This window comes from Acidovorax carolinensis, from assembly GCF_002157145.1.
Classification (GTDB): Bacteria; Pseudomonadota; Gammaproteobacteria; order Burkholderiales; family Burkholderiaceae_C; genus Acidovorax; species Acidovorax carolinensis.
In genome coordinates, this window is record NZ_CP021361.1 from 2086900 (window position 1) to 2202242 (window position 115343).

At 64.8% G+C, this 115343-nt stretch carries 99 protein-coding genes, 2 tRNA genes and 9 pseudogenes (2 of these 110 only partly in view); 60 read left to right on the top strand and 50 right to left on the bottom strand.

Annotated elements, in window-relative coordinates:
• Positions 1-813 carry the 3' portion of a TolC family outer membrane protein gene (locus CBP34_RS09715; protein WP_094097905.1) on the top strand. The gene continues 516 nt to the left of window position 1, outside the view, so only the last 813 of its 1329 coding nucleotides appear in the window; its start codon lies beyond the left edge, outside the window; it ends in the stop codon at positions 811-813.
• Positions 814-852: 39 nt separating this feature from the next.
• Here CBP34_RS09715 and CBP34_RS09720 read toward each other — a convergent pair whose 3' ends face one another.
• From CBP34_RS09720 to CBP34_RS09730, 3 genes and pseudogenes are all read right to left on the bottom strand, one after another.
• Positions 853-3543 carry a bifunctional acetate--CoA ligase family protein/GNAT family N-acetyltransferase gene (locus tag CBP34_RS09720; RefSeq protein ID WP_094097906.1) on the bottom strand — a complete coding sequence of 897 codons (2691 nt, stop codon included), beginning with the start codon at positions 3541-3543 and terminating at the stop codon, positions 853-855.
• A gap of 184 nt (positions 3544-3727) precedes the next feature.
• Positions 3728-5086 (bottom strand): 3-deoxy-D-manno-octulosonic acid transferase, encoded by a 1359-nt coding sequence (locus CBP34_RS09725; RefSeq protein ID WP_094097907.1) that lies wholly within the window; start codon positions 5084-5086, stop codon positions 3728-3730.
• A gap of 257 nt (positions 5087-5343) precedes the next feature.
• A pseudogene (locus tag CBP34_RS09730) lies at positions 5344-6731 on the bottom strand (phosphomannomutase/phosphoglucomutase).
• A 131-nt stretch (positions 6732-6862) separates the two neighbouring features.
• Here CBP34_RS09730 and CBP34_RS09735 point away from each other — a divergent pair.
• The 4 genes from CBP34_RS09735 (at position 6863) to CBP34_RS09750 (ending at position 13323) form a co-directional block, all read left to right on the top strand.
• Positions 6863-8422 (top strand): DNA-3-methyladenine glycosylase 2 family protein, encoded by a 1560-nt coding sequence (locus tag CBP34_RS09735; protein WP_094097908.1) that lies wholly within the window; start codon positions 6863-6865, stop codon positions 8420-8422.
• 75 nt (positions 8423-8497) lie between these two features.
• On the top strand, positions 8498-9040 hold the full coding sequence (locus CBP34_RS09740) for a methylated-DNA--[protein]-cysteine S-methyltransferase (RefSeq protein ID WP_086914068.1): 543 nt from the start codon (positions 8498-8500) through the stop codon (positions 9038-9040).
• Complete coding sequence (locus CBP34_RS09745; protein ID WP_094097909.1) at positions 9037-9963, top strand: DMT family transporter; 927 nt, start codon at positions 9037-9039, stop codon at positions 9961-9963. The genes CBP34_RS09740 and CBP34_RS09745 overlap by 4 nt, the downstream gene beginning before the upstream one ends.
• 9 nt (positions 9964-9972) lie before the next feature.
• Positions 9973-13323, top strand: a complete 3351-nt coding sequence (locus tag CBP34_RS09750; protein ID WP_236748393.1) for a sensor domain-containing protein — start codon at positions 9973-9975, stop codon at positions 13321-13323.
• 29 nt (positions 13324-13352) lie between these two features.
• On the opposite strand, the gene CBP34_RS09755 is transcribed toward CBP34_RS09750, so the two are convergent.
• The 4 genes from CBP34_RS09755 to CBP34_RS09770 all read right to left on the bottom strand — a co-directional run bounded on the left by CBP34_RS09755 (position 13353) and on the right by CBP34_RS09770 (position 18615).
• Positions 13353-15248: a propionate--CoA ligase gene (locus CBP34_RS09755; RefSeq protein WP_094097910.1), complete on the bottom strand. Its 1896-nt coding sequence runs from the start codon at positions 15246-15248 to the stop codon at positions 13353-13355.
• A gap of 188 nt (positions 15249-15436) precedes the next feature.
• On the bottom strand, positions 15437-16042 hold the full coding sequence (locus CBP34_RS09760) for an isochorismatase family protein (RefSeq protein ID WP_094097911.1): 606 nt from the start codon (positions 16040-16042) through the stop codon (positions 15437-15439).
• A gap of 57 nt (positions 16043-16099) precedes the next feature.
• On the bottom strand, positions 16100-17014 hold the full coding sequence (locus tag CBP34_RS09765) for a ribose-phosphate diphosphokinase (RefSeq protein WP_094097912.1): 915 nt from the start codon (positions 17012-17014) through the stop codon (positions 16100-16102).
• Between the two features lie 2 nt (positions 17015-17016).
• The gene (locus CBP34_RS09770; protein ID WP_236748395.1) at positions 17017-18615 is read right to left on the bottom strand and encodes a thymidine phosphorylase family protein; all 1599 of its coding nucleotides are present in this window, start codon (positions 18613-18615) and stop codon (positions 17017-17019) included.
• A gap of 117 nt (positions 18616-18732) precedes the next feature.
• On the opposite strand from CBP34_RS09770, the gene CBP34_RS09775 reads away from it, so the two are divergent.
• On the top strand, positions 18733-19296 hold the full coding sequence (locus CBP34_RS09775) for a C40 family peptidase (protein WP_094097913.1): 564 nt from the start codon (positions 18733-18735) through the stop codon (positions 19294-19296).
• 48 nt (positions 19297-19344) lie between these two features.
• Here the strand turns inward: CBP34_RS09775 and CBP34_RS09780 are convergent, their stop codons facing one another.
• Positions 19345-19719 carry a hypothetical protein gene (locus CBP34_RS09780; RefSeq protein ID WP_094097914.1) on the bottom strand — a complete coding sequence of 125 codons (375 nt, stop codon included), beginning with the start codon at positions 19717-19719 and terminating at the stop codon, positions 19345-19347.
• Between the two features lie 272 nt (positions 19720-19991).
• Here CBP34_RS09780 and CBP34_RS09785 point away from each other — a divergent pair, with 272 nt between their 5' ends.
• The 6 genes from CBP34_RS09785 (at position 19992) to CBP34_RS09810 (ending at position 25993) form a co-directional block, all read left to right on the top strand.
• A complete protein-coding gene (locus CBP34_RS09785) occupies positions 19992-20243 on the top strand; it encodes a GlsB/YeaQ/YmgE family stress response membrane protein (protein ID WP_094097915.1) in 252 nt (83 codons plus the stop codon).
• A 42-nt stretch (positions 20244-20285) separates the two neighbouring features.
• Complete coding sequence (locus tag CBP34_RS09790) at positions 20286-20789, top strand: hypothetical protein (protein WP_094097916.1); 504 nt, start codon at positions 20286-20288, stop codon at positions 20787-20789.
• 145 nt (positions 20790-20934) lie between these two features.
• The gene (locus CBP34_RS09795; RefSeq protein ID WP_094097917.1) at positions 20935-23769 is read left to right on the top strand and encodes a DEAD/DEAH box helicase; all 2835 of its coding nucleotides are present in this window, start codon (positions 20935-20937) and stop codon (positions 23767-23769) included.
• Between the two features lie 80 nt (positions 23770-23849).
• Complete coding sequence (gene alkB / locus CBP34_RS09800) at positions 23850-24509, top strand: DNA oxidative demethylase AlkB (protein ID WP_094097918.1); 660 nt, start codon at positions 23850-23852, stop codon at positions 24507-24509.
• Between the two features lie 46 nt (positions 24510-24555).
• On the top strand, positions 24556-25050 hold the full coding sequence (locus CBP34_RS09805; protein ID WP_094099126.1) for an EVE domain-containing protein: 495 nt from the start codon (positions 24556-24558) through the stop codon (positions 25048-25050).
• Between the two features lie 127 nt (positions 25051-25177).
• A complete protein-coding gene (locus CBP34_RS09810) occupies positions 25178-25993 on the top strand; it encodes a hypothetical protein (protein ID WP_094097919.1) in 816 nt (271 codons plus the stop codon).
• A gap of 193 nt (positions 25994-26186) precedes the next feature.
• Here CBP34_RS09810 and CBP34_RS09815 read toward each other — a convergent pair whose 3' ends face one another.
• From CBP34_RS09815 to aceE, 11 genes and pseudogenes are all read right to left on the bottom strand, one after another.
• Complete coding sequence (locus tag CBP34_RS09815; protein ID WP_094097920.1) at positions 26187-27161, bottom strand: class I SAM-dependent methyltransferase; 975 nt, start codon at positions 27159-27161, stop codon at positions 26187-26189.
• Positions 27162-27454: 293 nt separating this feature from the next.
• A complete protein-coding gene (locus CBP34_RS09820; RefSeq protein ID WP_094097921.1) occupies positions 27455-29062 on the bottom strand; it encodes a type I restriction-modification system subunit M in 1608 nt (535 codons plus the stop codon).
• Positions 29063-29065: 3 nt separating this feature from the next.
• The gene (gene fic, locus CBP34_RS09825) at positions 29066-29470 is read right to left on the bottom strand and encodes a protein adenylyltransferase Fic (RefSeq protein ID WP_472231553.1); all 405 of its coding nucleotides are present in this window, start codon (positions 29468-29470) and stop codon (positions 29066-29068) included.
• Complete coding sequence (locus tag CBP34_RS20480) at positions 29467-29670, bottom strand: hypothetical protein (protein ID WP_472231554.1); 204 nt, start codon at positions 29668-29670, stop codon at positions 29467-29469. Before CBP34_RS20480 ends, fic begins: the two co-directional genes overlap by 4 nt.
• 40 nt (positions 29671-29710) lie before the next feature.
• Positions 29711-30721, bottom strand: coding sequence for a virulence RhuM family protein (locus tag CBP34_RS09830; RefSeq protein WP_094097922.1), 1011 nt, complete (start codon positions 30719-30721; stop codon positions 29711-29713).
• A complete protein-coding gene (locus CBP34_RS09835) occupies positions 30718-31851 on the bottom strand; it encodes a restriction endonuclease subunit S (RefSeq protein ID WP_236748396.1) in 1134 nt (377 codons plus the stop codon). Before CBP34_RS09835 ends, CBP34_RS09830 begins: the two co-directional genes overlap by 4 nt.
• A 133-nt stretch (positions 31852-31984) precedes the next feature.
• Positions 31985-35062 carry a type I restriction endonuclease subunit R gene (locus CBP34_RS09840; protein ID WP_094097924.1) on the bottom strand — a complete coding sequence of 1026 codons (3078 nt, stop codon included), beginning with the start codon at positions 35060-35062 and terminating at the stop codon, positions 31985-31987.
• Between the two features lie 234 nt (positions 35063-35296).
• Positions 35297-35524 (bottom strand): DUF3079 domain-containing protein, encoded by a 228-nt coding sequence (locus CBP34_RS09845; RefSeq protein ID WP_086912438.1) that lies wholly within the window; start codon positions 35522-35524, stop codon positions 35297-35299.
• A gap of 48 nt (positions 35525-35572) precedes the next feature.
• Positions 35573-37431: pseudogene (gene lpdA, locus CBP34_RS09850) on the bottom strand (dihydrolipoyl dehydrogenase).
• Positions 37432-37447: 16 nt separating this feature from the next.
• Entirely contained in the window at positions 37448-39139 is a 1692-nt protein-coding gene (gene aceF / locus CBP34_RS09855) for a dihydrolipoyllysine-residue acetyltransferase (RefSeq protein WP_094097925.1), read from the bottom strand.
• 101 nt (positions 39140-39240) lie between these two features.
• Positions 39241-41979, bottom strand: a complete 2739-nt coding sequence (gene aceE, locus CBP34_RS09860) for a pyruvate dehydrogenase (acetyl-transferring), homodimeric type (RefSeq protein WP_094097926.1) — start codon at positions 41977-41979, stop codon at positions 39241-39243.
• 168 nt (positions 41980-42147) lie between these two features.
• On the opposite strand from aceE, the gene CBP34_RS09865 reads away from it, so the two are divergent.
• From CBP34_RS09865 to CBP34_RS09885, 5 genes and pseudogenes are all read left to right on the top strand, one after another.
• Positions 42148-44712, top strand: a complete 2565-nt coding sequence (locus tag CBP34_RS09865) for a PAS domain S-box protein (RefSeq protein ID WP_094097927.1) — start codon at positions 42148-42150, stop codon at positions 44710-44712.
• Positions 44709-45335 carry a response regulator transcription factor gene (locus tag CBP34_RS09870; RefSeq protein WP_086927290.1) on the top strand — a complete coding sequence of 209 codons (627 nt, stop codon included), beginning with the start codon at positions 44709-44711 and terminating at the stop codon, positions 45333-45335. The genes CBP34_RS09865 and CBP34_RS09870 overlap by 4 nt, the downstream gene beginning before the upstream one ends.
• 73 nt (positions 45336-45408) lie before the next feature.
• A complete protein-coding gene (folD, locus tag CBP34_RS09875) occupies positions 45409-46275 on the top strand; it encodes a bifunctional methylenetetrahydrofolate dehydrogenase/methenyltetrahydrofolate cyclohydrolase FolD (RefSeq protein ID WP_094097928.1) in 867 nt (288 codons plus the stop codon).
• Positions 46276-46342: 67 nt separating this feature from the next.
• The gene (locus CBP34_RS09880; RefSeq protein ID WP_094097929.1) at positions 46343-48388 is read left to right on the top strand and encodes a M3 family metallopeptidase; all 2046 of its coding nucleotides are present in this window, start codon (positions 46343-46345) and stop codon (positions 48386-48388) included.
• 41 nt (positions 48389-48429) lie between these two features.
• Positions 48430-49070, top strand: a pseudogene (locus CBP34_RS09885) (DUF4124 domain-containing protein).
• Between the two features lie 55 nt (positions 49071-49125).
• On the opposite strand, the gene rpiA reads toward CBP34_RS09885, so the two are convergent.
• On the bottom strand, positions 49126-49818 hold the full coding sequence (gene rpiA / locus CBP34_RS09890) for a ribose-5-phosphate isomerase RpiA (protein ID WP_094097930.1): 693 nt from the start codon (positions 49816-49818) through the stop codon (positions 49126-49128).
• Positions 49819-49856: 38 nt separating this feature from the next.
• Between rpiA and CBP34_RS09895 the strand changes: the two genes are divergently transcribed.
• A complete protein-coding gene (locus tag CBP34_RS09895) occupies positions 49857-50939 on the top strand; it encodes a quinone-dependent dihydroorotate dehydrogenase (RefSeq protein WP_094097931.1) in 1083 nt (360 codons plus the stop codon).
• Between the two features lie 78 nt (positions 50940-51017).
• Here the strand turns inward: CBP34_RS09895 and CBP34_RS09900 are convergent, their stop codons facing one another.
• From CBP34_RS09900 to CBP34_RS09915, 4 genes are all read right to left on the bottom strand, one after another.
• Positions 51018-51326: a hypothetical protein gene (locus tag CBP34_RS09900; protein WP_094097932.1), complete on the bottom strand. Its 309-nt coding sequence runs from the start codon at positions 51324-51326 to the stop codon at positions 51018-51020.
• Positions 51323-51718 carry a phage holin family protein gene (locus CBP34_RS09905; protein WP_094097933.1) on the bottom strand — a complete coding sequence of 132 codons (396 nt, stop codon included), beginning with the start codon at positions 51716-51718 and terminating at the stop codon, positions 51323-51325. Before CBP34_RS09905 ends, CBP34_RS09900 begins: the two co-directional genes overlap by 4 nt.
• A gap of 39 nt (positions 51719-51757) precedes the next feature.
• Positions 51758-52060 carry an ElaB/YgaM/YqjD family protein gene (locus tag CBP34_RS09910; protein WP_086912451.1) on the bottom strand — a complete coding sequence of 101 codons (303 nt, stop codon included), beginning with the start codon at positions 52058-52060 and terminating at the stop codon, positions 51758-51760.
• 141 nt (positions 52061-52201) lie between these two features.
• Entirely contained in the window at positions 52202-53299 is a 1098-nt protein-coding gene (locus CBP34_RS09915) for an NAD(P)/FAD-dependent oxidoreductase (protein WP_094099127.1), read from the bottom strand.
• A gap of 214 nt (positions 53300-53513) precedes the next feature.
• On the opposite strand from CBP34_RS09915, the gene CBP34_RS09920 reads away from it, so the two are divergent.
• Positions 53514-56216 carry a molybdopterin-dependent oxidoreductase gene (locus tag CBP34_RS09920; RefSeq protein WP_094097934.1) on the top strand — a complete coding sequence of 901 codons (2703 nt, stop codon included), beginning with the start codon at positions 53514-53516 and terminating at the stop codon, positions 56214-56216.
• Positions 56217-56330: 114 nt separating this feature from the next.
• Here the strand turns inward: CBP34_RS09920 and CBP34_RS09925 are convergent.
• From CBP34_RS09925 to uvrB, 11 genes are all read right to left on the bottom strand, one after another.
• A tRNA-Val gene (locus CBP34_RS09925) sits at positions 56331-56405 on the bottom strand.
• 40 nt (positions 56406-56445) lie between these two features.
• A tRNA-Val gene (locus CBP34_RS09930) sits at positions 56446-56520 on the bottom strand.
• Between the two features lie 25 nt (positions 56521-56545).
• Complete coding sequence (dnaQ, locus tag CBP34_RS09935; RefSeq protein ID WP_094097935.1) at positions 56546-57274, bottom strand: DNA polymerase III subunit epsilon; 729 nt, start codon at positions 57272-57274, stop codon at positions 56546-56548.
• Between the two features lie 72 nt (positions 57275-57346).
• Positions 57347-57685, bottom strand: coding sequence for an ISC system 2Fe-2S type ferredoxin (gene fdx, locus CBP34_RS09940; protein WP_086912454.1), 339 nt, complete (start codon positions 57683-57685; stop codon positions 57347-57349).
• A 107-nt stretch (positions 57686-57792) separates the two neighbouring features.
• On the bottom strand, positions 57793-59664 hold the full coding sequence (gene hscA, locus CBP34_RS09945) for a Fe-S protein assembly chaperone HscA (RefSeq protein ID WP_094097936.1): 1872 nt from the start codon (positions 59662-59664) through the stop codon (positions 57793-57795).
• Between the two features lie 69 nt (positions 59665-59733).
• Complete coding sequence (gene hscB / locus CBP34_RS09950) at positions 59734-60252, bottom strand: Fe-S protein assembly co-chaperone HscB (RefSeq protein ID WP_094099128.1); 519 nt, start codon at positions 60250-60252, stop codon at positions 59734-59736.
• An 83-nt stretch (positions 60253-60335) separates the two neighbouring features.
• The gene (gene iscA, locus CBP34_RS09955; protein WP_024815036.1) at positions 60336-60659 is read right to left on the bottom strand and encodes an iron-sulfur cluster assembly protein IscA; all 324 of its coding nucleotides are present in this window, start codon (positions 60657-60659) and stop codon (positions 60336-60338) included.
• A gap of 2 nt (positions 60660-60661) precedes the next feature.
• Positions 60662-61063: a Fe-S cluster assembly scaffold IscU gene (iscU, locus tag CBP34_RS09960; RefSeq protein ID WP_086912457.1), complete on the bottom strand. Its 402-nt coding sequence runs from the start codon at positions 61061-61063 to the stop codon at positions 60662-60664.
• A gap of 39 nt (positions 61064-61102) precedes the next feature.
• Positions 61103-62323 (bottom strand): IscS subfamily cysteine desulfurase, encoded by a 1221-nt coding sequence (locus CBP34_RS09965; protein WP_086927326.1) that lies wholly within the window; start codon positions 62321-62323, stop codon positions 61103-61105.
• 100 nt (positions 62324-62423) lie between these two features.
• Complete coding sequence (gene iscR / locus CBP34_RS09970) at positions 62424-62960, bottom strand: Fe-S cluster assembly transcriptional regulator IscR (protein ID WP_005794107.1); 537 nt, start codon at positions 62958-62960, stop codon at positions 62424-62426.
• Positions 62961-63204: 244 nt separating this feature from the next.
• Positions 63205-65295: an excinuclease ABC subunit UvrB gene (gene uvrB / locus CBP34_RS09975; RefSeq protein ID WP_094097937.1), complete on the bottom strand. Its 2091-nt coding sequence runs from the start codon at positions 65293-65295 to the stop codon at positions 63205-63207.
• Positions 65296-65400: 105 nt separating this feature from the next.
• On the opposite strand from uvrB, the gene CBP34_RS09980 reads away from it, so the two are divergent.
• From CBP34_RS09980 to CBP34_RS09995, 4 genes and pseudogenes are all read left to right on the top strand, one after another.
• Positions 65401-66597, top strand: a complete 1197-nt coding sequence (locus CBP34_RS09980; RefSeq protein WP_094097938.1) for an amino acid aminotransferase — start codon at positions 65401-65403, stop codon at positions 66595-66597.
• 237 nt (positions 66598-66834) lie between these two features.
• Positions 66835-67485: pseudogene (locus CBP34_RS09985) on the top strand (CoA transferase); the annotation flags it as partial.
• Between the two features lie 38 nt (positions 67486-67523).
• The gene (locus tag CBP34_RS09990) at positions 67524-67874 is read left to right on the top strand and encodes a DUF1294 domain-containing protein (RefSeq protein ID WP_236748397.1); all 351 of its coding nucleotides are present in this window, start codon (positions 67524-67526) and stop codon (positions 67872-67874) included.
• Positions 67875-68068: 194 nt separating this feature from the next.
• Positions 68069-68527: a hypothetical protein gene (locus tag CBP34_RS09995; RefSeq protein WP_094097939.1), complete on the top strand. Its 459-nt coding sequence runs from the start codon at positions 68069-68071 to the stop codon at positions 68525-68527.
• Between the two features lie 22 nt (positions 68528-68549).
• On the opposite strand, the gene CBP34_RS10000 is transcribed toward CBP34_RS09995, so the two are convergent.
• Entirely contained in the window at positions 68550-69365 is an 816-nt protein-coding gene (locus CBP34_RS10000; protein ID WP_094097940.1) for a DNA-binding transcriptional regulator, read from the bottom strand.
• Positions 69366-69591: 226 nt separating this feature from the next.
• Between CBP34_RS10000 and mhpA the strand changes: the two are divergent.
• The 8 genes and pseudogenes from mhpA to CBP34_RS10035 all read left to right on the top strand — a co-directional run bounded on the left by mhpA (position 69592) and on the right by CBP34_RS10035 (position 77160).
• Positions 69592-71350: pseudogene (gene mhpA, locus CBP34_RS10005) on the top strand (bifunctional 3-(3-hydroxy-phenyl)propionate/3-hydroxycinnamic acid hydroxylase MhpA).
• Positions 71351-72010, top strand: a complete 660-nt coding sequence (locus CBP34_RS10010) for a DODA-type extradiol aromatic ring-opening family dioxygenase (RefSeq protein ID WP_250644839.1) — start codon at positions 71351-71353, stop codon at positions 72008-72010.
• A gap of 38 nt (positions 72011-72048) precedes the next feature.
• A complete protein-coding gene (locus CBP34_RS20260; protein WP_250644840.1) occupies positions 72049-72300 on the top strand; it encodes a DODA-type extradiol aromatic ring-opening family dioxygenase in 252 nt (83 codons plus the stop codon).
• Positions 72301-72345: 45 nt separating this feature from the next.
• Positions 72346-73128 (top strand): 2-keto-4-pentenoate hydratase, encoded by a 783-nt coding sequence (gene mhpD / locus CBP34_RS10015; RefSeq protein ID WP_094097941.1) that lies wholly within the window; start codon positions 72346-72348, stop codon positions 73126-73128.
• A gap of 52 nt (positions 73129-73180) precedes the next feature.
• Positions 73181-74155, top strand: a complete 975-nt coding sequence (locus tag CBP34_RS10020; RefSeq protein ID WP_094097942.1) for a Bug family tripartite tricarboxylate transporter substrate binding protein — start codon at positions 73181-73183, stop codon at positions 74153-74155.
• 16 nt (positions 74156-74171) lie between these two features.
• Entirely contained in the window at positions 74172-75131 is a 960-nt protein-coding gene (locus CBP34_RS10025; RefSeq protein WP_094097943.1) for an acetaldehyde dehydrogenase (acetylating), read from the top strand.
• Positions 75132-75142: 11 nt separating this feature from the next.
• The gene (dmpG, locus tag CBP34_RS10030; RefSeq protein WP_094097944.1) at positions 75143-76210 is read left to right on the top strand and encodes a 4-hydroxy-2-oxovalerate aldolase; all 1068 of its coding nucleotides are present in this window, start codon (positions 75143-75145) and stop codon (positions 76208-76210) included.
• A gap of 92 nt (positions 76211-76302) precedes the next feature.
• Positions 76303-77160: an alpha/beta fold hydrolase gene (locus tag CBP34_RS10035; RefSeq protein WP_094097945.1), complete on the top strand. Its 858-nt coding sequence runs from the start codon at positions 76303-76305 to the stop codon at positions 77158-77160.
• Positions 77161-77229: 69 nt separating this feature from the next.
• On the opposite strand, the gene CBP34_RS10040 is transcribed toward CBP34_RS10035, so the two are convergent.
• The gene (locus CBP34_RS10040; protein WP_094097946.1) at positions 77230-79617 is read right to left on the bottom strand and encodes a YgiQ family radical SAM protein; all 2388 of its coding nucleotides are present in this window, start codon (positions 79615-79617) and stop codon (positions 77230-77232) included.
• A 151-nt stretch (positions 79618-79768) separates the two neighbouring features.
• On the opposite strand from CBP34_RS10040, the gene CBP34_RS10045 reads away from it, so the two are divergent.
• The 14 genes and pseudogenes from CBP34_RS10045 (at position 79769) to CBP34_RS10090 (ending at position 94621) form a co-directional block, all read left to right on the top strand.
• A complete protein-coding gene (locus CBP34_RS10045) occupies positions 79769-80362 on the top strand; it encodes an IMPACT family protein (protein WP_094097947.1) in 594 nt (197 codons plus the stop codon).
• 242 nt (positions 80363-80604) lie between these two features.
• A pseudogene (locus CBP34_RS20030) lies at positions 80605-81573 on the top strand (MASE3 domain-containing protein); the annotation flags it as partial.
• 146 nt (positions 81574-81719) lie between these two features.
• Positions 81720-83369, top strand: a complete 1650-nt coding sequence (locus CBP34_RS20035; protein WP_236748572.1) for a putative bifunctional diguanylate cyclase/phosphodiesterase — start codon at positions 81720-81722, stop codon at positions 83367-83369.
• A gap of 238 nt (positions 83370-83607) precedes the next feature.
• On the top strand, positions 83608-85062 hold the full coding sequence (locus CBP34_RS10055; protein WP_094097948.1) for a dihydrolipoyl dehydrogenase: 1455 nt from the start codon (positions 83608-83610) through the stop codon (positions 85060-85062).
• Between the two features lie 73 nt (positions 85063-85135).
• On the top strand, positions 85136-85345 hold the full coding sequence (locus tag CBP34_RS10060; RefSeq protein ID WP_094097949.1) for a YjfB family protein: 210 nt from the start codon (positions 85136-85138) through the stop codon (positions 85343-85345).
• Between the two features lie 133 nt (positions 85346-85478).
• Positions 85479-85787, top strand: a complete 309-nt coding sequence (locus CBP34_RS10065; protein ID WP_094097950.1) for a helix-turn-helix transcriptional regulator — start codon at positions 85479-85481, stop codon at positions 85785-85787.
• Between the two features lie 33 nt (positions 85788-85820).
• A pseudogene (locus tag CBP34_RS10070) lies at positions 85821-87142 on the top strand (type II toxin-antitoxin system HipA family toxin).
• Positions 87143-87162: 20 nt separating this feature from the next.
• On the top strand, positions 87163-87861 hold the full coding sequence (locus tag CBP34_RS19750) for a type IIL restriction-modification enzyme MmeI (RefSeq protein WP_208616314.1): 699 nt from the start codon (positions 87163-87165) through the stop codon (positions 87859-87861).
• Between the two features lie 68 nt (positions 87862-87929).
• Complete coding sequence (locus CBP34_RS19755) at positions 87930-88703, top strand: class I SAM-dependent DNA methyltransferase (RefSeq protein ID WP_208616315.1); 774 nt, start codon at positions 87930-87932, stop codon at positions 88701-88703.
• Positions 88704-88730: 27 nt separating this feature from the next.
• Positions 88731-89330, top strand: coding sequence for a DNA methyltransferase (locus CBP34_RS19760; protein ID WP_208616316.1), 600 nt, complete (start codon positions 88731-88733; stop codon positions 89328-89330).
• On the top strand, positions 89327-90712 hold the full coding sequence (locus tag CBP34_RS19765; RefSeq protein WP_208616317.1) for a type IIL restriction-modification enzyme MmeI: 1386 nt from the start codon (positions 89327-89329) through the stop codon (positions 90710-90712). Before CBP34_RS19760 ends, CBP34_RS19765 begins: the two co-directional genes overlap by 4 nt.
• 294 nt (positions 90713-91006) lie before the next feature.
• Positions 91007-91768, top strand: a pseudogene (locus tag CBP34_RS10080) (SDR family oxidoreductase).
• A 2-nt stretch (positions 91769-91770) separates the two neighbouring features.
• A complete protein-coding gene (locus CBP34_RS10085) occupies positions 91771-93069 on the top strand; it encodes an MFS transporter (protein ID WP_094097951.1) in 1299 nt (432 codons plus the stop codon).
• A 478-nt stretch (positions 93070-93547) separates the two neighbouring features.
• Positions 93548-94621, top strand: a complete 1074-nt coding sequence (locus CBP34_RS10090; RefSeq protein ID WP_094097952.1) for a sensor domain-containing diguanylate cyclase — start codon at positions 93548-93550, stop codon at positions 94619-94621.
• A 52-nt stretch (positions 94622-94673) separates the two neighbouring features.
• Here the strand turns inward: CBP34_RS10090 and CBP34_RS10095 are convergent, their stop codons facing one another.
• Complete coding sequence (locus tag CBP34_RS10095) at positions 94674-95462, bottom strand: VIT1/CCC1 transporter family protein (protein WP_094097953.1); 789 nt, start codon at positions 95460-95462, stop codon at positions 94674-94676.
• 734 nt (positions 95463-96196) lie between these two features.
• Between CBP34_RS10095 and CBP34_RS19770 the strand changes: the two genes are divergently transcribed.
• On the top strand, positions 96197-96412 hold the full coding sequence (locus tag CBP34_RS19770; RefSeq protein WP_208616318.1) for a hypothetical protein: 216 nt from the start codon (positions 96197-96199) through the stop codon (positions 96410-96412).
• 17 nt (positions 96413-96429) lie between these two features.
• Positions 96430-96582 carry a hypothetical protein gene (locus tag CBP34_RS19775; protein WP_208616319.1) on the top strand — a complete coding sequence of 51 codons (153 nt, stop codon included), beginning with the start codon at positions 96430-96432 and terminating at the stop codon, positions 96580-96582.
• Between the two features lie 104 nt (positions 96583-96686).
• Here the strand turns inward: CBP34_RS19775 and CBP34_RS10110 are convergent, their stop codons facing one another.
• Entirely contained in the window at positions 96687-98075 is a 1389-nt protein-coding gene (locus CBP34_RS10110) for a PQQ-dependent sugar dehydrogenase (protein WP_094097954.1), read from the bottom strand.
• A gap of 231 nt (positions 98076-98306) precedes the next feature.
• Here CBP34_RS10110 and CBP34_RS10115 point away from each other — a divergent pair, with 231 nt between their 5' ends.
• Entirely contained in the window at positions 98307-98591 is a 285-nt protein-coding gene (locus CBP34_RS10115; protein WP_086912481.1) for a 7(1) septoil knot domain-containing protein, read from the top strand.
• Between the two features lie 105 nt (positions 98592-98696).
• Here CBP34_RS10115 and CBP34_RS10120 read toward each other — a convergent pair whose 3' ends face one another.
• The gene (locus tag CBP34_RS10120) at positions 98697-99542 is read right to left on the bottom strand and encodes a fumarylacetoacetate hydrolase family protein (RefSeq protein ID WP_094097955.1); all 846 of its coding nucleotides are present in this window, start codon (positions 99540-99542) and stop codon (positions 98697-98699) included.
• Positions 99543-99848: 306 nt separating this feature from the next.
• On the opposite strand from CBP34_RS10120, the gene CBP34_RS10125 reads away from it, so the two are divergent.
• Together CBP34_RS10125 and CBP34_RS10130 are read left to right on the top strand one after the other, a co-directional pair.
• The gene (locus CBP34_RS10125; protein ID WP_094099130.1) at positions 99849-100439 is read left to right on the top strand and encodes a chromate transporter; all 591 of its coding nucleotides are present in this window, start codon (positions 99849-99851) and stop codon (positions 100437-100439) included.
• Entirely contained in the window at positions 100436-101029 is a 594-nt protein-coding gene (locus CBP34_RS10130) for a chromate transporter (RefSeq protein ID WP_094097956.1), read from the top strand. The genes CBP34_RS10125 and CBP34_RS10130 overlap by 4 nt, the downstream gene beginning before the upstream one ends.
• Before the next feature lie 22 nt (positions 101030-101051).
• On the opposite strand, the gene CBP34_RS10135 is transcribed toward CBP34_RS10130, so the two are convergent.
• The 3 genes from CBP34_RS10135 to CBP34_RS10145 form a co-directional block, all read right to left on the bottom strand.
• Positions 101052-102212, bottom strand: coding sequence for an ABC transporter substrate-binding protein (locus CBP34_RS10135; RefSeq protein WP_236748398.1), 1161 nt, complete (start codon positions 102210-102212; stop codon positions 101052-101054).
• Between the two features lie 131 nt (positions 102213-102343).
• Positions 102344-103093 carry an SIR2 family NAD-dependent protein deacylase gene (locus CBP34_RS10140; RefSeq protein ID WP_086912485.1) on the bottom strand — a complete coding sequence of 250 codons (750 nt, stop codon included), beginning with the start codon at positions 103091-103093 and terminating at the stop codon, positions 102344-102346.
• A 171-nt stretch (positions 103094-103264) separates the two neighbouring features.
• Positions 103265-103867 (bottom strand): TetR/AcrR family transcriptional regulator, encoded by a 603-nt coding sequence (locus CBP34_RS10145; RefSeq protein ID WP_236748573.1) that lies wholly within the window; start codon positions 103865-103867, stop codon positions 103265-103267.
• 207 nt (positions 103868-104074) lie between these two features.
• On the opposite strand from CBP34_RS10145, the gene CBP34_RS10150 reads away from it, so the two are divergent.
• The 7 genes and pseudogenes from CBP34_RS10150 to CBP34_RS10175 all read left to right on the top strand — a co-directional run bounded on the left by CBP34_RS10150 (position 104075) and on the right by CBP34_RS10175 (position 107481).
• Positions 104075-104437: a DUF1428 domain-containing protein gene (locus CBP34_RS10150; RefSeq protein WP_086912487.1), complete on the top strand. Its 363-nt coding sequence runs from the start codon at positions 104075-104077 to the stop codon at positions 104435-104437.
• A 40-nt stretch (positions 104438-104477) separates the two neighbouring features.
• On the top strand, positions 104478-104963 hold the full coding sequence (locus CBP34_RS10155) for a VOC family protein (RefSeq protein WP_086912488.1): 486 nt from the start codon (positions 104478-104480) through the stop codon (positions 104961-104963).
• A 37-nt stretch (positions 104964-105000) separates the two neighbouring features.
• On the top strand, positions 105001-105438 hold the full coding sequence (locus CBP34_RS10160) for a VOC family protein (protein WP_086912489.1): 438 nt from the start codon (positions 105001-105003) through the stop codon (positions 105436-105438).
• A 13-nt stretch (positions 105439-105451) separates the two neighbouring features.
• Positions 105452-105898: an SRPBCC family protein gene (locus CBP34_RS10165; RefSeq protein WP_094099131.1), complete on the top strand. Its 447-nt coding sequence runs from the start codon at positions 105452-105454 to the stop codon at positions 105896-105898.
• A gap of 69 nt (positions 105899-105967) precedes the next feature.
• Positions 105968-106618, top strand: a pseudogene (locus CBP34_RS19660) (dihydrofolate reductase family protein); the annotation flags it as partial.
• A gap of 36 nt (positions 106619-106654) precedes the next feature.
• Positions 106655-107065: an SRPBCC family protein gene (locus CBP34_RS19665; RefSeq protein WP_167372748.1), complete on the top strand. Its 411-nt coding sequence runs from the start codon at positions 106655-106657 to the stop codon at positions 107063-107065.
• 29 nt (positions 107066-107094) lie between these two features.
• Positions 107095-107481, top strand: a complete 387-nt coding sequence (locus CBP34_RS10175) for a VOC family protein (protein ID WP_086912491.1) — start codon at positions 107095-107097, stop codon at positions 107479-107481.
• 19 nt (positions 107482-107500) lie between these two features.
• Here the strand turns inward: CBP34_RS10175 and rlmB are convergent, their stop codons facing one another.
• Positions 107501-108250: a 23S rRNA (guanosine(2251)-2'-O)-methyltransferase RlmB gene (gene rlmB / locus CBP34_RS10180; protein WP_094097958.1), complete on the bottom strand. Its 750-nt coding sequence runs from the start codon at positions 108248-108250 to the stop codon at positions 107501-107503.
• Positions 108251-108355: 105 nt separating this feature from the next.
• On the bottom strand, positions 108356-108544 hold the full coding sequence (locus CBP34_RS19420; RefSeq protein ID WP_157896729.1) for a hypothetical protein: 189 nt from the start codon (positions 108542-108544) through the stop codon (positions 108356-108358).
• Between CBP34_RS19420 and sstT the strand changes: the two genes are divergently transcribed.
• Positions 108543-109766 (top strand): serine/threonine transporter SstT, encoded by a 1224-nt coding sequence (sstT, locus tag CBP34_RS10185; protein WP_086927357.1) that lies wholly within the window; start codon positions 108543-108545, stop codon positions 109764-109766. The two genes, CBP34_RS19420 and sstT, sit on opposite strands and share 2 nt — an antisense overlap.
• A gap of 27 nt (positions 109767-109793) precedes the next feature.
• On the opposite strand, the gene CBP34_RS10190 is transcribed toward sstT, so the two are convergent.
• The gene (locus CBP34_RS10190; protein WP_086927358.1) at positions 109794-110486 is read right to left on the bottom strand and encodes an ABC transporter ATP-binding protein; all 693 of its coding nucleotides are present in this window, start codon (positions 110484-110486) and stop codon (positions 109794-109796) included.
• Positions 110487-110501: 15 nt separating this feature from the next.
• Here CBP34_RS10190 and CBP34_RS10195 point away from each other — a divergent pair, with 15 nt between their 5' ends.
• Positions 110502-111182, top strand: coding sequence for an arylesterase (locus CBP34_RS10195; RefSeq protein ID WP_236748399.1), 681 nt, complete (start codon positions 110502-110504; stop codon positions 111180-111182).
• A 15-nt stretch (positions 111183-111197) separates the two neighbouring features.
• Here the strand turns inward: CBP34_RS10195 and CBP34_RS10200 are convergent, their stop codons facing one another.
• The 4 genes from CBP34_RS10200 to CBP34_RS10215 form a co-directional block, all read right to left on the bottom strand.
• Positions 111198-111386, bottom strand: coding sequence for a hypothetical protein (locus CBP34_RS10200; protein ID WP_094097960.1), 189 nt, complete (start codon positions 111384-111386; stop codon positions 111198-111200).
• Between the two features lie 55 nt (positions 111387-111441).
• The gene (locus CBP34_RS10205) at positions 111442-112239 is read right to left on the bottom strand and encodes a DUF2189 domain-containing protein (RefSeq protein ID WP_086912497.1); all 798 of its coding nucleotides are present in this window, start codon (positions 112237-112239) and stop codon (positions 111442-111444) included.
• 164 nt (positions 112240-112403) lie between these two features.
• Positions 112404-113642, bottom strand: a complete 1239-nt coding sequence (locus tag CBP34_RS10210) for a PLP-dependent transferase (RefSeq protein WP_208616320.1) — start codon at positions 113640-113642, stop codon at positions 112404-112406.
• A gap of 111 nt (positions 113643-113753) precedes the next feature.
• Positions 113754-114248 carry a BON domain-containing protein gene (locus CBP34_RS10215; protein ID WP_094097961.1) on the bottom strand — a complete coding sequence of 165 codons (495 nt, stop codon included), beginning with the start codon at positions 114246-114248 and terminating at the stop codon, positions 113754-113756.
• A 185-nt stretch (positions 114249-114433) separates the two neighbouring features.
• Here CBP34_RS10215 and CBP34_RS10220 point away from each other — a divergent pair, with 185 nt between their 5' ends.
• Positions 114434-115343, top strand: partial view of a SulP family inorganic anion transporter gene (locus tag CBP34_RS10220; protein WP_094097962.1) — the 5' portion only. Its footprint extends 815 nt past the window's final position; only the first 910 of its 1725 coding nucleotides appear in the window; the start codon lies at positions 114434-114436; its stop codon lies off the right edge, out of view.

Here is a 115343-nt window from a genome sequence, read left to right on the forward strand (position 1 = left end):
ACCTCCACCGTCACCGACTCCCGCGAGGCCCAGGCCCGCTACGACCTGGTCATTGCCCAGGAAATTGCGGCCGAGAACGACCTGCGTGTCAAAAAGCTTGCGCTCGACCAGCTGGTGGGCATCACCGGCACCCAACCCCAGCCGCTGGCCCAGCCGGTGCAATTGCCGACCGTGCAGCCCGACGACGTCAACACCTGGGTGCAAACGGCGCAGGACCAGCAGCCCGGCGTGCGCCAGGCGCAGATTGCCCTCGACATTGCGCGCCTGGAAACCCAGAAAGCCGGCACCGGACATTTGCCTACGGTGGATTTGCAGGCCGGCTACAACATTGCGCGCAACCCCAGCGGCACCGTTACCACGCCGGGCATGAACAGTCGCACCAACAATGCCAGCGTGGGCGTGGCATTCAACCTGCCCCTTTTTGCCGGCTTTTCGGTACAAAACCGCATCAAGGAAACCCTGGCCCTCGAAGAAAAGGCCCAGGCAGACCTTGAAACCACGCGCCGCAACGTTGCGCAGGCCACGCGGGCGGCGTTTTTTGGCGTGCAGTCTGGACAGGGCCAGGTGCGCGCCCTGGAGGCCGCCGAAGCCTCGAGCCAGAGCGCGCTCGACGCCAACAAGCTGGGTTACCAGGTGGGCGTGCGCATCAACATCGACGTGCTCAATGCGCAAAGCCAGCTCTTCCAGACCAAGCGCGACCTGGCGCAGGCGCGCTACAACGTGCTGCTGGGCACCCTCAGGCTGCGCCAGGCGGCGGGTACGCTGACCGAAGAGGACGTGGCTGCCATCAACCGCCTGCTGCTCCAGCCGTAGCAACCGCGCCGCTTTTGTAGGAAGGCCGCGGGACGCCCCTTACAACGTGTGGGTAACCAGCCTGAAATCGGCGTCGTCAGGATAGGGCTTGACGACAAAGCCCAGGCTGCGCATCAGCCGGAGCATGCCGGGGTTGTTGGCCAGCACCAGGCCCTCCATCTCGGCCAGGCCCTTGTCGCGTGCCACGTCCATGATGCTCAGCATCAGGCGTGAGCCCAGGCCCCTGCCATTGAAGTCGTCGGCCACCACCAGCGCAAATTCGCAGCTCGACTGGTCGGGGTTGGTGACGTAGCGCGACACACCCACGATGCGTTCGGTTTCGGTGACGTCACCGTCGGCGCCCACCGTGCGCTCGCGGAAGACGGCCACCAGCGCCATTTCGCGGTCATAGTCGATCAGGGTGAAGCGGGCCAGCATCGAGGCCGGCAGTTCCACCATGGACGAAATGAAACGGAAATACCGGCTTTCGGGTGACAGATGCTGCACCAGCCCCTGCAGCATCTGCGCGTCGTCGGGATGGATGGGCCGCACCAGGTATTCGCCGCCCCCGCGCATCGGCCAAAGATGCTCGTAGCGCGCGGGATACGGCAGGATGGCCAGGTGGCTGAAGCTGTCGGCCCGCCCGCCCGAGGTGTTGGCCGCGTGGTCGATGGCAATGCGCGCATCCACCGCCACGACGCCCTGCTCGTCCACGATGAGCGGGTTGATGTCCATCTCGCGCAGCTGGGGCAAGGCACACACCATTTCCGACACGCGCAGCAGCACCTGTTCCAGCGCATCGTGGTCCACCGCGCTGGCGCCGCGCCACTCGCCCAGCGTTTCGGCCACGCGCGAGCGCTCGATCAGGCGGCGTGCCAGAAACTGGTTGAGCGGCGGCAGCTCCATGGCGCGGTCGTTGATCAGTTCGATCATGGTGCCGCCGGCACCGAAGGTGATCACCGGGCCGAACGGATCGTCGGTGACGAGGCCGATACAGATCTCGCGCCCGCGCCGGGCGCCGGCCATGTTTTGCACCGTGACCCCGTTGATACGTGCCTGCGGCTGCAGGCGCGCCACGCGCTGGACCATGTCGGTGTAGGCGTCGCGGGCCGCGGTGCCGCTGTGGATGTTGAGGGCCACGCCGCCCACATCGGATTTGTGGCTGATGTCGGGCGAATCGATCTTCAGCGCCACGGGAAACCCCATTTGCGTGGCGATCATCATGGCTTCGTGCGCATTGCGCGCAAGGATGGTCTTGGTCACCGGAATATGGAACGCCGCCAGCAGCGTCTTGGATTCCATTTCGGTGAGCACCTTGCGCCGCTCGGCCAGCACGCTCTCGATGACCAGGCGCGCGCCTTCAATGTCGGGCTTGGCCAGCGTGGACAGCGGCGGCGGCGTTTGCTGCAGCAACTGCTGGTTCTGGTAGAAAGAAGCGATGTTGCCAAAGGCGCCCACGGCGGCCTCGGGCGTGCGAAAGCTCGGGATGGCGGCGTCGAGCAAGATGGCGCGCGCCGGCACCACCGAGGCGTCTCCCATCCAGCAGGCCAGCAGCGGCTTGCTCATGCGCTGCTTGACCTCGGCCAGCGCGGTGGCCACGGCGCAGGAGTCCGCGCCGATTTTGGGTGAGAAGATGGCCAGCACGCCGTCCACCTGCCGGTCACGGCTGGCCGCCTCGATGGCCAGGCGATAGTGCTCGGCGCCAGCGTCTTCCGACAGGTCGATCAGGTCCGACAGCGACGCCAGGGGCGGCAATTGGGGTGTCAGTGCCAGCACCGATTCGGGCGACAGCTTGCCCAGGTTGAGCAAAATTTCATTGACCCAGTCGGCCGCCAGCACGCCGGGCCCGCCGCCATTGGTGACGATGGCCAGGCGCTTGCCCACCGGCCGGTAGCGCGATGCCAGGCACTTGGCTGCCGAAAACAGCTCGACGAACGAGCGCACGCGCACGGCGCCCGCGCGTCGCAGGGCCGAGTCGAACACATCGTCGCTGCCCACGATGGTGCCACTGTGCGTCTGGGCGGCCTCGTTGCCCGCGGGCTTGCGCCCGGCCTTGAGCACCACCACCGGCTTGGCATTGGCGGCCGAGCGCAGCGCACTCATGAAGCGGCGTGCGTTGGAGATGCCTTCCATGTAGATGACGATGCTCTGCGTGCGTGCATCGTGGGCCAGAAAATCGAGCACCTGGGCAATGTCCACATCCGTGTTCGGCCCCAGCGACACCACGGTCGAAAAACCCACGGCATTGTTGCGGGCCCAGTCCAGGATCGACGACGTGAGCGCGCCCGACTGGCACACCAGCGCCAGCGAGCCATCGCGTGCGAGCGGGCCGGCGGCACTGGCATTGAGTTGCAGGTGCGGCCGCTGGAACCCGAGGGAATTGGGCCCCAGCAAATGCAGACCCTCGCGGCGCGCTATTTTCTTGAGGTTGGCGGCCTGGTCTGCATCCATGCCGCTCGACAGCACCAGTGCGGCACGGCAGCCAATGCGCCCGGCCACCTCCAGCGCAGCGGGCACTTCGGCGGGCGGCAGCGCGATGATGGCCAGATCGGACTTTCGTTGTGCCAGGTCGGCCAGCGTGCCGCTGGTGTGGGTGTCGACAAACTGCAGCGTGCCGGCAAAGCGCTGCGCCCGCAGGGCCGGGTGCAGTGCCTGTGCGTACGAGGTCAGCGTTTCGGGTTCATCGGCCTTGCCCGCCAGAATGGCAATGGAGGCGGGCGCAAAAAGCGGCGTGAGGTAGTGTTTGTCCATGGGTCTTGCAGCGGCATCGGGCCGCTCATCAATGATCAACCAGCAGGTGGGTGTGACTGTGGCACAGCTCGGAGGCAATCGGCACAAAGCCGAGTTCCCGAGGTGACATTTTCAGCGCGGAACCGGCATGGAGCGCGGGCACAGGCCTGGCACTGGCCCGGAATTCGCGCCCCAGCGGCCCCCATCATGGCGCAGCGGCAATGCCTAGCAGCGCCCCGACGGCAGCGGCGGTCAGCCTTGCGGCGCCCCGGTGCTGCTGCATGAACTCCTGGGTCAAACCACGGGCGGTGGCAAGCCGGTAGCTGTCGGTGGCCAGATCACAGGCCAGTTCCACGCCCTGACCGATCTCCGCCACACGGTGGGCCACGCCCTTCTCACAGGCCAGCGCGGCCGCCTCGGCAAAATTGAAGGTGTGTGGCCCCAGCACCACGGGGCAGCCACAGGCAATGGCCTCGATCAGGTTTTGCCCGCCCAGCGGGGCAAAGCTGCCGCCCAGCAAGGCCACGTCGGCCAGGCCGTAGTACAGCACCATCTCGCCCAGCGAATCGCCCAGCCAGACATCGGCGGGCTCGGGGGCGTCGGCCCACTGGCTGCGGCTCGATACGCTCAGTCCGGCGCTGCGCAGCAATTGCTGCACTTCGCCAAAGCGCTGGGGGTGGCGTGGCACCACCAGCCACTGCACCGTGCCATCACCTGAATTTGCTTCACTATGGATAGCTGCTTGCGCTTTCCCAATAAGCGCTGGAAGGCTTTTTTGCTTCAAAGCAGCCAACCACATCGCCTCTTCCCCTTCGCGGCTGCTGGCGAGCATCACCACCGGCCGGGCACTGCGCGCGCGCCATGCCCGCCCCCGCGCCAATTGCCCGGCATCGGGAACCACGTCGAACTTGAGGTTGCCAAAAACGCCCTGCACCGGCGCGCCGATGGATCGCAGGCGCTCTGCATCGGCCGCGGTCTGCGCCCAGACCGCCGCCAGAGCGCCATAGGCCGGGCGGGCCAGCGCCGCCAAGCGCTGCGACTTGCGCAGCGAGGTGGCATTGAAGCGCGCATTGGCCAGCACCAGCGGTATGCCGCGTTGCTGGCAACCGGCCACCAGGTTGGGCCAGACCTCGGTTTCCATGAGGATGCCGATGGCGGGCCGGAACTGGCGCAGAAAGCGGCGCACCGCGCCCGGCGTATCCCAGGGCTGCCAGACCTGCACATCGCCCGGCAAGAGCAGTTTCTCGCCCTCGGCCCGGCCCGTGGCGGTGCCATGGGTGAGCAGCAGGCGCATGCCGGGCAACTGCCGGCGCAACTCGGCCAGCAAAATGGCGGCGGCCCGGGTTTCGCCCAGCGATACGGCATGGATCCAGACAAAGCCGCCCAGCGGATCGCTGCTGCTCGGGGGGATCAGGCTGTCCATGGGCCGCGCATAACGGCCAAAGCGCTCGCTCACCGCGTGGCCATAGCCGGGCTCGGCGACGGCGCGGCGCCGCAGTTTGCGCAGCAGCAGGGGCTGGGCAGCCCAGGTCAAGGCCGAATACAGGGCGCGGGCAAGGGACATCTCAGCGATACCTGATTCCACATGCCACCCATAACCGATGCAACTGACGCAGCACATGCGCGGGCAGCCGCGCAAGGGCCGCCATCACAACGTGTAGGCGCTGGCTGCGTCCCCCTGCCCGCAGCGCACAGCGCTGCAAGAGCGGGGGCTGAGGGTCGCGGCTCCAAGCCTGCCTGCGCAGGCTTGGAGGACCCCGAAGGGCAGGTGCCTCTGGCGGCAGGACGGAGGCGCGAAGCGACTCAGGGGGGTGTTTCACTTCAGTGCGCCGCGCTGCCCACCTGGGCATCGGGCTTCACGCGCTGCAACAGGGCCAGCATGGCCGCCTCGATGCGGGCCAGCGCCTCGGGCGTGTGGCCTTCAAAGCGCAGCACCAGCACGGGCGTGGTGTTGCTGGCCCGGATCAGGCCAAAACCGTCGGGCCAGTCCACGCGCAGGCCATCAATGGTGTTGATCTGCGCCGGTGCGGCAAAAGTGTCCGCCGCCAGGGCCTGCAGCTCGGCCGTCAGGCGGTGCGGCTCGCCCTCGGCACAGGCGACGTTGAGCTCGGGCGTGCTGAAGCTGGTGGGCAACGCGTTGAGCACGGCACTCGGGTTGGCGCTGCGCGAGAGGATTTCGAGCAGGCGGCAACCAGCATAGGTGCCGTCGTCAAAACCAAACCAGCGCTCCTTGAAGAAGATGTGGCCGCTCATTTCGCCGCCCAGGGGCGAATTGAGCTCTTTCATGCGCGCCTTGATGAGCGAATGCCCGGTCTTGTACATCACCGGCTGGCCACCGGCCTCGGCAATGGCCGGCGCCAGGCGCTGGGTGCATTTCACATCGAACAGGATGGGCGCGCCCGGCACGCGGCTGAGCACGTCCTGCGCGAACAGCATCATCTGCCGGTCGGGGAAGATGTTGGTGCCGTCGCGCGTGACGATACCCAAGCGGTCGCCGTCGCCGTCAAAGGCCAGGCCCAGTTCGGCGTCGCTGGCCTGCAGTGCGGCAATCAGGTCGCGCAGGTTTTCGGGCTTGCTGGGATCGGGATGGTGGTTGGGGAAGTTGCCGTCCACCTCGGAAAACAGCTCGATCACCTCGCAGCCCAGCGCTCGAAAGATGGCCGGGGCCGATGCGCCCGCAATGCCGTTGCCGCAATCGACCACGATCTTCATGGGGCGGGCCAGCTTCACGTCGCCGGTGATGCGCTGCGCATAGGCCGGCAGCACATCCACCGTGCGCACGCTGCCGCCGGGAAGCAGTTGCCAGCTTTCGGCCTCCATGGTGTGGCGCAGGGCCTGGATTTCATCACCGTAGATGGCGCGGCCGTTCAGCACCATCTTGAAGCCGTTGTAGTCGCGCGGGTTATGGCTGCCCGTGACCTGGATGCCGCTGGCGCACAGCGTGCTGGCCGCGAAATACAGCAAGGGCGTGGTGACCAGGCCCACGTCGATCACCTCGATGCCCGCCTCGATCAGGCCCTGCACCAGGGCGGCACTGATGGCGGGGCCGGACAGCCGGCCATCGCGCCCACCGCCACGGTGGTCTGGCCTTCGGCGCGGGCTGCCGTGCCAAAGGCGCGGCCCAGGCCCAGGGCCACTGCTTCGTTCAGGGTGGACGGCACGATGCCGCGGATGTCGTAGGCCTTGAAGATGGCGGGTGTGGGTTGCACGGGAGGGTCTTTCGCTGCGAAGGAGGTCAAACGTCCGCTGCATTGTAGGGGCGCCCCGACCGCGCCCGTAGGCGCAGGCACAGGTCCGAAAACGGCCAGTGCGGTGGTAGCGTCGGCGTACCATCTGGCCCATGACCGCGCCCGCCCTGCCCTTTGCCACTCCGACCGATGGCGCGACCGACGACGGCTGCTACCGTGCCCTGCAGGCCCGGGATGCGCGCTTTGACGGGCGGTTTTTCACCGGCGTCACCTCCACCGGCATCTATTGCCGCCCGGTCTGTGCCGTGCGCACACCCCGGCGCGAAAACTGCAGGTTCTTCACGCTGGCCGCGCAGGCCGAGGGCGCGGGCTTTCGGCCCTGCCTGCGCTGCCGGCCCGAGCTGGCGCCGCAGGCGCTGGTGTGGTCGGTGCAGGACGCCAGCGGCATTCTGGTGCAGCAGGCCGTCCGGCTGCTCGATGCGCCGGATGCGTGGTGCACAGGCGACGAGCGCACCGCCACCGTGGCCCGGCTGGCCGCCCGCCTGGGCGTGAGCGACCGGCATCTGCGCCGCATCTTCGAGGCGGCACTGGGGGTGTCGCCGCTGCAATACCTGCAAACCCGGCGTTTATTGACCGCCAAGCAGCTGCTGACAGACACGCCCATGCCCATCACGCAGGTAGCGCTGATTAGCGGCTTTGCCAGCGTGCGCCGCTTCAACGCCGCCTTTGCCCAGCACTATGGCCTGAACCCGACCGCGCTGCGCCGTGGGGGCGAAAGGCCTGCGGGCGCTCAGGCGGCCACGCTGCGGCTGGCCTACCGGCCGCCGCTCGATGTGCTGGCCTTGCTGGCCTTTTTCGCTCGCCGCCAGTTCCACGGCGTGGAGTGGGCGGGCGACGCCGCCACCCCGGCGCTGCGCCGCACGGTGCGGCTGCAAAGCCAGGGGGCTGCCGGGCCGCACGATCACACCGGCTGGCTGAGCGCCTGCTTCGACCCCGCCCGCCACCAGGTGCTGGTGCAAACCAGCGACAGCCTCTACCCCGTGCTGCCGCAGGTGATTCGCCGCGTGCGCGCCATGCTGGATCTGGACGCCGACCCTGCGCCCATCAATGCCGTGCTGCACGCCAGTTTTCTCGAGGGCGATGGCCTGCGCGTACCCGGCGCCTTCGATGGCTTTGAGCTGGCCGTGCGCGCCGTGCTGGGTCAGCAGATCACTGTGGCGGCCGCGCGCACGCTGGGGCAGCGGCTGGTGGAGCGGTTTGGCGAGCCCATCGCCACGCCTTGGCCCGAACTTACCCGGCTTTTCCCTGCCCCGGCCGTGCTGGCGCAGGCGCCGGGCGAAGCCCTGGGGCAACTGGGCATCGTGCGCCAGCGCCAGGCGGCCATCGTGGCGCTGGCGCGGGCGGTGGATGCGGGCCAGTTGCAGCTGCAGGCGGGCGCGGACGTGGGCGCCACCACAGCGGCCCTTTGCGCACTGCCCGGCATTGGCGACTGGACGGCGCAGTACATCGCCATGCGCGTGCTGCGCTGGCCCGATGCGTTTCCGGCCGGCGACGTGGCCCTGCAAAAGGCCATGGGCGTGCAGGCCTACCCCCACCCCGCCCGCGCGGCGACCGAATCGTCGCGGGCCTGGCAACCCTGGCGCAGCTATGCCGTGGTGCGCGCCTGGGCGGCGGGCAGCACGGCCGACACCGGCCATCTCACGGCGTCGTAAAAGCTATCAAAAACATAGCTGCTAGCGCTTGTTGAATAAGCGCTTAACAGCAATTTCATCTAACATTCCATGACCATGCAATTTCACCCATCCACCGTGCAGACAAGCACCGCCACCCGTCTTGGCACCGTGCGGCTGGCCGCTTCCCCGCTGGGTCTGGCCGGCCTGTGGTTTGATGGCCAGCGCCATCTGCCCGAGCAACTCGACGGGCCCCATGCCTGGCCACACGACCCACATCACCCGGTGCTGGTTGCGGCCATCGAGCAACTGCAGCAATACCTGCGCGGCGAGCGCACCCGGTTCGAACTGCCGCTGGACCTGGCAGGCGGCACGCCCTTTCAGCAGGATGTGTGGCGTGCGCTGCTCTCCGTCGGTTGCGGCCACACCACCAGCTACGCGGCGCTGAGCCAGCAACTGGGCCGCCCGACGGCCGTGCGCGCCGTGGGAGCCGCCGTGGGACGCAACCCGATCAGCGTGGTGGTGCCCTGCCACCGGGTGCTGGGCAAGGACGGCTCGCTCACGGGCTACGCCGGCGGTCTGGAGCGCAAAGGCGCCCTGCTGCAACTGGAAGGCGCAGCGCTGCGCCCGGTGCAGATGCTGGGCGAGGTGGGTGCATGAACGCCCCCGCGACCCAACCCGTGTCGGCCTGGCTGGGCGAGTTCGTGCTGCTGGCGGCCCTGTGGGGCGCATCGTTTCTGTTCATGCGGCTGGGGGCCTCCGAGTTCGGGCCGCTGCCTACGGCCGGGCTGCGGGTGCTGCTGGCTACGCTGTTCCTGTGGCCCATCCTGCTGCGGCACGGCCAGTGGCCTGCGCTTCGCCGGCATTGGCGCCCCATCCTGCTGGCCGGTGTCATCAATTCAGCCATTCCTTTTGCGCTTTTCTCCTGGGCCGTGCTGCACATTGCCACTGGCCTGACGTCCATCCTCAACGCCACGGTGCCGCTGTTCGGCGCCCTGGTGGCCTGGATGTGGCTGGGCGACCGCATCAGCCGGCTGCGCTGGCTGGGGCTTGCGCTGGGCTTTGTCGGCGTTGCCCTGCTGGCATGGCGGGCGCCGGCCGGCACAGGCTTCAAGACCGAGCACGCCGCCTGGGCTATCGCGGCCAGCCTGGTGGCGTCGTCTTGTTATGCCATCGCCGCCAGCTTTGCGCGCCGTTACCTCACGGGTCTGCCCCCTCTGGCCACGGCCACGGGCAGCCAGCTCGGCGCCACGCTGGGCCTGGCGCTGCCCGCGCTGTGGTTCTGGCCGGCGCAGATGCCGGGCCTGCGTGCCTGGGCGGCCATCGTGGCCATTGCGGTGTTGTGCACGGGCATTGCCTACATCCTCTACTTTCGCCTGATTGCCCACGCCGGCCCCAGCCGCGCCCTGGCGGTGACGTTTCTGGCGCCGGTGTTTGCCCTGCTGTACGGCGCCGTGTTCCTGCACGAGGCCATCACGCCCTGGATGATCGGCTGCGGGCTCATCATCGTGTGCGGAACGATGTTGTCAACGGGGCTTATCGGGACGGCGCGCGCACGGCCGGGAGCCACGGAACGGGCCTAAACTCGGCACATGGATCTTTTGCCGGACCTAAAAACCAGCCTCGCCGCCGAGCAGCAGGCCAACCATGAATTGCGCCAGCGCAACCAGCAAATGCGCCTTGCCCTTGATGCATTGGGCGGCGGGCGCTGGGTATGGGATATTTCGCGCCAGAAGCTGGCCTGCCATGGCCGCTTCTATGCCGCCTTCGGCATGGACGCTGCCGACACCGAGGACGCCTGGGACCGCTGGCACACGCGCAAACACCCGGCCGATTCCGCGCGCCTTGCCGATAAGCTCGAGCGCACCATGCGCGGGCAGCTCGACATCTACGAAGCCGAGTTCCGCATTCTTGATACCGCGGGCCGCTGGCGCTGGGTGATATCGCGCGGGCTGGTGGGCGAGCGCGATGCCGACGGCCGCCCGCTGACCCTGCTGGGCATGGACGTGGACGTCACCGCCCAGCACGAGATTGAGGAGGCGCTGCGGGCCTCGGAAGCCAAATACACCACGATCTACCAGACGCTGCCCGATCCTGCGGGCATTTCGCGGATTTCGGACGGGCGCTATCTCGACGTGAATCCGGCCTTCTGCGCGCTGCTGGGTGCAGAGCGTGACGCGGTGCTGGGACGCACCTCCACCGAACTCAATATCTGGCACTCAGGCCAGGAACGAGCGCGCATGCTGCAAACCTACCAGCGCGACGGCAAGGTGGACCGCCTGCCCATGGTGGCGCAACGCGACGGTGTTCGTGTGCCGGGCCTGATGTCGGCGCGGCCCGTGGTGGTGGACGGGGAAGACTGTTTCCTGTTCGTCTTTCACGACATGACCGAGGCGCAGCGCGCCAGCGACGAGTTGCGCGCGCTGAACAACCTGCTGCAGCAGGCCGGCCGCATGGCGCGCCTGGGGGCGTGGGAGATTTCGCGCACGCGGGGCGTGGTGTACTGGTCGGATGTCTGCTATGACATCCACGGCCTGCCCCCGGGCGCCGCGCTGCCGGACGACTACATCGAACGTTTCGTGGCGCCCGCGTGGCGGGACGCCATGCGCAGCAAATCGCACGACTGCATTCACCGCCGAGAGGAATGGAGCCTGGAAGTCGAAATCGTCCGCACCGATGGCCGCCATGCCTGGGTGCGCGCACGCGGCGAGCCGGTGGTGCACGAGGGCACCGTCACCGGCATGCGCGGAGTGATGCAGGACATTGACGAGGCCAAGCGCGCCGAGCAGCGGCTGCGCCAGTCGGAAGACCGGTTTTCACGCATCTTCCACCTGATGCCCTACCCCATGGGCATGACGCGGCAAAGCGACGGCGCCTATGTGGAAGTGAACCCCGCGTGGGAGCAGGTGCTGGGCTTCACACGCGCGCAGGCGGTGGGCAGCTCGGCCATCAAACTGGGCATTTTTGAGGCGCACGATCGTGCCCGCTTGATTGACGTGGCCCGGCAGGTCGGCCAGCTCGATGCCTACGAGGTCAACATCATCACGCGCAGCGGCGAAAAGCGCACGGTGCTGCAGTCCATGCGCGCCACCGAGTTCGATGGCGAACCGTGCTGGCTGTTCGCGCTGCAGGACATCACCGACCGCAAGCGCAGCGAAGAGCAGGTGCGCGAGCGCGAGGCGCTGCTGTCGCTCACCATTTCGGCCGCAGCGCTGGGGCTTTGGGACTGGAATCTGCAAACCGGCGTGGTCCATGGTGATGCGCGCTGGCGCACCCTGCGTGGCGCCGCCACCGGCGAGGCCGACGCCTGCGCCGTGCACTGGGCGACGTCGGTGGCCGCCGACGCGTTGCCCGGCATTTCGGCCGAACTCGCGCGCCACACCGCAAATCCGGCCACCCCATTCGATGCCACCTGGAAAGTGATACTGCCCCAGGAAGGGGCCCGATGGATCCGCAACCTGGGCAAGATCATCAGCCACGACAGCGCCGGCCAGCCCACGCGCATGCTGGGTGTGTCCATTGACGTCACGCCGCAGCGCGAGCAGGAAGAGCTGCTGCAAAAACTGGCCCACTACGACGCACTGACGGGCTTGCCCAATCGCGTGCTGCTGGCGCACCGGCTGCAGGACGGCATGGCCCAGGCCCGTGCCCAAGGCACCCAGCTGGGCGTGGCCTACTTGGACCTTGACGGCTTCAAGCCCGTCAACGACCGCCTGGGCCATGGCGCGGGCGACCGGCTGCTGGTGGTGGTGGCGGGCCGGCTGTCGCGCGCGTTGCGCCCGCAAGACTGCGTGGCCCGCCTGGGCGGCGACGAGTTCGTCATCCTCATGCCGGGCCTGGCAACGCACGGCGATGGCGAACGCCTGCTGCAACGGGTGATGGAGAGCATTTCTTCGCCCTACACGCTGGACACCGAGCGCGTGGCCGTAACGGCCAGCATCGGCTACACGGTGTTCCCCTCGGACGACGCGGACGCCGACACCCTGCTGCGCCACGCAGACCAGGCCATGTATGCCGCCAAGCAGGCGGGGCGCAACCGGTTTCACCAGTTCGACGCTGCGCAAGAGCGCGCCCAGCGCGAGCAACGTGAGCAGGGCCTGCGCCTGCGCGAGGCGCTGATGCAGGCGCAGTTCGTACTGTTTCTGCAACCCAAGGTGGTCATGCAGACCGGCCAGGTCGTCGGGGCCGAGGCGCTGGTGCGCTGGCAGCACCCCGAGCGCGGGCTGCTGCCACCGGGCGCTTTTCTGCCGCTGCTGAATGGAACCGAGCTGGAGATCGATTTTGGCCAATGGGTGGTCGACGCGGCACTGGCGCAGCTGGAGCAGCTGCTGGATGCGGGCCTGAACCTGCCCGTGAGTGTCAACATCTCGGCCCAGCAGATTCAGCACCCCGATTTTGCCGGCTGGATGGTTCTGTGCCTGGCCCGCCACCCCCGGGTGGCGCCCCAACTGCTGGAGCTGGAAATCACCGAAAGCGCGGCGCTGTACGACCTGACTGCGGTCACCGAAACACTGGCCACGCTGCGCGCGCTGGGCGTAGCGATTTCGCTCGATGATTTTGGTACCGGCTATTCATCGCTCACCTACCTGCGCCGCCTGCCCATGGACACGCTCAAGATTGACCAGAGCTTCGTGCAGGGCATGATGGCCGACCCGGGGGACAGGGCCATCGTGCAAGGGGTGATCGGGCTGGCGCAGTCGTTTGGCTACCAGGTGATTGCCGAGGGCGTGGAAACCATCGAACAGGGTCAGTTGCTGCAGCAACTCGGTTGCGCCCAGGCCCAGGGCTATTGCATTGCACGCCCCATGCCCTTGATGCCTTCATCGACTGGAGCCGCCACTGGCAGCAACCCACAGCGTGGCAGCATCTTCCCTCCGAAGGCTACTCGATATAAAAACGGCTGCAGCGCTTATCCATCAAGCGCTTGCAGCTATTGTTTTTGATGCGGCTTGCGCTGCATCGCACCCGGCCGTCAGGGGCCGACCAGGTCTTTGACCTGCTGCAGCGCGGCCGGATCGTCCATGGTGGTCAGGTCGCCCGGGTCACGGCGCTCGGCCACGGCCTGCAGGGCGCGGCGCAGCAGCTTGCCGCTGCGTGTCTTGGGCAGCACCGTCACGAAGTACACGCGCGAGGGGCGGGCCACGGCGCCGAGCTGGCTGTCCACCTGCTTCATCACTTCGCCTTCGAGCTTCAGGCGCGCGGCGTCGTCGGTGAGGGCCGAGGCATCGCGCGGCACGGCAAAGGCCATGGCCACCTGGCCCTTGAGGCTGTCGGCCACGCCGACCACGGCCACTTCGGCGATGTTGGGGTGCGACGAAATGGATTCCTCTATTTCGCGCGTGCCCAGGCGGTGGCCGGCCACATTGATCACGTCGTCGGTGCGGCCCAGGATGAAGTGGTAGCCGTCGGCGTCGCGGATGCCCCAGTCGAAGGTGCTGTAGATCAGCCGGCCCGGAATGCTCTTCCAGTAGGTGTTGACGAAGCGCTCATCATCGCGCCACACCGTCTGCATGCAGCCCGGTGGCAGCGGCCCCTCGATGGCCACCACGCCCTTCTGGTTGGGCCCCGTCAGCTCTTGGCCGTTGCTCTCGTCGATCAGCTTGACGTTGTAGCCATACATCGCCTTGCCAGGGCTGCCAAAACGCGTGGTCTGTTGCTCCACGCCGTTGGCCAGCGTGAGGATGGGCCAGCCAGTCTCGGTCTGCCAGTAGTTGTCGATGATGGGCACCTGCAGTGCATCGCTGATCCATTGCGCCGTGGGCTCATCCAGCGGCTCGCCCGCCAGCCACAGCGCCTTGAGGGTGGAGACGTCGTATTTCTTCAGCCACGAAGCATCGTGCTTTTTCAGCACCCGCACCGCCGTGGGCGCCGAGAACATGTGCGTGACCTTGTATTTCTCGACAATGCTCCACCACACGCCCGCGTCGGGCCGCGTGGGCAGGCCTTCGTACATGATCGTGGTCATGCCAGCGATCAGCGGGCCATAGATGATGTAGCTGTGCCCCACCACCCAGCCGATGTCGCTGGTGGCAAAGTAAGTCTGGCCCGCCTTCGCGTCGAAAATGTGCTTCATGCTGGCGGCCAGCGCCACGGTGTAGCCGCCCGTGTCGCGCTGCACGCCCTTGGGTTTGCCGGTGGTGCCGCTGGTGTAGAGCGTGTAGCTGGGGTGGGTGGATTCCACCCATTCGCAGGGCACGCTGGCGTTCAGGTGCTGCGCGCGCAGCGCCGCCCAGTCGTGGTCGCGGCCGGCGCGCATGGCCATGGGTGCCAGGCCCCGGTCCACCATGAGCACGGCGGCAGGCTTGTGTTTGGACAGCGCAATCGCCTCGTCCAGCAGCGGCTTGTAGGGCACGCCCTTGCCGCCGCGCGAGCCGGCGTCCGCGCTGACGATGGCCACGGGCTCGGCATCCTCGATGCGCGAAGCCAGCGAGCCCGAGGCAAAGCCGCCAAACACCACCGAGTGCAGCGCACCGATGCGCACGCAGGCCAGCATGGCGAAGGCGGCCTCGGCGATCATGGGCATGTAGATGAGCACGCGGTCGCCCTTCCTCACTCCCAGGCTCTGCAGCACGGCGGCCATGCGCTGCACTTCGGCGTGGAGCTCGGCAAAGCTGTAGCTGCGCTCGGTGTCGGTTTCGGTGGAGATGGCCACCAGCGCCGGCTGGCTGGCGCGGTCTTTCAGGTGGCGGTCGATCGCGTTGTGGCACAGGTTGGTGGTGCCGCCGACAAACCACTTCGCAAATGGCGGATTGCTGTAGTCGCAGATCTGCTGGGGTTGCGTTTGCCAGTCAATCAGTTTCGCCTGCTCGGCCCAGAAGGCGTCGCGTTGGTCGATGGACTGGCGGTAAAAGTCGGCGTAGCTGGGCATGGGGTGTCTCCTCGGCATCTCTCGCCCTGCAAGGGTTGCAGGTTTTGAATTCATAATTATTCATGACGGGCTTGCGGGAAGCTGACGCAGCCCTGCCTTCACTATGCTATTTATTCAATAGCTACTAGCGCTTGATGAATAAGCGCTAGATGCCAAAAAGATCCAAAATCACCAGCAAACCAGCGGAACTACTTCACCAGCGCCAGAACCTCCTTGAACACGGGGTTTTCGCAACTGCGCAGCCACTCGAATGCCACCATCTCGGTGGTCACCAGCTCGGCACCCGCGCCAGCCAGGCGGTCGAAGGCGGCGTCGCGGTTGCGTTCGGTGCGCGAGCTGCAGGCATCGGTCACCACCCACACCTCGAACTCATCCTCGATCAAATCCAGCGCGGTCTGCAGCAGGCACACATGGGCCTCGCAGCCGGCAATCACGATGGTGCCGCGCTCAGGCGTTTGCTGGGCGGGCTTTTGCAAATGCTTGGGCAGGCTGCGGGCATTGCCGCCCTGCTGGGGTTTTGCGGGCGGGCGCAGCCATTCGCCCAGGCCTTCTTCGGCGGCGCTGAAATGCATCTTGGCCAGTGTGTTCTGGCACAAGGCTCGCAGCGCGGCATCGTTGCCCCCCAGGCGCGAGGGATTTTGCTCGGTGCCCCACACAGGCACTTCCATCAGCTGGGCCACTTTGGCCAGGCGCAGCGCATTGGCCAGCACGGCAGGGCCCTCAAAAATGGCGGGCATCAGGCGTTCCTGGTAGTCCACCAGAACGAGTTGGGATTCAGAGGCGTCGAGCAGCATGGTGTCTTTCGAAAGCGGTCAGTGGCACGCGGAAGGCGCTGATTGTCGCAGCCCGGTTCAGGCTGGCAACAGCGAACGCAGCGCCCGCGCCAGAGGCTCGGCCATGGGCACGGCGTTGCTGGCGTGGGGAATGCAGTCGGTGCTCCACACCTCGCCCACCCCGGCATCGTGCAGGGCCTGCAAGGCATCGCCGGCAAACAGCGCATGGGTGACGGCCACATCCACCGAGGCCGCGCCCGCCGCCCGCAGCAGCCGGGCCGCCTGGGCCAGCGTGCGGCCGGTGCTGGCCATGTCGTCCAGCAGCACCACGGCGCGCCCCTGGGCGTTGAGCGGCGGCAGCTCAATGGTCACTTCGCGGTCGCCGTGGCGCACCTTGGTGCATACGGCATGGTCAAAGCCATGGCGGGCGGCCGCCTGGGCAATCCACTGGGCCGACTCACCATCGGGCCCGACCAGCAAGGCACCCGGGCGCCGCTGCGCAATCAGGTCGGCCAGCGGTTCGGCACCGCTGAGCACGATGGCGTCGGGCACGGCAATCGCCTCCTGCAGCGTCGCCACGCGATGCAGGTGCGGGTCCACCGTGATGACGGCATCCACCAGCCCGGCCAGAAACCCACCGACCACCTGCTGGCTGACCACCTCGCCCGGCGTGAAGGCGATGTCCTGCCGCATATAGGCCAGGTAGGGCGCCACCAGCGTGATGTGCCGGGCGCCCAGCGTGCGCGCGGCGCGGGCCGCCAGCAGCAGCTCCACCAGCTTTTCATTGGGGTCATGCAGGCTGCGCAGCAGCACCACATGGGGCGGCAGGCACCCTGCCCCATCCACGGGTAGCCTCAGTTTTAGCTCGCCATCGGGGAACCGGTGGCGGTCGATCGTCTCCACGGGCAACTGTGCGGCTTGTCCGAGGCGCCGGGCGGCATCGGCCTCGTCCGCAAAATGCAGCAGGCAGGCCTGCAGGGGAGTAAGCGGCATGGTCAGAACTCCACAAACACCTGGGGCACGGCATCGGCATCGCCCAGGCGATAGCCAATATCGCGGGCGCTGGCCTGCCGGGCAAATTCGAGGTCGGCGGGGTAGCCGGCGTGCACGCGGTACAGCACATCACCCTGCGCCACCGTGGCGCCCAGCTTGTGCATGAGGTCAACGCCCGCGCCCTGCACCTTGGGCGCCCCGGCCAGGCGCGCCACGCGGGCAATCTGGAAATTGTCGATGCCCACCACGGTGCCGCTCTCCGGTGCGCAGACCTCAAAGGTCAGCGGGCCCAGTTGCGGGTGCAGGTGATCGAACCCCTTGCTGCCCTGCGCGTTGATGATGTCTTCCATGCGCCGCAGCGCCCGGCCCGAGTCGAGAATGTCGCGCGCAATGGCATAGCCGTCGCCACCGCGCACGTCGGGGTCGCATTCAATCAGGCGGCCCGCCAGTCGCAAGGCCTTCTGGCGCAGGTCGTTGGGCGCGTCTGGGTCGTTTTGCAGCACGCGCATCACGTCACGCGCCTCCAGCACCGGGCCGATGCCGTTGCCCACGGGCTGGCGGCCATCGGTGATGACCACATCCAGCGACAGGCCCATGCGCCGTGCCACATATTCAAACAGGCGGCGCAGGCGCTGGGCCTCGGGCATGGAGCGCACCTTGGCCGTGGGGCCGATGGGGATGTCGAGCACCAGGTGGGTGGCGCCGGCGGCCACTTTCTTGGACAGGATGGACGCCACCATCTGCCCGGCCGAGTCGATCGACAGCGGGCGCTCCACGGAAATCAGCACATCGTCGGCCGGGGAAAGATTGGCCGTGCCGCCCCAGGCGAGGCAGCCGCGGTAGTCGCGCACGATGTCGGCCAACTGCTCGAAGGGCAGCTCGACATTGGCCAGCACCTCCATGGTGTCGGCCGTGCCCGCCGGGGAGGTGATGGCGCGCGACGATGTCTTGGGGCACAGCATGCCGTGCGCCGCCACGATGGGCACGACCAGCATGGTGGTGCGGTTGCCGGGAATGCCGCCGATGCAGTGCTTGTCGACCACCAGCGGCTCGTGCCAATCGAGCCGCCGGCCGCTGGCAACCATGGCGTCGGTCAGGAAGAATACCTCTTCGCGGTCGAGTTCGTCGCGGTTGCAGGCCACGACAAACGCCGTCAGCTCGATCTTGGAATAGTGGTGGCCGGCAATGTCGCGCACGATGGCGGCGTAATCCGCCCGCGTCAGGCGCTCGCCAGCGATCTTGCGGAACAGCGCGCCCATCGACTCAGGGGGCTCGGCCTGCGTCACCGATACGGTGTGGCCGTTTTCCACGTCGAGCTGGGCAAAGGCGTCTTCCGACAGCCCGAGTTCGTTGCAGCCAACGATGGCGGCGTCGTCCACCACATTCACGGTAGCCAGGATGTGGCGCCCGTTGGCGCGCACCTCGATCTTGGAAAGCGCCTGAAAGCCCTCGGCCCGGTACACCGCGCAATCGCGGTGCAGGTAGGCGACGTTTTCGCGCCAGGTGTCGATGGCGACACGGCGCAGCGCCAATTGCGAGGGGATCTGGCTGGAAACGGGTGCAGCGGGAACGTCCCGCGGTTCGCTGGTCTCAATGTGCATGGGCAGCAGACTACACCGGAAATGCCCCTGCCGAAATCGGAAAGCAATTCAAATCAACGACTTGCGCAGAACACCGGATTCCAGGCCTGTAAGAAAAGCATGTTACCCTCCGCCCCCATGTCCCGTTGGTTCATTGCCTTACTTCTCACCTGCGCCTCTGCCGCCCAAGCTGCCCCTTCAGCGGCATCCCCCGAGGACATCGAGCGTTTTCTGGCCGACAAAGGGTTGATTTCCCAGCTCGATGAAGTGCGCCATTCCGTCGCAGACAAAGCCCATGTGGTCGCAGACCGCACCGCGGATCTGATCGGCAACGCCATGGGGTTCATCGGAGTGCCCTACCGCCGCGGCGGCACCACCGCCACGACCGGGTTTGATTGCAGCGGATTCGTGCGCGCGGTATACGAAAAAACCGTGGGCATGGTCCTGCCCCGCAAGGCCGACCAGCAAGCCGCCAGCACCGAAATCATTGACAAGAAAGAGCTGCAACCCGGCGATCTGGTGTTCTTCAACACCATGCGCCGCGCCTTCAGCCATGTCGGCATCTACGTGGGCGACGGCAAATTCATCCATTCACCGCGCTCGGGCAGTGAAGTGCGGGTGGAAGACATGCGCCAGTCGTACTGGCAGCGCCGCTTTGATGGCGCCCGCCGCGTCACGGTGGAAGCCAAGGCCCAGCCCTGAGCCTGCACCCGCAGCGCTGCCTGCGCGCAGCAGCGCCGCCCCAACCGGTCATGGTGCGACCGTCGTCACCGTTTCAGTGCTTCGTATCGGACCACCCGTGATATTCACGGGCCCGAGGCCAGGATTGGTGCGCATGGCGCGTGCATTGGCCATGTCCTGCTGGTAGCGAGACCGGGCCTCAGCCTCGCAACCCTTGCGTTCCTTGCCCTGGGGCATCGCCCGGCACTCCTCCAGGCTGACTTTCAGCCCGCCGCCCGCCTCGCGGATGGCTGACTGGTACCGCTGCTGGGCAGTGGTGTCCGGGACGGCACCACGCGCCAGCGATGCTTCCTCGCCCGCTTGGGCAAAGGCGGGTGCCGAAAAAACACCTGCCGCCACCCACGCAGCGGCGGCCAACAGGCCAGAGGCCGAATAGTTCTTCATGCAATTTCCTTGGAAGTCCATCAGTAGCCCAGACTGTAGGCGCGCGGCACGGGCGCACCCATAGTCCCGTTCCCAGGCAGAGCGCAGGCCCGAAGCGCGCGGGCATGTCGGACAAGGCCCACACGCATTTCCCTGGCAGGCCGCGACATGCCGCGATGCAAGCCCCATATCCGTCGGGCAATAGATTGACTCGATGCGCAAGGTCTTGTCTGACACGCGCGGCTGGTGAATCTGTCATACAGTGCCACTCATCTTCATTACCAGGTGCTGCCATGCTCTCAATCCTCGGGACTCTCATCGTCGGCCTCGTCGTTGGCTTCATTGCGCGGGCGCTCAAGCCCGGCGACGACAAGATGGGCTGGATCATGACGGCGTTGCTCGGCGTGGCGGGCTCGTTTCTGGCCAGCTACGTGGGGGCCGCCATGGGCTGGTACACCCAGGGCGCACCGGCAGGCTGGATCGCCTCGGTGATCGGCGCCGTGGTGTTGCTGGCAATTTACAGCCTGGTCCGAAGCAAGACGTGATTGCAGGCAAGCTCGCGGCACTTCAGGCCAGGCGCCCTACCCATGCCATCCGCCCGCCAAATGGCCGCTGACAACCCTGAGCTGGCTGCGGCCGTGCAGCGCAGCCGCCGCCTGCTGCACCGGCGTGCCCTGGTGGCGGCTGCGGCCAGCGCGGTGCCGGTGCCGGGGCTGGACTGGGCGGTCGACGCGGCCTTGCTCTCCCGCCTTCTGCCGCAAATCAATTCCCAGTTTGGCCTGACCCCCGAACAGCTCGACCAGCTGGACCCCAAAAAGCGCGAGCAGGTGCAAAAAGCGGTGACGCTGGTCGGCTCGGTGCTGATCGGCAAGTTCATCACCAAGGAGCTCGTGCTGCGCGCCACCCGCACGGTGGGCCTGCGCCTGACCACCAAGCAGTTGGCCAAATACGTGCCGCTGGCAGGCCAGGCGGTGGCGGCGACGGTCGGCTATGCCACCTTGCGCTACCTGGGCGAGCAGCATCTGCGCGACTGTGTGCAGGTCGTGCAACAGGCCCAGTTGCGTTTGCCGGCTCCTGCCGGTCGCTCCTGAAAAAATAGCTATCAGCGCATACGGCGATTTGGGGCAACGCGTTTTTCGCCATATACCCGTCGCGTCCCAGGTTGGCGCACGGGGTTCTACCCGCGCCGCCACCGGGCAATATCCGGCACCCGGCCACAAGGCAAAATTGCAGCCCATGGCTACCGCTGGCAACAACGCCCCTTCCTCCTCCCGCCCACATGCTGCGGCGCGCGAAAAGGCCGTGGCGATGTGGCTCCAGGCACTGCGCAGCCATGCCGATGCCGCCACCCTGAAAGCGCTCGCACCGCTGTCGGGCGCGGAAGCCGCCCGCGTCATGGCCTTGCTGCGCGAGGAAACACCGTTAGCGGCACCGCCTGCCCTTGAATCCGCGCCCACCGACCCGCCCGGGCTTCTTGTGCACGGGCAGTTCTGCCCCCGCATCACCCTCATGACTCTGGGCCGGGGCGACGGCCTGCTGGGCCTGCAACCGCAGGGCAAGCTGGGCCCACGCGGTGACAGCGTGACGCTGGTGCAGATCGACTGGACCTACCGCACCGACGGTGGCGCCACCTGGCAAACGCCCGCGCCCACATCCATCCTCAACGCCCGCCCCGCCGCGGTGCAAGACCTGTTTGACACCGGCGGCCCCGTGGTGCGCATGCAGCGCAACCTGGCGGCTGAATCGGACGCCATGGACCGCGTGTGGGACTTGGGCCTGATCCCCGTGGACGCCACCAAGCTGCAATGGCGCCACCGCGCCGCCGCCGCCACGCTGGGCCCCGTGTGGACGCTGGCGCAGGAGGCGCACTTTGGCGACTTCTGGGCCGAGCAAATCCCGCAGCTGCGCGCCGAGGGCTGGAGCGTGGTGGTGCACCCCGGCTTTGCACATGAAAGCGTGCCCGTGCAACGCTGGAAGCTGCACATCGCCCCCGACACCGGCGAGCTGCTGGGCAAAGAGGTAGCTGGCCCGCTGGCCGAGCGCCAACGCCCCGTGCAAAAGCTGCAACTGCCCGAGCGCGAAGGCGCCTGGCTGCTGAGCTTGGGGCTAGAGATTGACGGCGAAACGCTGGACCTGGCCCCCCTGCTGGCCGACCTGCTGCGCCGCGACGCCCGCTGGCTCAACGCGCGGCAGATGGCGGCCATCGACGACATCGCCATCATTTCACTGCGCGCGCCCGGAGGTAAACGCATCGACGCGCCCGCCGGGCCGCTCAAGGCCATCGTGGGCGCCATGGTGGACCTGCTGACCGACCCTCTTCGCAATGCAGGCAAACAACTGAAGGATGGCGACCCGCTGCGTCTGGGCGCCTGGGAGGCCCGCCGCGTCGAAGCCCTGCGCGCCGGGCTGCTGCAGGCCCACCGCGTGGGCACGGTGAACGGGTGGAACAACGACTGGCAACTGCAGGGCGATGCTGGCCTCGCGCAACTTGCCAAGCGCCTGCACAACATTGGCACCCCGCAGCCGGTGGCTGCGCCGCAGGGCTTGCAGTTGCAACTGCGCCCCTACCAACTCGAAGGCCTGGCCTGGCTGCAATACCTGCGCGCCCAGGGCCTGGGCGGCATCCTGGCCGACGACATGGGTCTGGGCAAAACCGCACAGGCACTGGCCCATGTGCTGGCCGAAAAGGAGGCCGGGCGCCTCACCCGCCCCGCCCTGGTGGTGCTGCCCACCTCGCTGCTCTTCAACTGGCAGGCCGAGGCAGCGCGCATGGCGCCCGGCCTGCGCGTGCTGGCGCTGCATGGCGCGAGCCGGGGCCAGCGCTACCGGCAAATTGCCGACCATGATCTGGTGCTGACGACCTACCCGCTGCTCTGGCGCGACGTGGAGGCGCTGGCCGCACAGCCGTTTCACCTGCTGATCCTGGACGAGGCGCAGTTGGTGAAAAACGCCGGCAGCCGCAGCGCCCGCGCCCTGCGCCGCCTGCAGGCCCCGCACCTGCTGTGCCTGACCGGAACACCGCTCGAAAACCACCTGGGCGAGCTGTGGGCGCAGTTCGACTTCTTGATGCCGGGCTTTCTGGGCGATATGCGCAGCTTCAACGCCCGCTGGCGCAAGCCCATCGAGGAAAACGGTGAAACCCTGCGTGCCCAGCTGCTGGCCCAGCGCGTGCGCCCCTTCATCCTGCGCCGCCGCAAGCAGGACGTGGCCACCGAACTGCCGCCGCGCACCGAGACCATCCTGCGCGTGCAATTGCAAGGCAAGCAGCGTGAGCTGTACGAGGCCGTGCGCACCACGGCCGACAAGCAGGTGCGCCGCGCACTGGAGCGGCAGGGTTTTGAAGGCTCGCAAATCGCCATCCTGGACGCGTTGCTCAAGCTGCGCCAAGTCTGCTGCGACCCACGATTGGTCAAAGGCACCACGAAAACGGCGCACTCGATGGAGCGCGCCAAGCTCGAACTGCTGGCCGACCTGCTACCCGCCCTGGTCGATGAAGGCCGCCGCGTGCTGGTGTTCTCGCAGTTCACCGAGATGCTCGGCTTGGCGGCCGAGCTGCTCGAGACCCTGGCCCTGCCCCACCTCACCCTCACCGGCCAGACGCCACCCCGCCAGCGCGGCGCGGTGGTGCGGCAGTTCCAGGCGCAGGACGAGGCCAGCGCCCCCATCCTGCTCGCCAGCCTCAAGGCCGGGGGCCTGGGCCTGAACCTCACGGCCGCCGACACGGTGATCCACCTCGACCCGTGGTGGAACCCCGCCGTCGAAGAACAGGCCACGGCCCGCGCCCACCGCATCGGGCAGGACCAGCCGGTGTTTGTCTACAAGCTCGTGGTGGAAGGCAGCATCGAAGAGCGCATGCTGGAGCTGCAGGCCCGCAAGGCCGCGCTGGCCCAGGGCGTGCTGGGCCACGACGCCGAGGGCGCCATCAAGTTCAGCGAGGCCGACCTGCACGCCCTGCTGGCCCCTTTGAGCGAGCCAGCGAACAACCCGCTCGGCATTTCGGACGAAGACACGCTGCGCTGGGGCGGCACGGGCCAGCGGCGGCCCCGGCCATTGCAGCCACCCGAAGTTTGAGCGATTTTGGCCTTCGGCGCATATCAATCAAGCGCTTTAAGCTATTTATTTCGTAGCAAATCACCCATCCCGCAGATGCCATGAACCCGCCCACCCGTCTGTTCGACGACCCACCGCAGCCCGCCCAACCGCCCGAGGTGCTGGAGCCCGGCGCCCTGGTGCTGCGCGGCTTTGCACTGGAGCAGGCCGCCGATTTGCTGCGTGCAGTGGGGCAGGTGGCGGCGCAGGCGCCGTTGCGGCACCTCGTCACGCCCGGCGGGCTGCGCATGTCCGTGGCCATGACCAACTGCGGCGCGCTGGGCTGGGTCAGCGACCGCAGCGGCTACCGCTACGACCCCATCGACCCCGACAGCGGCCAGCCCTGGCCCGCCATGCCGGCGCGGTTGCGCCAGTTGGCAGGGGACGCAGCCCAGGCGGCGGGCTATCCCGGGTTTGTGTCCGATGCCTGCCTCGTCAACCGCTATGCACCCGGCACGCGACTGTCGTTGCACCAGGACCGCGACGAGGGCAATTACGCGCACCCCATCGTGTCCGTGTCCCTGGGCATTGCGGCCATGTTCCTGTGGGGCGGTGCCCAGCGGGCCGACAAGGCGCGGCGCGTTGCGCTGATGCATGGCGATGTGGTGGTGTGGGGCGGCCCGGCGCGGCTGCGTTTTCATGGCGTGCTGCCCCTGCCCGATGGCTCCCACCCGCTGACGGGCACGCACCGTATCAACCTCACGTTTCGCAAGGCGGGTTGAGGGCAAGCGCCACGGCCCCCCTGGATTTGCCACAATGGCCGCCATGATGCCGCCGCCCACAGCCCCTGCCCGCGCGCCCCGCTACTGGCTCATGAAGTCCGAGCCGGACGAATGCTCCATCGACGATGCCCTGGCCGCCCCCGGCGCCACGGTGTCCTGGACCGGCGTTCGCAACTACCAGGCGCGCAACTTCATGCGCGACGACATGCAGGTGGGCGATGGCGTGCTGTTCTACCACTCCAGTTGCGCAGAACCCGGCATCGCCGGCATCGCGCGGGTGGCCAGCGGTACGCGCCCCGACCCCACGCAGTTCGACCCCGCGTCGCCCCACCACGACCCCAAATCACCGCCCGAGCAGCCCCGCTGGTTGCTGCTGGATGTGCAGGCCCTGCGCAAAACGCGGCTGCTGCCCCTGCCCGAACTGCGCAGCCACCTGGAACTGGCCGACATGCGCGTGCTGCAAAAAGGCAGCCGCCTCTCCATCACGCCGGTGGACGCCGCGCACTGGCATCGCATCGTGGCGCTGCTCGGGGAAGGCTGAAACCCGGGTTCCGCAACCGCTTGACCCACCAGACATCGGCGCCCTGCGCCTAGTGCCAGCCTGGGCCCGCGCACCTATGATGGCCTGCTGACCACCATGCCCGCGGCACCCCTGCCCGCTCACTGCCATGCGCAACATGCTTGACTTCAGCTCCTGGCCAGCCCTGCTCTCCACGGTGATGGGGCTGCTGATTGCCTCGCTGCTCATGGTGGGTATCCGGCTGATCTTCATGCAGACCATGCAACGCCGCCGCGAGCGCGAAAACCGCCAGATCAACGAACGCCTGAAGACCTTGATCGCCGCCTACAAGACGCTGGGCGGATCGTTCACCGGAGAGCTGCAGGTGAACCCGGCGCACCGGCGCGATGTGCGTGATGCGCGCGACCTGAGCACCATGGTTCCTTCGGGGCCTGGCTCGGCGCTCGGGCCGGATGGCGCCGACGAAGTCTCTGTGGCGGCCACGGCGCTGTCCGATACCGAGCCCGATGCGCCATCCCCCAGCGGCAGCTCCGCCCGCCAGCGGCGCATCCGCGACGCGGTGGAGGCCGCCCTGTCGGATGTGATCCTTCTCGGCACCGAAGAACAAGTGCAACTGGCCGCCACCGCTGCCAACGATATGGTGGCCGGGCGCAGCGTGGAAGTGGCGCAGCTGGTGGTGTCCCTGCGGCAGTTCATCCGCGCCGCGCTGGATCTGGAGCCCATCCCGACCAGCCTGGTAATCCCCCAACAGGGCCCACTGCGACCCGGTGGCGGAGGTGGCAGCGGCGCATCGGGCCGACGGGGCGGCGCTGAGCGCGGTGCAGATGCCGCGGGCGGGCGCGCTGGCGGTGGGGGTGCCGGTGCGGGTGGAGCGGGCTGCGGTGGTAGCGGCGGCGCCATGGCACTCGGGTTGGGTGCGCACAGCCTGGCCGATGAGACACCTGCGGCCAGCAGCACGTCGTAGGTCGGGCAGTTTCAGCGCGGTGGCGGACAGGGGCGGAGGATGGACCGTCCGTCATCCGCGCTCCCATCGGGCATGTGAGAAACCTGCGTTTTGAGCGTTTTCGGCCCGTAACGCCCGTTGGATAAACGCTTGCAGCTATCCAATTAAAAGCAACCCGCGAAGCGGTGCGCACTGCTGTCGGGTCGTGCGTCCTTCACCCGCCTTGGCCGGGCAGCTCGGGCGCCTGGTACACCAGCACCTTCAGTGCCCTGCCCTCGTCCACATCGGCAAACACGGCCGGGTTGGCCACGCGCTCGACAAACTTCAGCTCGGGCGCGAGTTCCTGCATCTGGCTTTGCAAAAAATCCACGCCCAGCTCGGGTGCGTTCAGGCACAGCAGCGCGTGACCGCCCGGTGCCAGCAAATCGGGCAGGCGGCGCATGAGGCGGGCGTAGTCCTTGGTGGCCACAAAGCTGCCCTTCTGGTAGCTGGGCGGGTCCACGATGACCAGGCCATAGGGGCCGCTGCGCGTGATCTTGCCCCAGCTGCTGAAGATGTCGTGCGCCAGAAAACTGGCACCGGTGGTGATGCCGTTGAGCTGGTGGTTCTGCTGCCCGATGGCGATGGCGCCGTGGCTCATGTCCACGTTGACCACCTGCTTGGCGCCCGCCTGCAGCGCCACCACCGAAAACGCGCAGGTGTAGGCAAACAGGTTCAGCACCTTGAGGCCATAGCGGTCGGCACTGCGCGCGGCGGCATAGTCGCGCACCCAGCGGCGGCCTTGGGCCATGTCGAGGAACAGGCCATGGTTCTGGCCGCGCAGCACATGCACCTTGAACCGGGCGCCCTGCTCGGTCACCCCATGCGGGTCGGGCACGCTGCCGGCCATCAAGCGCGTTTCGGTGCGGCTCTGGGTGCGCAGCGCCTCATTGCGGCACTGAAACACCCAGTTCAGCGGCTGCCCGGGCGCCAGGGCCTCCCATCGCCGGGCCAGCGCGGCGCCGATGGTAGCCAGTTGCGCCTCGGTCTCGTCGCCGGCGGGCAAAAAGCTGGTGAGCACGAAGACCGGCGGGTAGGCATCGAGCGTCCACTGCTCGCAGCCAGGAAAGCGCCCGCCCCGCCCGTGGAAGATGCGCTGGGCGTCGGTGGGCAGGGGCATCTGAGCGATGGCGTCGAGCAGGTCTTGCATAGATTTATTGAGTGTTTCAGGGCTCCAGCGCTTACCGGATAAGCGCTGGTAGCTATTGATATGGAAGCTTTCCGCCCCCTGCCAGGCCCTGTTCAAGTGGCTTCTCGTCCCGCCCTCCGTCGGAATCCGCAGCGTCCTTGCGGCAGGCAGAGCGTGGGCAGCGGGAACAGCATCGTCACAGCGGCGATGTCGGCCTACGGCTGCCGATGGCTATGCTTGCAGATTGCCAGCTGGGTAATGATGGCGCCGCAGTGCGGCACGGTGTCCATGCCGCCCGCGGCCATGGCACCCACTCATGGCAACGGGCTCAAGCCCAGGTCTTTCAGAAAATCGTTGTGTTTGTGCTTGGCCGCCGCAATGGCTTTCTCAATCTCGACCAGTCCACCATGCGTGGCCGACAGGTCAATCTCCGCCTCACCCACCGCCGTGCTGATGTAGCGCGAAATATTCAGGTTGAAATCGTTCTTCTCGATCTCTGCCATCTCCACGCGCCGCGAATAGCGCGCCTCTTCATCGCGGAACTGATAGGTTTTGATGATCTTGGCAATGTGCTCATCCGTCAGCTGGTTCTGGCGCTTGCCTTTGGCAAAGTGTTCAGCCGCATTGATGAACAACACGTCGTCCGGCTTCTTGCACTTTTTCAGCACCAGGATGCACACCGGGATGCCCGTGGAATAGAACAGGTTGGACGGCAAGCCAATCACCGTGTCGATGTGGCCGTCCAGCAATAGCTTCTTGCGAATGCGCTCCTCCGCACCGCCGCGGAACAGCACCCCGTGCGGCAGGATGATGGCCATCACACCCTCGTCCTTCAGGAAGTGAAAGCCGTGCAGCAAAAAGGCAAAGTCAGCGGCGGACTTGGGTGCCAGGCCGTGGCTTTTAAAGCGCACATCGTCCGCCATCGCCTCGTTGGGCTCCCAGCGGTAGCTGAACGGCGGGTTGGCCACGATGGCATCGAACGTGGGCTTCTTGGCCGGGTTCAGCTCGCGCAGCATGTCCCAGTCGTTGGCCAGCGTGTCGCCGTGGAAGATTTCAAACTCCGTGTCTTTCACCCCATGCAGCAGCATGTTCATGCGCGCCAGGTTGTAGGTGGTGATGTTCTTCTCTTGCCCGTAAATCTTGCCAATGCCATGCGGCCCCATGCGCTTGCGCACGTTCAAAAGCAGCGAGCCCGACCCACAGGCAAAGTCCATCACGCTGTCCAGGCGCTGCTTCACGCCGGTTTTGGGCTCCTGGCTGTCCAGCGTCACGATGGTAGAGAGGATGTCCGAAATTTGCTGCGGCGTATAAAACTCGCCCGCCTTCTTGCCCGAGCCTGCCGCAAACTGGCCAATCAAGTACTCATACGCATCGCCCAGCGCATCCACGTTGGTTGAAAAGTCTGCCAATCCTTCCGCAATCTTCTGGATCACCACGCACAGCTTCGCATTGCGCTCGGTGTAGGTCTTGCCTAGCTTGGGCGAGCCCAGGTCAATTTCAGAAAACAACCCGCCAAACGTGCTCTGAAAAGACTCGGTTTCGATGTATTTGAAGCCCTCTTGCAGTGTGTTGAGCAAGCCCGCGTGCTGCGTGCGCGCCATGTGCGCAATACTGCTCCACAGGTGCTGCGGCTCGATCACGTAGTGCACCTTGCGGCGCATCTGTTTTTCAAACGCGGGCACATCGGCTGCGTTGTCGGCATACCAAACGGCCAGGGGCACCCTGCCGTCATCTTCTGCCAGCTTGGGGTAGTCGCTGCCCAGTTCTTTTTTGGCGGCAGTTTCGTAGTTGTCTGACAGATAGCGCAGAAACAGAAACGACAGCATGTAGTCGCGGAAATCATCCGCATCCATCGCACCGCGCAGTTGGTCGGCAATGGCCCACAGGGTCTTGCCCAGTTGTATTTGGTTTTGTTCGGTCATGGTTTACAAGTCTTCAACCCTGTATTCGCTGTAGCCTTCGTAGTAATAACTCACGTCGATGCCCTTCATGTACAGCTCGCGGTCATTGATCTTGTCGGTCAAGGCATTTTTGAGCAGGTGTTTGATCTCCAGGTCTTTCACTACGCTGCGCTCCATAGCCGACAAATACTCCGCCTTGTCCACTGCGTTCCAGTCAATGACCTGCTGGAGCTCCTTTTTCAGTATCAAGTCCAGCCAGATGCGCGTTGCGCGTCCGTTGCCCTCTCTGAAGGGATGGGCCACATTCATTTCCACGTATTTTTCAATGATCTGATCAAAATTCAGCTGCGGCATGGCGCTGATATGCGCCAGCGCCTGCTGCAAATACATGACCGGAGCAAACCGAAAATTGCCCTTTGCCAAATTCACGTCACGCACTTGCCCGCAAACGCATACACCTCACCAAACAGATACGCATGGATATAGGCCAACCCGGCGAAGGTGCCCACTTCCACGTGGTCGATGTCACCGCTTTCAAACAACTGCTTGGCCTTTTGCTTGCTCAGTTTTTCTTCTGCCCGGTTGAGTTCAACCTGGCTTGTCAGCTGCAGTTTGTTGCCTAAGACCATGGTGTGACCTTTGCGTTAGAAGTTGATCGGGTGTGAAGCGTCATGGTTTAGTGCGATTCTTGAGGGTGTTTTCCAGCGCCTTGAGTTCAGCTTCATCCTGAGCATCCGCGGCACGAGCTTCTTCAGCCTTGCGGCGTAGGTCAAAGTCCAGATACAGCGGCTCCAGCTTTTGCTCCATGCGGGCGTGGCTGACGGTGCCAGCCCCGCTGAGCAGCTGGAACCCGTTGGACACAATGATCTGCCCCACGTTCTCGCGCCAAAAGCCCATGCTGGTCACGGTTTGCCGTTTGGCGCGCAGCTCGGCGGTTTCCAAGAAGATCACCACCAGCCGGTTCAGTGTGTCCACTTCGTCTTCGGTCAGGTAGTTCTTGGCCACCAAAATGTCCTGCTTGCGCACCTGGGTGCCCTTCCAGGTCAGCAGGCCGAAGTGCGGGTCGGCTGGGTTGGCGCGGCTCACGATGAGTTCTGCCGCCGTCTTTTGCGTCACCGCATACAGCAGCAGGTTCTGCACCGTGGCAAAAAAGGTCTGCGTGGCCTCATCCGTCTTGTCGTAGTCCGCCGCCAGGGCAAACAGGTCGCGCACCTTTTGATAAAAGCGCTTTTCCGAGGCCCGAATGTCCCGGATGCGCGCCAGCATCTCGTCAAAGTAGTCCGGGCGGCCATCCGGGTTCTTAAGCCGCTCGTCGTCCATCACAAAGCCCTTGACCAGGTACTCCTTAAGCACCGTAGACGCCCAGCGGCGAAATTGCACACCACGCGGCGAGCGCACGCGGTAGCCCACGGCCAGTATGGCGTCGAGGTTGTAGAGCGTGACGGGGCGCTGCACCTGGCGCGTGCCCTCGGTTTGAACTACCGAGGATTCCTCGGCAGTTGCCCCCCGGCTCAGTTCGCCATCTTCATAAATGTTCTTGAGGTGCAGCCCGACGTTGTCCGTACTGACATCGAACAACTCGGCCATTTCCCGCTGAGAGAGCCAGACGGTTTGGTCTTTGGCGCGCAGTTGAATCTGGCTCTTGCCGTCGTCGGTGGTGTACAGAATCAGGCCGCTCATACCTCCACCGCCTGCGCCGAAGGGAAGAGCTGCTGCATCAGCCCTTTCTTGTGGATCTTGAGGGTTTCGAGTTCTTGGGTGGCGGCGGTGATGAGGGTGTCGAGGGAGGTGAGGCAGTCGGCGATGCGTTGTTGCTCATCGAGAATTGGGTGAGATATCGCGAGAGGCTCCAGTTCCGTGTAATACAAATTCTTTACGTTTTGCCCCTCGACTACAGCTGCAAACTGTCTATACATATTTCTAAAGTAGTGGGTGAAGAATAATGGGTTTTGCTTCGTTTCAAACACACTAATCATTTCACCAATAGCAATATTTTTGATTGGAAGATAACTACAGTTTTTCCCAAAATCCTCTGGCTTTTCGCCCACGCGTGGCACAAGAATTTCGCCACCTTTACTAAAACGTAAATTTTTCGGATCTATATTTGTTTTTGAATAAGTTTCAGTGATTACAGCTCCGAATTTCGTATAGAGCTCGCCATATCGCACACATGGGGTCGCAGCACTTTCCTCTAATGACCATTTGGGGGCACTTTTCCCGTAGTAAAAACTTCCAATAGCACCGATTGTTGTTGGCACCCAATCCCCCGCGCCCCGAAACTCAGGAAACCGCAGACGCGGTTGGGTTTCGCCTTCGCGGGGGAAAAGCTGCTGCATCAGCCCTTTTTTATGGGTCTTGAGCGCATCCACTTTGCGCACTTGCGCGGCGATCAGTTCGTCCAAGGAACTCAGGCAATCGGCGATTTCTTGTTGTTCTTGTAAAGTTGGAGTGGGAATTTGGACCCCAAAAAATGCATCCTTGCTAATATTCAGTAGACCGTTACTTCGTGCGCCGCTCGTGATGTGCCTTTTTAGCTGCTTCCCATGAAAATTTGCTTCAAAGCAGTTCTGAAAAAAGCCATTTGAATATCCATATTTGAGGCGAAAGCAAATGAAAACATTTGGCGCAGCAACTTGCCCCCAGTCCTGCAAAAGATAGATGCAGCCTTCGGGGAATTTGAGAGAGTTGCCCTTGTTGTAAACAAAGTCCCCATCTTTTACCAACGTGTAGAGCTGATATTGATTACCAGAAATATCCCTTCCAAATTTTTCAGCCTGGGGGACAAACCCGATCCCAGCAGAAATGCTCACGGGAATTAGCTTCCGTTCACCAACCCGCTCAGTCACCGGGGTAGATGCCTCGCCCAACGCAACCGGCCTCCAAGGCTCAGCCCCTTGAAACCCAGGAAACCGCAGTTTAGGCACCAGCGCCGACTTATCCGTATTACTCATACGCACTCAACCCCGAAATATCCCGTCCCTGCGCTCGCTTTTGCAGCAATGGCAGCAACTCTTTCATCAGCGCCGTTTCCGCCTGCGCCCGTGCCTTCCAGCCCAAATCCAGCGGGGCCATCAAATCGCTCAGCGCCTCGCCATCAAAAATCATGCGCTGCAAGATGCCGTCCACAAAGGTTTGCAGCGCGGCGGGGGCCAGTTGGTGGCGGGTGGCTATTGAACTCAGCTCGGCGCTGTCTTTTTCCTTCTTGAACTGGGTGTAGCCCTCGCGGATGGCGGCCTCGCTCAGGCCCTCGCCGGCCTTCAGGGTGTGGATGTAGGCAGCGATGTCGTCGCGCTCGTTCATGAATTTGGCGTCGGACAAGATCAAGCCCAGCAGCTCGTCTTTGGTCATCTTCTGCTTGCCGCCGCCCTGCAGCCCTTGCTGCGAAAAGCGGGACATGAGGCCCATGATGTAGTCGTAGTCGATCACGCTGCTGGCAAACAGCACAAACTCAAAGTCGAGCTGATCCACCGCATCGGTTGCACCACCCTGCGCCTTGCCGCTTTGGTCGTACTGGGCTTGTTGCTGCTTTAGAAACTGGGCGGTTTCGAGGTAGGCACCGCGAAAGGCTTGCAGTTGCTCGGCGGGCAGGATGTGGTCGATGGCTGTGGCGTTGTCTGCGGTCAGGTCGGTGTATTGGTCCAGCTGGGTTTTCAGGCGCTGCACTTCTTTGAAGTTCTGGATAAAGGCGGCGCGGGCGTCGTCTCCCTTCAGGCTGTGCACGGCCTCGGGCGTGCAGGCCAGGCCCTGGCTTTGCATGAATTCGGCCAGTTTTTGCACGGCGGCGTCGAGCTTTTGGATGACCACCGGGGCTTTGTCTACCAGCCAGATCTCTCGCGCTTGGTCGCCCGTTTTTTCGCCCGAGAACAGGGCAATGGCGGCATCGACATTGGCCTGCTGCTGGCGAAAGTCGAGGATGTTGCCGTAAGGCTTGGTGCCGTTGAGCACGCGGTTGGTGCGCGAAAACGCCTGGATCAAGCCGTGGTGCTTGAGGTTTTTGTCCACGTACAGGGTGTTGAGGTATTTGCTGTCAAACCCGGTGAGCAGCATGTCCACCACGATGGTGATGTCGATCTTTTTGGCTGCCGGGTAGTCGGCATTGGGCCATTGCTGGTCTTTGATGCGCTTTTGTACGTCCTGGTAATACAGGTCGAACTCGCTGATGCTGTGGTTGGTGCCGTAGCGGGCGTTGTAGCGGGCCAGGATGGCTTTGAGGGCGGCTTTTTTTCCCTCTGGGTCTACCTGGTTGTCTTCTTTTTCCTGCGGCAGGTCTTCCTGGATTTGCCGTACATCGGCATCGCCCTCGGCCGGTGGCGAGAACACGCAGGCGATGTTGAGGGGCACAAAGGCGGGGTCTGCGGCCTGCCTGGCCTGTTGCAGCTCGTCAAACAGGCGGTGGTATTCAATGGCGTCGTTGATGCTGGCGGTGGCCAGCACGGCGTTGAAGCGGCGGCTGGCGGTGGCCGTGTCGTGCTTGGCGAGTATTGCTTCGATCACGGCCCTTTTGGCCAGGGCCTCGCCGGGTTTGGGCGGGTTTTTACCCTCGGGCTTGTAGTAGTCCACATGAAAGCGCAGCACGTTGGCGTCTTCAATGGCGTGGGTGATGGTGTAGGCGTGCAGTTGTTTTTGGAACAGGTCTTCCGTGGTTTTCATGGAAGCCTGCTCGTCCTCGATCTGCGTGCGGCTGGAGTTGGCCTCAAAAATGGGCGTGCCGGTAAAGCCAAACAGTTGCGCCTTGGGGAAGAACTCTTTGATGGCCTGGTGGTTGTCGCCAAACTGCGAGCGGTGGCATTCGTCAAAGATGAAAACGATGCGCTTGTTGGCCAGCGGTGCCAGTTGCTCTTTGTAGGTGGCCTTGCCGTCTTTCGTTTGCTGCTTGTTTCGCTTGCTGTTTTCATCCAGCGCCAAACCCAACTTCTGGATGGTGGTGACGATGACCTTGTCGGCGTAGTCGCTAGACAGCAGGCGGCGCACCAGCGTGGCGGTGTTGGTGTTTTCTTCTACGCAGCCTTCTTGAAAGCGGTTGAATTCTTCGCGGGTCTGGCGGTCCAGGTCTTTGCGGTCCACCACAAAGAGGCATTTTTCAATGTCGGGGTTGTCTTTGAGCAGCGTGGACGCCTTGAAGGACGTGAGCGTTTTGCCGCTGCCCGTGGTGTGCCAGATGTAGCCGTTGCCGCTGTTTTGGTGAATGCACTCGACGATGTGCTTGACGGCATAGACCTGGTAGGGCCGCATCATCAGCAGCTTTTGCTCTGATGCCACCAGCACCATGTAGCGGCTGATGGTTTGGCCCAGGGTGCATTTGCCCAGAAACTTCTCGGCAAACTCGTCGAGCTGGGTGATCTTGTGGTTGGCCTCGTCCGCAAACTGGTAGATGGGCAAAAACCGCTCGTCCGCATTGAACGCAAAGTGCCGCGCGTTGTTGTTGGCGAAGTAATAGGTGTTGGTGCGGTTGCTGACGATGAAAAGCTGCAAAAAGCTCAGCAAGGTCTTGGTGTAGCCGTTGCCGGGGTCGTTTTTGTAGTCAACGATCTGCTCCATGGCCCGGCGGGGGTTGATGCCCAGCGTTTTCAGCTCGATCTGCACGCACGGCACGCCGTTGATGAGGATAAGCAGGTCGTACCGGTGGTGGCTGTAGTCGGTGTTGATGCGCAGCTGGTTGATAACCTCGAAGGTGTTTTTGCACCAGTCTTTGATGTTGACCAGGGTGTAGTTCAGCGGCGTGCCGTCTTCGCGGGTGAAGGCGTTGATGCTGCGCAGCGTTTTGGCTGCGGTGAATACGTCGGGGGTGACGATTTCGTCCAGCAGGCGGGTGAACTCGCCATCGGTCAGGTGCACGCGGTTCAGGGCCTCGAACTTCTCGCGGAAATTGCGTTCCAGCGACGCGCGATCGCGAATGTCGGGGCGAAATTCGTATTTGAGATTCTGGAGCTTGCCAATGAACCCGTATTCGATCTGCTCTTCTTTGACTGCAAGGCTGGAAGCGCCTAGCGCAGGAGCGTATGTGGGGGTGGATGAAGGCATGGAGAGCAATGGCGTTATCAACAATCGAACGGCTAGTCAGATGAGGCCGTATTGTCCGTGCTTGGTCTGCTGAATCCGTGATCGCCGGGGCTACGAATGGCCTGCTTTATACATTGGCACCAAAAAAACCGCACAACCCTGACAGGACTTGCGCGGTGCCTTTGTGGTTGGGGCTTGTGCCAACGAAATGACTGGGGCTTGGCCAGCAACGTCTAGTGCGCACCCAAGACGAGTTCAGGGATGGGGTGAACGTTCAGGGCCAGGGGGTTGCTCGGCATCTACCGTCTTTTCATCAGCGTCCAAGCCCCACTGGTCCCAATCGTCGCCGAACAGCTCCGCCGGATGTTGTGTGCGGTCGGAGCCATTGCCGCAGCGCATGTCCTTGGCGGGGCAGTAGAGGTTACAGCCCCAGCACACCCGCTCGGGATGCGCGGGGGCCTTGGGAAACTTCTTGACTGCCATGGCTGCTCTCCAATTTCTGGGTGCCGGGCTCCCGCCGTGCTTCTTTTCTTACTTGCGCGCCGGTGGCACGTCGGTGCAGCTGCCGTGTGCAATCTCCGCCGCCATGCCGATGCTTTCGCCCAGCGTGGGGTGCGGGTGGATGGTCTTGCCGATGTCCACGGCGTCGGCGCCCATCTCGATGGCCAGGGCGATCTCGCCAATCATGTCGCCCGCATGGGTGCCGACGATGCCGCCGCCGAGGATCTTGCCGTGGCCGTGCGCTTCGGGACTGTCGTCAAACAGCAGCTTGGTTACGCCTTCGTCGCGGCCGTTGGCAATGGCGCGGCCCGAGGCATTCCACGGGAACAGGCCCTTCTTGACCTTGATGCCTTGGGCCTTGGCCTGGTCTTCGGTGAGGCCGACCCAGGCCACTTCGGGGTCGGTGTAGGCCACCGATGGGATCACGCGGGCGTTGAAGGCGGCGCTGGCCAGCTCCTTATTCCCCTGAATTTCACCGGCGATCACTTCGGCCGCCACATGCGCCTCATGCACCGCCTTGTGCGCCAGCATGGGCTGGCCCACGATGTCGCCGATGGCGAAGATGTGCGGCACGTTGGTGCGCATCTGGATATCGACGTTGATGAAGCCGCGGTCTGTGACGGCCACGCCGGCCTTGTCGGCGGCGATCTTCCTGCCGTTGGGGGTGCGGCCCACGGCCTGCAGCACCAGGTCGTAGACCTGGGGCGCCGGGGCGGTGCCGCCCTCTTCCGCCGGCGCGAAGGTGACTTCGATGCCCTCAGGCAAAGCGCGTGCGCCCACCGTCTTGGTCTTGAGCATGATGTTGTCAAAACGCTTGGCATTCATCTTCTGCCAGATCTTGACCAGGTCGCGGTCAGCGCCCTGCATCAGGCCGTCCATCATTTCGACCACGTCGAGGCGCGCGCCCAGGGTGGAATACACCGTGCCCATTTCCAGGCCGATGATGCCGCCGCCCAGGATCAACATGCGCTTGGGCACTTCTTTCAGCGCCAGCGCGCCGGTGGAGTCGACCACGCGCGGATCGTCGGGCATGAAGGGCAGGCGCACGGCCTGGCTGCCTGCGGCGATGATGGCTTTTTGGAAGGCGATGACCTTCTTGGTGCCCGTCTTGTCCTGGCCGGTGCCGGTGGTCTCTTCCACCTCCAGGTGGTTGGCGCCGACAAAGGCACCGTAGCCGCGCACGGTGGTGACCTTGCGCATCTTGGCCATGGCGGCCAGGCCGCCCGTGAGTTTGCCGATGACCTTTTCCTTGTGGCCGCGCAGCTTGTCGATGTTGACCACCGGTGCGCCGAAGTCCACGCCCAGGTCGGCCATGTGGCTGACCTCGTCCATGACCGCCGCCACATGCAGCAGCGCCTTGGACGGGATGCAGCCCACGTTCAGGCACACGCCGCCGAGCTGAGCGTAGCGCTCGACCAGCACGACCTTCAGGCCCAGGTCGGCCGCGCGGAAGGCGGCGCTGTAGCCGCCGGGGCCGCCGCCGAGCACGAGCACGTCGCACTCGAGGTCGGCCGTGCCCGCAAAACTCGACGCTACTGGATTGATAGCTGTTTGCGCTTGTTTCTCGAGCGCTGGAGCCGATTTTTGCTCAGATACTGCAGCCACGGGGGCTGCAGGGGCCGGTGCAGCTGCCGGGCCGCGGCGCCGGCGCCCTGCACCTCCAGCGTCAACACCACCGAGCCTTCGGCGATCTTGTCGCCGAGCTTCACTTTCAGCTCTTTCACCACGCCCGCATGGCTGGAGGGGATCTCCATGGAGGCCTTGTCGGACTCCACGGTGATCAGGCTCTGCTCGGCCTTGATGGTGTCGCCGGGTTGGACCAGCACTTCGATGATGGCCACTTCGGCGAAGTCGCCAATGTCGGGCACCTTGATGTCGATGATTGCCATGGGTATTGCCCTCGCGTTACATCACGATGCGGCGGAAGTCCGCCAGCAGCGAGGCAAAGTACACGTTGAAGCGCGCGGCGGATGCGCCGTCGATCACACGGTGGTCCCAGCTCAGGCTCAGCGGCAGCATGAGGCGCGGGGCGAACTGCTTGCCATCCCACTTGGGTTCGATGCTGCTCTTGCACACGCCCATGATGGCGACTTCCGGCGCGTTGATGATGGGCGTGAAGTAACGCCCGCCAATGCCGCCCAGCGAGCTGATGGAGAAGCAGCCACCGGTCATGTCGGCCGGGCCCAGTTTGCCGTCGCGTGCCTTCTTGGCCAGGTCGCCCATCTCTTGCGAGATCTGGACGATGCCCTTTTGGTCGGCGTCGCGGATGACGGGCACAACGAGGCCGTTGGGCGTGTCGGCCGCAAAGCCGATGTGAAAGTAGTTCTTCAGCACCAGCTGGTCGCCGTCGAGCGAGCTGTTGAACTCGGGGAACTTCTTGAGCGCAGCCACTGCCGCCTTGATCATGAAGGCGAGCATGGTGACCTTGACGCCGCTCTTCTCGTTTTCCTTGTTGAACTGCACGCGGAAGGCTTCGAGGTCGGTGATGTCCGCGTCGTCATGGTTGGTGACGTGCGGGATGACGACCCAGTTGCGGTGCAGGTTGGCGCCGCTGATCTTCTTGATGCGCGAGAGGTCCTTGCGCTCCACCGGGCCGAACTTGGTGAAGTCCACCTTGGGCCAGGGCAGCAGATCGAGGCCCACGCCGGAGCCGCCAGGCGCTGCAGGCGCCTTGGCGGCCTGGGCCTTGGTCTGCACGGCACCCGCCATCACCTGCTTGGTGAAGGCAGCCACGTCGTCCTGCGTGATGCGGCCCTTGGGGCCGGTGCCCTTGACTTCGTCGATGGGCACGCCCAGTTCGCGGGCGAACTTGCGCACAGACGGCGAGGCATGGGGCAGACCCGCCGAGGGCGTGCCCGGCTGGTGGGCGGGCACGGCCACCGATGTCACAGCAGCAACAGGCGCTGCCGCTGCAGCGGCGGCAACTACAGGGGCTGGCGCGGGTGCTGCAGCTGTTGCCGCAGCGGGTGCGGGCGCTGCGGCAGCTGCCGTGCTTTCCAGCACGGCAACCAGGTCACCAATATTGACGGTGTCGCCAATCTTGACCTTGAGTTCCTTCAGCACGCCAGCTGCGGGCGAAGGGATCTCCATGGACGCCTTGTCGGACTCGACGGTGAACAGCGACTGGTCCAGCGCGATGGTGTCGCCAGGCTTGACCAGCACCTCGATGACGGCCACATCCTTGAAGTCGCCGATGTTGGGCACGCGCACTTCCACCGGGCCGACAGCCGCCGCTGCGGCGGGCGCCGGTGCAGCAACGGCAGCGGTGGCGCTGAGCGCCGGCGTGGTTGCTACTGTTTTAATAGCTGCCTGCGTTTGCTGCGCATGGGCTGGCGCTGAATTTGACTCAGAAACAGCACCCGCCACTTCGAGCGTGAGCACCACCGAGCCTTGCTTGACCTTGTCGCCAATCTGCACGCGCAGCTCTTTGACCACGCCCGCGTGGCTGGAGGGAATCTCCATCGATGCCTTGTCCGACTCCACCGTGATCAGCGATTGCTCGGCCTTCACCGTGTCGCCGGGCTTGACCAGCAACTCGATCACGCCGACTTCGTCGAAGTCACCGATGTCCGGAACGTGAATTTCTACCAATGCCATGTTATGCCTCCTGCCGAGCCGCCTCAAAGGAGGCATGTGCCCCCTTGGGGGGCAGCGAATGAATATGAGCGTGGGGGGTCAAGGTTTGTCTCCGGTGCGGTTTACGCATAGAGCGGGTTGACCTTGTCGGCCTGGATGTTGTATTTGGCAATGGCCTCCGCCACCTTGGTGGCGGGCAACACGCCGTCTTCGCTCAGCGCCTTGAGGGCGGCCACGACGATGTAGTGGCGGTTGACCTCGAAGTGCTCACGCAGCTTGCTGCGGAAGTCGCTGCGGCCAAAGCCGTCGGTGCCCAGCACCTTGTAGGTGCGGCCCTTGGGAATGAACGGACGGATCTGCTCGGCATAGGCCTTCATGTAGTCGGTGGATGCGACCACGGGGCCGGTGCTGGTTCCGAGCTGTTGCGCCACGAAGGGCACGCGCGGGGTTTCCAGCGGGTGCAGCAGGTTCCAGCGGTCGGCGTCCTGGCCCTCGCGGGTGAGTTCGTTGAAGCTGGGGCAGCTCCACACATCGGCCTGCACGCCCCAGTCGGCCGCCAGCAGGGTTTGTGCAGCCAGCGATTCGCGCAGGATGGTGCCCGAGCCCAGCAGCTGCACGCGGATGTCGCCGGCATCGGAGGTGCCCTGCGGTGGCACGGCGCCCGGCTTGCACAGGTACATGCCCTTGATGATCTGCTCTTCCGTGCCCGCCGTGAGGCCGGGCATGGGGTAGTTCTCGTTGAGCAGCGTGATGTAGTAGAAAACGTTCTCCTGCTGCTCGACCATGCGCTTGAGGCCGCGGTGCATGATCACGGCCACTTCGTGCGCGAAGGTGGGGTCGTAGGTCACGCAGTTGGGGATGGTGTTGGCCAGAATGTGGCTGTGGCCATCTTCGTGCTGCAGGCCTTCGCCGTTGAGCGTGGTGCGCCCCGACGTGCCGCCCAGCAGGAAGCCTCGCGCCTGCATGTCGCCGGCTGCCCAGGCCAGGTCGCCAATGCGCTGGAAGCCGAACATCGAGTAGTACACGTAGAACGGCACCATGATGCGGTTGTTGGTGCTGTAGCTGGTGGCCGCGGCGATCCAGCTGGCCATGCCGCCGGCTTCGTTGATGCCCTCTTGCAGGATCTGGCCGGCCTTGTCTTCGCGGTAATACATCACCTGGTCGCGATCGACCGGGGTGTAAAGCTGGCCCTTGGGGTTGTAGATGCCGATCTGGCGGAACAGACCTTCCATGCCGAAGGTGCGGGCCTCGTCCACCAGGATGGGCACCACGCGCGGGCCCAACGCCTGGTCGCGCAGCAACTGCGTGATGAAGCGCACATAGGCCTGTGTGGTGCTGATCTCGCGGCCTTCGGCCGTGGGGTCGAGGATGGCCTTGAACGTTTCGATGGCAGGCACGGTGAAGTGCTCGTCAGCCTTTACGCGGCGCTTGGGCAGGTAACCGCCCAGCGCCTTGCGACGCTCGTGCAGGTACTTGATTTCGGGTGTGTCGTCGGCCGGCTTGTAGTACGGAATCTTGTGCAGTTCGCTGTCCGGGATCGGAATGTTGAACCGGTCGCGGATGTACTTGATGTCTTCGTCGCTGAGCTTCTTGGTCTGGTGCACGGTGTTCTTGCCTTCACCGGCCTTGCCCATGCCGTAGCCCTTGACCGTCTTGACCAGCAGCACCGTGGGCTGGCCCTTGTGCTCGTTGGCGGCGTGGAAGGCTGCGTAGACCTTGGTGGGCTCGTGGCCGCCGCGGCGCAGTTCGAACACTTCCTCGTCGGTCATGTGCTCGACGAGCTGGAGCGTCTCGGGGTACTTGCCGAAGAAGTTCTTGCGCACAAAGGCGCCGTCGTTGGCCTTCATGGCCTGGTAGTCGCCGTCAAGCGTCTCCATCATCAGCTGCCGGAGCTTGCCCGTCTTGTCGCGGGCCAGCAGCGCATCCCAGCCGGCGCCCCACAGCAGCTTGATGACGTTCCAGCCGCTGCCCCGGAACTCGCCTTCAAGCTCTTGCACGATCTTGCCGTTGCCGCGCACCGGGCCGTCCAGGCGCTGCAGGTTGCAGTTGACCACGAACACCAGGTTATCGAGGCTCTCACGCGCGGCCAGGCCGATGGCGCCCAGCGATTCGGGCTCGTCCATCTCGCCGTCGCCGCAGAACACCCAGACCTTGCGGTTCTCGGTGTTGGCAATGCCGCGGGCATGCAGGTACTTCAGAAAGCGCGCTTGGTAGATCGCCATCAGCGGACCCAGGCCCATCGACACGGTGGGAAACTGCCAGAACTCGGGCATCAGCTTGGGATGCGGGTAACTCGACAGGCCCTTGCCGTCCACTTCCTGGCGGAAGCTGTCGAGCTGTTCTTCGGTCAGGCGGCCTTCCAGGAAGGCCCGGGCGTAGATGCCGGGCGAGCTGTGGCCCTGGATGTAGAGCAGGTCACCACCGTGGCCTTCGCTCTCGGCATGCCAGAAATGGTTGAAACCCGCACCAAACATGCTGGCCACGGATGCGAACGAGCCGATGTGCCCGCCCAGGTCGCCGCCGTCGGCAGGGTCGAGCCGGTTGGCGCGCACCACCATGGCCATGGCGTTCCAGCGCATGTACGCGCGCAGGCGCTTTTCGATGGCGATGTTGCCGGCGCAGCGGGCTTCCTGCTCGGGCTCGATGGTGTTCACATACCCCGTGTTGCCCGAAAACGGCATGTCGATGCTGTTCTGGCGGGCGTGTTCCAGCAATTGCTCGATCAGGAAATGGGCGCGCTCAGCACCTTCTTTGTCGATGACCGCGGACAGCGCGTCCATCCACTCACGGGTTTCTTGCTGATCGGTGTCGATCGCGGGCGCGGCGCCGTTTCCGGCCAGAGGGGCGGGCTGAGCTGACATGCTTGTCTCCTGTGTATAGGTGTGCAATTTAGTACGTTGTCACTAGTTTCGCATATTTTTTTTATCATTTCAAATAGTGCTTTGTCGTTTCATATAATGGTATTTTGCTGCAAACGCACATCCAGCCGGCAGCCCATAAACCGCTCCAGCCTCCTCTACACTTGCCGCATGGACAACACCCCCGCCACTGCCCAGCCCGCGCCGGCCGCTCCCATGGCCGCCCTCGCGCGCAAGTGGCGCACCTGGTGGCGCAGCCTGTCGCCCGCGCGGCAGGACCGATTTGCCGCGCTGGCGCCCTTGGCCGCCGTGCTGCTGTTCATGGCGGCCATCGTGTCAGCCTTCTGGTATCTGCGAGCCGAGGAAGTCGAGCGCGAACACGAAGCCCTCAAACGCGATGTGGAATACGCCCAGCAACGCGTGCGCCTGCGTCTGCTGGAACGCCAGGAGCAACTGATGCGCATCGCACGGGACCTGTCCAACCAGGAACTGGATCGCGCCGAGTTTGTCGGCCGGGCCGAATCCCTGATCAGCCAATACCCCGAGCTGCAGGCCATCACCTGGATCGATGAAAAGCGGCGCATCCGCGCCAGCCATGCCGCCCCCACGTTGGGCAGCAGCGAGTTGCGCGTGGCCGGCGAAGTGCTGACCCCCGGCGACACCGCAGACGCCTACGAGCTGGCACACGACCTGCTGCAACCCGTGTATTCGCAACCCATCGCCACCCAGGGCGACTCCACACCGCTGCTGCAATTGCAGGTGCCGCTGAACCAGCAGGGCAAATTCAGTGGCGTTGTGCTGGGGGAATACTCCACCGACAGCCTGCTGCGCTATGGCACGCCCACCGAGGTGCTGGCACGCTATGCCGTCACGCTGCTCGATGGCAAGAACCAGGTACTGGCAGGCACGCCCCTGGCCCGCCGCAACCCCAGCACCCAACTGCTGCCATGGAGCCCGAGCGCCAACGAGTACGAAGTGCCCGTCTCGCCGGTGGGCAACGGCCTGGTGCTGCGTGCGCAGGCCTACCGCACTTCGCTGGGCGTGGTGGGTAACGGCCTGTTCTGGCTGGTGGGCACGCTCAGCGCCATGACGGCCTGGATGCTGATTGCCACCTGGCGACACACCCGCCGCCGGATGCAGGCCCAGCAGGCACTGGTGGCGGAAACCAACTTCCGCCGGGCCATGGAAAACTCCGTGCTCACCGGCATGCGCGCCCTGGATCTGCAGGGGCGCATCACCTACGTCAATGCAGCTTTTTGCCAGATGACGGGGTGGAGCGAGGCCGAGCTGGTGGGCCTGACAGCCCCTTTCCCCTACTGGCCAGAATCCGATTACGAGGCGCTGTATGCCAAGCTGCGCGACGAAATCAGTGGCAAAACCATGGCGGGCGGCTTTCATGTGCGTGTGCGGCGCAAGAACGGCACGCAATTTGATGCACGCCTGTATGTGTCGCCGCTGATCGACGCCCATGGCCAGCAGACCGGCTGGATGACATCGATGACCGACATCACCGAGCCCAACCGCATCCGCGAGCAGCTGTCGGCATCCTACGAGCGCTTCACTATCGTGCTGGAGTCGCTGGACGCCTCGGTCTCGGTGGCGCCTCTGGGCAGCCAGGAATTGCTGTTTGCCAACAAGCTCTACCGCCAGTGGTTTGGCTCGCAAACCGTTGGCCACCTGCAACTGGTGGCCCAGGCGGGCGTGGTGCCAGCGGCAGGCAGCAACCCGGCCGGCATGGACGATGAGGATGGCCTGATGGGCCTGCCCACCGACTCGCTCACCAGCGCCCGCACCGAAAACGCCGAAATCTATCTGCCCGACCTGGGCAAATGGCTGGAAGTACGTTCACGCTACCTCAACTGGGTGGACGGGCGCCTGGCCCAGATGGTGATTGCCACCGACATCACCCCGCGCCGCCTGGCCGAGGAACAGGCGGCCCGCCAGGCCGAGCGGGCCCAGTCGGTCAGCCGCCTGATCACCATGGGCGAGATGGCGTCGAGCGTGGCGCATGAGCTCAATCAACCGCTCACGGCCATCAGCAACTACTGCAGCGGCATGGTCTCGCGCATCCAGAGCGGCCAGATCACCGAGGAAGCCCTGCTCGCCGCCCTGCAAAAGACGGCCCACCAGGCGCAGCGCGCGGGGCAGATCATCCAGCGCATCCGGGCTTTCGTGAAAAAGAGCGAACCCAATCGCGCACTGGCCGATGTGCATTCGATGGTGAACGAGGCGGTCGAGCTGGCCGACATCGAGCTGCGCCGCCACAACGTGCGCCTGACGCACTACATCGCTGCGCGACTGCCGCCCGTGATGGCCGACACCATCCTGATCGAGCAGGTGCTCGTCAACCTCATGAAGAACGGCGCCGAAGCCATCCAGATGGCCAACCGCCCCACGTCCGGCCGAAGTGTGGAACTGCGCGTGGTACCCAAGCACATCGGTGACCAGGACGTGGTGGAGTTTTCCGTGCAGGACACGGGCAAGGGACTGGCTCCCGAGGTGCTCGAACGCCTGTTTGAAGCCTTCTTCTCCACCAAGGAAGAAGGCATGGGCATGGGCCTGAACCTGTGCCGCAGCATCGTCGAATCGCACCACGGCCGAATGCAGGCGGAGAACCTCTACAATGGTTCCGAGGTCACAGGCTGCCGGTTCTCCTTCTGGCTTCCGCTCGCCAAGCCTGTGGATGCCACTACAGATTCTGTAGCAAACCCACAACCCCCAAGGACAATTGCATGAGTTTGATTCCGAAAAAAGGCACCGTTTACGTGGTGGATGACGACGAGGCGGTTCGCGACTCCCTGCAATGGCTGCTCGAAGGCAAGGACTACCGGGTACGCTGCTTTGATTCGGCCGAAACCTTTCTCTCGCGCTACGACCCGCGCGAGGTGGCCTGCCTGATCGTGGACATCCGCATGGGCGGCATGACAGGGCTGGAGCTGCAGGACCGCCTGATCGAGCGCAAGTCGCCCCTGCCCATCGTGTTCATCACCGGCCACGGCGACGTGCCCATGGCCGTGAACACCATGAAGAAAGGCGCGCTCGATTTCATCCAGAAGCCTTTTGACGAAGAAGAGCTCGTCGGGCTGGTGGAGCGCATGCTGGACCACGCCCGCGAGGCCTTTGCCGGCTACCAGCAGGCCGCCAGCCGCGATGCCCTGCTCTCCAAGCTCACCGGCCGCGAAGCCCAGGTGCTTGAGCGCATCGTCGCCGGCCGCCTGAACAAGCAGATTGCCGACGATCTGGGCATCAGCATCAAGACCGTGGAGGCGCACCGCGCCAACATCATGGAAAAGCTCAACGCCAACACCGTGGCCGATCTGCTCAAGATTGCCCTGGGCCAGAACACCGCCAAAGCCTGATTGCTCACCTTTTAATAGCTTGCAGCGCTTATCTACAAAGCGCTACAGGCCATTTTGACCTGTATTTTCTGACATGACCGCACAACTCATCGACGGCAACGCCCTGTCCCGCCAATTGCGCACCGAAGTTGCCCAGCGCGCCGCAGCCCTCAAGGCACGCGGCACCACGCCAGGCCTGGCCGTGGTGCTGGTGGGCGACAACCCCGCATCCCAGGTTTATGTGCGCAACAAAGTCAAGGCGTGTGAAGACAGCGGCCTGCATTCGGTGCTCGAAAAATACGAAGCCGACATGACCGAAGCCGCCCTGCTCGCACGCGTGCAGGCGTTGAACAACGACCCGTCCATTCACGGCATCCTGGTGCAGCTGCCGCTGCCCCAGCACATCGATGCGCAAAAGGTGATTGAGGCCATCTCGCCCGCCAAGGATGTGGATGGCTTTCACATCGCCAGCGCCGGCGCGCTGATGACCGGCATGCCCGGCTTCTGGCCCTGCACGCCGTATGGCTGCATGAAAATGCTCGAATCGCTCAATGATGGCAAGGGCTACGACCTCAAGGGCAAGCACGCCGTGGTCATTGGCCGCAGCAACATCGTGGGCAAGCCCATGGCGCTGATGCTGCTGGCCAAGAACGCCACCGTCACCATCTGCCACAGCGCCACGAGCGACCTCAAGGCGCAAACGCTGCAGGCCGATGTGATCGTCGCAGCCGTGGGCAAGCGCAATGTGCTCACGGCCGACATGGTCAAGCCCGGTGCCGTGGTGATCGACGTAGGCATGAACCGCAACGACGGAGGCAAGCTTTGCGGCGATGTGGATTTCGAAGGTGTGAAGAATGTGGCCGGCTGGATCACCCCTGTACCCGGAGGGGTGGGCCCCATGACCATTACCATGCTGCTGGTCAACACCCTGGAAGCCGCCGAGCGCGCTGCGGGCGCCTGAAGCCCGCCGCCGCGTCCCGGAGGCCTCGCAACTTGAACCCGCGCCGCGAGGCGCCATCTAGAAACGCATGAGCAACGCCCTCCTCGACTTCTCCGACCTTCCCCAGTTTGACCGCATCACTCCCGCCGACGTTGCCCCGGCCATCGACGTGTTGCTGGAAAAGGCCAACGCGGCCCTTGAAACGGTTACTGCCACCGATTTTCCGGCCCGCTGGGATGCCATTGCGAAGGTGCTGGACGTCGCCACGGAGCATCTGGGCACCGCTTGGGGGGCTATCAGCCACCTGAACAGTGTGGCCGACACACCAGAACTGCGGGCCGCCTACAACGCGGCCTTGCCCCGGGTCACCGAGTTCTGGACCCGCCTCGGCGCCGATGAGCGCCTGTATGCCAAGTACAAGGCCATTGACCCCGCCACGCTGACCCCTGAGCAGCGCCAGGCCCACAAGAACGCCGTGCGCAATTTTGTGCTCAGTGGCGCCGAGCTCACCGGGGCTGCGAAAGAGCGCTTTGCGCAGATCCAGGAACGGCAGGCCGAGCTGAGCCAGAAGTTCAGCGAAAACGCGCTCGACGCCACCGACGCGTTTGCCTACTACGCCACGGCAGAAGAACTCGATGGCGTGCCCGCCGACGTACAGCAAGCAGCGCTGGCGGCGGCCCAGGCCGAAGGCAAGAGCGGCTACAAGCTCACGCTCAAGATGCCCTGCTACCTGCCGGTGATGCAGTTCGCCACCCACAGCGCGCTGCGCGAAACGATGTACCGTGCCTATGTGACGCGCGCCTCCGATCAGGCCGAAGGCGATGCCCGGCGTTTTGACAACTCGGCACTCATCCGTGAAATCCTCGTGTTGCGCCGCGAGGAGGCGCGCCTTCTGGGTTACGACAATTTCGGTCAGGTTTCGGTGGTGCCCAAGATGGCTCAGTCCCCCGACGAAGTGGTGACCTTCCTGCGTGACCTGGCGCGTCGCGCCCGCCCCTATGCCGAAAAGGACGTTGCCGATCTGCGCGACTTTGCGGCCAGCGAATTGGGCCTGCAGGACCCACAGGCTTGGGACTGGTCCTACCTTGCCGAGAAGCTCAAGGAAGCGCGCTACGCCTTCAGCGAGCAGGAAGTCAAAAAATACTTTACGGCCCCCAAGGTGTTGGCGGGTCTTTTCAAGATCATCGAAACGCTGTTCGAGGTCAGCATCTGCCGCGACAGCGCCCCCGTGTGGCACCCTGCCGTCGAGTTCTATCGCATTGAACGCAACGGCCCCAACGGCACGGAACTGGTGGGCCAGTTCTATCTCGACCAGCCCGCCCGCACCGGTAAACGCGGTGGCGCCTGGATGGACGATGTGCGCACCCGCTGGTTGCGCCCCGACACCGGGGTGCTGCAGACCCCGGTGGCGCATCTGGTGTGCAATTTTGCCGACGGTGTGGATGGCAAACCGCCGCTGCTCACGCATGACGATGTGATCACGCTGTTTCATGAATTCGGCCACGGCTTGCACCACATGCTGACGCAGGTGAACGAACGCGACGTATCGGGCATCAGCGGTGTGGAGTGGGATGCCGTCGAGTTGCCCAGCCAGTTCATGGAGAACTTCTGCTGGGAGTGGGACGTGCTGCGCAACATGACCGCCCATGTCGATACCGGGGCGCCGCTGCCCCGCGAACTGTTCGACAAGATGACGGCGGCCAAGAACTTCCAGAGCGGCATGGGCACGCTGCGCCAGATCGAGTTTGCCCTCTTCGACATGCTGCTGCACACCGACCACGATCCCGCCGAGGATTTCATGCCCCTGCTGGCCGAAGTCCGCAGCGAAGTGGCGGTGCTGCCACCCCCTTCATTCAGCCGCACGGCCCACACCTTCAGCCATATCTTTGCTGGCGGCTATGCCGCAGGCTATTACAGCTACAAATGGGCGGAAGTGCTGAGCGCCGATGCCTATGCGGCCTTTGAGGAAACCTCCGGCAGCGATGGCCTGCCCAGCACCGAAACGGGCCGCCGCTACCGTAAAGCCATTCTTGAGGCGGGCGGCAGTCGCCCGGCCATGGAATCCTTCAAAGCGTTCCGTGGCCGCGAGCCCAGCCTGGATGCACTGCTGCGACACCAGGGCATGGCAGACTAGCCGTTCTTTTGCACCGACGCTGCTTTATCAGGAGATCAACCATGCGCGAACTGTTGTGTACACCCGTGCTGGCCTCGTTGCTGCTGGTTCTGGCAGGTGCCGGGGCGCAGGCCCAGACTGTGTACCGTATTGTCGGCCCCGATGGAAAGGTGACCTTCTCCGACCGGGCTCCCGACAACAATGCCAAGCCGGCACAAATCGCCGCGCAGGGGCCGGCCACCACGGGCGCCGCTCTGCCCTACGAGCTGCAGCAGATCGCCACGCGCTTCCCGGTCACGCTCTACACCGGCAGTGACTGCGCTCCCTGCAACAGTGCGCGCAATCTGTTGGTGGGGCGCGGCATTCCCTTTGCCGAGCGCACCATCACCACCAATGAAGACATTGATGCGCTGCAGCGCATGAGTGGCGGCAGCGGACTACCGTTCGGCACGATCGGCGGCCAGCAGCTGGCGGGGTTTTCTGACACCGAGTGGACGCAGTACCTGGACGCTGCCGGATATCCCAGGCAGTCACAGTTGCCGTCGAACTACCGCCGCCCACCCGCTGCGCCCCTGGTGGCCGTCAAGGCAGTACAACCTGCTGCGGCCGATGCGCCGGCAACCAAGAGGCCAGCGGAGCGCCAGCGCCCCGCCCTGCCGCGGACGGCCCCACGCCCAGCAACCCGGCGGGTATCCGCTTCTAAAACCCGCTGCTGAGGCAGGCATGGCCCGGCATGGCCATGCCACCATGCAGGAATTTCAGTAGGTGAAGGTCTTCACCATGCCCTGTGCCGTTCCCACAAGGCACACCGATGCTTTCTGGTGCGCAAACACTCCCACCGTCACCACACCGGGCCATTGGTTCACATCGGACTCGAACGCCGATGGATCCTTGATGGACAGGCCCGTGACGTCCAGTATCTGCTGGCCGTTGTCGGTGACCAGCGGTTGCCCATCCTTCAGGCGCAACCGTGCCACGCCACCCAGCGCGGCAAAGCGTCGCGTGATGTGTTGCACTGCCATCGGAATTACCTCCACCGGCAATGGGAAACGTCCCAATGTCGGGACTAGCTTGGACTCATCGACGATGCAGACGAACCGGCTGGCCAGGGCCGCTACGATCTTCTCGCGCGTCAGTGCGGCACCGCCGCCCTTGACCATGTAACCCTGCCTATCGATTTCATCGGCGCCGTCGATGTATACCGCCAGAGATTCCACCTCATTGGCATCAAACACTGCGATTCCAAGCGCCTTGAGCCGCTCGGTACTGGCCACCGAGCTGGACACAGCGCCGCTGATCTCATTCTTCATGCCCGCCAGGGCGTCGATGAACTTGTTGACGGTGGAGCCGGTGCCCACCCCCACAATGCCACCCGGCACCACGTATTGCAGCGCTGCCTGACCCACAAGGGCCTTGAGTTCGTCTTGGGTCAGAGGGGAGGAATTCGTCATGGGGGAGAATTAGAGGATATTCGTTGAATTATCCCTCCATGTCATTGATCCCCTACGCTCTTACCCGCCCCTTTCTTTTTGGCATGGATGCCGAAGCTGCCCACGAGCTCACCATGGGCATGCTTGCGCGGGGCCAGCACACCCCCATGCAATGGGCTTGGTGCAACGAAACAGTGGACGACCCCATCGAGCTGGCCGGGCTGACCTTTCCCAACCGGGTGGGCATGGCGGCAGGCCTGGACAAGAATGCCCGCTGCATCGACGCCCTGGGCGCCATGGGTTTCGGGTTTGTGGAAGTGGGCACAGTCACACCCAAGGGACAGCCGGGCAACCCCAGACCCCGCATGTTCCGCCTGCCCGAGGCCCGGGCCCTGATCAACCGGCTGGGCTTCAACAACGATGGCCTGGATGTGTTCATTCACAACGTGCAGCAGGCCCAGTTTCGCACCCAGAAACGCAAGCACCCCATGTTGCTGGGCCTGAACATCGGCAAGAACGCCAGCACGCCGATTGAAAATGCCACCAGCGATTACCTCACCTGTCTGGAAGGCGTGTACCCGCACGCCGATTACGTGACGGTCAATATCAGTTCACCGAACACGCAGAACCTGCGCGCACTGCAAAGCGATGCAGCACTCGATGCCCTGCTGGGCGCCATTGCAGAACGCCGGGAAACACTGGCCGTGCAACACACCCAAACAGACGGCAAAGGCGCCACCAAGGCGCGCCGTGTGCCGATCTTCGTCAAGATAGCCCCGGACCTTGACGAGGCGCAGGTGTCGGTGATCGCCGCCACGCTGCAACGTCACGGCATGGACGGCGTGATCGCCACCAACACCACCATCAGCCGGGACGCCGTCAAGGGCTTGCCCCATGCCAATGAACTGGGCGGACTCAGCGGCGCACCCGTGCTGGAGGCCAGCAACCAGGTCATCCGCCAACTGCGCGCCGCGCTGGGAAGCCGTTTCCCGATCATCGGAGTGGGCGGCATCCTGAGCGCCGAAGACGCCCTGAGCAAAATCCGCGCTGGAGCAGACGTGGTGCAGATTTACACCGGCCTCATTTATGAAGGACCCGCACTCGTCGCGAAGGCAGCGCGCGCCATCAAGGCGATGGGCTGACCGGCTGAATTAGGGGGCGACAGACGAGGCATTGCGCCCCGTCGTCGGGAACCTCCTTCGCTCCAGCGCTACTGCGCTCTAGCGCCGCAGGCGCATCACCAGCGGTAGCACCACCCCGGCCCACCGGATCAGCCGCCGTGGACCGGTTGCAATGGCCACGCCAGCCAGAGCAGCCACGGCCGCGGGGTGCTGGCGGGCAAAGGCAATGGCGCGAGTCAGCAACGGGGCATCGGCATCCTCTGTCCCCGCCACGGCCGCCAAGGCCTGGGACTGCAACCGGGCGGCGCGGCGAGCGCGCAAACGCTCGCGCTGTACGGCAATGCGGTCCAGCACCTGCTGCTGCGCTGCCGTTGCGTGCACTGGCAAAGCCGGTTCGGAAGTCTTCACAAGCGCTCCTTGATTTCACGCCAGTCTTGCGACAACTCGCGCCGGGTCAGCGCAAAGCCACTGCCTGTACTGCGCACCACCGAAGCGAGCTTGATGATGGCAAAAAACCAGGCCACCAGCCAGACACCTGCTACCACCCATGCAACCAGCATGCGATTCGGCGTGTCCCAGAACTGCACCAGCACCGCCATCGACAACAGCACCAGGGTCACCACGGTAAGCCCCGCCACGGCAACCAACAGCACCAGCAATTGCTGCAAGCGCCGCTTCTGGTCCAGCCACTCCAGGCGTGCCAGTTCCAGCCGGTCTTCTGCGGCGATGGCGCCTTCGATGACATTCGCCCGCCAGCGCGCCGCGAATGCCTCCAGCCCAAGCAGGGAGAGCCAGTTCATAGGTACCGTCCCTGCATGAGCGGGATGGACGACAGTTGATCAGCGCCGCGCAAGCAAAAAGCCCACCAGAGCGCCCACGGCCAACGCCGCACTGGCCACGCGCCATGGCTCGTCGTGCGCGTAGCGGTCGGCCGCCAAGGCGGCGTCTTTGGCCTGGCGTGCAGCCTCTTGGGCCGCGCGCACTGCCGATTCCCGCACCGAATGCATGCCGTCGTCGATACGCTGGCGAAGCACCTTGATCTCGGGAAAGGAATCCAGATCCCTGCTGGCCAACAAGCCGCGCAAATCGGATACGAGTTTTTCAAGTTCGCCCTGGGTGGTGGTGGTGTCAGAAGCAGTCATAAAGGCCTTTCGTTGCAATAAAGGAGCAGCGGCTGCAGAGCAGATGCTGCAGCAGCTTGTGGACCATCTTAGCGACATGCCCAGAAACCGTCACGCCGCATGGTCGCTAAACGTTACCAAAAGACCGGGATTTGACGCATGTCAAACCAAATGGAGCACATGATCAGCAATGGCCAGCGCGCTGGTGAGGCCCGGGGATTCGATGCCAAACAGATTCACCAAGCCCGGCACGCCATGGTCGCGCGGCCCCTGGATAAGAAAGTCTGCTGCGGGTGCGTCGGCGCCATGGATCTTGGGGCGGATGCCGGCGTAGCCCGGCGCCAGCGCACCGTCGCGCAAGCCGGGCCAGTATTTGCGCACTTCGCCGTAAAAAGCATCCCCCCGCGCCGCATCAACCAGCAGGTCATCGGCCGAATCCACCCATTGCACGTCCGGCCCGAACTTGGCCTGCCCACCCAGATCCAGCGTCAGGTGCACCCCCAGGCCCGCTGCCTCGGGCACCGGGTAGATCAGGCGGCTAAATGGTGCTTTCCCGGTCAGTGTGAAATAGCTTCCCTTGGCGAAGTGCGCGACAGGAACATGGCGTGCGTCGAGTCCCAGGAACTGCTGGGCCAGCGTCGGCGCATGCAATCCCGCTGCATTGACCACGGTGCACGCTTGCAGGCGCGTACCGTCTTTTGCTTCCAAAACAATAGCATCTTGCGCACATTCTGCAAGCGCCAGAGGCGAATTCAATGCCACAAGCCCACCGGCATGTTCCAGATCACCCTGCAGGGCGAGCATGAGCGCATGGCTGTCCACGATCCCCGTGCTGGGCGAATGCAGGGCTGCCACGCATTCAAGTGCGGGCTCGAGTGCGCGGGCTGCGTCGCGGTCGAGCCACTGCAGATCCAGCACGCCGTTTGCCGTGGCACGCGCCTGAATTGACCGAAGGCCTGGCAGCTGATCGGGCGAAGTCGCCACCAGGAGCTTGCCGCAGCGGCGATGCGGCACGGCATGGTCGGCGCAATAGGCGTACAGCAGATCGCGGCCCTGAACACACAGGCGCGCCTTGAGGGAGCCCGTGGGGTAATACAGCCCGGCGTGAATGACCTCGCTGTTGCGCGAACTGGTACCCGTGCCGATGGCGTCCGCAGCCTCCAGCACCATCACCTCCCGCCCTTGCAGCGCCAGCGCGCGGGCCACCGCAAGGCCCACCACCCCGGCACCCACGACCACGCAATCGACTGTGTCCGTCATCTTCTTCTTCCTGGGTTGTTCAACGACATTGCCCACTTTAATGGCTGGCTCAAAGCGCTTCTTGTGCATCGACCCATCACAGCCCGTCGCCTGGCGTGGTGCCGGTGAACATTCTTGATATTGGTCAAACAGGGGGCCAATGGCTGCGCTGCCGCTTGAAGGGGACTGTGAATCGGCGTCTAATGGTCCGCATTTTCACGATAGGAGAAACCCCATGAATTTCACACGACGTCAATGGATGGGCGCAGGCGCCGCAGGCGTGCTGGGCGCAGTGGCGGCGGGCATGAAGCTGACTCCGCTGGCGCAAGCCCTGGCCGCCACCGAAATGGATCCGGCCGCGCAGTTGGCAGCGCTCAAATCCTTCAGTGGCAAGGTTCCGCATGCCACCCACTACGGCCCGCTCATTGCCACGGTGGAGAATGGCCGCATCGTCAAGATCGAGGCGCAGGCCAGCGACAAGATGCCCACCGGCATGCTGACCGAGGGCGTGCTCGATCGCACTTACGACAAGACCCGCGTCGCCGGCCCCATGGTGCGCAAGTCCTACCTGGAATGGGAACAGAACGGCCGCAAGGGCAGCAACAAGCCGGAGTTGCGCGGCAAGGACGAGTGGGTGCAGGTGAGCTGGGACACGGCCCTGGGCCTGACCGCCAAGGCCATTCTGGACACCATTGAAAAACACGGCAACGAAGGCTGCTTCTCCAGCTCCTACGGCGGCTGGTCGCACGCGGGCATCTTCCGCCCCAACGTGCTGCAGGGGCGCTTTTTCAACCTGCTGGGCGGCTCGTCCATGACCACCGGTGACTACTCGGCCGGTGCCGGCCAGATCATCATGCCGATGGTGATAGGCGACATGGAGGTGTATTCGGGCCAGACCGCGTGGGAGCAACTGCGCGACAACACCGAGCTGGTGGTGTTTGTAGGCTGCGACCCCGACAAGAACAACCGCATCGAATACACCGTCCCCGACCACGAGATGTACAGCGGCTGGGATGCCATCAAAAAGGCCGGTTGCCAATTCATGTCCATCAACCCGCAGGTGACCACCACCGACGAGAAGATGGGTTCGGAGTGGGTGCGCATCGTCCCCAACACCGACACGGCGCTGTTTTTGGCCATGGGCTACCACCTGCTCAGCAAAAACAAGCACAACCAGGCTTTCATCGACAAGTACACCGTCGGCTTCGACAAATACCGCGCCTACCTGGAAGGCAAGGACGGCACGCCGCCCAAGACGCCCGAGTGGGCCGCAAAGATCACGGGCATTCCCGCTGCCAAGATCCGCTCGATGGCCGAGCTGATGGCATCCAAGCGCACGCAGTTGTGCGGCTCGTGGGCCATCCAGCGGGCGCACCATGGCGAAATGCCGTACTGGGCCATCGTCAACTTCGCCTGCATTCTGGGCAACATCGGTCTGCCCGGGCAAGGCGTGGGCTTTAGCTGGCACTACGGCGGCGGCGGCATGCCGCAGTCGGGCGGCACTGCGCCCACGGGCCTGTCGCAAGGGCGCAACCCGGTCAAGAAGATCTGCCCGGCATCGCGCATCAGCGAGATGTTGCTCAACCCCGGCAAAGAGTTCACCTACAACGGCAGCAAATACACCTACCCCAAGGTCAAGCTGATCTACAACGCCGGCAACAACGCCTATTCGCACCAGCAGGACCTGAATGAGCTGGCGCGTGCCATCAAGGACGTGGACACCATCATCTGCCAGGAACCCTGGTGGAATGGCTCGGCGCGCTGGGCCGATATCGTGCTGGCGGCCACCACCACGGTGGAGCGCAATGACATCACGTCGGCCGGCACGTACAGCATCGACAAGGTGTATGCGATGAAGCAGATCATCGCACCGCAAAACGATGCGCTGGACGACTTTGAAATCTTCCGTCGCCTGTCGGTACTGTGCGGCGTCGAGTACGCCTTCACCGAGGGCAAGACGCAGCTGGACTACGTCAAGGCAGCCTACGAAGCCAGCAGCGCCGCCAAGGACACGCCCTTTGACAAGTTCTGGGCCGAGGGCATGGCGCGCATTCCGGTGCCCAAGGAGGCGCACAAGTGGGTACGCCACGGCGACTTCCGCGCCGACCCCGCGAAAAACCCGCTGCACACCACCAGCGGCAAGATCGAGATGCATTCATCCATCATCGAAAAGATGAACATCCCCGACATGCCGGCCATGCCCAAGTGGCAGGAACCCGGCGAGTACCTGGGTAATGCGCGCAAGGGCCAGGTGCATGTGGTCAGTCCGCACCCCTACTGGCGCCTGCATTCGCAGATGAACAACTCCGAAACGCTGCGCAAGCGTTACACGGTGCAGACGCGCGAGCCGCTGACCATCAGCGTACAGGACGCCAAGACCCATGGCATCCGCAACGGTGACCTGGTCGAGCTTTATAACGACCGCGGCGCAGTGGTGGTGGGCGCGCGGGTGTCCGACAAAATCATGCCCGGCGTGGTCAGCCTGTATGAGGGCGCCTGGCCGCAGCTCGACAGCAAGGGCCGCTGCAACAACGGCCTCGTCAACTTCCTGACCTCCAGCCGGCGAGCCAGCGGATTGACGCAGGCCACCACGGCCAACACCTGCATTGCCTCGATGCGCAAGTGCACCGATGCCGATCCAGGCGGCACCAAGGCCTTCGATCCGCCCAAGATCGTCAAGAGCGACATCAAGTTTGATGAGAAGTTTTTCGGCATTGAACGGGCCACTGCGCTGCGCGAAAAGGCCACCGCCTCGCTGTCGCCAGCCGAGAAGATCTTTTACCAGCGCTGCACCGTGTGCCACGGCCCGCGCGATCCGGGCCAGTTCACCGAGAAGCAATGGCAAGGCATCACGCCCAGCATGTTCCAGCGCGCCGGCCTGAACCCCGACGAGCAAAAGATCGTGCTCGACTTCCTGCTGGAAAACGCCAAGCATTAAGGCACAGCATCGCCGCATCATGAAGCCCCGCGCAAGCGGGGCTTTTTCTGTGTGGGCCACAGCAGGCCATAGTGCTGCAGAAATGACAAACCCGGCACAAGGCCGGGTTGTAAATGGTGGGCGATACATGGATCGAACATGTGACCCCTGCCGTGTGAAGGCAGTGCTCTACCGCTGAGCTAATCGCCCGTCATACCTGCATTTGCAAAGAACACAGGTTGAAAAACATTGGTGGGTGATACATGGATCGAACATGTGACCCCTGCCGTGTGAAGGCAGTGCTCTACCGCTGAGCTAATCACCCAAAGTGTCTTTATGACAGCCCGCAATTATGGCATAGCTTTTTGAAGGCCTTCACAATTTCGCCAAATTGTTTTACCGCCGCTGGCCTTGTCGATTTGCGTCAGAACTTCCTCGTGCGCAGCTGCTTCCTGCTCGCTGGCCGGCAAAACGGGCAACACAAAACTGCGCAGATCGATCTGGACAAAGTTGGCACCCCCGGCACTGTCCTGCGCATCGTCGATGATCAGCAGCGCATCCTGCCCCCGGGTGAGGTTGATGTACACATCTGCCAGCAGCTCGGCATCCAGCAAGGCGCCGTGCAGCGTGCGGCCCGAATTGTCTACGCCCAGGCGGTCGCACAACGCGTCGAGCGAGTTGCGCTTGCCTGGATAGAGCTCCTTGGCCATGGCCAGGGTATCGGTAATGCTGTCCACAAAGCTGCGGAACGCGGGGCGCCCCGCAAGCTCCAGTTCCTTGTTCAGGAAGCTCACGTCAAATGCCGCGTTGTGGATGATGATCTCGGCGCCTTGCAGGTAGTCCAGCAGTTCGTCAGCCACAGCAGCAAACTTGGGCTTGTCTTTCAGAAACTCGTTGCTGATGCCGTGTACCCTCAGCGCATCCTCGTGGCTGTCGCGCTCGGGGTTCAGGTAGAAATGCTTGTTATTGCCCGTGAGCTTGCGCGCTACCAGCTCCACACAGCCGATTTCGATGATGCGGTCGCCGCCTTCGGCGGACAGACCGGTGGTTTCCGTGTCGAGAACGATCTGGCGCGACATCAGGCCTCCCGTGGTGCAACCGCCGCGCGGCGCAGGGCATTCATGCAGTGCTGGGCAATAGCACCGCGCATATCAATGATTTTCCTTGGCATGGTTGATGGAGTATTTGGGTATCTCCACCACCAGGTCTTTCTGTGCAAGGATGGCCTGGCACGACAGGCGCGACTGGGGCTCCAGACCCCAGGCGCGGTCGAGCAGGTCTTCTTCTTCTTCCTCGGCCGCATTGAGCGATTCCATGCCCGCCCGCACAATGACGTGGCAGGTGGTGCATGCGCAACTCATGTCGCAGGCATGCTCGATGTTGATGTGGTTCTCCAACAGCGCTTCGCAGATGGATGTGCCCGCAGGCGCGGTGATCTCGGCGCCGGAGGGGCAATATTCAGGGTGGGGCAGTATCTTGATGACGGGCATGGCGTCGCTTGGATGATCAGGGCTTGCACCAGCAGTGCTGAATTCCAGAAGGTTTTTTCGCCGGAATCGGCGATTGATCCTCTGCGTTGCGGCAAGCCATGAAGGGGTTAAAGGGTTTGCACGTTCTTGCCGGCCAAAGCCTGCCGGATGCCGCGGTTCATGCGCTGCGCGGCAAAGGCCTCGGTGCCCTTGGCCAGGGCCTGGGTCGCCGCTTCGATGACAGCGGCATCGTCGGCATCGCGCTGCCGGGCCAGGGCAGCCATCAACGCCTCGATATCGGCACGCTCCGAAGGGGACAACACATCGCCATCGGCGTCCAGGGCGCTCTGGGTGGCAATCAGCATGCGGTCGGCATCCACGCGCGCCTCCACCACGGCCCGGGTGCGCATGTCCTGCGCGGCCGTGGCAAAGCCGTCCTGGAGCATGCGGGCGATCTGGTCGTCTGACAGGCCATAAGAGGGCTTCACGTCGATACGGGCCTCCACGCCACTGCCCTGCTCTTTCGCATTCACGCTCAGCAGACCATCGGCATCCACTGTGAAAGTCACCCGGATACGGGCCGCGCCTGCCGCCATGGGCGGAATGCCACGCAACTCAAACCGCGCAAGGCTGCGGCAGTCTTGCACCAGGTCGCGTTCGCCCTGCACCACATGGATGGCCAGTGCGGTCTGGCCGTCCTTGTAGGTAGTGAAATCCTGCGCCTTGGCGGTAGGAATGGTTTCGTTGCGGGCGACGATGCGCTCCACCAGCCCACCCATGGTCTCGATGCCCAGAGACAGGGGAATCACATCGAGCAGCAGCAAATCACCCGCCGTGTTGTTGCCCGCCAGTTGATTGGCCTGGATGGCAGCGCCGAGCGCAACCACTTCGTCCGGGTTGAGGTTGGTCAGGGGCTCTTTGCCAAAAAACTCCGCCACCGCGCGCTGCACCTGCGGCATGCGGGTGGAGCCACCCACCATGACCACCCCCTGCACGTCATCGCGCGCAAGCTTGGCATCCCGCAACACGCGGCGCACCGCCGCCATGGACCGCGCGGTCAACTCGGCGGTAGCGGCTTCAAAATCAGATTTTTTGACATCAAATCGCACGCTAGCGCCCGCCAGATCAACGGTAAACGCTACTGTTTCAGTAGCAGTCAGAGCCTCTTTGCAGGCTCTGGCTGTCATGCGGATTGCTGCCTTGTCGGCGGGCGTGTCGGCGGTCAAGCCCCGTTGCTCAAGCACCCAGTTGGCGAGCGCTGCGTCATAGTCGTCGCCGCCCAGGGCGGAATCGCCGCCCGTGGCAATCACCTCGAAAACACCTTGCGTCAGCCGCAATACCGAGATGTCGAAGGTGCCACCGCCGAGGTCGTAAACGGCGTAAACGCCTTCGCTGGCATTGTCCAGCCCGTAGGCAATGGCGGCGGCGGTGGGCTCATTGATCAGCCGCAGCAGATGGATGCCGGCCAGCTTGGCCGCGTCTTTGGTGGCCTGGCGCTGCGCATCGTCAAAATAGGCCGGCACCGTGATCACCGCACCGTACAGATCGTCATTGAAGGTGTCTTCGGCGCGGTAACGCAGCGTGGCCAGGATCTCGGCACTGATTTCGACCGGCGACTTGATGCCCCCTGCCGTCATCAGACTCACCATGCCACCCGCGCTGGCGTCAGAGCTTTGGACGAATTCGTAGGGCAGCTGTCCTGCCTGCGCCACGTCCTGCAGGCCGCGGCCCATGAAGCGCTTGGCCGAGGCGATGGTGTTGCGTGCATCGCTGGACTGCGCCGCCACCGCGTCGTAGCCAATCTGCCGCCCACCCTGCTCCAGGTAGCGCACCACCGAGGGCAGCAGCACACGTCCTTCGCCATCGGGCAGGCACTCGGCCACGCCATTGCGCACAGCCGCCACCAGGGAATGTGTCGTACCCAAATCAATGCCGACCGCAATGCGCCGCTGGTGCGGATCCGGGGACTGCCCGGGCTCGGAAATCTGCAAAAGCGCCATGAAAATCTTGTGTTCTACGTAATGAGGCACTGCCCTGCGGAAGATGCCTCGAAAAGGGAAATGGTGCCGCTATTGTCCCAGTTGATCCCGGCGACGCTCGATATCGTCGGCAAATCGCGCAATGAACATGAGGGCTCTGACCTGTTTTGCAGCAGCCGCGTAATCGCCCTGCTGGTCGATCAGTTGCCCGCAAAGTGCCAATGCCTGGCTTTGGGCCTGCTGAACGCCATCGTCCAGCGCGTCCAGTTCGGCGGCTGACTGCGCCTCTTCCAGCGATTCGCGCCACTCCATCTGCTGCATCAGAAAGGCTGCGGGCATGGCGGTGTTGTCCTCGGCCTGGATGGGCGCGCCATGCAGTTCGCACAGGTAGGCGGCGCGGCGCATCGGGTCTTTCAGGCGCTGGTAGGCCTCGTTGATGCGCACCGACCACTGCATGGCCACGCGCTGGGCGGCAGCGCCCTGGGCTGCAAATTTATCGGGGTGCGCTTCGCGCTGCAGTTCTTTCCAGCGCGCATCCAGTGCCGCCCTGTCCTGGGCGAAACGTTGCGGCACGCCAAACAGCTCAAAGTCGTCAGATTGCAGATTCATGCCCATACCAGGTCACACCGGATCAATAAAAAACCGCCAGCACGCAGCGCGATGGCGGTTTGGCAGCAACGCAGATGGCAGCATCAAACGCGGAAGCTCTCTCCACAACCACAGCGGTCACGCTCATTGGGATTGTTGAACTTGAAGCCTTCGTTGAGACCTTCGCGCACAAAATCGAGCTCGGTGCCGTCAATGTAGGCCAGGCTCTTGGGATCGATCAGCACCTTGACGCCGTGGTTTTCGAACACGATGTCTTCGGGTTCGGAGTCGTCCACATATTCGAGCTTGTAAGCCAGGCCCGAGCACCCGGTGGTCTTGACCCCCAGGCGCACGCCCAGCCCCTTGCCTCGACGCGCCAGGTAACGGGTGACATGCCGGGCTGCAGCTTCAGTCAGCGTAATGGCCATGGTCAGGCTGCGGCCACCGCGCTGTTGTGCTTGGCCTTGTAGTCGTTCACGGCCGCCTTGATGGCGTCTTCGGCCAGGATGGAGCAGTGAATCTTGACGGGCGGCAGGGCCAGTTCTTCGGCAATCTCGCTGTTTTTCAGGGCCGCCGCTTCGTCCAGCGTCTTGCCCTTGACCCATTCGGTCACCAGCGACGACGAGGCAATGGCCGAGCCGCAGCCATAGGTCTTGAAGCGTGCGTCTTCGATCACGCCGGTTTGCGGATTTACCTTGATCTGCAGCTTCATCACGTCGCCGCAGGCAGGCGCACCCACCATGCCGGTGCCGACCGTTTCGTCACCCTTGTCGAACGAACCCACGTTGCGGGGGTTTTCATAGTGGTCAACCACTTTGTCTGAGTAAGCCATGATGTGTACCTCTTCAATGCTTCCAAAATCTTCAGGGATTCAGTGCGCAGCCCACTGGATGGTGCTGATGTCGATGCCGTCCTTGTACATCTCCCACAACGGGCTGAGTTCACGCAGGCGGGCCACGTTTTCGCGGATGGTGCCAATGGCGTAATCGATCTCTTCTTCGGTCGTGAAACGGCCAATGGTCATGCGCAGGCTGCTGTGGGCCAGTTCGTCGCTGCGGCCCAGGGCGCGCAACACGTAGCTGGGCTCCAGGCTGGCGGACGTGCAGGCCGAGCCCGACGAAACGGCCAGACCCTTGATACCCATGATGAGCGACTCGCCCTCGACGAAGTTGAAGCTCATGTTCAGATTCTGCGGCACGCGGCGCTCCAGGCTGCCGTTGATGAACACCTGTTCGATGTCCTTCAAGCCGTTGAGCAGGCGCTGCTGCAGCGCCTTGGCCTTGGCGTTGCTCTCGGCCATTTCTTCCTTGGCGATGCGAAAGGCCTCGCCCATGCCCACGATCTGGTGCGTGGGCAGCGTGCCCGAACGCATGCCACGCTCATGGCCGCCACCGTGCATTTGCGCTTCCAGGCGCACACGCGGCTTGCGGCGCACAAACAAGGCGCCCACGCCCTTGGGGCCGTAGGTCTTGTGGGCGGTCATGCTCATCAGGTCGATCGGCAGCACGTTCATGTCGATCTCGACCCGGCCGGTGGCCTGGGCGGCATCCACATGCAGCAGGATGCCCTTTTCACGGCACAGTGCGCCGATGGCCGGAATGTCCTGGATCACGCCGATTTCGTTGTTCACGAACAGGATGCTGATCAAGATGGTGTCGGGGCGAATGGCGGCCTTGAGAGCGTCCATGTTCACCAAACCGTCTTCCTGCACATCCAGATAGGTCACCTCAAAGCCCTGGCGTTCCAGTTCGCGCATGGTGTCCAGCACGGCCTTGTGCTCGGTCTTGAGGGTGATCAGGTGCTTGCCCTTGCCCTGGTAGAAATGGGCAGCGCCCTTCAAGGCCAGGTTGATGGATTCGGTGGCACCGCTGGTCCAGACGATTTCGCGGGGGTCGGCACCAATCAGGTCGGCCACCTGCACGCGCGCCTTCTCCACAGCCTCTTCTGCTTCCCAGCCCCAGGCGTGGCTGCGGGATGCGGGGTTGCCGAAATGCTCGCGCAGCCACGGAATCATGGCATCCACGACGCGTGGATCGACCGGGGTGGTGGCGCCGTAATCGAGATAGATGGGGAAATGCGGTGTCATGTCCATGGCTGGCTCAGTAAAGGGTTCTGGCTGGCAACAAAAAGCAAGCAATCAAAAAATCGTTCAGGGCGCGGCTGGCCCCGAGGCCGAAACGGGGGCGCGCAGTTCAGGACTTGGCGAACACATTGCCCAGCGCAAACACCGAGTTCGGCGCGTTCACACGGATGGGCTTGACCACGGGAGTGGTCGAAATCGCGCGCCGTGCAACCGGCTTGTCCTCGATCTGGACGCCCTTGGCCAATTGCTCGTCCACCAGTTTCTGCAGCGTGACGGAGTCCAAAAACTCCACCATGCGCTGGTTGAGCGAAGCCCACAACTCGTGCGTCATGCAGCGGCCCGCTTCGCCCAGGCAGTTTTCCTTGCCACCGCACTGCGTGGCATCAATGGGCTCGTCCACCGAGACAATGATGTCTGCCACCGTAATGTCGGCCGCCTTGCGGGCCAGCGTGTAACCACCGCCGGGCCCACGGGTCGACTCCACCAACTCATGGCGGCGCAACTTGCCAAAAAGCTGCTCCAGGTAGGACAGCGAAATTTGTTGCCGTTGGCTGATGGCCGCCAGCGTGACGGGGCCATTGTTCTGGCGCAGTGCCAGGTCAATCATGGCGGTGACCGCAAAACGGCCTTTGGTTGTGAGACGCATCGCAAGCTCCTTGTCTAGGCTTGTTCGTTGTTAAAACTGCCGGCTTAGGGCAACTGCGCAGTGCCGGCACCGTCTCCGCCCCTTACCCCGCCCAGCCTTCTGGTACGAGGCCCTTCATCGTCGGGCTCTTTTCTTGAGTATTTTGGAGGAGTATACCACAAATCCCAATCGAATTAGTCGGGTTAAAATACCAACAGGTCACAATTTCGGTAGTCAAGTTTTATTAACCCCAAAACCCGCATATTCAGAGCGCTACCGAATCGTTGCCATGCGCTCCAAAAGCCTGGTCCTTGAGCCGCGTCAACTGGTCACGCACGCGGGCTGCCTGCTCGAATTCGAGGTTGCGCGCATGCTCCAGCATCTGTTTTTCCAGCCGTTTGATCTCGCGCGCCACGTCTTTCTCGGACATGTCCTCCACCTTGGCACGCTGCAGGGCTTCCTGCTCCAGCCGCTCGGCGTCCTTGCCGGCTTTCTCGCTGTAAACGCCGTCAATCAGGTCTCTTACCCGCTTGACAATGCTGCGCGGCGTAATCCCGTGGGCCTCGTTGTGTGCGATCTGCTTGATGCGCCGGCGTTCCGTTTCGCCCATCGCTTTTTTCATGGATTCGGTGATGCGGTCCGCATACAGAATGGCCCGGCCATTGAGGTTGCGCGCCGCGCGGCCGATGGTCTGGATCAGGCTACGCTCGGCCCGCAGGAAGCCCTCCTTGTCTGCGTCCAGAATGGCCACCAGCGACACCTCGGGAATGTCCAACCCCTCGCGCAGCAGGTTGATGCCCACCAGCACGTCAAACGCCCCCAGCCGCAGGTCGCGAATGATTTCCACGCGCTCCACCGTATCCACGTCGCTGTGCAGGTAGCGCACCTTCACGCCGTTGTCCGTCAGGTAATCAGTCAACTGCTCCGCCATGCGCTTGGTCAGCGTGGTAATGAGTACGCGCTCATGCTTTTCAGCACGAATGCGTATTTCTTGAAGCACATCGTCCACCTGGTGTGTGGCGGGGCGCACCTCCACCTCCGGGTCCACCAGGCCCGTGGGCCGCACGACCTGGTCCACGATCTGGCCTGAGTGGGTCTTCTCGTACTCGGCCGGCGTGGCCGATACAAAAATCACCTGGCGCATGCGCTGTTCGAACTCCTCGAACTTCAGGGGCCGGTTGTCCAGCGCCGACGGCAGGCGAAAGCCATATTCGACCAGCGTGGTCTTGCGCGAGCGGTCGCCGCTGTACATGGCGTTAAGCTGGCCGATCATCTGGTGGCTTTCATCCAGGAACATGATCGCGTTCTTGGGCATGTAGTCGGTCAGCGTGCTCGGCGGGTCGCCCGGCGCCGCGCCCGACAGGTGGCGCGTGTAGTTCTCAATGCCCTTGCAGTGCCCGACTTCGCTGAGCATCTCCAGGTCAAAGCGTGTGCGCTGCTCCAGCCGCTGCGCCTCCACCAGCTTGCCGTCGGCCAGCAATTGCTGGAGGCGGTCGGCCAATTCGATCTTGATGGTCTCCACCGCCGCCAGCACCTTGTCGCGCGGCGTCACATAGTGGCTGCTGGGGTACACGGTAAAGCGCGGGATCTTCTGCTTGACGCGGCCGGTGAGCGGGTCAAACAGCTGCAGGCTCTCGATCTCGTCGTCAAACAGCTCGATGCGGATGGCAAGCTCCGAGTGCTCGGCCGGGAACACGTCGATAGTGTCTCCGCGCACGCGGAACTTGCCGCGCGAGAAATCCGCCTCGTTGCGCTGGTACTGCATGCGAATGAGCTGGGCAATCACGTCCCTTTGGCCCAGCTTGTCGCCGGTGCGCAGCGTCATCACCATCCGGTGGTAGCTCTCGGGCTCACCGATGCCGTAGATGGCCGACACGGTGGCCACGATGACCACATCCGTGCGCTCCATCAGGCTTTTGGTGCACGACAGGCGCATCTGCTCGATGTGCTCGTTGATGGCGCTGTCCTTCTCGATGAACAGGTCGCGCTGCGGCACATAAGCCTCGGGCTGGTAGTAGTCGTAGTAGCTGACGAAGTATTCGACCGCGTTCTTCGGAAAGAACTCGCGGAACTCGCTGTAAAGCTGCGCGGCCAGCGTCTTGTTGGGCGCGAACACGATGGCCGGGCGGCCCATGCGGGCAATCACGTTGGCCATGGTGAAGGTCTTGCCCGAGCCCGTCACGCCCAGCAGAGTCTGGAAAGTTTCGCCGTCGTTCAGGCCCTCGACCAGCTTGTTGATGGCCTCGGGCTGGTCGCCTGCTGGCGGGTAGGGCTGGAACAGCTCAAAGGGGGAATTGGGAAAATGGACGAACTCGCCGTCTTGCTTTTCCGTGATGACTTCTGTGATATCCGGCATGGGGGCAGTCAACGAGTGAGAGGTAGCGACCGTTAAAATCGGCGGAACCCGGCACAGTACACCACGCCCGGATTCTTCGCTACTGACAACCTTTCAAGGATTTTCATGTCTCTGTTCACCGCCGTCGAAATGGCCCCCCGCGACCCTATCCTGGGCCTCAACGAGCAATTCAACGCCGACACCAACCCCAACAAGGTCAACCTGGGCGTCGGTGTTTATTTCGACGACAACGGCAAGCTGCCGCTGCTGCAATGTGTGCAGGCCGCAGAAAAAACCATGATGGCCACCCCCACCGCCCGTGGCTACCTGCCCATCGACGGCATCGTGGCCTATGACAACGCCGTCAAAAGCCTGGTGTTCGGTGCCGACAGCGAACCCGTGAAGTCTGGCCGCGTGGCCACCGTGCAGGCCATCGGCGGCACCGGCGGCCTGAAGATTGGCGCCGACTTTTTGAAAAAGGTCAGCCCCAACGCCAAGGTGCTGATCTCCGACCCGAGCTGGGAAAACCACCGTGCGCTGTTCACCAACGCCGGTTTTGAAGTCGGCACCTACGCCTACTACGACGCCGAAAAGCGCGGCGTCAACTTTGAAGGTTTCCTGGCCAGCCTGAACGCCGCCGCCCCCGGCACCATCGTTGTGCTGCACGCCTGCTGCCACAACCCGACCGGCTACGACATCACGCCAGCGCAGTGGGACCAGGTGATCGCCGTCGTCAAGGCCAAGAACCTCACGCCCTTCCTCGACATGGCCTACCAGGGCTTTGGCCACGGCATTGCCGAAGACGGCGCCGTGGTCGGCAAGTTCGTGGCCGCCGGCCTGAACTTCTTTGTCTCCACCTCGTTCTCCAAGAGCTTCAGCCTGTATGGCGAACGCGTGGGCGGCCTGTCGGTGCTGTGCGCCGACAAGGAAGAAGCCTCGCGCGTGCTGAGCCAGCTCAAGATCGTGATCCGCACCAACTACTCCAACCCGCCCATCCACGGCGGCGCGGTGGTGGCTGCCGTGCTGAACAACCCCGAGCTGCGCGCGCTGTGGGAAAAAGAACTGGGCGAAATGCGTGTGCGCATCAAGGCCATGCGCCAGAAACTGGTCGATGGCCTGAAGGCCGCCGGCGTGAAGCAGGACATGTCCTTCATCACCCAGCAGATCGGCATGTTCAGCTACTCGGGCCTGACCAAGGACCAGATGGTGCGCCTGCGCAACGAGTTTGGCGTGTACGGCACCGACACCGGCCGCATGTGCGTGGCTGCCCTGAACAGCAAGAACATCGACTACGTCTGCCAGGCGATTGCCAAGGTCATCTGATCCGATTGCGCAATTCACGCGTCCCAATAAAAACCGCCTTCGGGCGGTTTTTTTATGGTCTTTTTAGCCGCCAGCGCTTTAACAGCAAGCGCCATGCGCTATTAATATTGACTATTACATGGGGCGGGGAGCGTTGTTGATTCTGTATAACGCGGGGAGCGAACCCGCGCGCCAGTCGAGTTTCCGGCGCCGGTCTCCTTGAACGCCGTCACCCGCATCACCACCCTCACCCCGTCCATGGCCACTTCCACGCCTCAGCCGCTGCGCAACACCCGGTTTCTGAACCTCGCGCTGTACCTGCCCGGTACCGCAGCCCTGATGCGCTGCGCGCGCATGGGCGCCGAGTGCACCAAGCTGGAGCCGCCACCCGCGCCCGGCCTTCCCAGCGCCGAGCCCATGGCGCTGTACAGCCCGCAGGCCTACCAGCGGTTGCACGACGGTATTGCGGTGCTGCACGCTCACCTCAAGACACCCGAAGGCCAAGCCGCGCTGCAGGCAGAACTCGCCCACACTGACGTGCTGATCACCTCCTTTCGCCCCTCGGCCTTGGCCAAGCTGGGCCTGGGCTGGGACGCCCTGCAATCAAAATACCCCAGCCTGTCGCTGGTGCGCATCGTGGGCGCGGCGGGCGAGCGCTCCGAAGAACCCGGCCACGACCTCACCTACCTGGCCGACGCCGGCCTGATCACCGGCACCGAGATGCCGCCCACGCTCTGCGCCGACATGGGCGGCGCCCTGATGGCCAGCGAGGCCGTGCTGCAGGCCTTGCTGGAGCGCGCCCACACCGGTAGCGGCGTGTGCATCGAAGTGGCGCTGGCCGACGCCGCCGCCTGGTTGGCCCAGCCGCGTGGCCGGGGCCTGACGGCGCCCGATGGCGACGTGGGCGGCAACCAGACACGCGCGCAGCCCGAAGCCCTAGCGCTGGCGTGACCGTCCTGATCCCGCTGATCCTGGTGTCCGGCTGGGCCGCGCTGCTGGCCTGGGGCGCATGGACGGAGCAACTTCCGCTGTGGCTGCCCGGCGCCTTGCTGGCCATCAACCTGCTGACCTTTGCGATCTATGCCGCCGACAAGCGCGCGGCCCAGCGCGGCGGCTGGCGCACGCGCGAGAAAAACCTGCACCTGCTGAGCCTGGCCGGCGGCTGGCCCGCGGCCTGGTTTGCCCAGCAAACACTTCGGCACAAATCGCGCAAGGCCGCGTTCCGGGCGGTTTACTGGGTCATGGTGACGCTGCACTGCTGCGCGCTGGCAGCTTGGGTTCTGGGCCGGCTTGGATAGCGTCTTCCGCTTCTATTTTGATAGCTTTTGGCGCTTTATTCATAAGCGCTGAAAGCGCTTTTTTCATCAAAAATTGGGGCGACACGCCCGCAAGTGCGCCTGGACATTCCCAAATGTAAATAGCCAAATGGCCTACACGCAGCGGACGCAGGTACGGGTTCAATGCATGCTTGTGCAACACATCGGGAGATGCCATGAAACCCCTTCTTCTTGACTCCTCCATGACCAGCATGGCCGGGGTTTTCTACCCCACCGGCCATGTGTTTGCGCTGTTCCCCGACGAGGATTGCGTGCGCCAGGCCGCGGTTGCGCTGCAAACGGCCGGTCATTCGGGCGAAACCGCCTACGCCAGCCCCGAGGTCATCCTGCAGGAAATCGTGCAGACGCTAGGCCCGGGCGACTCTCCCCTGCCCTCGTTGGGTGCGGAAGGCGACATTGTTCGCCGCATGGCGGACCTGGCCGGCACCGGCCACCACGGCATGCTGGTGGCACTGGCCGACAAGGACGACCCCCAGGCCGTGGCCACCGCCATGGCCTCCGAGGGGGCCGTGGCCGCATTCCACTACCGGACCTTCGTGATTGAAGACCTGATTACACCGCCAACGGTTCAGGACATGCCGACCGCCACCGACACCCATTTGGGCGACGCTTGACGCGTTATCGAACTGCAGCACTTCAATCAAGCCACGCGCGGCTCGACTTTCCGATGGCCGCCGCCAGCGTCGTGAGCGCAGGCACAAAACGCTTTTGCAGATCAGCCGGCGCCACGGCCGCTTTCGGAAAAACCATGTTCAACACACCCAGCAGCCGCTCGCCGCTGAATAGCGGCACAGCCACCGCCGCAAAGTGCTGCTCGCGGATCCACTCGCCATCGTTGTAGGCATAGCCTCGCTCCTGCGTTTCGCGCACCGTCTCAGCCACGGCTGGCCGGTCACGCGCCATGGCCCCGATCCAGTCATCGCGCTGCGCCAGCATCGACAGCACCGCCTCACGTTGCTCGTGCGAGCACGCCGCAAGGTAGGCCCGCCCGAGCGCCGTCACAAACACCGGCATTTTCTCGCCGATCATGGCGCGGTGCTGCGATAGCGCGCTGAATCGGTGGGTGGATTCGCGCACCACCATGAAGCCCGACTCCATCGTGCCGAGATCGCAGGGCCACAGCAGCTCGCGCACCGAGGCCCGCATCAGCGGCGCTGCCACCTGCTCCACCCAGGCCTCGTCCTCAAACCCCTCGCTGAGGCGGCGCACTTCAAACGTGAGGTAGTACTGCCCTTCGCGTTCACCGCGCCGCACAAAGCCCTCGGCGCGCAAGGTTTCCAGCAGCCGCTTGACGGTGGTGCGGTGCGTTCCGCAGGCCTCGGCCAGCTCGGTCGTTGTGGCCATGCCTCCCGGTGCGCTGTTGAGCGCCTTGAGCACATCCAGCCCCCGCGCCAGGCTGCGCACGTCCTTGTATTGCGATTCTTCAATGACCAGCGGTTTGACTTGCGGCATGGATAGCGCTCCAAAGTCGATGAATGAGTGGCGAAAGACGGGGCTGAACACTCGGAAAACAAGGGTTAACCCGTTAATTTATGTGCACCAGGTGCACGCAGTTTACGGCTTGATCTAGCGCAAACACAATCACCCCCACTTGCGCTAGGCCCCTGCGGCCACGACGCAGGCCACCGGGTTGCAGGCCCGGTGTGTTTCAACCGTCCCGCCCACAGGAGTAAGGCCCATGGCCACGAAAAGCAAGAAGAACACCGCCGGATTCGATGCGGACGTCATCATCGTCGGCGCAGGCCCCGTGGGCCTGACCATTGCCAATACGCTGGGGGTGGCCGGTGTCCCCGCACTGGTCATCGAAAAGCTGGACAAGATCATCGATTACCCACGCGCCATCGGCATCGACGACGAGTCCCTGCGCACTTTGCAGACCGCAGGCCTGGTGGACCAGGTACAGGCGCACATCACGCCCGACCACTGGATGCGCTTTTTCACCGCCAGCGGCAAATGCTTCGCCTCCATCGAGCCGCGCACCGACGAGTTCGGCTGGTCGCGCCGCAATGCCTTCATCCAGCCCCAGGTGGACGAAATCCTGTACCAGGGCCTGCAGCGCTTCAACGACACCCAGGTTCTGTTTGAGCAGTCGGTCACCGGTATCACGCAGGACGCCGACGGCGTCACGCTCACGCTCGAAGACAACAAGGGCGAGCCGCGCACCGTGCGCGCCCGCTACGTGGTGGCCTGCGACGGTGGCAACAGTTTCATCCGCCGCGCGCTCAACGTGCCGTTTGAAGGCCGCACCAAGCCCAACCAGTGGATCGTGGTCGATGTGCGCAACGACCCGCTGGGCACTCCCCACGTCGATATGCATTGCGACCCGAGCGCCCCTACGTGTCGGCAGCGCTGCCGCACGGCATCCGCCGCTTCGAATTCATGGTGATGCCGGGCGAAACCGAAGAAGAACTCTCCAAGCCCGAGAACCTGGCCAAGCTCATGCGCAAGGTGGTGGCCGATCCGGACCAGGTCGATTACATCCGCAAGCGCGTTTACACCCACAACGCCCGTCTGGCATCCACCTTCCGGGTGGACCGCGTGTTGCTGGCCGGTGACGCCGCGCACATCATGCCGGTGTGGCAGGGCCAGGGCTACAACAGCGGCATGCGTGACGCCAGCAACCTGGCGTGGAAACTCGCCTGGGTGGCCAAGGGCATGGCCGGTGACGCCTTGCTGGACACCTACGGTGACGAGCGCCGTGACCATGCCCGCTCGATGATCCACCTGTCCGAAGTGGCGGGCGACATTTTCGCCCCCGAAAGCCACACCGCCGCCAAGGTACGCGACACCGTCATGCTTGCGCTCAACGCCCTGCCCCCGTCAAGCAGTACTTTGCCGAAATGCGCTTCAAGCCCATGCCCCGCTACGAGCGCGGCGTGGTGCTGCTGCCAGAAAAGACCGAGAACCAGCCCCTGCTGGGCGGCTTGCTCAACCGCTCGGGCGACCACCCGCTGGGCCGCCTGCTGGGCCTGATGGCCGAGAAGAAGGAATCGCCCCTGGGCCGTCTGCTCAATGGCTTCGAGGCGCCGCTGGAAACGCCCGTGGGCCGCATGTTCATCCAGCCGCGCGTGACCACCGAGGCCGGAGAAACCGTGCGCCTGGATGACGTGATCGGCCTGAACTTTGCCATTCTGGCCTGGGGCACCGATCCCACTTTCAACCTGAGCAAAGAGGCACGCGCCTTCTGGGAGCGCCTGGGCGCCAAGTTCATCACCGTCAAGCCCCAAGTGCAGATGGCGCATGGCAGCGATGCCCGCGCAGGCGTCACCACGCTGGGCGATGCCCAGGGCCGCCTCAAGGAATGGTTTGGCAAGCAAACCAAATCCATCGTGTTCGTGCGCCCTGATCGTTTTGTGGCGGCCCTGTGCTCGCCCCAGGAAGTCTCGGCCGTCACGGCCGCCCTGGCCCGCAAGCTCGCAGCGCCCCTGGAGGCCTGAATGTCCCGCATTGCACCCCGTGCCTTTCTGGGCATGTCGCACTCGCCCCTGCTCGGGCTCAACCCAATCAGCGCAGACGCCAGGGCATTGCTCGACGCCGCGCTGGAGCAGGCGCGCGCCCAGGTGCACGCCTTTAACCCCGAATTGATCGTGCTGCTGGGCCCCGACCACTACAACGGCTTTTTCAACGAGCTGATGCCGCCGTTCTGCATCGGCAGCGCGGCCACCTCGGTGGGCGACTACCTGACGCCACCCGGTGCCCTGAACACCGATGAAGCCGCAGCACTGTCGCTGACAGCACACCTGATGGACACCGGCTTTGACATTGCACTGTCGCGCCGCATGCAGGTGGACCACGGCTTTGCGCAGGCCCTGCAGTTCCTGTGGGGTGGCCTCGATACGCCCCCCGTGGTGCCGATCTTCATGAACGCCGTGGCCCAGCCCGGCATTCCGCGCCTGGCACGCTGCCGGCAGCTGGGCGAAGCCATCGGCCGGTTTCTCGACACCCTGCCCCGCCGCACCCTGGTGATCGGCTCGGGCGGGCTCTCGCACGAGCCCCCGTGCCCACGCTGGCCCACCCCGATGCAGCGGTGCGCGAACGCATCACCATCAAACGGGAACCCACCGCAGCCGAACGCGACGCCAAGACCCAGCGCGTGATGGCGGCTGGCGTGGCTCTGGCGCGCGGTGATGCCAGCATGAAACCGCTCAACCCGGCGTGGGACCGCCACTGGATGGACGCCCTGGAGCGCGGCGCCTTCGGAGAGCTGACCGCCATGACCGAAGACTCCATCGAGCAGCAGGCAGGCCTGTCGGCCCATGAGTCCAAGACCTGGCTGATCGCCCGCGCCGCCCTGCCCGCCCGGCCCCTGCCCTGCACACTGCGCCACTACCAGGCCCTGCCCGAACTGATTGCCGGCTATGGCGTTCTGTTCCAGCACACCACTTGACGCTTCACGCACGAATCCGCCGCCCCATACCTACAAGGAGACACCATGAGCACCCCTGAACAGATCAACGCCTGGGCCGAGCGCCTGCGCCTGGCCGAACAGACCGCGACCCCGATGGCGCCGCTGCGCGAAGAAATCACCAGCGGTGACGACGCCTACGCCGTGCAACTGGCCAACGTGCGCCACGCGCAGGCCCAGGGCCGCCGCATCGTAGGCCGCAAGATCGGCCTGACCTCGCCCGCCGTGCAAAAGCAGCTGGGTGTGGACCAGCCCGACTTCGGCACGCTGTTTGCCGACATGGTCTATGGCGACGACGAGGAGATCCCGTGGGCACGCACACTGCAGCCCAAGGTCGAAGCCGAAGTCGCCCTGGTGCTGGAACGCGACCTCGACCTGCCCGACGCCACGCTGGTCGATGTGATCAACGCCACGGCCTATGTACTACCGGCCATCGAGATCGTGGGAAGCCGCATCGCCAACTGGAACATCCAATTCATCGACACCGTGGCCGACAACGCGTCGAGCGGGCTCATCGTGCTGGGCGCCGTGCCCACGCGCCTGAACGCGCTGGACCTCAAGCTGTGCGAGATGACCACCGAACGCTCCGGCACCGTCGTATCGCAAGGCAATGGCAGCGCCTGCCTGGGCCACCCGCTCAACGCCGCCGTGTGGCTGGCGCGCAAGCTGGCCACGCTGGGCCAGCCCCTGCGCGCGGGCGACCTTGTGATGACGGGCGCGCTCGGCCCCATGGTGGCGGTGCAGCCTGGCGACGCCTTCGAGGCGCGCATCAGTGGCGTCGGCACGGTACGCACCCGCTTTGGCCGCTGACACCGCCGCCACCCGCTCATTTTTCCCAAATTCTGTTTTGAAAGCCCACCCCATGCTGCTTCGTCGCACCCTCCTTGCCGCCCTGTCTGCCACCGCCGTTGCGGGCGTGGCCCATGCCCAGGCCCCTGCGTTCCCTTCGCGCACTGTGACCATCGTCGTGCCATTCCCAGCAGGCGGCATCACCGACACCATCGCGCGCGCGTTGGCCCAGAAAATGGCCGACACGCTGGGCAAACCCGTGATCGTGGACAACAAACCCGGCGCCGGGGGCCAGATTGCCGCATCCCAGGTCAAGCAGGCCGATGCCGATGGCCACACCGTCTACGTGGCGGCCACCGAAATGTTCGCGATCAACCAGAACCTGTTTCGCAAGTTCTCCTACGACCCGGTCAAAGACTTCGCCCCCGTCATATCGCTGATTGCATCGCCCCTGGTGCTGGTGGTGCCCAGCAATAGCCCCGCCAACTCGGTGGCCGAACTGGTGCAGCTGGCCAAATCCCGCAAGGACGGCCTGAATTTTGCCTCGCAAGGCATGGGCTCCATCGGCCATTTGCTCGGCGAGCTGTTCCGGGGCAAGACGGGCGGCCATTTCCAGCATGTGGCCTACAAGGGATCGGCGCCCGCGCTGCAGGACGTGATGAGCGGCCAGGTGGACATGATGTTTGACCCCATCATCAGCACCGGCCCGCTGATCGCCGGCAAAAAGCTCAAGCCCCTGGCCATTGCCGCCGCCAAGCGCGCCGCCCAGCTGCCCGACGTGCCCACGCTGGGTGAGCTCGGCATTCAGGGCGTGGACGCCGGCGTGTGGTTTGGTGCCGTGGTCAAGGCAGGAACGCCGGCACCGGCGATTGCCAAGCTCAACGAAGCCTTCCTCAAGGCACTGAACGAGCCCGACATCCAGAAGCGCTTTGCCGAACAAGGCATGCAGGCATTCCCCTCGACCCCCGCACAGTTCGGCAGCTTCATCCAGTCCGAAGTCGCGCGCTGGGCACCGCTGATCAAGGCCAGCGGCGCCACCATCGATTGAACACGAAAGGCCACTTATGACCCGCAAACTCAAAGCCGCCATCATCGGCAGCGGCAACATCGGCACCGACCTGATGATCAAGATCCTGCGCCACGGCCAGCACATCGAGATGGGCGCCATGGTCGGCATCGACCCGCAGTCGGACGGCCTGGCCCGCGCCGCCCGCATGGGCGTGGCCACCACGCACGAAGGCGTGGCAGGTTTGACCCGCATGCCCCAGTTCGCCGACATCGATGTGGTGTTTGACGCCACCTCCGCGTCGGCCCATGTCCAGAACGATGCCTTTTTACGCAGTTTGAAGCCCGGCATCCGCCTGATCGACCTCACGCCCGCGGCCATCGGTCCCTACTGCATCCCCGTGGTCAATGGCGAAGACCACCTCGACGCCCTGAACGTGAACATGGTCACCTGCGGTGGCCAGGCCACCATTCCCATGGTGGCCGCGGTCTCGCGCGTGGCCAAGGTGCAGTATGGCGAGATCGTGGCTTCGATCTCCAGCAAGAGCGCCGGCCCGGGCACGCGCGCCAACATCGACGAGTTCACCGAGACGACCTCCAAGGCCATCGAGGTGGTGGGGGGCGCTGCCAAGGGCAAGGCCATCATCGTGCTCAACCCGGCCGAGCCGCCGCTGATCATGCGCGACACGGTCTACACGCTCTCCGCCTTTGCCGATGAAGCCGCCATTGCCGATTCCATCGAGCGCATGGCCGCCGACGTGCAGGCCTATGTACCGGGCTACCGCTTGAAGCAAAAGGTGCAGTTCGACCGCATCGAGGGGCTGAACATTCCGGGCGTCGGCAAGAACCTCAGTGGCCTCAAAACCTCGGTGTTCCTGGAGGTGGAAGGCGCCGCCCATTACCTGCCAGCCTACGCCGGCAACCTGGACATCATGACCAGCGCCGCCTTGCGCACGGCCGAGCACATGGCCCGGCGCGTTCTGGGCGCCGAAGTCGCTGCAGCCGCCGTGGCCGCCTGAAGGAGAACCGCATGAGCACCCCTATTTCCAAGAAGATCTATATCTCTGACGTGACGCTGCGCGATGGCAGCCACGCCATCCGCCACCAGTACAGCGTGGCCCAGGCCATGCAAATCGCCAAGGCGCTGGACGACGCCAGGGTCGACTCCATCGAAGTGGCCCACGGCGACGGCCTGCAGGGCGGCAGCTTCAACTACGGCTTTGGCGCCCACACCGACATCGAATGGATCGAGGCCGTGGCCAGCGTGGTCAAGCACGCAAAGATTGCCACCTTGCTCTTGCCCGGCATCGGCACCGTGCACGACCTGAAGGCGGCTTATGACGCCGGCGCGCGCATCGTGCGTGTGGCCACGCATTGCACCGAGGCCGACATCAGCCGCCAGCACATCGAATACGCCCGCCACCTGGGCATGGAAGCCGTGGGCTTTCTGATGATGAGCCACATGCAGACGCCGCAAGGGCTGGCCGAACAAGCCAAGCTGATGGAAAGCTACGGCGCCACGGTGTGCTACGTGGTCGATTCCGGCGGGGCCTTGAGCATGAACGATGTGCGCGAGCGTTTCCGCGCCTTCAAGGATGTCCTCAAGCCCGAGACGCAAACCGGCATGCACGCCCACCACAACCTGAGCCTGGGCGTGGCCAACTCCATCGTGGCGGTGGAAGAAGGCTGCGACCGCGTGGACGCGAGTCTTGCCGGCATGGGCGCGGGCGCGGGCAATGCGCCGCTGGAGGTGTTCATTGCCGCCGCGGCCCGCCTGGGCTGGAACCATGGCTGCGACCTGTACCAGCTGATGGATGCGGCCGATGACATCGTGCGCCCGCTGCAGGACAGGCCGGTGCGCGTGGACCGCGAGACGCTGGCGCTCGGTTATGCGGGGGTGTACTCCAGCTTCCTGCGCCACAGCGAAGTGGCGGCACAAAAGTACGGCCTCAAGGCGGTGGACATCCTGGTCGAGCTGGGCAAGCGGCGCATGGTCGGGGGGCAGGAAGACATGATCGTGGATGTGGCGCTGGACCTGCTCAAGGCCCGCGAGCATGAGCGTATTCATGCGATGCCGGTGATGAGCGAAGCGGGCTGACATCACCAGCCATAAAGACTGCCAGCGCTTATCCATAAAGCGCTGGCAGCTATATTTTTTTTTACAGCAAAGTATCGATCCAAGGAATTCCCATGACCACCATCACCGAAGCCAGCACCAGCAAGTTCGTCCGCATCCAAGAAGGCGACCTGGACCTGCAACTGCACTACAACGACGTCGGCCAGGGGGCGGAGACGGTAGTCATGCTGCATGGCTCGGGCCCTGGCGCCAGCGGCTGGGCCAACTTCAACCGCAACATTGAACCGTTCGTGAACGCGGGCTACCGCGTGATCCTGATGGACTGCCCCGGCTGGAGCAAGAGCGACCCCATCGTCAACACCGGCTCGCGCTCAGACCTGAACGCCCGCGCCTTGAAGGGCCTGCTGGATGCTATCGGCCTCGACAAGGTCCATATCGTCGGTAACTCGATGGGCGCGCACAGCACCGTGGCGTTTGCGCTGGCCAACCCCGCGCGCGTGGGCAAGCTGATCCTGATGGGCGGCGGCACCGGCGGCCCCAGCCAGTTTGTTCCCATGCCCACCGAGGGCATCAAGCTGATCGGCGCGCTCTACCGCGACCCGACGATTGAAAACCTCAAGCGCATGATGAATGTGTTTGTGTACGACACAAGCCACCTCACCGACGAGCTGTTCCAGGCACGCCTTGACAACATGCTGGCTCGCCGCGACCACCTGGAAAACTTCGTCAAGAGCAGCACAGCCAACCCCAAGCAGTTCCCCGACCTGGGCCACCGCCTGGGCGAAATATCAGCCCAGACGCTGGTGATCTGGGGCCGCGACGACCGTTTTGTGCCCATGGACGTGGGCCTGCGCCTGATCTGGGGCATCCCCAATGCGCAGCTGCATGTGTTCAACCAGTGTGGTCACTGGGCCCAGTGGGAACACGCCGACACGTTCAACCGGCTGGTGCTGGACTTTCTCACGCACTGAGAGTCTGCGCGAACGCACGCAAAAAAGGCGGGCTAGAAGGCCCGCTTTTTTGCTGCTGCGCCAGGTTTCTTAGCGCGGCTTGCGCGCGGACGGCTTGGCCGCGCCGGTCACCCGCGGTGGCAGGCCGGTGTGCTGGGTCAGCAGGCGGCCTTTTTGTGGCTTGGCCGGCGTGGCGCCGGGCGCCCTGGCCGAGCCGGGCTTGGAGGGCGTGGAATTGGTGCGCCGTGCGCTCTGGTAACCGCCATCCGTCAAGGGCTGAAAGGTCGGGATCAGGTGGTGCTTGCCGTTGCCGATCAAATCGGCCCGGCCCATGGCCTTGAGCGCCTCGCGCAGCAGCGGCCAGTTGTTCGGGTCGTGGTAGCGCAAAAACGCCTTGTGCAGGCGCCGGCGCTTGTCGCCGCGCACGATGTCCACCGACTCGCTGTCGCGCGTGATCTTGCGCAGCGGGTTCTTGTTGCTGTGGTACATGGCCGTGGCGGTGGCCATGGGGCTGGGGTAGAAGGTCTGCACCTGGTCGGCGCGAAAGCCGTTCTTTTTCAGCCAGACGGCGAGGTTCATCATGTCCTCGTCGCTCGTGCCGGGGTGCGCGGCGATGAAGTACGGAATCAGAAACTGCTTCTTGCCCGCCTCTTCGCTGAACTTCTCGAACATCTGCTTGAACTTGTCATAGCTGCCGATGCCCGGTTTCATCATCTTGGTGAGCGGCCCCTGCTCGGTGTGCTCGGGTGCGATCTTGAGGTAGCCGCCCACGTGGTGCTGCACCAGCTCTTTCACGTATTCAGGGCTTTTCACGGCCAGGTCGTAGCGCAGGCCCGAGCCGATGAGGATTTTCTTGATGCCCTTGAGCGCCCGGCCACGGCGGTAGATTTTGATCAGCGGATCGTGGTTGGTGCCCAGGTTCGAGCAGATGCCCGGATACACGCAGCTCGGCTTGCGGCAGGCGGCCTCGATCTCGGGGCTCTTGCAGCCCAGGCGGTACATGTTGGCCGTGGGGCCGCCCAGGTCGCTGATGGTGCCGGTGAAGCCCTTGACCTTGTCGCGGATGTCCTCGATCTCCTGGATGATCGAATCTTCACTGCGGCTCTGGATGATGCGGCCCTCGTGCTCGGTGATCGAGCAAAAGGTGCAGCCGCCAAAGCAGCCGCGCATGATGTTGATCGAAAAACGAATCATCTCCCACGCCGGGATCTTGGTTGCGCCGTCGTGGCTGCCGTTTTCGTCGGCGTAGCTCGGGTGCGGGCTGCGGGCGTAGGGCAGATCGAACACATAGTCCATCTCGGCCGTGGTCAGCGGGATGGGGGGCGGGTTGATCCACACGTCGCGCGCCGTCACACCTTCACCATGCGCCTGCACCAGCGCGCGGGCGTTGCCGGGGTTGGTCTCCAGGTGCAGCACGCGGTTGGCGTGGGCATACAGCACCGGGTCGCTCTTGACCTGCTCGTAGCTGGGCAGGCGGATCACGCTGCGGTCGCGCGGCGGCACCTTGAGCTTGGCCTTGAGCGCCGGGTTGGCCACGAACAGCATGGGCTGGATGGCGGGGTTGGGCTCGGCAGATTGTGGGTCTTTTTGGCCTCCAGCGCTTATTCCAACTGCGCTAGCAGCTACAGAATCAGTAGCATCGTCCTTGCTGCAACTGCTGCCTTGCGATGCTGCCTGCTCGCTGGTCGTCATATAAGGATTGACGTGGGCCTCCACGCGGCCGGGCTCGTCCACGCTGGTGGAGTCGATCTCGAACCAGCCTTTGCCGCTTGCATCGTCGGGCCGGCGCACAAAGGCCGTGCCGCGCACATCGGTGATCTGCTCGACCGGCTCGCGCGCGGCAATGCGGTGCGCCACCTCGACCAGCGCGCGCTCGGCGTTGCCATACAGCAGCAGGTCGCACTTGGCGTCCACCACAATGGAACGGCGCACCTTGTCGCTCCAGTAGTCGTAGTGCGCAATGCGGCGCAGGCTGCCTTCGATGCCGCCCAGCACGATGGGCACGTCCTTGTAGGCCTCGCGGCAGCGCTGGCTGTAAACGATGGCGGCGCGGTCGGGGCGCTTGCCGCCCACGTCGCCAGGGGTGTAGGCATCGTCGCTGCGGATTTTTCGGTCAGCCGTGTAGCGGTTGATCATCGAATCCATGTTCCCGGCCGTCACGCCCCAGAACAGGTTGGGCTTGCCCAGCGCCTTGAAGGGCTCGGCACTCTGCCAGTCGGGCTGGGCAATGATGCCCACGCGAAAACCCTGCGCTTCCAGCACCCGGCCAATCACCGCCATGCCAAAGCTCGGGTGGTCCACGTAGGCGTCACCCGTCACCAGCACTATGTCGCAGCTGTCCCAACCCAGTTGCTCCATCTCGGCGCGGCTCATCGGCAAAAACGGGGCCGTGCCAAAGCGCTTGGCCCAGTACGGTCGGTAGCTGGTCAAGGGCTTTGCGGCGCGCGCAAAAAAGGAGACGTCAACGGGGGCGTTCATGCGGGGAGGTGCGGCCGCCCATGGTCATCTTGGGGCATGGTGGGGCGCGGTCGTGGTGGGTAACCCGCGATTTTACGGCGCCAGGCCAATTTTGTCGCTTTGCCCGGCACATGTCCCTGCCAGGGCATCCCCAGGGTTAAGCTCGCGCCCCATGCCCCAGACCCTGGCCGCGCCCGCCCACAGCGAAATCATCATCAAGAAAAGCCGCTTCATCGGCTGCGTGCAACCCATGGCCGACCGCGCCAGCGCCCAGGCCCATGTGGATGCGCTGTGGAAGCAGCACCCCGGCGCGGCCCACATCTGCTGGGCGCTGCTGGCGGGCGGGCAATCGGCCGCGGTGGACGACGGCGAACCCGGCGGCACCGCCGGGCGCCCCATGCTCGATGTGCTGCGCCACCAGGACCTCGAGGGCGTGCTGGCCACCGTGGTGCGCTACTTTGGCGGCGTCAAGCTGGGTGTGGGTGGCCTGGTGCGCGCCTACACCGACTGCGTGGCCCAGGCCTTGCTCACCGCACCCAAGGTGCAACGGCAGCGCATGGCCACGCTGCAATGCCTGGTGCCCTATGCACTGGAAGGCCTGGTGCGCCGCGAGATCGAGGCAGCGGGCGCCGAACTGCTTGATGTGCAACATGGCTCGCTCGTCACCCTGCAGCTGCGCCTGCCCGAAGCCCAGGCCAGCGCTTTTATGCAGCGCGTCAACGACCATGGCCACGGCCGCGTCGGCTGGCCCGGTCCGGCGGACTGACTGCGCGGTCATTAAACACACCATTACAAACACTACACTTGCACACAGCCTTACTTCACCCCAACCGCCGCCACCCCAGGTGACAGGCACCCCACCCGCCCATGCTGATACACCCCAGCCACCAGCCAGCAGCCCGCCAAGCCACCCGCTCCGTGGGCGTCCTTTTGGTGCTGCTGTTGGTGGTGATGGGGCTGCCCTCCCTGCCCGGCATGAAGGGCGTGGCGCACTACCTGCCCCTGCACATGGCGCTGGAGACGCTGGCGATCGTGGTGGCAGCGCTCACATTTGGGGTCGTCTGGAGTGCACGGCATGAGCAATTGCCACGCAACGCGCTGGTGCTGGGCTGCGCCTTCCTGGGTGTAGGTTTGCTCGATTTCAGCCACATGCTGTCTTACAGCGGCATGCCCGACTTCATCACCCCCAGCTCGCCCGAAAAGGCCATCCATTTCTGGCTCGCCGCGCGGCTGCTGAGCGCGCTGGCCTTGCTCGCGGTGGCCGGGCTGCCCTGGAGTACCAGCGCCTCGCGGACGTACGTGGTGACGCTGGTGGCCCTGGTGGTGGTGCTGGTGGCAGCCCTGCACTCGCTGTTCTTCTTTGCACCGCATCTTGTGCCCGAAACCTTCGTGCAAGGCCAAGGGCTTACCGCATTCAAGATCGGTTTCGAATACGCGCTGATGGCTCTTTACCTGGCCGCCGCCGCACTCCTGCTGTGGCACATGGGCCGGCCACGCAGCTTCAACGCCAGCGGCCTGTTTGCCGCAGCGTGCGTCATGGGTCTCAGCGAGTTTTTCTTCACCCGCTACACCGGCGTGACCGACATCTACAACATGACGGGCCACTTCTACAAGGTGCTGGCCTACGCATTTTTGTACCGCGCTGTCTTTGTTGAGACGGTGCAGCAGCCCTACACCCTGCTGCGCGCCTCGCAACGGCAGCTGCAGGCCACGCTCGATGCACTGCCAGACCCGCTGCTGGAGATCGACGACGAGGGGCGCTATGTGGATGTGCGCGCTGGCCACGTCGGTAGTCTGGCGGCCCCCATTAATCAGTTGCTGGGCAAGAACCTGCAAGAAGTCCTGCCTGCCGAAAGCGCCCGCATCACTCTTGCAGCCCTGGACGAAGCGCGCCAGCAAGGCTTCTCCCGGGGCAGCGTGGTGGCCTTGCAAGTACCCGATGGCAACCGGTGGTTTGAGTTGTCGGTGGCGCGCAAAGCCCCGCAGCCGGGCCAGGACCCGACCTTCGTGGTCATCTCGCGCGACATCACCCAGCGCCTGGAAAGCGACGAGGCGATGCGCAAGCTCTCGCTGGCCGTATCCCAAAGCCCCTGCCCATCGTCATCACCGACCTGCAGGGATGCATCGAATTTGTCAATGACGCCTTCACCCGCTCCAGCGAATACACCGCCGACGAAGTGCTGGGTAAAAACCCGCGCATCCTGCAGTCGGGCAAAACGCCCTCGGCCACCTACCAGGGCATGTGGGACCAGCTCACCCAGGGCAAGCCTTGGCAGGGTGAGTTGACCAACCGCAGCAAGAGCGGGCGCGAGTTCACCGAATCGGTGCTCATTTACCCGGTGCGCAATGCCGAGGGCGTGGTCACCAACTACCTCGCCCACAAAGAAGACATCACCGAGCGCAAACTGGCCGCCGAGCGCATCCAGCAGCTCTCGCACCATGACCAGCTCACCGGCCTGCCCAACCGTGTCATGCTAGGCAAGCACTTTGACTATGTGATCAGCCAAACCAACGCCCTGGCCGTGCTGTGGATCGACCTCGACCGGTTCAAGGACGTGAACGACTCGCTGGGCCACAACGCGGGCGACCTGCTGCTGCTGGAAATCTCCCAGCGCCTGCGCACCAGCCTGCAAGACAACGCCACGCTGTCGCGCCACTCGGGCGATGACTTTGTCGCCCTGCTGCCCCACACCAGCCAGGACGAAGCTGCCAAGCTCTGCACCCGTTTGCTCGACGTGCTGGCGCAGCCGGTGCAGGTGGCGGGGCAGGAAATTTTTCTGACCGCATCCATTGGCATCGCCATCTCGCCCAATGATGGCCGCGAGCTCGAGGCCCTGCTCAAAAATGCCGAAATCGCCATGTACCGCGTCAAGGACGACGGCCGCAACAGCTACCGCTTCTTCACGCCCGAGATGCAGGTGCACTCATCGCGCGCGCTGGCCCTGAGCAACGCCCTCAAACAGGCCCTGCCGCGCAACGAACTGCACCTGGTTTACCAGCCGCAGGTGTCGCTGCACGATGGCCGCATCATCGGCGCCGAAGCCCTGCTGCGCTGGAACCACCCGCAATGGGGTGTGGTGTCGCCCGCCGAATTCATTCCGCTGGCCGAGGCCAACGGCTTCATCGTGCCCATTGGCGAATGGGTGCTGCTCACCGCGCTGCGCCAGTTGCGCGCCTGGCTCGACACCGGCCTGCCCATGATGACCGTGGCGGTCAACCTCTCGGCGGTGCAGTTTGGCCAAGCCGGGCTGACCGACATGGTGAGCCAGCTGCTGCGCCAGACCGGCGTGCCGCCCGAAGCGCTGGAACTGGAGCTGACCGAAGCCGTGGCCATGAAGACCCCGGAAGTTGCCGCCCAGAAGATGCAGGAGTTGAGCCAGCGCGGCATCCGCCTGTCCATCGATGACTTTGGCACCGGCTACTCGTCGCTCAGCTACCTCAAGCGCTTCAACATCAACCAGCTCAAAATCGACCAGTCGTTCGTGCGCGACATCGGCACCGACACCGACGACCAGGCCATTGCCACCGCCATCGTCCAGATGGCCCACAGCCTGGGCATGACCACCATCGCCGAAGGCGTGGAAACCGCAGAGCAACTGGACTTTCTGCGCGCGCGCGGCTGCGACCAGGTGCAGGGCTACCACTACAGTCGCCCACTGCTGCCCGAGCATTTCGAGGCCTTCGTGCGCGCCAACCTGCAGGCACGCAAGCAAAAGCCCACCCCATCGGCACAGGCCAATATTCGGGCCCACGCGGTCGAAACAGCTACATAAAATATAGCTGCAGGCGCTCTGCCAGCAAGCGGTTAAGCCCAATAAAACTGGATGAGCGACTTCATTTCGATCTCTCACGCCGTCCGTTCGGGCTGAGCCGGTCGAAGCCAGGGCACGGCGCGTGCCCAACGCCCGCCTTGCAGCCCCCCACCGCCACGCGCACTGCCTGTGCGCCTACAAGCCGCCCGGCCGCTGCGCCCGCACACTGCAGCTTTCTCGGCCCCTGGGGAGACACCGCATGAGCCAACCGCTCGACACCGTCATCATCGGCGCAGGCACGGCAGGCCTGGCCGCGCTGCGCGAAGTGCGCAAGCGCACCGACCGCTACCTCATCGTCAACGAAGGCCCCTGGGGCACCACCTGCGCGCGCGTGGGTTGCATGCCGTCCAAGGCGCTCATCGAAGCGGCCAACGCCTTTCACCGCCGCCACACGTTCGACGCATTTGGCCTGCGCGGCGCCACGGGCCTGAGCGCCGACATTGCCGCCGTGCTGCAGCGTGTGCGCAGCCTGCGCGACCAATTTGTGGCCGGTGCCCTGCAAGCCACCGAAACGCTGGGCGCAGCCCGCATTGCAGGCAGCGCCACCGTGCTGGGCCCCAACGCGGTAGACATTGACGGCACCACCTACGCCACGCGCAGCATCATCATCGCCACCGGTTCACGCCCCCGCGTGCCCGATGAATGGCTGGCGTTTGGCGACCGCATGCTCACCACCGACACCCTGTTTGAGCAGCCCATGCTGGGCCCGCGCATGGCCGTGATCGGCATGGGTGTGATTGGCGTGGAGATTGCGCAGGCGCTGGCCCGCCTGGGCATCGAGGTGGCTGCCTTCACCACCAGCCCCAACCTGGCCGGCCTGAAAGACCCCGCGCTCAACGCCGAGCTGGCCGCCCTGCTCAAGCACGAAATGGTGCTGCATACCGGCGCCCCGGCCGAGCTGCGCGAAGTGGCGGGCGGCATCGAGGTACGCAGCGGCCCCAACCGCGTGGTGGTGGACCAGGTCATCGCCGCCATGGGCCGCGTGCCCAACATCGAGCACCTGGGCCTGCAGGCACTGGGGGTGCCGCTCAACCCGCGCGGCATGCCCGCCGTCAACCCGCAAACCCAGCAGATCGGTGACCTGCCGGTTTTCCTGGCCGGCGACGCCAACGCCCATGCCCCGCTGCTGCACGAGGCCGCCGACGAAGGCCACATTGCCGGCATCAACGCCATGGCCTGCGCTCTCGCACCTGCTGCGGCGCCTGCGGTTGCGCCCACGCGCTTTCAGCGCCGCACACCGCTGACCATTGTGTTTTGCGATCCGCAGGTGGCCGTAGTGGGCCAGCGCCTGGCCGACCTGGACAGCGCCCACACCGTCACCGGCACCGTCCGTTTTGAAAACCAGGGCCGCGCCCGCGCCGCCCAGCGCAACCACGGGCGCCTGCAGGTGTATGCCGACCGCACCACGGGTCGCCTGCAAGGCGCCGAAATGTGCGCCCCCGAAGCCGAGCACATGGCCCACCTGCTGGCCCTGGCCGTGCAACAAAAGCTCACGGTGCATGAGCTGCTGGGCATGCCGTTCTACCACCCGGTGCTGGAGGAAGGCCTGCGCACCGCGCTGCGCGACGCGGCACGCCAGCTGGCCGATGCTGCCAATGCGCCCGAGTCCGACCTCGCCTCGTGCCCCGCCCTGGGCGTTCCGGCGCTGGAGTGACCGCAAAGGTGTAACACCCCTCCAGCGCGGCGCCCGGTTGCCGATAACAAGACAACAAATCAAGGAACCCCGCATGGACGTCGGCCTCACCAACAGCATCGTCAGCACCTCCACCGCCCTGGCCAGCCGCCAGACGTCGGATGCCATCCACATCACCGTGCTGAAAAAAGCCCTGGACGTGCAGGCCAGCGCCGCAGCCACCTTGCTGCAGGCCCTGCCCCAACCCCAGCCCGCCCTGGCAACATCGGGCACGCTGGGCACCCAGGTCAACACATTCGCATAAGCCAATCCACGGGCTTGTTGCACCCCCAACCTCTCCAAGGTAACCCCTCACAGACCGCCCACCCAGGCGGTCTTTTTTTGTCAGTTGGCTACTTAAAATATACATTTTTAATAAAAAGCGTATATTCACGATCATGCACAACGACCTGATCACCACCCTGGCCGCCGCCCGCAAGGCCCAACACATCACCCAGGCCCAGCTGGCCGAAAGCGCGGGCCTTTCGCGCATGACGGTGCAGCGCACCGAAGGCGGCGACCTCGACCCCCGCTACTCCACCCTGGCCGAAATGGCGCGCGTGCTGGGGCTGGACATCATTGCCGTGCCCAGCAGCCTGCGGCCCATCCTGCAAACGTTCATCCAGTCGGGCGGAAAGTTTTTGGGCCAGCCCGAGGGCGTGGATGCGCCGCCCTCAGTGGTGGACAGCCTCAGTCGCCCCGGTTGATCCATCCCGCCCAGGATGATGATCGGCACCACCATGTCCACCTCCATCCGCTACCTGCGCCTGTACCTGCACCGCCCCGCGCTGGCCAGCGGCGCGCCGGGCGGCCGCGAGGCCATTGGCTACCTCTCGCAATATGGCGACATCCTGCGCGTGTCGTTTGACGAGGCCTACATCCGCAACCCGCAGCGCCCCACGCTGTCGCTCAGCTACCAGGGCGCCGACGAGGCCGCCACGCAGCAAATTCTGGGCTCGGTGCGCGATGCGCGGCTGGTGCGCACCGACGGGCGCTGGCCGGTGTATTTTCAGAACCTGCTGCCCGAGGGCCACAACCGCGAGCGCCTCGCGCGCGAGCGCGGCTGCAGCCCCGACGACGAGTTCGAGCTGCTGGCCGCCGCTGGCCACGACCTGATGGGCGCGCTGGAGGTAGAGCCCGTGCCCGCGCAAGACGGCATACCCGATGTAGTGCGCCACTGGCACACCACGCAGGGCCTCGATGTGCTCGAGCCCGGCTTTGTCGAATACCCCGTGGAAGACGCCGCCTCGCTGCCCGGCGTGGTCACCAAGTTCAGCGCCGTGCAGGATGGCCGCCGCTACACCGTGCACCGCCAGGGCGCGGCGGGCAGCGTGATCTTGAAGCTGCCCACCACCACCCACCCCGACCTGGTGGCCAATGAATACACCGGCTACCAGCTGTGCAAGGCGCTGGGCCTGCACTGTGCCGATGCCCGCATCATCACCCGCGCCCAGGCCGACCTGCCCGCCACCGTGCCCTTCAACGACATCTTGGCCGTGCAGCGCTTTGACCACCTGCCCGGCGGCGCCCGCGTGCACATGGAAGAGTTCAACCAGGTGCTGGCGTACACCCCGCGCCAGAAATACGGCAAAGGCATCCAGCAAGACTGGGCCACCATGCTGCGCGTGCTCAACCGCCTGAGCAGCCAGCCCGTGCAGGACACGCGCGAGTTTCTGGCCCGCATGGTGGCCTTCATCCTCATGGGCAACACCGACGCGCATTTAAAAAACTGGGCCCTCATCTACCCCGACGGCCGCACGCCCCAGCTCGCCCCGGTGTACGACCCGGTGTGCGTGGCCGCGTTTTTTGATGGCGTGCCCGAGGCCCAATACGCCGTCAACCGCGCCATCGACCGCACCCTGCGCGCCTTCACCTGGCACGACATGCAGGCCCTGCTCAAGTCCGCCGGCCTGCTGCGCGTGCCCAGGCACCTGGCTTTGTTACGGGATGTAGTTAGACTGGCGCAGGCCGACTGGCCGCAACTGCTGCACACCGCCCGCCCGCCATGCAGCGCACCGTGCTGCAGCGCCTGCAAGGCGGCGCCACCGCCCTGGGCCTTTGACCTTCGCTGACCCCCATTGCATGACTTCTACAGCCACCGCCGCCATCGACGCCACCGCCACCCAGGCCTTCATCCAGCGCTGGCAGCACAACACCGCCAGCGAGCTGGCCACCGCGCAAAGCTTTGTGATGGACCTGTGCGCCCTGCTGGGGGTGGACAAACCCCACCCCACGCCCGAGCAAACCTACATGTTCGAGCGCCCGGTAACGTTTGCCCATGGCGACGGCAGCACCAGCGCCGGCCGCATCGACTGCTACCGGCGCGGCCACTTCGTGCTCGAGGCCAAAAAGCTCAAGGCCGGCAGCCACACCAAAGGCTTTGACGACGGCCTGCTGCGCGCCCGCAGCCAGGGCGAGGCCTACGCCCGCGCCCTGCCCGGCACCGAAGGCCGCCCGCCCTTTGTGCTGGTGGTGGACGTGGGCACCGTCATCGAGGTGTATGCCGAGTTCAGCAAAACCGGCGGCACCTACACCCCTTTCCCCGACCCGCGCAGCCACCGCCTGCAGCTCACCGACCTGGCCCGCCCCGAGGTGCAAGACCGCCTGCGCCGCATCTGGACCGACCCCGACAGCCTGAACCCCGCCCGCATCAGCGCCCAGGTCACCCGCGACGTGGCCGCGCTGCTGGCGCGCCTCGCCAAGTCGCTCGAAACCAGCCGACCAGCCGACCAGCCGACCAGCCGACCAGCCGACCAGAATTTTCGCAAAATACCGATCTAGCGCAACATAGTAAAGCGTTTATAGCTCCTGAAAAAGTAGCAAATTTTCTCACGCGCTGCCTGTTTTCCATGTTTGCGGAGGACGTCGAGCTGCTGCCCAAAGGCGCCTTTCTGGGCCTGCTGCAAACCCACCGCGACGACCCGGCCACGCTGCAGCACATGCTGCGCATTCTGTGGGCCGACATGGACCGGGGCGGCTTCAGCGCCGCGCTGGCCAAGCCCGTGCTGCACTTCAACGGCAAGCTGTTCAAGGGCGCAGGCGAAGACGGCTACAGCCTGTTGCTCACGCCCGAGCAGATCGACCTGCTGATAGCCGCCGCCAAGTCCAACTGGCGCGAGGTCGAGCCCGCCATCTTCGGCACCCTGCTGGAGCGCGCCCTCGACCCCGCCGAGCGCCACGCCCTGGGCGCGCACTACACGCCCCGCGCTTACGTAGAGCGCCTGGTGCTGCCCACCGTGATCGAGCCTCTGCGCGCCGACTGGGCCAACGCCCAGGCCGCCGCCCTGGTGCTGGCGCACGAAGCCGCCGCGCTGCAAGGCAAAGCGATGGAAGCCAAACTGGCCGAGGCCCGCGCCGAGGTGAAAAAATTCCACCACCAGCTGTGCACCACCCGCGTGCTCGACCCCGCCTGCGGCAGCGCCAACTTTTTGTACGTGACGCTGGAACACCTGAAGCGCCTGGAGGGCGAAGTCGTCAACCAGCTTGAAGCATTGGGGCACACCCAAGACCAGCTCGGCTTTGAAGGCGAAACCGTCACGCTGCAGCAACTGCGCGGCATCGAGCTGAACGAACGCGCCGCCGCCCTGGCCGAACTGGTGCTGTGGATTGGCTACCTGCAATGACACATCCGCACCCGAGGCAACGCCGCCGTGGCCGAACCCGTGGTGCACAACTACGGCAACATCGAATGCCGCGACGCCGTGCTGGCCTGGGACGCGCAAGAACTGGCGTATGACGACGCCGGCCAGCTGCTCAGCCGCTGGGACGGCACCACGTTCAAGACCCACCCCGTGACGGGCGAGCAGGTGCCCGACGAAGCCGCGCAGGTGCCGCAGTGGCGCTATGTAGGCGCCCGGCAGGCGCAGTGGCCGCAGGCGGATTTCATTGTGGGGAACCCGCCGTTCATTGGCGCCGCCAGCATGCGCGCTGCCCTGGGCGATGGCTATGTGCAAGCCCTGCGCGGCGCCTGGCCCGAGGTGCCCGAGAGCGCAGACTTTGTAATGTTCTGGTGGCACCACGCCGCCGCGCAAGTGGCAGCAGGTCACACGCGGCGCATGGGGCTCATCACCACCAACAGCCTGCGCCAGACCTTCAACCGCCGCGTGGTGCAGGCCGCGCTGGACAAGGGCACGCACCTGGAAATGACCGTTCCCGACCATCCGTGGGTGGATGGCGCCAACGGCGCCGCCGTGCGCATTGCCATGACCGTGCTGGCACCCGGTGCGGGCGAGGGCTGCTGTTCACCGTGACGGACGAACAGCCCGGTGAACACGGGGAAGTGGCCGTGCAACTGGCTGAGCGCGCCGGGCTGGTTCATGCCGATTTGAGCGTGGGCGCCAATGTGGCAGCGGCCCAACCGTTGCAGGCCATGGCAGGCATTTCGTCGCCCGGCGTCAAGCTCCACGGATCTGGCTTTCTGGTCACGCCCGCAGAGGCTGCTGCTCTTGGAAGCTCCGCACTTGTTCACGACTACCGCAATGGGCGTGACCTGACCGACAAGCCGAGAGGGGTTCGCATCATTGACGCCTTTGGTCTGGATGCAGAAACACTACGCGCTCAACACCCAGCGATATACCAATGGCTACTGGAGCGGGTGAAACCAGAGCGCGACCAAAACAACCGGGCCACTTATCGCGACAACTGGTGGATTTTTGGAGAACCACGCAGAGAACTGCGCCCCGCATTGGCCGGCCTGCCCCGCTACATCGCCACCGTCGAAACCTCCAAGCACCGCACCTTCCAGTTCCTCGATGCCAGCATCCTGCCGGACAACATGCTGATTGCCATCGCCGTGAACGATGCGCTGGCGCTGGGCGTTCTGTCGAGCCAGTTGCACACAGAATGGGCGCTGGCAACCGGCGGCACGCTGGAAGATCGCCCGCGCTACAACAAATCCCGCTGCTTCGAAACCTTCCCCTTCCCCGACGAAGACACCGGCCTGACCCCGCAGCTCCGCGAGCGCATCGCGCAGCTCGCCGAGCAGATCGACGCTCACCGCAAGCGCGTGCTGGCGCCCGAAGCGGGCCACACCGGCCTCACGCTCACCGGCATCTACAACGTGCTGGCCGCCCTGCGCGAAGGCCGGGCACTCACCGCCAAAGAGAAAACCCAGCACGCCCAGGGCCTGGTGGGCGTGCTGCGCGAGCTGCACGACGAGCTGGACGCCGCGGTGCTGGCCGCCTACGGCTTGCCCGCCACGGCCAGCACCGACGACATCCTGGCCCACCTGGTGCAGCTCAACACCCAGCGTGCGCAGGAGGAAGCCCAGGGCCGCGTGCGCTGGCTGCGGCCTGACTTTCAAAATCCGCAAAATTCAGTGCAAAAACAGGAGCTGCTGCCGCAGGAAGAACAAGCGCCAGAGGCTGATTTGGACAGTGAAAAATCGCTATCAAAACCAGAGCAAACCAAACCCCAGCAGCTCCCCTGGCCCCCCACCCTGCCCGAGCAAGTGCGCGCCGTGGCTGATGCGCTGGCCGCCAGCCCGATACCGCTCACATTGAACGCCATCGAGCAGCGCTTCAAGGGCCGTGGCCCCTGGAAGAAGGGCCTGCCCACCCTGCTGCAAACGCTGGAAGCCCTGGGCCGCGCGCAGGCGGTGGCCACCGGGGGCGAAGTGGCGTGGCGGGGGTGATGCGCCGCGCTGCGCCGCGTGTCGCCATCCGAGGCATGGCGACACCAAAAGGCAAAGGGCCAAGCACACATTAGCTATATGGATGGAACGGTGAAGTCGAATTTTGCAAACTACCGGCACAATCGTCCTGCTGGTAATATAAATACAGGCCTGCGGAACAACCCACCGGCCCACTGAACCCCGCCTTTTGAAGACTCTCTGCAGCTCCGATGAAAGGCATTGACTGTCGGCCCCGCAGTTTTGCGTAATGGCGGTCTGTTCAGCCTCTTCAATTCAACCCAGGAGAGTTTCATCATGACCCAACGCGTACTTATCACCGCCGGCGCCGGCGGCATCGGCCTGGCCATTGCCAAGGCCTTCGTGGCCAACGGCGCGCGCGTGCACATTGCCGACGTGAATGCCGAGGCGGTGCAGCAAATTACCCAAAGCAACCCCGGCATTACCGGCAGCGTGGGCGACATCAGCAAGGCCGCCGACCTGGACACCCTGTTCAACGATGTGCAGGCCCAGCTGGGCGGGCTGGATGTGCTGGTCAACAACGCGGGCATTGCCGGCGCCACCGCACCCGTGGCCGATTACCCCATGGACACCTGGAATGCGGTGGTGGGCATCAACCTGACGGGTACCTTCATGGTGACGCAGCGGGCCATTCCGTTGCTCAAGGCATCGGGCGCGGGCTCTATCCTGGTGATGTCTTCGCTGGCCGGGCGCTTTGGCTATGCCAACCGGGTGGCGTATTCCACCACCAAGTGGGGCCTGGTGGGCTTTACCAAAACCTTGTCGCTATAGCTGGGGCCGCTGGGCATCACCGCCAACAGCATTCACCCCGGCGCCGTGGACGGGCCGCGCATTCAATCGGTTTTTGAGGGGCGGGCCAAGGTGTCGGGCCGCACGGTGCAGGAAGAAACCGATCTGGCGCTGGCCAACCAGTCGGTCAAGAAGTTCATCAACCCGGCGGACATTGCCGCGCTGGCGGTGTTTCTGGCAGGCCCCCACGCCCGCACGATTTCGGGCCAGATGTTCCCGATTGATGGGGACTCGAAGGCAGCGAGCTGATCATGGCGGCCACCCCCAACACCCCGTCCGCCTCGGTGGGCGCGGCAACAAAAAGTGCCGCGGGCGCAGCGGCCACGCCGCCCCGTGGGCTGTGGCAGGGCCGCGCAGCCATTTTGATCGGGCTGGTGCTGCTGGGCATTGGCCTGCGCCATGCGGTCACGGGCCTGTCGCCGTTGCTTTCCGACGTGCGCGAAGCGCTGGGCATGGGCACGGCGGGCGCCACGCTGATCGGCATGCTGCCCACGCTGTGCTTTGGCGCGGCGGGGTTTCTGGCCCCGGTCGTCGTGCGCAAGATCGGCGCCGAGCAGACCGCGCTGCTGGCCGTGGCCCTGGCCGCCGCGGGCACGCTGGCGCGCCCCTTTGTCGGCAGCGCGCCGGTCTTCATCGCACTGAGCGTGGTGGCCCTGGTGGGCATGGGCATGGGCAACGTGGTGGGCGCGCCGCTGGTCAAAAAGTATTTTCCTGACCGGCAGGCCAGCATGGTGACGGTGTTCGCGCTGCTGATGCAGGCGGGTGCCACGCTGCCCGCCATGACGGCCATCCCGGTGGCCAACGCCTTGGGCTGGCAGGCCTCGCTGGCGTCATGGGGGGTGTTGTCGCTGGTGGCGGTGGTGCCGTGGGCCATTCAGCTGTTGAAAATGCGCAGCGCCCAGCCCGGCGCAGCGCAGGCGGGGGCCGCCGCCGCCGCGCCCGCCACGCAAAAACTGGGGCTGGCCCAGCTCGTGACCAGCCCGGTGGCGCTGGGCACGGCGCTGTTTTACGCCATGGCGTCGCTCAACATCTACGCCATGCTGGCCTGGCTGCCCACCATCTTGCAGCAGCACCTGGGGCTGGACCGCAATGCCGTGGGCGTGGCGTTCTCGGTTTACACCTTCATGACGCTGCCCATGGCTTTTGTCACGCCGCTGATCGCCAACAAGCTCAAAAACCCCATGCCCCTGGCCGCCTTGCTGGCAGCAGCAGGGCCGCTGGGCTACCTGGGCATGATCTTTGGCGTGGGGCCGGCCTGGCTGATGACGCTGGTGGCGGGCCTGGCGGGCGGTGCGTTTCCGCTGGCCATTGCCATGTTCAACCTGCGCACCCGCACCACCATGGGTTCGGCGTCCATCGCCGGTTTTGCCATGGGCATTGGCTACCTGGCGGGCACGCTGGGGCCGTTGCTGGGCGGCTGGCTGTATGCCGTGTCGGGCAGCTGGACAACGCCGCTGTGGGTGTATGTGGCCACCGTGGTGCCCATGGCCATCGGCGGCATGATGATGGCCCGGCCAGGGCGCTATCTGGAAGACAAGTTCGGCGGGTAAACGCCTGGCTTGAACCGCCGCAAAGCACCCTGCGCACCGCTGTGGCCCCGGCCGCAGGGTGCGCAGTGCACGTTGGGCCCCATCGAACCGCACGTCAAAGGCCCGGGCCCCTGGAAATAAATGCCTGCCCATGCTGCGGCAAACGCTGGAGGCCCTGGGCCGCGCGCAGGGCGTGGCCACCGGGGGCGAAGTGGCGTGGCGAGGGTAATGCGATTGCTCTTGGTTTGATAGCTGTTAGCGCTCATCCACAAAGCGCTGGCGGCTATTTTTGGTGATATTCGACATGCCAGCGTGCAACGCCGGCCGCCCCGAGCCCGTTAACGGGCTGCACCCAAAGCGCGCGCCGGCTTCGGCCAGCGCAGCCCGAACGGCTGTGGCTTTACCCGAACGGTGAGATGCGCGGGGCCCAGGGAGCCATAGGCCCTTGATCCATCCGGCGAATATGTAACAACCTCAGACCTCATTGTTACGATGCGCCATGGAATCAAAACCCACGACCCCTGCTGATGCAGCCCAGATCCAGGCGGCCCTGACCGACCCAAGGCGCCTGGCTGCGGTGCGTGACACCGGCTTGCTGGACACCCCGCCTGAAGAGGTTTTTGACCGGCTGACCCGCCTGGCGGCCAAGCTCACGGGGGCGCCCGTCACCTTTGTGTCGCTGCTGGACGCAGACCGCGATTTCTACAAAAGCGCTTATGGCCTGGGCACCACCCGCCAATTGAGCGGGCGCACGTTTTGCCACTATCCACTGGTGTCGGGGCAGGCGCTGATCCTGGAAGACGTCACGCAACTGCCCGTTTTTCGGGATGTGCCCACGGTGAAGTCGCTGGGAATCAGGGCCTATGCCGGCATTCCGCTGCGCACTGAAAGCGGCGAAGTGCTGGGCAGCTTTTGCGCCGTGGATTTCAAGCCCAAACAGTGGACCGAGCAGGACGTGGAGATCATCTCCGAGCTGGCGCACTCTGCCATGCGCGAAATCAGACTGCGCATGGCGTTGAAGGACGCCAGCGCGCTCAACCAGCAGTTGCAGGCGCAGATTCAAAAAGTCGATGCGCTGAACCGGGCACTCAGCGAAATGGCCACCACCGACGCGCTGACCGGCGTGGCCAACCGGCGTGCCTTTGACCACAGCCTTCAGCTGGAGCTGGCCATTGTGGAGCGCAGGGGCACGCCGCTGAGCCTGCTGATGCTGGACGTTGATCACTTCAAACGCATCAACGACACCTACGGCCACGAAGCCGGAGACAAAGTGCTGGTGGCCATCGCCCAGTTGCTGGGCGGCTGCGCCAGGGTGATCGACGTGGTGGCGCGGGTTGGGGGCGAAGAGTTCGCGGTGATCCTTCCCAACACCGACGCCGGGGGCGCCCACGAAGTTGCCGAACGCATGCGCAGCGCCGTGGCCCGGTCGAACTGGCTGGGGCAGCCCACCACGGTCAGCATTGGCGCCGCCACGCTGCACGACAAGGAAGATGCCGCCAGCCTGTATGCCCGGGCCGATGCAGCGCTGTACGCCGCAAAAACAGCGGGACGCGACCGCGTGGCGATGGCGTAGGGGCGCTTGCGCTGGGGCGGCAAACAGCCCCGCAGCTCACGGAGCGTTCACTTCAAAAAATATAGCTGCCAGCGCTTATCCGATAAGCGTTTACGCCTTGTTTCACCCCTAACCCGGCGCCAAACCCCGCATTACCCCACCGGCGCCCCGAACAGCGCCCCACACCTGCCGTGATGGCCATGGCCAGCGCGCCCCAGAAGGTGACGCGCCAGGCGCCCACCAGCACGCCCGCGCCGCCCGTGCGCGCGGCCACGCCGCCCAGCAGGGCCAGAAACACCAGCGCGGTGCCGGCCACCCAATACAGCAAGCTGCTGGCGGGCGCCACGGCGGCCACCACCAGCGGCAAGGCGGCGCCGGCGGCAAAGGCGGCGGCCGAGGTAAGCGCGGCCTGCACGGGGCGGGCCGTCATGGCGCTGGAGATTTCGAGCTCGTCGCGCGCATGGGCGCCCAGCGCGTCGTGTTCCATCAGCTGCCTGGCGACCTGCTGCGCCAGCGCGGCGTCCAGCCCCCGGCGCTCGTAGATGCTGGCCAGCTCGCGCACCTCGGCGGCGGGGTCGGTGGCCAGCTCGCCGCGCTCGCGGTCGAGGTCGGCTTTTTCGGTGTCGGCCTGCGAGTGCACCGACACATATTCGCCCGCCGCCATCGACATGGCCCCGGCCACCAGCCCGGCCACCGCCGTCATCAAAATGGTGGACTGGCTGGCCTGCGCCGCCGCCACGCCCACCACCAGGCTGGCGGTGGACACGATGCCGTCGTTGGCCCCCAGCACGGCGGCGCGCAGCCAGCCAATGCGGTCGGTGCGGTGGCGTTCAGGGTGAAGGCGGCGTGTGGCAGAGCTCATGGGGCGTGTCTTTGTGGAAATGGTGAAGGCTTGCAGGGTATGGGGCAATCGGGTGGGGAGTCAACCGAGCGAGGCGTTATCGACCCGGCTCTTGGCAGTCGGCAATACCGTTCGGGCCCTGCTGGTCGAAGTCCTGCGCCATTTTCAGGGCGAACGGTCAGCGACCAGATCAACAGGAGAGGCCCGCATTCGGAACAACCCCTCCTTGCCCATCCCAATCGGTAGGTTCTGCGGCATAAATAACATCCGGCTACATGCATATAAACTGACTGCTTCACCCACAACCCAGGACCCCAAATGAGAACCCTCATAGCAATGTTTATCCTTGCAGCCGCTACAACGGGCTGCGCCGTATACACACCATCCGGTGCCGTAGTGGTTGACCCATCGGGGCCACACGATTCGGGCAAAGGCAAGTTTTGCCCTCCTGGCCAGGCGAAGAAGGGCAATTGTTAAGAAGGGCCCGCATCACCGTCGCGCATCCGCAGTAGTGCGGATCGGGATGGGCCGCAAGGCGTCTTTCTGCTGCCAATGGCGGGGCTATTGGCAAGAATAGCAACACGGCAGATCGCCCGAGGGCGCGCTGCCGCCGACCGCAGGGAGTGATGCAGTTCATCCTTCAGGGTTGCATTTGGAAATGCGAACGCGCACCATGGCTGCTCTGACGGCCCCCAGCCTCGAGCCGAGCTGGCTGGTGGGGCCGCCTGCTACGGCTCGGCATGGTGGAGGCTCTCATGATCCGCATGGTGCTGGGGCTGGGTCTTGCGTTGCTGGTGCCCTGCGCAGGGGCGCAGGACGCTGTAGCGACCGATGGCGACAAATACAAGGTGGTGCTGGAAAACCCCTGCGTGCGCGTGCTCGACTACCGCGACCAGCCGGGCGAGAGGACGCACCAGCATCACCACCCCGCCTTTGTGCTGTATGCGCTGGGCCCTTTGAGCGCACGCTGACGCTGCCCGATGGCAAGGTGCTCAGGCGCAGCTTCAAGGCGGGCGATGTGATGTGGTCGGACGCACAGACGCACATTGGCGAAAACATTGGCACCACGCCCACCCATGTGCTGATCGTGGAGCTGAAAGGCGCACCGGCTGCCGACAGCGGGGCGTGCGCCGCGCGGTAGCTGGCATCGCAATTCACTACATTATTAATAGCTGGTTGCGCTTTATGGACGGGCGCTACAGGCGCTAAAGACCCGATTCCTATCGCATTGCCCCAGTGCCGCGCTCACGGTGCCGGGGCACGGGTCACCCGCCACACCGCGTTGCCCACATCGTCGGCCACCAGTAGTGCGCCGCGCGGGTCGACAGCCACGCCCACGGGGCGGCCCCAGGCCTTGCCGTCAGGGCTGACAAAGCCGGTGAGCACATCAATCGGCAAACCCACCGGCTGGCCGTTGGCAAACGGCACAAACACCACCTTGTAGCCGCTGCGGGGTTTACGGTTCCACGAGCCGTGCTCGCCCACAAAGGCGCCGCTGGCCAGTGTGGGCAACAACGCCGGGCCGGTGGCAAACGCCAGGCCCAGCGGGGCGACATGCGAGCCCAGCGCGTAGTCGGGCGCAATGGCCTTGGCCACCAGGTCGGGCCGGGGCGGCTGCACGCGCGGGTCCACGTTCTGGCCGTAGTAGCTGTAGGGCCAGCCGTAAAAAGCGCCGTCTTTCACCGAGGTGAGGTAGTCGGGCACCAGGTCGTTGCCGAGTTCGTCGCGCTCGTTCACCACCGTCCACAGCGCGCTGGTGTCGGGTTGCCAGCCCAGGCCGTTGGGGTTGCGCAGGCCCGAGGCAAACACGCGGTGGGCGCCGGTGAGGCGGTCTACTTCCCAGATGGCGGCGCGGCCGGCTTCGGCGGCCATGCCGTTTTCGCCAATGTTGCTGTTGGAACCCACGGTGACATAAAGCTTGCTGCCGTCGGGGCTGGCAATGAGGTTCTTGGTCCAGTGGTGGTTGATGGGGGCTGCGGGCAGGTCGAGCAGCTTGGTGCCGGGGCTGGTGATGGCGGTCTGGCCGCTTTGGTAGTCAAAGCGCAGCACCGCATCGGTGTTGGCCACATACAGGGCGTTGCCGACCAGCGCCATGCCAAACGGCGAGTGCAGGTTCTGCAAAAAGGTGGTGCGGGTTTCAGCGATGCCGTCGCCATCGGCATCGCGCAGCAGGGTGATGCGGTTGGCCGAGGGCACTGCCGCACCGGCGCGCTTCATCACCAGGCCGGTGATCCAGCCTTTGATGCCCCCGGCGCTGGCTGGCTTGGCAGGCGCGTTGCTCTCGGCCACGAGCACGTCGCCATTGGGCAGCACCAGCACCCAGCGCGGGTGGTCAAGCCCCGTGGCCAGCGCCGTCACGCGCAGGCCGTTCATGGGCGTGGGCTGGGTGCCGGCGGGCCAGCCCACCGCTGGCGCAATGAGCACGGTGGGAACGGTGGAATGCACGGGTGGCGGCAGCGTGGGCGTTGGGCCCATGCCCGCCTCGGGCGGCAGGGGGGCGGGCTCGGCGCAGGCGCCCAGGGCGGTGATGGCCACCACGGCCAGCAGCTTGCCCAGCCGCCACTGGCCAAGGCCCTGGCCACGGTGCTGCGTGCCACCGGAGCGGTGCGTTGCGTGACGGTGAGAATTCAGCATGGCGGGCCTTGAGGCGCAGCGCATGGGCTGCATCGCATGGCAGTGTGGCCTGCGGCGGGCGCACCGGCATGTCAGCCTGCGGCGCAAACCGCTGTCAGCATTTTCACCCTGGCATGCCCCGGCACGGGTAACCACCGCTGCGCGGCGTGGCGGGGTTGGCCACCATGCAGCCAGCGGTGCGGTCCGATAACATGTACGCGTTGGGTTTCACCCTTTCGCAGGAGGTTGCGCATGGCAAAGATTCTGGTGGCAGCGCTGGCAAGCAAGGCCGACGCAAGCGTGTTTGAAGTGCCTTTTGAGACCCAGGCAGACCTGTGCTGGTATGAACTGCCATTCCGCCAGCAGGCCGAGGGTGACGCGCAGTGGTGCTTTGTGGATTACGAGGCCGATGCCACGTTCAAGATCTTCCGCGTGAAATACGCCACCCAGGCCGACATCAAGACCTTCAAGGTCAAATACCCCGAGCAGGCGGGCTGGCGCAACAAGTCGCACCGGCTGCGCGGGCAAATCGGCTGAGGGGCTGGTGGCCTGTGCGCCAGCCTGATGGCGATGGCCTTGCCGGCTGAGGCCGCCCGGCGCCAGGGCCAGCGGCCTCTTTCACCCCGATGCGGGCCCCTGCCCTCAGCCGCCCACGCAGGTCTGGGTTTGCTCGCCCAGCCCGGTGGCGCCCAGCCGCATCACGTCGCCGGGCTTGAGGAACCAGGGCGCGGGCTTCTGGCCCAGGCCCACACCGGCGGGAGTGCCCGTCAGCACGATGTCGCCGGGCTCCAGTGTCATGAACTGGCTGATGTAGGACACCACGGTGGGCACGCCAAAGATGAAGTTGCGCGTGTTGCCGTTTTGCACGCGCTGGCCGTTGACCTCCAGCCACAGGTCGATGGCGTGCGGGTCGGGCACCTCGTCGGCCGTCACCAGCCAGGGGCCGATGGGGGCGAAGGTGTCGTAGCTCTTGCCCTTGTCCCACTGGCCGCCGCGCTCGGTCTGCCAGGCGCGCTCGGATACGTCGTTGGCCAGCACGTAGCCCGCCACATGCTGCAGCGCGGCGCCTTCGCTGACGTGGCTGGCCCGGGTGCCGATGACGATGCCCAACTCAACCTCCCAGTCGGTCTTGCGCGCGCCGGGCGGAATGCGCACCGCGTCATTCGGGCCGCTCAGGGCGGTAATGGCTTTCATGAACAGCACGGGCTCGGCGGGCGCCTGCATGCCAGCTTCGAGCGCGTGGTCGGCATAGTTCAGCCCCACGCAGACGATCTTGCCCACACCCGCCACCGGGCACGCCAGGCGCGGCGCACCCGCCACGGCGGGCAGGCGGCTGGTGTCGAGCGCCGCCAGGGCCGACAAGGTGCGCGGGCCAAGCTGGGCAGGGCCCAGTTCAGGCAACAGCATCGACAGATCGCGCAGCACGCCTTGGGCATCCAGCACGCCGGGGCGCTCGGCGCCGGGTTGACCATAACGAACCAGTTTCATGGGTGTGTCCTTGTATGTCTGCGTTGCCGAATCGTCGCAGGTGGTCGGCGGCGCGGCAGCTTCCTATCCTAGTCCAGCGGCACCGCGCCGGTGCCGGTGATCTGCTGCTGCGCACGCGCGCCACCCATCAGCAATCATGATGCCCCTGTCGCCGTTCGCGATGCCGGGGCCAGGGGGGCTGCCTGCCTGGCGGCTTACGATGGAGCGCCACGCCCCTGGCCTGCCCAAGCCTCCGGTAAACTCCTGTTTTCATAGCTGCCAGCGCTGATGATTATTGCGCCAAAGGCCTATTTCACCCTATTCATCATGTCCGCGCCCTCGCCCTCCCCTGATGCAACCGAAGCGCGGCCGCAGCCGCGCAACCCGGCCGACCTGTTCTGGTCGTTCACCTGGCTGGCGCTGCAGGGCTTTGGCGGCGTGCTGGCGGTGGTGCAGCGCGAGCTGGTGGAAAAAAAGCGCTGGATGACGAACGAGGAGTTCGTCGAAGACTGGGCCGTGGCCCAGATCATGCCGGGGCCCAACGTGGTCAATCTCTCGGTGATGATCGGCGACCGCCATTTCGGTCTGCGCGGCGCCATCGCGGCGCTGGCGGGCATGCTCACCTTTCCGCTGCTGGTGGTGCTGGCGCTGGCGCTGGTGTATGCGCAATTTGCCAGCCACCCGGCCGTGGCGGGCGCATTGCGCGGCATGGGCGCCGTGGCCGCCGGGCTGATTGCGGGCACGGGCTTCAAGCTGGCGGCGGCGCTGCGCAATCACCCGCTGGGCCCCTGGCTGTGCACCGCGCTGGTCGCCCTCACCTTTGCCGGCATGGCCCTGCTGCGCTGGCCGCTGGCCTGGGTGCTGCCCGTGCTGGGCGGCGTGGCCTGCGTCCTGACCTGGAGAAGGATTGCGCCATGACCCACGCCATTGCGCTGCAGCCGCTGGACTGGCTGAACCTCTTTCTCTACTTCATCTCGATCTCGCTGCTGGCCGTGGGCGGCGCCATTGCCACCGCGCCCGACATGCACCGCTTTCTGGTGGAGCGCCAGGGCTGGCTGACCGATTTCCAGTTCAATGCCTCCATTGCCATCGCGCAGGCGGCGCCGGGGCCCAATGTGCTGTTCATTGCGTTGCTGGGCTGGAACGTGGGCATCAACACCGGCGGCGCCGGTCCGGCAGCCTGGGCCAGCGGCGCTTTGGGCATGGCGCTCAGCATGGTCGGCATCATGCTGCCCAGCACCACGCTGACCTGGCTGGCCACGCGCTGGGGTCACCGCAACCGCGAACGGCGCAGCGTGCGCGCCTTCAAGCAGGGCATGGCGCCGGTGGTGATCGGGCTGCTTTTGGCCACCGCCTGGCTGCTGAGCGGTGCCCATGGCAACCCGGCCACCGACTGGCCGCTGTGGCTGCTCACGCTGGTGTGCACGCTGCTGGTGTGGCGCACCCGGCTGCACCTGCTGTGGCTGCTGGGCGCCGGGGCGCTGCTGGGGGCGCTGGGGCTGGTGTAGCGGCGGGCGCAAGCCGCTCAGCTCAGGCGCCGACCGTTTTCTGCATAGATGGCCAGATAGATCGAATCCGAACCCACATACGGGCCCTTGCTGCCAAAGCCGATATGGAAATCGCCCACCGACAGCGAGTGGATGCCGGCCAGCCCGCGCGCAGGCGCTCACGCGTGAGGTCCTTGCCCGCTTTGCGCAGGCCTTCGATCATGACCTGGGCATTGAGCCAGCCTTCCAGGCTGCTGCCGCTGGTCAGATAGGTGGGGTTGGCGCCCACGGCCTTCATCGTGGCCTGAAATCTGCGCACCACCACTGACTTTTGCGAGGTGGCATCGGGAAACACCTGCGCCAGCGCCAGCCCGCGGGTGGCGGCGGCCAGCTTGGGCAGTTCGGAAGGGATCACCGACACCGACAGCCCCGCCAACGGCACCCCTTGCGCTCTGGCACGAAACGCCAGCACGAAGGCCGTGTTGGCCTTGCCAGTGGTCGCCAGCAGCACGGCCCCGGGGCGCTCGGCCGCCACCCTGTCGGCCAGCGCGGCAGCGTTGTTGCCGTCCACCGCCAGGGCGAACTGCCCGGCGCGCTCGACCTTGGCGCTGTCCAGAGCCTGTGCCATGTCCCTGAGCACTTCTTTTCCAAAGGGGTTGTCCAGATACACCACGGCAATGCGCTTGAGGCCCATCTGCACCACCTGCTTGACCAGGCGAATGCTTTCGTCGCGGTAGCTTGGGCGCACAAAGAACACATGGCGTTGCTCGGCGCTGCGCAGCGAAGGCGCTCCGGTGACGGGCCCCACGGTGGGAATGCCCTTGCTTTCTATCAGCGGCAGGATGGCCGCCGTGTTGGCCGTGCCAAGCGGCGAGATGAGGGCAAAGACGGTTTGCGCCTCGACCATCTCGGTGATGTTCTGCAGGGTGCGACTGGCCACATAGCCATCGTCCTTGGCGTCCATGCGGATCTCGCGGCCATGCACGCCGCCCGCGTGGTTCAGTTCGGCAAACGCCGCTTTCATGCCGGCCACATGTTCAATGCCTGCCTGGCCCAGCGGGCCGGAAAGCGCAATCGAGCAGCCCAGGTTCACGTAACGGGCCGTCATCCACTCTTCGGATGCCCGTGCAACCGGGGCCCATGCGGGCAGCCCCGCAGTGGCACAGGCCCGCGTGGCGCGCAGCAGAAATTGACGACGACTCATGGTGTAACTACGCCCGAAACAGTGGAACAGCGGCGCAGGCTAAAGACGCCCCCGGCAACGCACGGTCCATTGTGCGACAAGGTTGCAGCAACACGACGGCCGAGGCAACGATGCGCGCATTTTGAGAAGGCTCAAGGAGGCGCCAGCAAGGCGGGCAACACGCTGGCGGCCGTGCCACACAGCAGCGCATGGGCCACATCGTCGAGCGCGCTTGCGGCCGGGTTGATGATGGCCACGCGCGCACCGGCCTCGCGCGCCAGCCTGGCCAGCCCCGCCGCCGGGTACACGGCGCCCGCCGTGCCTACCACCAGCATCAGGTCGCAGGCGCGGGCGGCCTTTTGGGCGGCCTCCAGCGTGTCATACGGGAGTGCCTCGCCAAACCACACCACGCCCGGCCGCACCATATTGCCGCAGCGGTCGCAGTACGGCGGGTGGTCGGCCACGGCGTGGTCGATGTGGCAGCAGTTGCGCGGGGTGTCGAGCCAGCGCTCGGCAAATATGTCGCCATGCAGGCACAGCACGCCGGTGCTGCCCGCGCGCTGGTGCAGGCCATCGACGTTCTGGGTGATCAGTGTGAGGCGCCCGGGTTGCTGCTGCTGAAACTGCGCCAGCGCCACATGGGCCGCATTGGGCTGCACGCCGGCCAGCAGATCGCGCCGGTGCTGGTACCAGTCCCACACGCGCCGGGGGTGGGCGCGAAAGCCTTCCTCGGTCGCCATGTCTTCGGGGCGGAACTGCGCCCAGTAGCCGGTTTGCGCCCCGCGAAAAGTGGGCACACCCGACTCGGCGCTGACGCCCGCACCGGTAAGCACGGCAATGTGGCCTGCGCCCTGCAGCCATTGCCGCACCTCGCCAGCATCTGCAGGAAAAACGTTGTTCATGCGCGCAGATTATCAAGCCGGCGCGGGCCGCGACGAGGGACTCCAGTCGCGTCGGAGGGTGGCATGCCCGGGCCCACCCCTAACCCATTCTTCCACCCACCGCCGGCCGTGGCTGACGGCTGCAACGCTGCTGCGCAGCCGGATGTTTTTTCTGTCGTTGCCTGGACGCGCTCAGCCCGCCAGCCCCTGCTCCACCATTGCCACGGTGCGCTGGGCCATGGCTTCGGCCTGCGCGGCGCTCAGCGAGCGCAGCGGGCCGTCGAGCGCCAGCATGGCCAGGCCGTGCACGGCCGACCAGGCCAGGAACTCGGCGCCCGGGCGCTGTGCCGCGCCAAGTGCGCCGGCAGCCACCATGTCGTCGAGGGTGCCGCACAGGATCTCGAACGGGTCGCGCCCGCTGTCGCCACGAAAGTCGTCGCGGCTTTCGTTGGCCACGTCAAAGGGCTGGGCCACGAACGCGGTGCGGAACAGCCCCGACTCGGCCAGCGCGAAGCGCACGTAGCCCGTGCCGACGGCCTTGAAAGCGGCGCGCGCCCGCGCCACCGGGGCGCTCAGGTGGCGCGTGGCGCTGTCAATCTCGGCCTCCATGGCGCGCGCCATCAAGCCCAGTGCGGCGCCGCGGACGGCGTCGAGCAGGGCCGCGTGGCCGGCGAAGTGGCGGTAGGCGGCGTTGGGCACCACGCCGGCGCGGCGTGTGGCCTCTCGCAATACCAGCGCCGACGGCCCACCCTCACGCACCAGCGCGATGCCTGCATCGAGCAGCGCGCGGCGCAGGTCGCCATGGCGGTAGGTGGGCCGCCGCGCGGTCTGGCCTGCGGACGCGGCAGGGGTGGAGGGAGTGTGAGGAACGGAAAGCGAAGCGCTCAAGACGGCATCCCTGTTCTGCGAAGGGTTAAATGTGGACGCTGTCCATTTTACGGAGGAATAAAGTGGACGTCGTACACATATTGCTCCATTGATCGTTTAATACAGGAGACTTGCATGGATTCCAACAGCTATATCGACGGCTTCCTCTGCGCCGTGCCGACTGCGCGGCGCGACGAATACCGCCAGCACGCCAGTGAAGCGGCGCGCATCTTCCGCAAGCACGGCGCGCTGGCGCTCATCGAGTGCTGGGGCGACGATGTGCCCGAGGGCAAGCTGACCTCGATGCCGATGGCCGTCAAATGCCAGCCCGACGAAACCGTCGTCTTCGCGTGGGCCGTGTGGCCGTCCAAAGCGGTGCGCGACGACGGCATGCAGGCGATCGACAACGACCCCGACACACACCGGCAAATGCAGCAGATGCCGTTCGACGGCAAGCGCGTGATCTACGGCGGCTTCACGCTGCTGGTCGACGGCTGAGACAGCCCGCCACATCCGCACGGTTGCACGGAGACCCACCATGACACCACCCAAGAACACCATCTGCCTCTGGTACGACAACGACGCTGAAGAAGCAGCGCGGTTCTACGCCAGCACGTTTCCCGATTCGGCCGTCGGCGCCATCCACCGCGCGCCCGGCGACTATCCCGCAGGCAAGGCGGGTGATGTGCTGGTCGTCGAGTTCACGGTGCTGGGCTTGCCCTGCATGGGACTCAACGGTGGGCCTGGGGTCAAGCACAGCGAGGCGTTCTCGTTCCAGGTCGCCACCGCCGATCAGGCCGAGACTGACCGCTACTGGAACGCCATCGTCGGACACGGCGGCCAGGAAGTCGAATGCGGCTGGTGCAGGGACAAATGGGGCATCTCGTGGCAGATCACGCCCATCGCGCTGACGCAGGCCTTCACTGGCGCCGACCGGGCAGCCGCCAAGCGCGCCTTCGACGCCATGATGACCATGAAGAAGATCGACATCGCTGCCATCGAGGCTGCGGTGGCGGGCCGCTGACCTGCCGTACCCCACCCCTGTTCAAACCGGAGGCACCATGCAATTCACCCCCTACCTCAACTTCGACGGCAACTGCCGCGAGGCCTTTGCCTTCTACAAGGATCTGTTCAAGGGCACCGTGGTGCACCAGAGCACCTTCGGCGAGATCCCGCCAGACCCGCAGAATCCGCCGATCCCGCCCGATGCGAAAGACCGCCTGATGCATGTGCACCTGCAGGTCGGCGAGCAGGCGCTGATGGGCTCTGACACGCTACCCGGCGCCGGCGACGCATGCGCTGGCGGCTATGCCAAACCGCAAGGCCTGTGGGTGTCGATCCAGGCGGACGATGTCGCCGAAGGCCGGCGGGTTTTTGACGCCCTGGCGCAAGGCGGCCAGGTGACCATGCCGTTCGACAAGACCTTCTGGTCGGCCGGGTTCGGCATGGTGACCGACCGCTTCGGCACGCCGTGGATGATCAACGTGGGTGCCGCCTGAGGGAAAGCCGATCATGCCCACTGGAACCGTCCGCCTGCACCGCGTGCTGCGCACCACACCCGACAAGGTATACCGCGCCTTCACCCACGGCGCGGCCTTGGCCAAATGGCTGCCGCCCTACGGCTTCGTCTGCCACGTCCATCAGTTCGATGGCCAGGTCGGCGGCAGCTTCAAGATGTCGTTCGAGAACTTCTCGAGCGGCCACAGCCATTCGTTCGGCGGCGAATACTTGCAGATGGTGCCAGGCGAACTGGCGGAGTACACCGACCGCTTCGACGACCCCCATCTGTCCGGCCAGATGCAGGTGACCGTGAAGCTGCGCGCCGTTTCGTGCGGCACCGAGGTCCACATTGAGCAAGCCGGAATCCCCGAGGTGATTTCGGTCGAGATGTGCTACCTGGGCTGGCAGGAATCGCTGCAGCAGCTGGCCGCGCTGGTCGAGCCGGACATTCCGGGCTGATGGTTGCCGCACACCAGACCGAGGCTGCATGCCCGACACAAATCAGGCGCCTAAACCGAGGACAAGACGATGACAAGTGTTCGCGTGGAAAGCTTCACCATCTCGCTCGACGGATATGGAGCGGGTCCGGACCAAAGCCTTGATGATCCGCTCGGCATCGGTGGGACGGAACTGCAGCAGTGGCTACTGCCGACCCGCACGCTCCAGCGCACGCTGTTCGGCCAGAACGGCGGCACCACGGGGGTTGACGATGATTTCGCCGCGCGCGGCTTTCAGAACGTCGGCGCCTGGATTCTGGGGCGCAACATGTTCGCCCCCTTCCGCGGCGACTGGCAGGCCAAGTCCTGGAAAGGCTGGTGGGGAGACGATCCGCCGTACCACGTCCCGGTCTTCATCCTGACCCACCATGCCCGGCCGCCGATCGAGATGGAAGGCGGCACAAGCTTCCACTTCGTTACTGGCGGCATCCATGAAACGCTCGACCGTGCACGCGATGCCGCTGGCGGCAAGGACGTGCGGATCGGCGGCGGGACCAACACCATCCGGCAGTACCTGCGTGAAGGCCTTGTCGACGAACTGCACATCGCCATCGCGCCGGTCCTGCTCGGCCGGGGAGAGCCGCTGTTCCAGGGGCTCGACCTGCGGGCGCTGGGCTACGAAAGCGTTGAGTTCGTAGCGTCGGCCAAAGCCACGCATGTCGTCCTGCGGCGCCACGCTCACCCGGCGCCCGAGCAGGCGTCGCCGAAAGGCATGGCAATGAAGATCACCATCGAAACCAGTGTCCACGCACCCATCGACCGCGTATGGGCCGCCTGGAATGACCCGAACGCCATCGAGCAGTGGAACGCCGCCTCACCCGACTGGCACACACCGCGCGCCAGCGTCGATCTGCGCGAAGGTGGCAAGTTCTGCACACGAATGGAGGCGCGGGACGGCAGCGTCGGCTTCGACTTCGAGGGCACGTACACCCGTATCGCTCCGCAGCGCCTGATCGAATACACCCTGAGCGACGGGCGCAAGGTGCGTGTCGAGTTCGCTCCAGTGGCAAATGGCATCACGGTGCGTGAGACCTTCGACGCCGAGGACAGCCACAGCGCCGAACAGCAGCGCCAGGGCTGGCAGGCCATCCTGGACAACTTCGCACGGTACGTCGAGCGCCGCGCGTGATTCACCCTCAGCAACGCAAGGAGTAACCCATGAAACCCAATCCCGTCGTCTGGTTCGAGATCCATGTGCAGGACATAGCCCGCGCGCGCAAGTTCTACGAAGCGGTGTTCCAGTGCCAGCTGGAGACGCTGAAATCACCCGCGGGTGAAGCCAACGGCATGCAGATGCTGTCCTTCCCTGGCGACATGACCACCACGGGCGCCAGCGGCGCGCTGGTCGAGATGGAGGGCGTGCCCTCTGGTGGCGGCGGCACGCTGGTCTACTTTGCCTGCGAGGATTGCGCTGTCGAACAAGGCCGCGTCGACAAGGCCGGCGGCAAAGTGTTCAAGCCCAAGTTTTCGATCGGCGAATACGGCCACTGCGCCCTCGTGACCGACACCGAGGGCAACATGATCGGCCTACATTCGATGAAATGACGCAGGCCGTGCGGGCTTTCTAGCCGCCCCGCTGCCGCAGCGCTTCATACAGGCACACGCCGCTGGCCACGGAAACGTTGAGGCTCTCCACCGCGCCCTTCATGGGGATGCTGACGAGCTCGTCGCAAGTCTTGCGCGTGAGCTGGCGCATGCCGTCGCCTTCGGCACCCAGCACCAGGGCCACGGGGCCTTTCAGGTCCACCTGGTAAATGGTCTTGGGCGCATCGTCGCTGGTGCCGATGCACCAGATGTTGCGCTCCTTGAGTTCGTTCAGGGTGCGAGAGAGGTTGGTGACCATGAAGTACGGCATGGTCTCGGCCGCGCCGCTGGCCACCTTGGCCACGGTGGCGTTGATGCCCACGGCATGGTCTTTGGGGGCGATGACCGCATGGGCACCGGCGCCATCGGCCACGCGCAGGCAGGCGCCCAGGTTGTGCGGGTCGGTCACGCCGTCGAGCACCAGCAGCAGGGGCTGCTCGATGCCGGCGGCTTCGAGGTTTTCGAGCAGCTCATCGAGCGAGGTGACCTGCGCCACGGGCTCTACCCGCGCGGCCACGCCCTGATGGCCGTGGCTGCCGGCCAGCTTGGCGATGCGCACGCTGTCAGCCTCGATCAGGCGGGCACCGGCCTCGCGGGCGCGGTCGAGAAACTGGCGCATGCGCGCATCGCGCCGCGTGGCTTCGTAGTAAATCTCGATAATGGATTTCGGCGCGGTCTTCAGACGCACGCCCACGGCGTGAAAGCCGAAGAGAACTTTGGGGCTGGACATGGGGAGATTATCCGGGCATTGCCCGATCCCACGGAATGGTGCCCATGTGGCCAGCGGGCGCATCAGCGCCCCGGGGTAGAAAGCCCCTGCGAAAAGGGCTTGCCCTCAAGCGCCTAAAATCGCGCACTTCCATTTCTCGATCTGCCAGACGGCGCGGCTTTGTTGCGCCGTTGTTGGCGTGCCAGTGTGGCTTTGCGGGCCTGGCTTTTGCCAGCCCATTCGATGGAGGCCAGCAGCAGTTTTGGGCATTTTTTGCCGCCCCCTTTGGCCTGTTTTACCTTTTTTCAACACCATGATTCTTAACCCGCTTCGCTGGATACAGCGCACAAGCCTGGTCACGCAGATCGTGATTGCCATGTTTGCCGGCATCGCGCTGGCCGTGTTCTTTCCGGCCGCCACACCCAAGGTGGCCATTTTGGGAACGCTGTTCATTTCTGCCCTCAAGGCCGTGGCGCCCGTGCTGGTGTTCATTTTGGTGATTGCCGCCATCAGCAACCACAAGCCCGGCGAAGCCACCCACATGCGCCCGGTGCTCTTTTTGTACCTGGTGGGCACGCTGGCGGCGTCTGTCGTGGGCGTCACGGCCAGCCTGTGGTTTCCGTCCACCCTGGTGCTGCAAGCGCCGGCGAATGCGGCCAATGGCCCGACGAACATTCAGGATGTGCTGCTGACGCTTCTGATGAACGTGGTGGACAACCCCGTGCGCGCCCTGATGAATGCCAACTACATCGGCATCCTGGCCTGGGCGCTGGGCTTTGGCATGGCCATGCGCCACGCCAGTGCGGGCACGCGCCATGTCATGCACGATCTGTCGGCCGGCATCACCGTCATCATCCAGGTGGTGATCCGCTTTGCGCCGCTGGGCATTTTCGGCCTGGTGGCCGGCACATTTGCCGAAGCTGGCGCGCAGGCGCTGTGGGGCTATGCGCACCTGCTGGCCGTGTTGCTCGGCTGCATGGTGTTTGTGGCGCTGGTGGTCAATCCGCTGATCGTGTTTCTGGCGCTGCGCACCAACCCCTATCCACTGGTGTTCACCTGCCTGCGGGAAAGCGGCGTGACGGCGTTCTTCACGCGCAGCTCGGCGGCCAATATCCCCATCAACCTGGCGCTGGCCAAACGCCTGAACCTGAACGAAGACACCTACAGCATCGCCATTCCGCTGGGCGCAACCATCAACATGGCCGGCGCGGCCATCACCATCAGCGTGCTCTCGCTGGCGGCAGCGCACACCCTGGGCATTGCAGTGGACATGCCGACCGCCTTGCTGCTGTGCGTGGTGGCGGCCGTATGCGCGTGCGGCGCCTCGGGCGTGGCCGGGGGCTCGCTGCTGCTGATTCCACTGGCGTGCAGCCTGTTTGGCATCAGCAACGATGTGGCCATGCAGGTGGTGGCCATCGGTTTCATCATCGGCATCCTGCAGGATTCGGCCGAGACGGCACTCAATTCATCCACCGATGTGCTGTTCACGGCCGTGGCCTGCCGCTGGGCAGAGCCCGGGCGCCGTTTGGCGCGCTGAACACGATTTCGCTCAACGCCGGAGCGGTCAGGAGCTGACCCTGCCGGCCTCGATGCTGATGACGCGCTCGCAGCGCTGGGCAATGCCCCGATCGTGCGTGACCAGTACCAGCGTGGTGCCCTGCTCGCGGTTGAGGTCAAACATCAGCTGCATGATGGTTTCGCCGGTGGCGAAGTCGAGGCTGCCGGTGGGCTCGTCGGCCAGCAGCACGGCGGGCTGCATCACAAAAGCGCGCGCCAGCGCCACGCGCTGCTGCTCGCCGCCACTGAGCACCTTGGGGTAATGCCGCAGACGCTGGCCCAGCCCCACATGCTTGAGCATCTCGGTGGCGGCCTTGCGGGCATCGCTGCGGTCGGCCAGTTCAAGGGGCAGCATGACGTTTTCGAGCGCCGTGAGGTTGCCCATCAACTGAAAGCTCTGGAACACGAAGCCCACCTTTTGCGCACGCAGCGCGGCGCGGCCGTCTTCGTTCAGCGCAAACAGATCCTGCCCATCGAGCCGCACGGTGCCGCGCGTGGGCGTATCGAGGCCTGCAATGATCGACAGCAAGGTGCTTTTGCCCGAGCCAGACGCGCCCACAATGGCCACGGTTTCCCCTGGCGCCAGGCGGAAATCGATATCACGCAGAATGTCCAGCGTGCCGGTGGAATCTGTCACCGACTTGAAAACATGCTCCACCGCAATAATGGGCGTGGCTGGCGCAGGGGTAGGTTCGGACATGAAAGGTTTCTTATTTTGATTTGCGATGTGCATCGACGCCACTTTATCCTGACCGCCGCTGCCGGTGCGCTGGTGGGGCTTTGCGCCCCGACGGCCATGGCCCAGCAGGCCGGCAAGGCACAGGCAGCCACAACGCGGCCACAGGTCATCCTGGTGCTGGGCGACTCGCTCAGCGCCGAATATGGACTGGCGCGCGGAACCGGCTGGGTGGCCTTGCTGGAAAAGCGCCTGGCGCAGGAAAAGATCGCGGCCACCGTGGTGAATGCCAGCGTGAGCGGAGAAACCACATCGGGAGGGCGTTCGCGCCTGGCGGCGCTGCTGGTGCAACACCGGCCCAACCAGGTGGTGATCGAACTGGGTGGTAATGACGCGCTGCGCGGTCTGCCGCTGAAAAATACCGAAGAAAACCTGTCGTGGATGGTGCAGACGGCACAGAAATCGGGTGCCAAGGTGCTGCTGGTGGGAATGCAGGTTCCCCCCAATTACGGCACCGACTATGCCAACCGCTTTGCGGCCACCTTTTCGGCGGTAGCCAAGGCCCATAAGGCAGGCGTGGTGCCGTTTTTCCTCAAGGGTGTGGCCGATGGGCCTGACCCGACCCGCCTGTTCCAGCCGGACCGCATCCACCCGCGCGCCGAGGCGCATCCGCAGATGCTGGCCAATGTGTGGCCGGAACTCCAGAAGCTCTTGCGCTAAGAGCCCTGGTCACAATCAACCGCCGGAAGATTCCGAGGGCTCGGCCGGTGCGGGCGACGCAAACGCGGCAGGACCATCGGCGGGCTGATCATCTTGCGGCTCGTCAGGCCTGCGGTGGGTTTTGGCTTTGAGCTTCTCTTCCTTTTTTTTCTTTTTGGCGAGTTCGCGCTGGCGCTTTTCGTATCCGTAGTTGGGTGTTGCCAAGGTATTTGCTTCCTAAAGTAGTGGCCCACTGTAACAGCTTGCCCTCTGGGCACGCTCAAACTGGCAAGCGCTGCGCAGGGGATACCGCAGCGCGGTAGGCGTGCCAGCTGGCATGGCCGAGCACCGGGCCAGCCAGCAGCAGGCCTGCGCCCCAGAACCACAGCGATGCCCCCACGATGAGGGTGATCAACAGGCCCCACAGCAGCATGACGGCGGTGTTCTCCAGCACCACCCGCATGCTGGTGATGCCGGCCGTGAGCGCATCGGTGTCGCGGTCCAGGATCATGGGAATGGAGACCACCGAAGTGGAGAAAACCAGCGCCGCAAAAGCGCCCCCCACTGCCAGGTAAACACCGACAAAGCCCCAGTTCTGCGGGTTGAAGATGGCCGCCATCACCCCTGTGGTCGAGGGCATCCCGGTGTTGAAGAACACGGCAAACACCACCAGTGACGCCCTGCCCCACAGCAACTCCAGCACCACCAGCACGAGCACCAGCATGCCCATGCTGCCCATGTGCGTGTCCCAGCAGGTGATGGATTGCCCCAGATCGGGCGCCTGACCCGCCTCACGGCGCCGGCTGGTGTCATACAGGCCCATCGCCAGAAACGGCCCCACCAGCAGGCAGCCGCTGGCCAGCGACATGGTGTATTCGGGCCGGGTGCGAAACACCCAACCCAGCACCAGTGCCATGCCCCAGAAACAGGCGCCATAAAACAGTGCAATGCCCGGTGCGGCCACCACATCCTGCATGCCCTTGCGCAGCCAGCGAAAGGGATCGGCAAAACGCAGGGAGTTCAGCGTGATCGCGGCGGCGGTGGCGGTCGGCAGTTGGGTGACAGGAGGTGCGGACATAAAGGCAAGGGCATAAGTGGGCAAAAAAGGTGGTCGAGGCGGGCATGTGCAACGCCCCTTGCCACCAAGCCACACCCTAAGCCACCTGCCTGTTGCGCGCCACTGAGGAAACTACCACCCCCGCCGTGGCTGACGCCGTGACGCCGCGCCCTCAGATCGCCCACTCAGATCGCGCCAAAAGCCCTGCCCATGGCCTGCTGCAAATCCCGGCGAAGGTCTTCCACCTCTTCCAGCCCCACGGAAAAGCGCACCAGCGTGCCCGGCTGCAGGTGCGGCGCAGGCCGGCTGCGCATGGACGCGAGCTGGTAGGGAACCACCAGGCTCATGGGGCCGCCCCAGCTGTAGCCGAGCTTGAACAGGCGCAAGCCATCACAGAACGCATCGACCTGCTGCTGGCTGTAACGCGCGTCGATCATCACGCTGAAGAGGCCGGCCGCAGCGCCATCCCCGCCGTTTGCAGCACCGCACAGGGCCTGCCAGTGGGCGTGGCCCGGGGCGCCCGGCAGTGCCGGGTGCAGCACCTGCGCCACGGCGGGCTGCTCCTGCATCCACAGGGCCAGCCTGCGTGCCGCCACGTCGTGCGCGCGATACCGCAAGCCGATGCTGGGCAAGGCGCGCAGCACGGCTTCGGCATCGTTGGCGGCAATGCCCAGGCCCAGCCGCATGTGTGTGAGCTTGACTTTCATGTGCAGGGCCAGGTCGCGCGTGATGACACTGCCCATCAGCACATCGCCGCCGCCACTGGGGTACTTGGTGAGTGCATGGATCGAAATGTCCACCGCCAGGCTGCCGCTGCCGTCTCCGGCGAGATCAAACGCTGCAAACGCCAGACCGGCGCCCCAGGTGTTGTCGAGCGCCGAGGTCACCCCCCGGGCACGGCAGATGCGCACCTGTTCACACAGGTCGGGGAACTCCATGGTGACCGACCCTGGGGCCTCCAGCCACACCAGTCGCGTTGCCGGTGAGATGCGCGCGGCCAGATCGGCTGGGTCCAGCGGGTCATACAGCACATGGCGTATACCAAAGCGGGCCAGCTCACCGTTGGCAAGATCTTTGTTGGGGCCATAGGCGTTGTCGGGAATCAGCACCTCATCGCCGGGCTGGAGCAGGGCCAGCGCCACATTGGCGATCGCCGCCAGGCCACTGGGAACCAGCACGCATTGCAGCCCGCCCTCCAGCGCACACAGGCGCTCTTCCAGAATGAAGGTGGTGGGTGTGCCGTGCAGCCCGTAGGTGTAGCCGCTCTTGTCTTTCCATTCGCGCGAACGCATCGCGGCGACATTGGGAAAAATGACCGTGGAGGCCTTGAACACGCCAGGCTGCGGCGCAACAAAACCATCGGGAGGGGTGTAGGGGTGGTGGACGATACGGGTTGCAGGCCCGAAAGTGGTGTCTTCAGTCATGCATGGCATGGTAGCGCGCCACATGGCAAGCGCCCATGCCGCCGCCGGCTCCACCGAGCCGTCCAACCAAGAGGCTCCTCCGCCCTCACAGAAAAAGGAGGAGCCCGAGGGTCAGCCTGCGACCTTGAGGTTATTGCTCACCGACATCACGCCCTTCACACCTTTGGCAATGGTTTCAGCGCGTTCGCGGGCGCTGGCGTTGGGCGCGGGGCCACTGAGCGTCACGGCACCAGCACGGGTGTCCACATCGATCTTGAACGCGCTCAGGTCGGGGTCCTTGGCCAAGCCAGCCGACACCTGCGCCGTGATGGTGGCGTCGTCCACCGCGCCCATGGCGGCAGTGCCCATTTCCTGGGCGCCCGACTGCACCTTGGCTGCGCCTTCTTCGACCTTGGTTTCCGCGTTCTTGAGGGCTTCCTCTGCCTTCACCTTGGCATCTGCCGCGGCCTGTTCGGTTTGTTGCACCGCGGAATCGAGCTTCTGACCGACGGTGGGTTGGGGCTGTTCCTGCTTGTTGCAGGCCGTCAGACCGAACGCCAAGGCAGTGACCCCCAGAATGGTCCAGATGCGTTGCGAGGCAGCAGGCGAAAAATGACCGATATTCATGTGTTGGCTCCTTCCAGATAAAGATGGTGTGAATGTCGGCTGTCACGTTGGCCGCCGGGGTCGGACGGCGCCGAATGGGCTGTAGGACAACATCGCCACCCGGCCCAATCCCTCTCGGTGCATGAATGCCGTGCACGACGAGCCATAGAGCCGATACGCCTTGCGCAAAGGCGACAATCGAAGCGATGTCACTGCACACCTTGTCCCGCTGGTTTCCGTTTCTGGCCTGGCCGCGCCCTGACCGTGCCTTGCTCAAGGGGGAGTTCTGGGCCGGAATGACGGTTGGCCTGATGCTGGTGCCGCAGGGCGTGGCCTACGCCGCGCTGGCGGGCATGCCGCTGGTGACCGGCATCTACGCATCGCTGGTGCCAGCGCTGGTGGCGGTGCTGTTCAGTGCCTCCACGCGCCTGGGCGTGGGCCCCACGGCCCTCACCAGCCTGCTGATTGGCGCATCGCTGTCGGGACTGGCCGAGCCCGGCAGCGCGCAGTGGGTGGCCATGGCGGCCTGGATGGCCATGCTGTCGGGCCTGGTGCAGCTGGTGATGGGCCTCGCACGATTTGGCTGGCTGCTCAATCTGGTGACCTCGCCAGTACTCAGCGGCTTCACCCAGGCGGCGGCGCTGCTGATCCTTTCGTCCCAGCTGGGGGCGCTGGCCGGGCTGCGCTCCGATATGGGTGCCTTGTGGACGACGCCCTCGCTGGGCCATTTCGACCTGACCGCGGCGGCCTTCGGGCTGGGCAGCCTGGTGTTACTGATGCTGGCGCGCCGCCTGCGGCCGGGCTTTCCGGCCGCCATCGTGGTGCTGGGTGTGGCGGGGGTCATCAGCTGGGCCGTGGGCTATGCCGAGGCGGACGGCGCGGTGGTGGGCGCCTTGCCTGCCGGCCTGCCCAGCCTTTACTGGCCTGGCGCCCTGCCCTGGCCCAGCTTTGCAGCACTGGTGATGCCGGTGCTGGTGGTCACGCTGGTGAGCTTTCTCGAAACCGCTTCCAGCGCCAAGGTGGACAGCCAGCGCTCGGGAGAACGCTGGAACGAAAACCAGGACCTGATCGGCCAGGGGCTGGCCAAAATCAGCAGCGGCCTGTGCGGCAGCTTTG

Bases quoted from the DNA above. Each gene is read 5' to 3' on its own strand.
- CBP34_RS09720 (WP_094097906.1), bottom strand. From the start codon at position 3,543: ATGGACAAACACTACCTCACGCCGCTTTTTGCGCCCGCCTCCATTGCC.
- CBP34_RS09725 (WP_094097907.1), bottom strand. From the start codon at position 5,086: ATGTCCCTTGCCCGCGCCCTGTATTCGGCCTTGACCTGGGCTGCCCAG.
- CBP34_RS09735 (WP_094097908.1), top strand. From the start codon at position 6,863: ATGACCGCGCCCGCCCTGCCCTTTGCCACTCCGACCGATGGCGCGACC.
- CBP34_RS09740 (WP_086914068.1), top strand. From the start codon at position 8,498: ATGCAATTTCACCCATCCACCGTGCAGACAAGCACCGCCACCCGTCTT.
- CBP34_RS09745 (WP_094097909.1), top strand. From the start codon at position 9,037: ATGAACGCCCCCGCGACCCAACCCGTGTCGGCCTGGCTGGGCGAGTTC.
- CBP34_RS09750 (WP_236748393.1), top strand. From the start codon at position 9,973: ATGGATCTTTTGCCGGACCTAAAAACCAGCCTCGCCGCCGAGCAGCAG.
- CBP34_RS09755 (WP_094097910.1), bottom strand. From the start codon at position 15,248: ATGCCCAGCTACGCCGACTTTTACCGCCAGTCCATCGACCAACGCGAC.
- CBP34_RS09760 (WP_094097911.1), bottom strand. From the start codon at position 16,042: ATGCTGCTCGACGCCTCTGAATCCCAACTCGTTCTGGTGGACTACCAG.
- CBP34_RS09765 (WP_094097912.1), bottom strand. From the start codon at position 17,014: ATGCCGCTTACTCCCCTGCAGGCCTGCCTGCTGCATTTTGCGGACGAG.
- CBP34_RS09770 (WP_236748395.1), bottom strand. From the start codon at position 18,615: ATGCACATTGAGACCAGCGAACCGCGGGACGTTCCCGCTGCACCCGTT.
- CBP34_RS09775 (WP_094097913.1), top strand. From the start codon at position 18,733: ATGTCCCGTTGGTTCATTGCCTTACTTCTCACCTGCGCCTCTGCCGCC.
- CBP34_RS09780 (WP_094097914.1), bottom strand. From the start codon at position 19,719: ATGAAGAACTATTCGGCCTCTGGCCTGTTGGCCGCCGCTGCGTGGGTG.
- CBP34_RS09785 (WP_094097915.1), top strand. From the start codon at position 19,992: ATGCTCTCAATCCTCGGGACTCTCATCGTCGGCCTCGTCGTTGGCTTC.
- CBP34_RS09790 (WP_094097916.1), top strand. From the start codon at position 20,286: ATGCCATCCGCCCGCCAAATGGCCGCTGACAACCCTGAGCTGGCTGCG.
- CBP34_RS09795 (WP_094097917.1), top strand. From the start codon at position 20,935: ATGGCTACCGCTGGCAACAACGCCCCTTCCTCCTCCCGCCCACATGCT.
- alkB (WP_094097918.1), top strand. From the start codon at position 23,850: ATGAACCCGCCCACCCGTCTGTTCGACGACCCACCGCAGCCCGCCCAA.
- CBP34_RS09805 (WP_094099126.1), top strand. From the start codon at position 24,556: ATGCCGCCGCCCACAGCCCCTGCCCGCGCGCCCCGCTACTGGCTCATG.
- CBP34_RS09810 (WP_094097919.1), top strand. From the start codon at position 25,178: ATGCGCAACATGCTTGACTTCAGCTCCTGGCCAGCCCTGCTCTCCACG.
- CBP34_RS09815 (WP_094097920.1), bottom strand. From the start codon at position 27,161: ATGCAAGACCTGCTCGACGCCATCGCTCAGATGCCCCTGCCCACCGAC.
- CBP34_RS09820 (WP_094097921.1), bottom strand. From the start codon at position 29,062: ATGACCGAACAAAACCAAATACAACTGGGCAAGACCCTGTGGGCCATT.
- CBP34_RS20480 (WP_472231554.1), bottom strand. From the start codon at position 29,670: ATGGTCTTAGGCAACAAACTGCAGCTGACAAGCCAGGTTGAACTCAAC.
- CBP34_RS09830 (WP_094097922.1), bottom strand. From the start codon at position 30,721: ATGAGCGGCCTGATTCTGTACACCACCGACGACGGCAAGAGCCAGATT.
- CBP34_RS09840 (WP_094097924.1), bottom strand. From the start codon at position 35,062: ATGCCTTCATCCACCCCCACATACGCTCCTGCGCTAGGCGCTTCCAGC.
- CBP34_RS09845 (WP_086912438.1), bottom strand. From the start codon at position 35,524: ATGGCAGTCAAGAAGTTTCCCAAGGCCCCCGCGCATCCCGAGCGGGTG.
- aceF (WP_094097925.1), bottom strand. From the start codon at position 39,139: ATGGCATTGGTAGAAATTCACGTTCCGGACATCGGTGACTTCGACGAA.
- aceE (WP_094097926.1), bottom strand. From the start codon at position 41,979: ATGTCAGCTCAGCCCGCCCCTCTGGCCGGAAACGGCGCCGCGCCCGCG.
- CBP34_RS09865 (WP_094097927.1), top strand. From the start codon at position 42,148: ATGGACAACACCCCCGCCACTGCCCAGCCCGCGCCGGCCGCTCCCATG.
- CBP34_RS09870 (WP_086927290.1), top strand. From the start codon at position 44,709: ATGAGTTTGATTCCGAAAAAAGGCACCGTTTACGTGGTGGATGACGAC.
- folD (WP_094097928.1), top strand. From the start codon at position 45,409: ATGACCGCACAACTCATCGACGGCAACGCCCTGTCCCGCCAATTGCGC.
- CBP34_RS09880 (WP_094097929.1), top strand. From the start codon at position 46,343: ATGAGCAACGCCCTCCTCGACTTCTCCGACCTTCCCCAGTTTGACCGC.
- rpiA (WP_094097930.1), bottom strand. From the start codon at position 49,818: ATGACGAATTCCTCCCCTCTGACCCAAGACGAACTCAAGGCCCTTGTG.
- CBP34_RS09895 (WP_094097931.1), top strand. From the start codon at position 49,857: ATGTCATTGATCCCCTACGCTCTTACCCGCCCCTTTCTTTTTGGCATG.
- CBP34_RS09905 (WP_094097933.1), bottom strand. From the start codon at position 51,718: ATGAACTGGCTCTCCCTGCTTGGGCTGGAGGCATTCGCGGCGCGCTGG.
- CBP34_RS09910 (WP_086912451.1), bottom strand. From the start codon at position 52,060: ATGACTGCTTCTGACACCACCACCACCCAGGGCGAACTTGAAAAACTC.
- CBP34_RS09915 (WP_094099127.1), bottom strand. From the start codon at position 53,299: ATGACGGACACAGTCGATTGCGTGGTCGTGGGTGCCGGGGTGGTGGGC.
- CBP34_RS09920 (WP_094097934.1), top strand. From the start codon at position 53,514: ATGAATTTCACACGACGTCAATGGATGGGCGCAGGCGCCGCAGGCGTG.
- dnaQ (WP_094097935.1), bottom strand. From the start codon at position 57,274: ATGTCGCGCCAGATCGTTCTCGACACGGAAACCACCGGTCTGTCCGCC.
- fdx (WP_086912454.1), bottom strand. From the start codon at position 57,685: ATGCCCGTCATCAAGATACTGCCCCACCCTGAATATTGCCCCTCCGGC.
- hscA (WP_094097936.1), bottom strand. From the start codon at position 59,664: ATGGCGCTTTTGCAGATTTCCGAGCCCGGGCAGTCCCCGGATCCGCAC.
- hscB (WP_094099128.1), bottom strand. From the start codon at position 60,252: ATGAATCTGCAATCTGACGACTTTGAGCTGTTTGGCGTGCCGCAACGT.
- iscA (WP_024815036.1), bottom strand. From the start codon at position 60,659: ATGGCCATTACGCTGACTGAAGCTGCAGCCCGGCATGTCACCCGTTAC.
- iscU (WP_086912457.1), bottom strand. From the start codon at position 61,063: ATGGCTTACTCAGACAAAGTGGTTGACCACTATGAAAACCCCCGCAAC.
- CBP34_RS09965 (WP_086927326.1), bottom strand. From the start codon at position 62,323: ATGGACATGACACCGCATTTCCCCATCTATCTCGATTACGGCGCCACC.
- iscR (WP_005794107.1), bottom strand. From the start codon at position 62,960: ATGCGTCTCACAACCAAAGGCCGTTTTGCGGTCACCGCCATGATTGAC.
- uvrB (WP_094097937.1), bottom strand. From the start codon at position 65,295: ATGCCGGATATCACAGAAGTCATCACGGAAAAGCAAGACGGCGAGTTC.
- CBP34_RS09980 (WP_094097938.1), top strand. From the start codon at position 65,401: ATGTCTCTGTTCACCGCCGTCGAAATGGCCCCCCGCGACCCTATCCTG.
- CBP34_RS09995 (WP_094097939.1), top strand. From the start codon at position 68,069: ATGAAACCCCTTCTTCTTGACTCCTCCATGACCAGCATGGCCGGGGTT.
- CBP34_RS10000 (WP_094097940.1), bottom strand. From the start codon at position 69,365: ATGCCGCAAGTCAAACCGCTGGTCATTGAAGAATCGCAATACAAGGAC.
- CBP34_RS10010 (WP_250644839.1), top strand. From the start codon at position 71,351: ATGTCCCGCATTGCACCCCGTGCCTTTCTGGGCATGTCGCACTCGCCC.
- CBP34_RS20260 (WP_250644840.1), top strand. From the start codon at position 72,049: ATGAAACCGCTCAACCCGGCGTGGGACCGCCACTGGATGGACGCCCTG.
- mhpD (WP_094097941.1), top strand. From the start codon at position 72,346: ATGAGCACCCCTGAACAGATCAACGCCTGGGCCGAGCGCCTGCGCCTG.
- CBP34_RS10020 (WP_094097942.1), top strand. From the start codon at position 73,181: ATGCTGCTTCGTCGCACCCTCCTTGCCGCCCTGTCTGCCACCGCCGTT.
- CBP34_RS10025 (WP_094097943.1), top strand. From the start codon at position 74,172: ATGACCCGCAAACTCAAAGCCGCCATCATCGGCAGCGGCAACATCGGC.
- dmpG (WP_094097944.1), top strand. From the start codon at position 75,143: ATGAGCACCCCTATTTCCAAGAAGATCTATATCTCTGACGTGACGCTG.
- CBP34_RS10035 (WP_094097945.1), top strand. From the start codon at position 76,303: ATGACCACCATCACCGAAGCCAGCACCAGCAAGTTCGTCCGCATCCAA.
- CBP34_RS10040 (WP_094097946.1), bottom strand. From the start codon at position 79,617: ATGAACGCCCCCGTTGACGTCTCCTTTTTTGCGCGCGCCGCAAAGCCC.
- CBP34_RS10045 (WP_094097947.1), top strand. From the start codon at position 79,769: ATGCCCCAGACCCTGGCCGCGCCCGCCCACAGCGAAATCATCATCAAG.
- CBP34_RS10055 (WP_094097948.1), top strand. From the start codon at position 83,608: ATGAGCCAACCGCTCGACACCGTCATCATCGGCGCAGGCACGGCAGGC.
- CBP34_RS10060 (WP_094097949.1), top strand. From the start codon at position 85,136: ATGGACGTCGGCCTCACCAACAGCATCGTCAGCACCTCCACCGCCCTG.
- CBP34_RS10065 (WP_094097950.1), top strand. From the start codon at position 85,479: ATGCACAACGACCTGATCACCACCCTGGCCGCCGCCCGCAAGGCCCAA.
- CBP34_RS19750 (WP_208616314.1), top strand. From the start codon at position 87,163: ATGACTTCTACAGCCACCGCCGCCATCGACGCCACCGCCACCCAGGCC.
- CBP34_RS19755 (WP_208616315.1), top strand. From the start codon at position 87,930: ATGTTTGCGGAGGACGTCGAGCTGCTGCCCAAAGGCGCCTTTCTGGGC.
- CBP34_RS10085 (WP_094097951.1), top strand. From the start codon at position 91,771: ATGGCGGCCACCCCCAACACCCCGTCCGCCTCGGTGGGCGCGGCAACA.
- CBP34_RS10090 (WP_094097952.1), top strand. From the start codon at position 93,548: ATGGAATCAAAACCCACGACCCCTGCTGATGCAGCCCAGATCCAGGCG.
- CBP34_RS10095 (WP_094097953.1), bottom strand. From the start codon at position 95,462: ATGAGCTCTGCCACACGCCGCCTTCACCCTGAACGCCACCGCACCGAC.
- CBP34_RS19770 (WP_208616318.1), top strand. From the start codon at position 96,197: ATGATCCGCATGGTGCTGGGGCTGGGTCTTGCGTTGCTGGTGCCCTGC.
- CBP34_RS10110 (WP_094097954.1), bottom strand. From the start codon at position 98,075: ATGCTGAATTCTCACCGTCACGCAACGCACCGCTCCGGTGGCACGCAG.
- CBP34_RS10115 (WP_086912481.1), top strand. From the start codon at position 98,307: ATGGCAAAGATTCTGGTGGCAGCGCTGGCAAGCAAGGCCGACGCAAGC.
- CBP34_RS10120 (WP_094097955.1), bottom strand. From the start codon at position 99,542: ATGAAACTGGTTCGTTATGGTCAACCCGGCGCCGAGCGCCCCGGCGTG.
- CBP34_RS10125 (WP_094099130.1), top strand. From the start codon at position 99,849: ATGTCCGCGCCCTCGCCCTCCCCTGATGCAACCGAAGCGCGGCCGCAG.
- CBP34_RS10130 (WP_094097956.1), top strand. From the start codon at position 100,436: ATGACCCACGCCATTGCGCTGCAGCCGCTGGACTGGCTGAACCTCTTT.
- CBP34_RS10135 (WP_236748398.1), bottom strand. From the start codon at position 102,212: ATGAGTCGTCGTCAATTTCTGCTGCGCGCCACGCGGGCCTGTGCCACT.
- CBP34_RS10140 (WP_086912485.1), bottom strand. From the start codon at position 103,093: ATGAACAACGTTTTTCCTGCAGATGCTGGCGAGGTGCGGCAATGGCTG.
- CBP34_RS10150 (WP_086912487.1), top strand. From the start codon at position 104,075: ATGGATTCCAACAGCTATATCGACGGCTTCCTCTGCGCCGTGCCGACT.
- CBP34_RS10155 (WP_086912488.1), top strand. From the start codon at position 104,478: ATGACACCACCCAAGAACACCATCTGCCTCTGGTACGACAACGACGCT.
- CBP34_RS10160 (WP_086912489.1), top strand. From the start codon at position 105,001: ATGCAATTCACCCCCTACCTCAACTTCGACGGCAACTGCCGCGAGGCC.
- CBP34_RS10165 (WP_094099131.1), top strand. From the start codon at position 105,452: ATGCCCACTGGAACCGTCCGCCTGCACCGCGTGCTGCGCACCACACCC.
- CBP34_RS19665 (WP_167372748.1), top strand. From the start codon at position 106,655: ATGAAGATCACCATCGAAACCAGTGTCCACGCACCCATCGACCGCGTA.
- CBP34_RS10175 (WP_086912491.1), top strand. From the start codon at position 107,095: ATGAAACCCAATCCCGTCGTCTGGTTCGAGATCCATGTGCAGGACATA.
- rlmB (WP_094097958.1), bottom strand. From the start codon at position 108,250: ATGTCCAGCCCCAAAGTTCTCTTCGGCTTTCACGCCGTGGGCGTGCGT.
- sstT (WP_086927357.1), top strand. From the start codon at position 108,543: ATGATTCTTAACCCGCTTCGCTGGATACAGCGCACAAGCCTGGTCACG.
- CBP34_RS19420 (WP_157896729.1), bottom strand. From the start codon at position 108,544: ATGGTGTTGAAAAAAGGTAAAACAGGCCAAAGGGGGCGGCAAAAAATG.
- CBP34_RS10190 (WP_086927358.1), bottom strand. From the start codon at position 110,486: ATGTCCGAACCTACCCCTGCGCCAGCCACGCCCATTATTGCGGTGGAG.
- CBP34_RS10205 (WP_086912497.1), bottom strand. From the start codon at position 112,239: ATGTCCGCACCTCCTGTCACCCAACTGCCGACCGCCACCGCCGCCGCG.
- CBP34_RS10210 (WP_208616320.1), bottom strand. From the start codon at position 113,642: ATGACTGAAGACACCACTTTCGGGCCTGCAACCCGTATCGTCCACCAC.
- CBP34_RS10215 (WP_094097961.1), bottom strand. From the start codon at position 114,248: ATGAATATCGGTCATTTTTCGCCTGCTGCCTCGCAACGCATCTGGACC.